This window comes from Priestia sp. FSL W8-0524 (assembly GCF_038005965.1).
Lineage (GTDB): Bacteria > Bacillota > Bacilli > Bacillales > Bacillaceae_H > Priestia > Priestia zanthoxyli.
In genome coordinates, this window is record NZ_JBBOUG010000001.1 from 4,794,050 (window position 1) to 4,909,392 (window position 115,343).

Consider the following 115,343-nt stretch of genomic DNA (forward strand, 5'->3'; position numbering starts at 1 on the left):
AGGCTGAATGTCAAAGATGCTCAATACTTGGTCTAACATTTCACGGTGCTGAGCCGTTACTGTAACAATTGCTTCGAACTCTTCTGATCGCTTTTTAAGCTCTAATACTAGAGGAGCCATTTTAATTGCTTCTGGTCTTGTCCCGAATATCGTCATTACTTTAATTGGCTGCTTCATGTTCATCACCCAAATCTACAAATTATTTTGTACCGAATAAACGATCCCCTGCATCACCTAAACCTGGAACAATATATCCATGGTCATTTAATTTTTCATCTAATGCTGCAATGTAAATATCTACGTCAGGGTGTGCTTCTTTTACAATTTCCACGCCTTCAGGAGCAGCAATTAAACACATAAATTTAATGTTTTTAGCACCTCTTTTTTTCAGAGAGTTGATTGCTTCTACAGCTGACCCTCCTGTTGCAAGCATAGGATCTACTACAATAAAGTCACGCTCTTCTACATCATTAGGTAGCTTTACATAATATTCAACAGGCTGTAATGTTTCTGGATCACGATATAAGCCAACGTGTCCAACTTTAGCAGCTGGCATTAGTTTTAAAAATCCATCTACCATGCCGATACCAGCACGAAGAATTGGAACGATACCAAGCTTTTTCCCTGCAATAACTTTTGACTTTGTTTTGCAAACCGGTGTTTCAATTTCAACATCTTCTAGCGGTAAATCACGTGTTGCTTCAAAAGCCATTAAGCTTGCCACTTCATCAACTAATTCACGAAACTCTTTCGTTCCCGTTTTTACATCGCGTATGTAAGTTAATTTGTGTTGAATAAGCGGGTGATCAAATACGTATACTTTGCCCATTGATATCTCTCCTTATATATAAAGATGTACACATTAAAATACCATTCAACGAATTGAATGGTACGTACTAGTAAAAACATATCTCTTGCTAATTAAATTTATACATTGCATTCATTTTACAGAAAAAAGTTTTTGAGTTCAAGCATTATTCAAAAAATGATTGGATTGCTACCACTTTCTCCATAAAAAAACAGGCACAAAGGCCTGTCTCTCTTAAAGTGATTTATACATTTCAAACTTGCTTGTTAAAGCTTCAACGCGTGTTTTAGCTTCAGCTAACTTTTCTTCATCTTCAATATTTTTAAGCGTTAATCCGATGATAGAAGCAATTTCATCCATCTCTTCTAAGCCAAATCCGCGAGTTGTAACCGCAGCTGTACCAATACGGATACCGCTTGTTACAAATGGGCTTTGCTCATCATAAGGAATTGTATTTTTGTTTGTTGTAATACCTACATCATCAAGCGCTTTTTCAGCTACTTTACCTGTCAAATTCATTGAGCTTACGTCGATTAACACAAGGTGATTGTCTGTTCCTTCAGATACAAGAGCAAATCCTTCTTTCTTTAATCCTTCTGCTAAACGATTAGCATTGTCGATGATATTTTGAGCATAGTGCTTAAACTCATCTTGTAATGCTTCACCAAATGCTACTGCTTTTGCAGCGATAACGTGCATCAATGGACCACCTTGAATACCAGGGAAGATCGACTTATCAATCTTTTTCGCAAATTCTTCTTTACATAAAATCATACCGCCGCGTGGTCCGCGTAGTGTTTTATGTGTTGTAGTTGTAACGAAATGAGCATGTGGCACAGGATTTTGATGAAGTCCTGCAGCTACTAGACCAGCAATATGAGCCATGTCTACCATTAAATAAGCGCCTACTTCATCAGCGATTTCACGGAAACGCTTGAAGTCGATTGCGCGTGGATATGCGCTTGCACCAGCCACAATTAATTTTGGTTTATGTGTACGAGCTTTTTCTAATACGTCATCGTAGTTAATGCGATGTGTTTCGCGATCTACACCATATTCGATGAAATTGTACTGAACACCACTAAAGTTAACAGGACTTCCGTGCGTTAAGTGACCGCCGTGCGATAAATTCATACCAAGTACTGTGTCTCCAGCCTCTAAAACAGTGAAGTATACAGCCATGTTTGCTTGTGCACCTGAGTGAGGTTGAACGTTCACGTGCTCTGCTCCGAAAATTTCTTTTGCACGATCACGAGCTAAGTCTTCTACTACATCCACGTGTTCACAACCACCGTAGTAACGTTTAGCTGGATAGCCTTCAGCATATTTATTTGTTAAAACTGAACCTTGTGCTTCCATTACCGCTGTTGTTACAAAGTTTTCTGAAGCAATTAGCTCAATCTTAGTACGTTGTCTTTGTAATTCATCCTTGATCGCATTATAAACTGCTGGATCTTGTTGCATTAGTTGTTTCTCCATCAAAATCCTCTCCTCGTTTCGTATTCGCAATGTTCGTTATTTGTTAATTCAACTACATTGTAACATGATTTATTTAGAATAAAAAAGAAAAAATGTGTATTATTTTAATATATTTAATTACGAAAGTTCGTAAAACGCTCTCATTCCACCGATTAGTTTTGGACGCGTCTTTGCTAAAGTAACATGAGCGTGTCCAACTGCGTTCAACGTACAACGAACGGGTACTGCGACATGCTTTAAATGCATACCAATGAATGTATCTCCAATATCAATCCCAGCATCAGCTTTAATAAACTCTACTAAAACAGGATCTTTAAGCTGGCCATAGGCCTGTGTAGCCATTGCTCCACCTGCTTTATGAATAGGAACAACACTAACGATTTCTAAGCGTTCTTTACGAGCTAATTCTCTTTCTACTACCAGTGCTCGATTAAGATGTTCACAGCATTGAAATGCTAAGTGGACACCCGTTTTTTTTCGAAAATCTGCTAGTGTATCAAAGATCATTTCTGCAACTTCCATTGCGCCTGCGGTTCCTATTTTTTCACCAATTACCTCGCTTGTACTGCATCCAATGACAAGTGTATGTTCTGAAGATAACTGCACTTGTGCTGAAAAATCAGATAAAACTGTTTCCAACTGCTCTTTCCATTTCGTAAGTTCAGACACGTTTTTCTTCCTTTCTTCCATTGAATACGTTCACATTATGCCGTTACTGTTGCATCACTTTGCTGCTCATACTGTTTAATTTTATTCACGCGATTTTCATGTCGCCCGCCTTCAAATTCTGTCGTTAACCAAATTTTCGCAATTTCACGTGCAAGTCCCGGCCCAATGACGCGTTCACCCATTGCTAAAATGTTGCTATCATTATGTTCTCTTGTGGCTTTTGCACTAAACGTATCATGCACTAGAGCGCAGCGAATTCCCTTTACTTTATTAGCTGCTATGCTCATACCAATGCCTGTTCCGCAAATAAGAATGCCTCGACTTACTTCTTGGCTCGCCACTTTTTGAGCAACGGGAAGTGCATAATCCGGATAATCGACAGATGCTGAGCATTCACACCCTAAATCCACATATTCAATATTTAATTCTTCCATTAAAGAGATAATTTCCTGTCGTAAATTTATACCGCCGTGGTCAGATGCAATAGCTACTTTCATCTTTGTTTCCTCCTCATACATACCTTCATCTTCTATTAATTTTTGTTCAGTTTAAGTCTGCAAAAATTTATGGGACCTTTTATAATTTGTCGACTATTTTGTTAATCATACGCTCTAACTCTTCTAAAGTCTGTTCGTACGTCTGTAATGATCCGCCAAACGGATCAGATACTTCACCTTGCTCGCCGGCAAATTCTTTTAGCGTAAATAATTTATCACTTACGTATGGAGCTTGGTTCAAAATTAGCATTTTATGCTGCTCCGTCATCGTAAAAATATAAGTAGCCCACATCAATTGTTCTTCCGTTAATGCTGCCGAAGCATGAGAACAAGCTATGCCTTTCTGTTGAAGGGCAACTTGTGCATGAACAGAAGCTTCACTTCCATTTGAAGCGAATACGCCTGCAGACTTCACGTTTATTCCATCTATTTTTTTAGCTTTCAGCAACGCTTCTGCCATAGGGCTGCGGCACGTGTTTCCTGTACATACAAATAAGATGTTTTTCAAGATACATCCTCCCTTGCTTTCACTATGTGCGACTATGTTGATATTCCACCCTATTGTATCTCTATTGCTTGCATAAATCCAGTTAGCTTTTTTGGGTGTTTTTTATCCATAATCTCTTTATTTATCTTGAAAAAAACACCTTCGCTTTCCTTTTTTTATTGCTGTAATCTAAAAGAAGCAAAAAAAGACCATAACCTGCATGGTCATGGTCCTTTACCTATTTATATATAGTTAAAAAGGTAATAGCAATTTGATGCCAAAAGCTAATAAAATGCTCCCGCCCAGTGCCTCACTATATGAACCAAGCCAGCCTTGTACTCTTCTGCCGAGCAACAGTCCTAACCAAGTTAATAGCATACTCACTACGCCAAAAACAATAATGGTCAAAAACGTTCTTGCCCCAAAAATACCTAAGCTAAGTCCAACAGAAAAACTATCTAGACTCACGCTGAGCGCAAAAAATAACAGTCCAAAGCCAACTGGTTTGATAAACGGCGTATCGTCATGCTTAAAGGAGGAATAAATCATCTGCGCCCCAAGAATCAGCAATAAAATTCCACCGCCATAGGTAGCAAACATTCCAAGTTTATCAGACAAAAGTCGTCCAATAAACATGCCCAATAGCGGCATCCAAATATGAAATATACCGATAACAACACCAATGTAGAAAATTTGGCGAAAGCGTAAACGAATTAACCCCATTCCCAAACCAACTGAGAAAGCATCCATTCCTAAGGCAAACGCCATAATGACTAACGTGATCATTTCACTAATTAACTGAGATACATTCATCTTTACCCTCCTCGGACGTGCTCCTATTTCAAAATATGCACATTCGAAAAGGTTTAGAAGATGAATTTTATTGCTTAATCACGTGATGTCCTGCAGCTTTCATTAATCGATTCATAACGGCATGACCGACTCCTTCTTCAGAAAAACTTTCACTAACGATAATATCTACATCGCACTCATTAAATGAACGAAGAGACTCATATAAGTGGCTAGCAACCGTCTCTAAATTTGAGCGAGATCCACATGTAATGACGGCATCGGCTTTATACACATCTTCATGTTCAGATGTCGTTAATACCCCTACTCGCTTACCCTGATCTTGATAGTGATCAATAATAGATTGGAAAAAATCTGAATTGCCGTCAACAATGACAAGCGGTGCATCAGGTGCGTAATGCGTATATTTCATACCTGGAGATTTTGGCGCTTCTTTATCACTTATTAACGCTCGATCTACTTTTACGGGACCAATTACACTTTCTAACTCTTTCTGAGTAATGCCGCCTGGACGTAAAATAATAGGAATCTCTTCAGTACAATCAAGGACAGTCGACTCTACTCCTACCCCTGTCGCTCCTCCGTCTACAACTCCGCTAATACGCCCTTCTAAATCATTCATCACGTGGTGAGCTAAAGTGGGGCTTGGCTTGCCGGAGAGGTTTGCACTAGGAGCCGCGATAGGCAAAGCCACTTTTTTCAATAATGCAAGAGCTACCGGATGTGATGGCATTCTCACTGCAATGCTGTTTAAACCAGCCGTAACCTTATCTGAAACTTGATCTTTTTTAGGTAATATCACGGTAAGAGGACCTGGCCAAAAAGCATCAATCACTTTCTCTGCTTTTGAAGGAATTGACTCTACAAATGTATGCAGCTGCTCTTTATCTCCAATATGAACAATAAGAGGGTTATCACTAGGACGTCCTTTTGCTGCAAAAATTTTATCCACAGCTTTATCCGATGTTGCATCTCCTCCTAATCCATACACCGTCTCTGTAGGAAAAGCAACCACTTCGTGGTTGCGCAGCAAATCTGCTGCTTCTTCTATCTGTGGATAAATATCTTTTTCGTTCATAAAATTATCCACAACCCATAACTTAGTTTCCATCTTCTTCAACTCCTTTTTCTTTCTATATCTAGGTTTTTTTTACTTTAAAAGTACAATATGTATCAAAAACAGTAAAATACATGCATTCATTATATCAGCAAACAAGCTTTATCCACAAAATGTGGATAAAGCTTAGATTTTTGTGAATAACATTGTGGATACCCCATTAAAATGATTTATCCACATTTCCTTTTAACTAGCTGCATAAAACATCACGTAGACATCCTTAGGATTTGGTAACTGTTTTAAATACGAATGTTCTTTTAACAAATCAGGTAGAGCACTATAAGATGTTTGCTGAAAATTCATCATTTGAAAAAAATGCAGAGAGGATGCCTTATTTGTTAGTAAATATAGTTGCTTCACACCATGCTTTTGAGCCAGCTGAACGATACTTTTAAATAGCAGCAGAATATCAGATTGCATCAAAGAAGGTGACACGACAAGGGAGCGAAGAATTCCGTCCATGCCTTCTTTTTCAAACCCAACTGTTGCTAGCAGCTCGCCTTCTTCACTTTCCATGATGACAAATTGATGAATATGTTCTTCTACACCCGCTGTGCTAATACCCGCTTTTTGTAAAAACTTCTGAATTCGAATATAATCATTTTTACTGGCAATTTTTAATTGTTCTCTCATTTTAATCACCTCAACTTGTTTTCTAGTAACAAATCTATGAGATGGTTAAAAAAAGTAGAACTGAATTTTATTTTTAATGATTCTATTAATTAAATACGGACGATACCCATTCTACTACAAAAAACTTAACTTCTACAGAATCTTCTTTCGATTTAGCATCAGCTTTTTTCTTAGATGAAACAGACTTTTCAGCTTCCTTACTTTCCTTTTTCTCAGCCTTAGCGCTTGTTTCTTCTTTCGCTGTGTTGCTTGTATCCTTTGCAGCTGCTTCTTTAGAAGATGCCGTTGGTTGAGAAGGTTCCTCAGCTTTCTGCTTAATAGAATCCGATGTAATAGTTGCAGATTGAATTTCTGTCTTCACTGCGGGTTCTTTACTTTCAGCCGACGTATCATCTGTTTTGTCTGCAGATTTTAATTCAGAAGCTGCTGGTTTTTCTTTTTCTGCCTTTGGTTCTTCTTCAGATGGCTCTGGCGCTTTTACCGCTTCACCGTTTGAAAAATCTAAGAAGCATAAAGGAGGAAATAGTACACACCACCAGTTTGCTCCTTCTCCTTTACCAAGAGTAATAAGCACGGCTTCATACTCACCTGCTGGATATAAAAACTGACCGTACAACTTAGTAGGAAACTCTACTTTTCCGAATTTAACGTGAACAGATTCATTTACGCCTTCTTCTTTTAGCACTTCTTTCGCAATTGTCTCAAGCGCTGGCAAATTTTCTTTAATTGTTTTTCGAGCTACAGTTACAGATGTTAAATCTTTTACCCATTCTGTAATTTGTTCGTTCACACGGTCACGAATCAGACGTTTTACGTACTGATCTTTTTCACCGTCGCTGTTTGCTAAAATACGCAGTCGAATTGCCTCGTCTGGAATGACTGCAGGCTGATCTGCCTGCACTTGGTTATGTGTATATATAAGTTGAGCATTTGCTCCAATAATTAATAAAATAAAATAAATGATAGCATATTTCTTCATTTCGGCCACCGCCCTTTCATAGGAACAGTATGGCCGAAAGCAAGATATCTTAAACTAGTAATTTAGTAAAAAAATGCATGATTTTCAAAAACCAAAGGGAAAATCATTCCCTCTGATTTTTTTAGTTATCACGAAGTTGTGCAAAAACCATTCGATCTTTTCCATTAATATCATATACACATTCTACAAAAGCTGTCGGAAACGTTTTTTGCAGCATCTCAGCTACATCTTTTGTCTGTCCGGCCCCGACCTCAAATCCAATAATACTGTTTGACTTCGTCACATATGGCAACTCTTCCATAAAACGTCGATAAAAATCCAGACCATCTTTTCCACCAAAAAGAGCTCGATTTGGCTCATGATCTTTTACCACTGTGGACAATTCATCATCTGCTGGAATATAAGGCGGATTAGACACAATTACATCAAATTTCTGATTTGATGATAGGAATGGTTGTAATAAATCTCCCTGTATAAACGTGACAGCAGCGTCCAGATTTTGAGCATTCTCCTTGGCTACATTTAAAGATTCTATAGCTATATCTGTTGCTGTAACATTGACGCTGTCAAGCTCCAACGCTAAAGTGATAGCAATCGCCCCACTTCCCGTTCCAATATCGACAAGCTCAATAGACTGGTGTTGAAATTCTTTTTTCATTCGAGAAATCATTCCATATACGAGCTCTTCTGTTTCCGGTCTTGGAATTAATACATGTTCGTTTACAATAAATGAACGTCCGTAAAATTCTTCTGTCCCGATGAGATATTGTACAGGCATCCCTGCTTTATGAGCATGGACATCTTGTTCAAACCTTTTTAGCGTTTCTTCTTCTAGTTCTTCCTGCAGAGCACCTAGCAAATGAGTTCTCGTCATCTGTAAGTGATGGCGAAGCAAGAGTTCTCCCGCGTTTTCATCTCGCTTTGCCTCTTTCAAAAAAGAAGAAGCCCACTTAAGGGCTTCAAATACTTTCATTAGTTCGAATCTTCCATTCGGCGCGCTTGGTCTTCCATTACTAATGCATCGATAATTTCATCAAGCTTGCCTTCTAAGATTTGATCTAGCTTTTGAATCGTCAGACCAATACGGTGGTCCGTTACGCGATTTTGCGGGAAATTATACGTACGGATACGCTCAGAGCGATCTCCTGATCCAACTGCTTGTTTGCGCGTTGCATCGTACTCTGCTTGTGCTTCTCGCTGGAATTTGTCGTACACGCGAGCACGCAATACTTTCATTGCTTTTTCTTTATTTTTAATTTGAGACTTTTCATCTTGACATGATACCACTGTATTTGTTGGTAAATGTGTTAAACGAACTGCCGACATCGTCGTATTAACACTTTGGCCACCAGGTCCACTTGAAGCAAATGTATCTACACGGATGTCTTTTTCATGAATGTCCACTTCAACTTCTTCCGCTTCAGGAAGACATGCTACCGTTGCTGTAGATGTATGAATACGACCGCCTGATTCTGTTTCAGGAACTCGCTGAACACGGTGTGCACCGTTTTCAAATTTCATCTTTGAGTACGCACCTTTACCGTTAATCATAAAGATAATTTCTTTATAACCGCCTACTCCAGTAGTCGTTGCTTCCATTACTTCTGTTTTCCAGCCTTGTGATTCAGCAAAACGAGAATACATGCGGTACAAATTAGCTGCAAATAACGCTGCTTCATCTCCACCAGCCGCTCCACGAACCTCCATGATTACGTTTTTATCATCGTTTGGATCTTTTGGAATTAATAAAATACGTAGCTTTTCAACTAGCTCTTCTTGCTGCGTTTCTAACTCGGCAATTTCTTCTTTGACCATGTCGCGCATATCTGCATCAAGCTTATCTTCAAGCATCGTTTTCGCTTCTGATAACTGCTCTTTTACATCTTTGTATTCCTGATAAGCGGCTACCGTTTGTTGTATATCTGATTGTTCCTTCGAATATTCTCTCAACTTAGAGGGGTTGTTTACGATCTCAGGGTCACTCAGAAGTTCGTTTAACTTCTCATAGCGCGCCTCTACCGCTTCTAAACGATCAAACACGTCATTCACCTCATTCTTTATCCATAACATTGTAATTATAGTATAGCTTTAAAATAGAGTCAAAACCTTGTTAATACACGTATATGAACAAAAAAACAGAACTGCGCGTTCTGTTTTTATCATCATAAAATTCTTGCTTTATTTTTCGACCATTTCGCTTGAGTCCACAGACACAGCCTGTCCTTTGGACTTTTGCACAACGTGGCAATGACGACATCTTGGTTCGTACGATTCAGACGCACCGACTAAAATAATAGGGTCGTCATAAGAAGCAGGCTCACCGTTAATCAAACGCTGCGTACGGCTCGCAGGAGAGCCACATGAAGCGCATACGGCCTGTAGCTTTGTTACCGATTCTGCAATAGCCATTAACTGGGGCATTTGTCCAAAAGGTTCACCTTTGAAGTCTTGGTCTAACCCTGCTACAATCACACGAAAGCCTTGATCTGCTAAAGATTGAACAATTTCTAAAATATCTGTGTCAAAAAACTGTACTTCATCTATCGCTACTACGTCTGTCTCTTCATTTACTCGCTTTAAAATATCGCGCGATGCTGAGATTGAATAAGCCATAACAGATGTACCATTATGTGAAACGACAGCTTCTTCACTATATCGATTATCAATTGCAGGCTTGAACACTTGTGCTTTTTGTTTAGCAAACTGCGTACGGCGCACACGTCGAATCAACTCTTCTGATTTCCCTGAAAACATACTGCCACAAATTACTTCTATCCAACCGCTTTGTTTCATTACGTACACCACTGCGGGACTCTCCCTTCTTCTCGTTCCGTTTCTGAGCGAACCGCTACTAACTTAATCTACGTCTTCTATGTAGATCTTATTCCTATGATAAAGTACCCACTTTTTTATCAAGCAGACACTGTTTTTCTACTTTTTTAAGCAAAAAAACAGGCAAGAAGTTAAGCTACTTGCCTGTTTGTTTCGACAATGTGATTATTTAAGACCGTATTTTTTGTTGAAGCGATCAACACGGCCACCAGCTTCAGCGAATTTTTGACGACCAGTGTAGAATGGGTGACATTCAGAACAAGTCTCAACGCGGATCTCTTCTTTTACAGAACCACTTTCAAATTCGTTTCCGCAAGTACATTTAACCATAACTGTTTTATAGTTTGGATGAATTCCTGTTTTCATTCGTTTCATCTCCTTCCGCCCTGAATCATTCTGAAACAGAGTTTATTGATAAAGATAGTGATGAAATAATAACTATTTCACTGTGTACTTTATCAACACACATGATGAAATTATAACAAGGGTTGTATGCTTTTGCAACCACATGTTTTATAACTTATCGTTTATTTGCTAGAAGCGTTTTTTTCTCTTCCGTTAACATCGAAAAGAACTCTTCATTTGTCTTTGTTTGACGTAAACGTTTTAAGAATTTTTCTGCAAAATCAGGAGCATCTGCCATTGATTTGCGAATTGCCCATAAGTGGTCTAAATGCTCTTTTGGAATTAACAGCTCTTCTTTACGTGTGCCTGAACGACGAATGTCAATCGCAGGGAAGATACGTTTTTCAGCTAGTGAACGATCTAGATGCAGTTCCATGTTACCTGTACCTTTAAATTCTTCATAAATAACATCATCCATACGAGAGCCTGTATCAATTAAGGCTGTTGCTAGAATGGTTAAGCTGCCTCCATCTTCAATGTTACGCGCAGCTCCAAAGAAGCGTTTTGGACGATGAAAAGCAGCTGGATCAATACCCCCTGATAGTGTACGACCGCTCGGTGGAATAACTAAGTTATAAGCACGAGCAAGTCTTGTAATGCTATCCATCAAAATGACAACATCTTTTTTGTGTTCGACAAGTCTCATCGCACGTTCAAGGACAAGTTCCGCTACTTTAATGTGATTTTCTGGCACTTCGTCAAATGTAGAACTGACAACATCACCGTCAACCGAACGCTCAATGTCCGTTACTTCTTCAGGACGCTCATCAATAAGAAGAACAATCAATTCCGCATCAGGATGATTGGTTGTAATGCTATTGGCAATTTCTTTTAACAGCATCGTTTTACCTGCCTTTGGCGGCGCAACAATTAGTCCCCTTTGCCCAAATCCAATTGGTGAAATCAGGTCAATAATACGCGTAGAGAAACTTCTTGGCTGAGTTTCCAGCAGCATTTGCTCATTTGGATAAATCGGGGTTAGTGCTGGAAAATGTACGCGTTCTTTTGACGTTTCTGGGTCTTCTCCGTTTACTGCTTCTACATGCAGTAACCCGTAGTAGCGCTCATTTTCTTTCGGAGGACGAACTTTCCCCGATACCTTGTCTCCATTACGCAGATCGAAGCGACGAATTTGTGAAGCTGAGATATAAATATCTTCTGAACTCGGTGAATAGTTAATTGGTCGTAAGAAACCGAATCCTTCTGACTGAATAATTTCAAGAACGCCTTCCATAAATAAAAGCCCATCTTGTTCAGCTTGAGCCTTTAAAATAGCAAAGACAAGTTCTTTTTTCGTTAATTTACTATAGTACGAAACTTTATACTCACGAGCATGTTCATATAGCTCTTTTAATTTCATATTTTCTAAACTGGATAATGTTAAGTTCATTAGGACACCACGCTTTATAATGAATAATTTTTAACCGTTCCTCCCATATTAAATTCAAATATAAAATTGAGAGATGATATGGATGGAATAAATCTGTGAAAATGGAGAATATAACCTTTGAAGTATAATAAGTAGAATCAATTGATTAACCATACACTTTTAGAAGAATAATTCCGACATAAAACCATTTATATTATCTTGATAAATTTAACGTAGCAATTTATATTCTAACCTTTTTCTATCTTTTTAATCAATCTTTTTTTACTTTAGAAGATGAATAAAAAAAAGGAAATTTAATAGCTTAAGAGAAGCAAGGAAAACCTTTTCATAATTTCACATTAAAGGAAATAAACTGGACGTTAAAATAAGAAGTGAAATTTATCTTTTAGCTTCCCCTTTTTATCTATTTACCCTATTCATAAATATATAAGCTACACAGACATAGAAGAACGTTCCTACACCTGTGTAGCTTATTTAACGGCTCATTTCTAGAATTTGCTTTCCTGACTGTTGTGCAATTTGCCTCTATGAATTTTGAAATTGTTCAATTTCTTCTTGAGTCATCTCTTCACGCCAAATCATTGCCCCTAAATCCGATAGCTTGTCTACTAAATGGCTGTAACCTCGGTCAATGTGCTCTAAACCCGTTACTTCTGTAATCCCTTTGGCCATTAAGCCTGCGGTTACAAGGGCTGCTCCTGCTCGTAAGTCCGACGCTTTCACACGTGCACCTTGTAAGTGAATGGGGCCATTAATAATAGCTGAACGTCCTTCTACCTTAACAGATGCATTCATTCGTCTCAGCTCGTCAATATGCTTAAACCTTGCACCGTAAATTGTATCTGTCACAACGCTTGTACCTGATGCTCTTGTTAGAAGCGTCGTGAATGGCTGCTGTAAATCAGTTGGAAAACCTGGATATACTAACGTTTTAATATCTACAGGCTTCAACAGCTGACGAGTCGCTACGAGAATCTGATCTGAGCTTGTTTCGATATGAATACCCATTTCCCGCATTTTAGCCGTTAATGACTCTAGGTGCTGAGGGATAACGTTGTCAACAACAACTTCTTTTCCCATACTCGCTCCCATAATCATATACGTGCCTGCTTCAATTCGGTCTGGAATGATGGAATGACGGCATCCTTTTAATTGATCTACGCCATCAATTCGAATAACGTCCGTCCCTGCACCTTTAATACGGGCACCCATACTTGTCAGTAACGTAGCTACATCGATAATTTCAGGCTCTTTAGCAGCATTCTCGATAACGGTACGCCCTTTTGCTCTCACAGCAGCTAGCATGATATTGATTGTTGCTCCTACGCTCACAACGTCTAAATAAATTCGAGCACCAATCAGTTCATCAGCTCGAATGTAAATAGCTCCTTGCTCATTTGTTACTTTCGCACCAAGAGCTTCAAAGCCTTTAATGTGCTGATCGATTGGTCTTGGACCAAGGTAACAGCCTCCTGGAAGACCAACTACCGCTTTTTTAAAGCGTCCCAACATCGCCCCCATTAAATAATAAGAAGCGCGTAATTTTTTTACTTTTCCGTTCGGTAAAGGCATTGCAACCATTCCGGATGGATCTACTGTTAATTCGTCGTTATCAATGGTTACTTTCCCACCAATTTCTTCAACTAAATCCCCTAATAACTGCACGTCTGAAATATCAGGCAGACCTTCAATTGTAACAGGTGACTCGGCTAAAATTGTTGCTGGAATAAGCGCAACGGCACTATTTTTAGCACCACTGACGCGGACGGATCCACTTAAGGTAAAGCCACCTTGTATTTTTAACTTTTCCATTTATAGCTCCCTTCTAGTGAAAGAAAGTTTCTCACCTAGTAATTGAGGAAAATTTTGGTACAAAGAATACCTAAAAGAATGGTTATTTTTCCTATTACCTACTAGTGTACACGAAAATGAAAAAATCATGTATAGTTTCGACAAGATAAAAGAAAAATATGGCATTCACCTGTCAGGATGGTAAATGCCACACAAATTTATACATGTTTAGACATTTCGTTTTTCCCAATCTGCTAAAAATTGGTCAATTCCTGCATTTGTTAACGGATGTTTGAACAATTGCATTAAAACTTTGTAAGGAATTGTCGCAATATGTGCTCCATTTTTTGCAGCTTCTGTTACGTGCATCGGATGACGAATAGATGCTGCAATAATTTCGGATGGAATGTCATGAATTGCAAAAATACCTGCAATATCTGAGATTAAATCGAGGCCATTAAAACCAATATCGTCTAACCTTCCCAAGAAAGGCGATACGTAAGTAGCACCTGCTCTTGCTGCCATTAACGCTTGGTTAGCTGAGAAAATAAGCGTAACGTTTGTCTTAATACCTAAACTAGTAAATTCTTTTACTGCTTTTAAGCCATCTGGAGTCATCGGTACCTTGATTGTAATATTCGGCGCAATCGCAGCAAGCTCTTTTCCTTCGCGAATCATGCCTTCTGCATCAAGCGCAATCACTTCTGCACTTACAGATCCTTCAACGAACTCTGTAATTTCACGAAGACGATCTTCAAACGTGATGTTCTCTTTAGCTACTAAACTAGGATTTGTTGTAACCCCCGCTAACAAACCTAATGAATGCGCTTCCTTAATCTCGTCTAAATTAGCCGTATCAATAAAAAACTTCATGAATGCCATCCCCCTGTGTTATGTATTCAGAATGATAAGAAAATTATAGTAAAAATAAAACCGCCTTACAATAAAAATAAGACGGTTTTATTTTTCAGACTCAACTAACTGCAAACAGGCCATCCGAAGATTTCAAATTATGCTTTGTTAGAAGAACCGAATTCACGCATTTTACCTTGAACCGTTTCTTTGATTGCTTCGCGAGCAGGTCCTAAGTATTTACGTGGATCATATTGTTCAGGTTGCGCAGCTAATACTTCACGAACAGCTTTAGCTGAAGCAATTTGGTTTTCAGTGTTTACGTTGATTTTAGCAGTACCTAAAGAAACTGATTTTTGGATATCTTTTGTTGGAATACCAGTTCCACCGTGTAGAACTAATGGTAAGCCTGTACGATCTCCGATTTCTTTCATTTCAGCAAAACCTAGGTTTGGTTCACCTTTGTATGGTCCGTGAACTGATCCTAATGCTGGAGCTAAGCAATCGATACCTGTACGGTTAACAAGTTCTTCACACTCGTTAGCATCTGCATAGATAACACCCTCAGCAATAACGTCGTCTTCTTGTCCACCAACAGTTCCTAGTTCTGCTTCTACAGATACTCCGTGGAAGTGAGCTAGTTCAACTACTTTAGAAGTAATTGCAATGTTTTCTTCAAATGGGTGGTGAGAAGCATCGATCATTACAGAAGTGAATCCAGCATGGATTGCTTTTGCACATGATTCAAAGCTTGAACCGTGGTCTAAGTGAATTGCAACTGGTACTTGAACGTCGTAATCTTCGATTAGAGCTTCAACCATTGCTACAACAGTTTTGAAACCGCCCATGTAGCGTGCTGCACCTTCAGATACACCAAGAATAACTGGAGAGTTTTCTTCTTTTGCTGCTTGAAGAATAGCTTGAGTAAACTCTAAGTTATTTAAGTTAAATTGACCTACTGCATAGCCTTGTTCTTTTGCTGTAATAAGCATTTCTTTCATTGATACTAAAGGCATATTGAAATCCTCCTTAAAATCAACCTTAGATTAGATGCTAACCAAAAGGCACACTCAAATAGTATGCTCTTGAATTGAGTGTTTCATGTAGAAACAACGCGCATCTTTACATAATAGATTGTCGAATTATGAATACAGTAATTAGGATACCAACTAACAATGAAAACAGCAACATTTTTAGGCTGATATTCAAAATTTGTTAGGATGAAAACCCTACCAAAACCTTAATTCGACTTTACTGGTATATATTCCCTAACAACTTTGCGGATTTCATCAATATCAAAAGGTTTTGCAAAGTGAGTTAACGCTCCTAGATCTTTTGCTTCTTGAATCATATCCAATTCACCATAAGCGGTCATAATGATGACTTTAATCGTTTCATCGTGCTGCTTTAACCTTTTTAAAATTTCGATTCCATCCATTCCTGGAATTTTCATATCTAATAAGACAAGATCCGGTGCTTGCTCTTTTGTAATATCAATCGCCTGGAAGCCGTTCGCCGCTTGAAATGTCGTATAGCCTTCTTTTTGCAGCACTTCCGTTAATAAAATACGTATACCATACTGATCATCAACAATTAAAATTTTCTCTGCCAATATAATCCCACCTTTTATATTCCTCTTCTACAGACAAAACTAACATATGTATTTCGCCTTTAAAACAAAAATCCCTGCTAATTAGAGAAATTGTTACAAAACATAGCTTTTTTTGTCATCCATCTAACTTCATTGCACTTTACTTTCATTGTAGCTCATTTCAAGATAGAATACAGATAGCTTTTTTCGTTATAATGTGTAGATAGACGGCTTTAGCCGCTTAAATCGAAGGGAGATTCTATGCTTAAAATTTTCACAACTCAACTTTCAGGTTTTTTTAAACGAATTGAAGAACAAGAAGAATTCCAATTTGAAGATGCCGCGCGTATTTTAGCACAGGCCTCTGTCGGAGAAGGATTTATCTATATTTATGGTGTAGAAGAAATGCATGCCGTTACACTAGAAGCACTAAGCAGTGCAGAACCTTTAAGTCAGGCAAAACCTTTGCCTTTACATGAATTGGATCAGCTGACTAGCGTCGATCGCGTACTGCTTGTCTCTCGATTTTCAACAGATCACAAAGCTGTGGAAATAGCTGAACGTTTAAAGAAACGCGATATTCCATTTGTCAGCATTGCTGCTGTCCCTAAAGAAATAACCGAACCTTCTTTAACAGCACTCGCAGATGCTCATATTGATACAAAATTGTTAAAGCCCCTTATTCCTGGAGAAGACGGCTCAAGATTTGGTTTTCCAGCAATGATGGTCGCTTTATACGCGTACTACGGTTTAATTTTTACATTAAAAGAAATCGTAGAAGAATATGAATAAAAAACACGCTGTCTAAAGACAGCGTGTTTTTATTTCACTTATTTGTTTTGGCCTGACTCCATTGATGCGCGAATAAATTCTTTGAACAATGGTTGCGGTCTTGTTGGACGAGACGTGAATTCTGGGTGGAATTGTGAAGCCAAGAACCATGGGTGGTCTTTAAGCTCTACAATTTCAACTAAACGGCCATCCGGGCTTGTACCAGAGAAGATAAAGCCTTTCTCTTCCATTTGCTGGCGATATTCGTTGTTAAATTCATAGCGGTGACGATGACGCTCATACACCACTTCATCTTGATATGCTTCATATGCAAGCGTATCTTCAGACAATTTACAAGGATATAATCCTAAGCGTAATGTACCACCTAAGTCTTCTACGTCTTTTTGTTCCGGTAATAAGTCGATAATTGGATAATTTGTTTCAGGTGCAATTTCTGCTGAATGTGCGCCTTCTAATCCTAATACATTGCGTGCAAACTCAACTGATGCTAGCTGCATACCTAAACAAATACCTAAGAATGGAACTTTTTGCTCACGTGCATATTGTGTTGCCACAATTTTACCTTCGATTCCACGATCCCCAAATCCACCTGGAACTAAGATACCGTCTACATCACCAAGTAAATCTTGAACATTTTCTTTTGTTACAAATTCAGAATTTACCCACTTGATATTTACATCTGCATCGAATGCATATCCAGCATGTTTCATTGCTTCTACAACAGAAATATAAGCATCTTGAAGCTCTACATACTTACCAACTAATGCAATTTTTGTTGTGTTTGAAAGTCCTTTTACTTTCTCAACAAGTGCTTTCCACTCAGTCATTTCTGCCTCTTTGCAATCTAATTTCAAGTGATCGCATGTGATTTGATCTAAGTGCTGCTCTTGTAGAGATAGTGGAATTTCATATAATGTTTCAGCGTCTGCACACTCAATAACTGCTTTTGGATCAATGTCGCAGAATAAAGCTAGCTTATCTTTCATATCTTCAGAAATTGGCATTTCTGTACGAACAACAATCACGTTTGGCTGAATACCTAAGCTACGTAATTCTTTTACACTATGCTGTGTTGGTTTTGTTTTCATTTCACCAGCCGCTTTTAAATATGGCACAAGTGTACAGTGAATATACATAACGTTGTCACGGCCAATATCGCTTTTGATTTGACGAATAGCCTCTAGGAAAGGAAGTGATTCAATATCTCCTACCGTTCCGCCGATTTCAGTAATAACAACATCTGCGTTTGTTTCTTTGCCTGCACGGAAAACGCGTTCTTTAATTTCATTTGTGATGTGCGGAATAACCTGAACTGTTCCGCCTAAATAATCACCGCGACGCTCTTTTTTCAATACTGTTGAATATACTTTACCTGTTGTTACATTGCTGTAGCGATTTAAGTTGATATCGATAAAACGCTCATAGTGACCTAAGTCTAAGTCTGTTTCCGCGCCGTCATCTGTTACGAATACCTCACCGTGTTGGTATGGACTCATTGTTCCTGGGTCTACGTTAATGTATGGATCAAACTTTTGAATCGTTACGTTCAACCCACGGTTTTTTAATAAACGGCCTAAAGAAGCTGCTGTAATCCCTTTTCCTAGAGATGATACAACACCGCCTGTTACGAAAATATACTTTGTCATCTATACTTCCCCCTCTAAATAATTTGAACTGTACAATATTAAAAGTTTTCACATAAACAATCACAATTCATTCATTGTGCATGCGAAATTATAAGAAACCTTATGAATGTGAAACGTTCAAGAACCAAAAGAAAGTTTCTATCAAGGATTTATAAGAACATATCGGGGTGTAAAACATTGATAAATAAAATAAAAAAATTGCTCCCAATACCAAAACTGGATTGGGAGCAATAGTCTATTTTAAATAAAAACTTTTTAAATGCTTGTTTAAAGAGCCCAAAAAAGATTCTACCTACTTCGCTTGAAAAAGTCAAGAAGGATTATTTTTCTTTTTCGTCCTCATAATCGTCTTCTTCATCTTCCTCATCATCGTCTAGATCATCTTCTAAATCGTCAAAATCATCTTCTGCAAGATCATCTTCATCTTCTTCTAGCTCGTCGATGTCTTCAAAATCTTCTTCTTCGTCTAGATCGTCAACATCTTCATAATCTAAATCTTCTTCTAGATCATCAAAGTCTTCAACTTCTTCAACAACAGCTTTTTTCGCTTTTTTCTTTTTAGGTTTTGCAACCGGAATAACTTCTTCTTCAGCCTGGTCAAAAGGATACCATCCACGAAGACCCCAATGGTTGTCCCCTACTGTTAAAAAGCGACCATCAATATTAATATCTGTATAAAACTGAGCTAATCTCGTTTTTAATTCTTGATCTGACATTTCCGCTGCTGCTTTAATTTCAGCAATAATTTCTTGGAATGACATTGCTTGACGATCTGTTTTTTCTTCTAGAAGCGCGTAAGCAATCTCAATCATCGACATTTCTTTTAAATCCGTTTTTGAGTACTGTGCTAAACTCAAATCTGGCACATCCTTTCTATGGCTATGTATATCGAAAATCTATTAAATCAATTCATCATATGTGTAAATGATGGAAACGAATAAATACATACCATTCATTATAAACAAATTCAATACATTTATGCTAGCCTCGTTTCTAAAATTCTCGAGAATTTCGCATAAAACAACGAAAAAATAGACATTTTATTACTATAATACATTCTACTTGATACACCAACAGTATCCTTTGACCAAAAGGAATTCACCATCAGTTATTCTGAGTCCGTTAGGGTTAAGTCTATAAAAGCCGCGATGACCAAAAATAGTCATCGCGGCTTTTAATATATCACTATATACTAACGATACATTATTACATATTTCGACGATATTGCCCACCGCATTCATATAAAGCTCGCGTAATTTCTCCTAAGCTGGCTACTTTAACAGTCTCCATTAACTCTTTGAAAATGTTCTCTCCTTCTGTTGCAGCTTTCTTTAACCTTTTCAGCGCGTCTTCTCTTTTTTCTTCATGCTGCTGTTGAAACTTCTGAAGCTGATTAATTTGATGATTTTTTTCTTCTTTTGATGCGCGGGCTAACTGCATGTCATCAACTGAGGAACTTTCCTCTTCATTTGGATTAATATACGTATTTACTCCTATAATAGGTAAAGCTCCCGTATGTTTTTGCATCTCGTATTCCATGGATTCATCTTGAATCTTACCTCGCTGATACTGCATTTCCATCGCACCTAAAACGCCGCCTCGATCATTTAAGCGTTGAAATTCAGCCAATACCGCTTCTTCTACCAAGTCTGTTAGTTCATCAATAATAAAAGAGCCCTGTAATGGATTTTCATTCTTAGTGAGTCCATGCTCTTTTGTAATGATTAGTTGAATGGCCATCGCTCTACGTACAGATTCCTCTGTCGGTGTTGTAATTGCTTCATCATACGCATTGGTATGAAGAGAGTTGCAGTTGTCATGAAGAGCCATTAAGGCTTGGAGCGTCGTACGTATATCATTAAAATTAATTTCCTGTGCATGAAGCGATCGGCCGGATGTTTGAATATGATACTTAAGCTTTTGACTGCGTTCATTTGCGCCGTATTTATCACGCATCACAATTGCCCATATTCTTCTTGCCACACGTCCAATAACCGTGTATTCAGGGTCAAGTCCATTACTAAAGAAAAACGATAAATTAGGAGCAAAATCATCAATATGCATCCCTCGGCTTAAGTAATATTCCACGTACGTAAAACCGTTGGCTAATGTAAACGCGAGCTGAGAAATTGGATTCGCCCCTGCTTCAGCAATATGATAGCCTGAAATAGACACAGAATAATAGTTGCGCACTTTCTCGTCAATAAAGTACTGCTGAATATCTCCCATCATTTTTAACGCAAATTCTGTGGAAAAAATACACGTATTTTGGCCTTGATCTTCTTTTAAAATATCCGCTTGAACGGTTCCTCTTACTTGTTTCAACGTACCCGATTTTACTTCCTCGTATTCCTGTTCCGTTAAAGGACGCTTTAATTCTTCTTCTTTCTTTTCTACCTGCTGGCTGATAGCTGTATTCATAAACATAGCTAATAATATCGGAGCCGGCCCATTAATCGTCATCGAAACGGAAGTCGAAGGATGGCAAAGATCAAATCCCTTATACAAAAGTTTCATATCATCAAGCGTACAGACATTTACGCCGCTTTCGCCAATTTTCCCGAAGATATCCGGCCTTGGATCCGGATTTTCTCCATAAAGCGTTACAGAATCAAACGCTGTACTTAAACGCTTGGCCTCATCATCTTTTGACAAATAGTGAAAGCGGCGATTGGTTCGTTCTGGTGTTCCTTCACCTGCGAATTGACGCTTAGGATCTTCACCTTTTCGTTTGAACGGAAAAACACCTGCTGTGTATGGAAATGCACCTGGCACGTTTTCTTTATAAAGAAAACGAAGAACTTCCCCGTATTCATCAACCTTTGGAAGGGCCACGCGCGGAATACGCAGTCCTGATAGCGTATCAACTTGCAAAGACGTTTTAATTTCTTTATTTCTTACCTTTGTAATAAGTTCTTCTTGCCGATACTGACTTTTTAATTTAGGCCAGTTTTCCAGCTTTTCAATCGATTCGGCCGTTAGCTGTTTTTGATATTTCTCCTTTAGCTGAGTGAGCTCTTGCTTGGCTGTTTCTGTTTCCACTTCTTCGAGAGCACCCTCTAGCTGATAAAATTTACGCGCTGTTTGCGCTTGAACGTCCGTATTGCGGTGATAAGAGCGAACGCTGTTTACAATCTCCTGTAAATATTGCTGTTGATCATTAGGAATGATGGTATATTTCTTTTCACTTACGCGCTCTGATGATTTTTCTACGTGCCAAGACGTACGGTATGTTTGATACAGATGATTTACAAGATCTTCAAATAAAATATTTGTTCCCCCGTCGTTGAACTGACTCGCGATTGTTCCGTAAATTGGCATCGTAGAGAGACTATTTTCAAACAGCTGATGATTGCGCTGATATTGACGCTGCACTTGTTTTTTTGCGTCTTCGGAACCTTTTTTTTCAAATTTATTGATGACAATAAAGTCTGCGTAATCAATCATTTCAATCTTTTCTAACTGCGACGGCGCGCCAAATTCGCTTGTCATGACATAAAGAGAGACGTTTGCAATATCTTTAACTTGAGCATCAGCTTGCCCGATGCCGCTTGTTTCGACAATGATAATGTCGAAGCCCGCTTTTTTCACGACGGCAATTCCATCTCGAATGGCCGCCGATAGCTCATGTCCAGATGAACGCGTGGCCAAACTTCTCATATACACACGAGGAGACGCTGCGATGTTCATGCGAATTCGATCCCCAAGAAGCGCTCCTCCGGTCTTTTGTTTAGTTGGATCAACGGATAAAACAGCTACATGAATATCTGGAATATGTTCAATAAACCTTCTTACTAATTCATCCGTAAGCGAACTTTTCCCCGCTCCTCCTGTTCCTGTGATTCCAATAACCGGTATTTTTTGATCTGTCTCGCTGTCGATTACACTTTCTCGTATTTCTTCAAGAGCGGCTGCATGCTCTTTTGTGTATTCATAGGCTTCATTTTCAGCACATGTAATAAGCTGGGCAATTAAACGGTCATTAGCCGGCGTTAAGGTTCGATCATTCGGCAGTGCAGGGGGATTTGTGTAATAACAATCATCGATCATGAATTGAATCATGCCTTCTAACCCCATTTTTCGTCCATCTTCCGGAGAAAAGATTTTAGAGATGCCGTAATCATGAAGCTCTTGAATCTCACTCGGAATAATTACCCCGCCGCCGCCGCCATAAATTTTAATATGAGAAGCCTGTTGTTCTTGGAGTAAATCGTACATATACTTAAAATATTCTACATGGCCGCCTTGGTAAGAAGAAATGGCGATCCCCTGAACATCCTCTTGTATGGAAGCGTTAACAATTTCTTCAACAGATCGGTTATGCCCCAGATGAATGACTTCTACCCCCTTGGCTTGAAGAATCCGTCTCATAATATTAATAGACGCATCGTGGCCGTCAAACAGGCTAGAAGCGGTTAAAAAACGAAGCGGTCTTTTGCTTGTATTCAAACTGTCTCCCCCTCACACAGTTGTTGAAATGAAAAATTTTTAAGTAAAAAATCCAACTGCATATTTGTATATTCTTCTAGTGAATAATGCTTTTGCAGCCACCATCTGCGAAATGCCCACATCTGACCTTGAACAAATAAATGATGAGCAAACAGCGAAATTTCTTTATCCGTAAGTGCAAATTGATTGTTTTCTACGCAGCCTTCGATAATAACCTTAAACATTTCAACCATATCCAGCTCTTTTTTTAATACATATGGAAGCGCATCTTTAGACAGCGATTTCGCTTCTTGGTACATAACTAATACTTCATCTTGAAGCTCATCTACAACTTTAAAATAGTGTTGAATCGCTTGTTGAAGCTCAGCGATTGTATAACGATCCACTACCATCTCTTCTAATCGCTCTCTCACTTCGTCGTAAATGTTGTCACATACAAGATATAAAACATCTTCTTTAGATTGAATATATTCGTAAAGTGTACCGATACTGAACCCAGCGGCTTTGGCAATTTCCCTTGTTGTTGTTCGGTGAAAACCTTTTTCCTTAAATAGCGTGACGGCCCCTTTAATCATTTGATTACGACGCTCTACAATCAGCTTTTCATCTTTAATGGATGTGAGAACTTCTCTCTTTTTCATTTTTTCACCTCTCCTACAACAAGTGTTTTATTTAGCAAGATACCTAGAAATGACGAGACGCTGAATTTCTTGTGTACCCTCATAAATTTGCGTGATTTTTGCATCTCTCATAAAACGTTCTACTGGATAATCTTTTGTATAACCGTACCCTCCAAATACTTGAACAGCTTCTGTCGTTACTTTCATTGCTGTATCCCCAGCATATAATTTTGACATGGCTGATTCTTTGCCGTATGGCAGCCCTTGAGACTCGAGCCAAGCAGCTTGATAGGTTAACAGTCTGGCAGCTTCTATACTCGTGGCCATGTCGGCTAACTTAAACGCAATTCCTTGCTGAGAAATAATGGGCTTTCCAAATTGCTGACGTTCCTTTGCATAAGCCACCGCCGCATCTAACGCTCCTTGAGCAATTCCTACCGCCTGCGCTGCAATACCATTTCGGCCGCCATCTAGCGTCATCATGGCAACTTTAAATCCTTCTCCTTCATTTCCTAGCAAATTTTCTTTTGGAACACGGCAATCCTCGAAAATAATTTCTGTGGTAGGTGAGGAGCGAATGCCCAGTTTCTTTTCTTTTTTACCAACTGAAAATCCCGGCATATCTTTTTCAATAATAAAAGCGCTCGTGCGTTTTTCATTAGGATCGATGCGAGCAAATACGACGTAAATATCCGCTTCGCCGCCGTTTGTAATAAAGATTTTAGAACCATTTAAAATATAATCTTCTCCGTCCTTTACAGCGAGCGTTCTCATTCCTCCTGCGTCTGATCCAGCACTCGGTTCCGTTAACCCATAAGCACCTATTTTCTCACCCGTTGCCATAGGTTTCAGGTATTTTTGTTTTTGTTCTTCTGTTCCGAATGTATAGATTGGCCAGCCGGCAAGAGAAGTATGAGCCGACAACGTAACGCCTGTTGATGCACATACTCTAGATAGTTCTTCAACGGCAATGCAATAAGCTAGATAGTCACTGCCGATTCCTCCGTATTGCTCTGGCCATGGAATACCTGTTAATCCTAGATCAGCCATTTGTGTAAAGATTCCTCTGTCAAAACGCTCTTCTTCATCTCGTTGTGCAGCTGTCGGAGCCACTTCGTTTTTGGCAAAGTCTCGCACCATTTTTCGAATCATTTCGTGCTCTTCTGAAAGTTTAAAAAACATGATTATTCCCCCTATAGTTGACTGCTAATGACAATGCGCTGAATTTCGCTTGTACCTTCGTAGATTTCGCACACTTTGGCGTCACGAAAATACCTCTCTACTGGATAATCTTTCATATAACCATAGCCTCCCAAAACTTGAATCGCATCGATTGCTACATTCATAGCCGTCTGGGAAGCAAACAATTTCGCCATTGAGGCTTCTTTTTTGCAAGGAAGTTTTTGATCATATAAAAAAGCGGCTCTGTACATTAAAAGCTTCGCTGATTCAACAGCCGTTTCCATATCAGCCAGTTTAAAGGCAATTCCCTGCTGAGATAAAATCGGCTTTCCAAATTGATATCGTTCATTTGCATAGTTTTTGGCTGCCGTTAACGCACCTTCAGCAATTCCTACCGCCTGAGCAGCAATACCAATTCTTCCAGCATTTAAATTAGCCATAGCAATTCGAAATCCTTCACCTTCTTCTCCGAGACGATTTTCTACAGGCACCTGCATATTTTCAAAGTGCAGTTGAACCGTTCGAGAACCGTGAAGACCCATTTTATGTTCATCTTTTCCTACTGAAAATCCCTCCATCGTCTTTTCAACGATAAAGGCGCTCATCCCTCTCGACCCGCGTTCGGGATTCGTTTTAGCAAATACAATATATGTATCCGCTTCTCCCCCGTTTGTAATGAAAAGCTTTGACCCATTTAAAAGATAGTGGTCTCCTTTTCGTTCTGCTTTTGTTTTTAGGCTTGCGGCATCAGACCCTGCACTAGGTTCTGTTAGGCAAAAAGCACCTAAATATTCACCTGTCGCAAGTTTTTTTACATACTTTTGTTTTTGATCTTCCGTCCCAAATACGACAATAGGATTCGTACCTACAGAAGTATGAACAGACAAAATGACGCCGAGGGCTGGACTTACTTTTGATATTTCGTGGATGGCAATCATGTATGACACAAAGTCCAGTCCACCTCCTCCGTATGTTTGAGGAACGGGAATGCCCATCAGGCCAAGATCAGCCATCTGCTTTAATAAACCTCGAGGAAATTCACCCTTCTCCATGTTTGGCACAGCCGCAGCGACTTCTTTTTCACTAAAATCAGCTACCATCTTTTTAATCATGTGTTGTTCAGACGTAAAAAAGATCATTTTGCCACTCCTTTATGTTTCGTACGTAAAAAATCCTTTTCCTGTTTTTCGACCAAGCCATCCTGCCTTTACATATTTCCTAAGCAATGGACAAGGACGATATTTGTCATCACCAAACCCTTTATGGAGCGTTTCCATAATAAACAAACATGTATCGAGGCCGATGAAATCTGCTAATGTCAAAGGTCCCATTGGATGGTTCATTCCTAGTTTCATCACTTGATCAATATCCTCTTCGTTTGCTACACCTTCATAGAGCGTAAACACAGCTTCGTTAATCATTGGCATTAAAATTCGATTTGAAACAAACCCTGGAAAATCATGAACTTCCACCGGGGTTTTATTTAATTTTTTTGTTGTTTCATAGACTGCTTGATACACTTCATCAGCAGTAGCCAGCCCTCTAATAATTTCAACGAGCTTCATCACGGGAACAGGATTCATAAAGTGCATGCCAATTACTTTTTCAGGTCGAGTGGTCACAGCTGCAATTTCAGTAATAGGAAGCGAAGACGTGTTGGTTGCTAAAATAGTATGACTCGGGGCTAACGAATCCAACTCCGCAAAAATGGCTTGCTTGACTTCCATCTTTTCCACAACCGCTTCGACGATTAAATCTGCTTTTTGTGCTGCTGTTATTTCATTTGCCAAGTGAAGGCGCTCCATAATCCCTTCATATTCCTTAGCTGAGAGAGAACCTTTTTCCACCTGTTTTTTCAGACGTTTATCAATACCTTCTATTCCTTTTTGTGTATTTTTTTGATCAACGTCATACAAAGAAACTTGATATCCGTTCGCAGCAAATACTTGCGCAATGCCTGCTCCCATCTGACCTGCTCCAATAACCATAACTGTTTCAATATTCAAGTTGATTTCCCCCTTTTACACTTCTACCATGATGGCATCACCTTGGCCGCCGCCGCTGCAAATAGAAGCAATGCCTAGTCCGCCGCCTCGTCGTCTTAATTCATGAATGAGCGTTACAACAATACGGGCGCCGCTTGCTCCAATCGGATGTCCAAGTGCCACTGCCCCGCCGTTCACATTTACTCTTTCAGCCGGAAGCCCTGCAATCTCCATACTCATTAATGCTACTGCTGAAAAAGCTTCATTGATTTCAAACAGCGCAATATCGTCTACTGTCTTCTTTGTTTTTTGCAGTAGCTTGTTAATAGCAAACCCAGGCGTTTTCGGAAATTCCCTTGGCTCCATCGCAAGAGAAGTATGGTTTATAATCGTAGCCAACGGCTCATAGCCATTTGCTTTCGCCACATCTTCATCCATTAGCATGAGCGCAGCTGCTCCGTCATTCACGCTAGGTGCATTTCCTGCTGTAATGGTTCCACTGTGGCCAAATACAGGCCGAAGAGACGAGAGTTTTTCTAACGACGTATCTTTTCTTGGTCCTTCATCTTTTTGAACCGTTATCGTTCCTTTTTTAGACGGAATATCAACTGAAATTCTTTCTGCATCCCATCTCCCTTTTTCTTCTGACTCTACCGCTAATTGATGACTGCGAAGCGCCCATTCATCCTGCTTTTCTCGGGAAATATTCATTTCAGAAGCTATTTGATTTCCATACGTACCCATTTGCACCCCTGTAAAGCTGCATGTCAAACCGTCATGAACCATCAAATCCGTCACCACGCTATCTCCCATCCGGAATCCCCATCTTGCTTTTGGAAGAAGATACGGCGCGTTACTCATCGATTCCATTCCACCTGCAATGATTGTTTTTGCTTCTCCTAATCGAATCAGCTGATCAGCAGTTGTAATACTGCGCATACCCGATGCACAAACTTTATTAATGGTTTCCGTCTCTACTTGCCACGGTAAACCTGCATAATGCATGGCTTGCCTAGAAGGTAGCTGTCCTTGGCCCCCTTGCAGCACGCACCCCATAATAACGGAATCAATTTCTGTACGTCCCTTTGATGCTGCTTGAATCGCTCTCCCCCCTAGTTCTGCCGCTTTTAGTCCGCTTACGCTGCCACCTAATTTTCCAAAAGGTGTTCGAACTGCACTCACAATAACTGTTTTCCCCACTATTGTTTCCTCCCCTTTTTCCTACTCTTTGTCCTTGCCGATTGAACGCTTGCTCAATTTCTTTTCTTTAAAAAGTAGAGATGAATACCATCTCTACTTCTCCTTTATGAAACCTGTTCTTGCACGTCACCATAAATTGACTTTTCAAGCAGTTCTGCTACGTCATACGTATGAACCTTTTCTTCTACTTCTTTTGCTTTTGTTCCGTCACTTAGCATCGTTAAGCAGTACGGACAACCTGAACTGATAATGCTTGGATTAACGGCTAAGGCTTGTTCCGTGCGCGCTACGTTAATGCGCTGGCCGGTCGTTTCTTCCGTCCACATTAACCCTCCTCCTGCTCCACAGCACATACCATTTTCACGGTTGCGATCCATTTCAATCAAACTAACACCTGGAATCGCTTTCAAAATTTCTCTTGGTGGACTGTATACTTCGTTATATCTTCCTAAATAACAGGAATCATGGAAGGTAATTTTTTCATTAACCGCATGTTTTGGTGTCAGCTTACCTTCTTTCACCAACATAGCTAATAATTCTGTGTGATGATACACTTCTCCTTCAAAACCGAAATCTGGATATTCATTTTTGAAGATATTGTAAGCATGTGGATCAATCGTAACAATTTTTTTGATTTCATTTTTTTCAAATTCAGCGATATTTTTAGAAGCTAACTCTTGGAATAAAAATTCATTGCCCAACCTGCGGGGCGTATCACCAGAATTTTTTTCTTTATTTCCTAAAATCGCAAATGAAACACCCGCTTCATTGAGAAGCTTAGCAAACGATAGAGCGATTTTTTGACTGCGGTTATCATAAGATCCCATCGAACCTACCCAGAACAAATACTCAAACGTTTCACCCGCTTTACTTACTTCTTTAACAGTCGGAATGTGAACATCTTCTCTTACATGTCGCCATTCTTCACGCTCTTTTCGGTTTAATCCCCAAGGGTTTCCTTGACGCTCAATATTCGTCATGGCACGCTGAGCATCCGCGTCCATCTTTCCTTCGGTTAATACTAAAAAACGTCGTAAATCTATGATCTTATCTACATGCTCGTTCATTACGGGACATTGATCTTCACAGTTTCGGCACGTTGTACATGCCCAAATTTCTTCTTCCGTAATGACATCTCCAATTAGGGCGGGATTATATTCCGCTGTTGCTGCGGCTTCTGCTCCGCCTTGGCTGGCCGCCATCATCGCCAGCTGATTTCCTTTTGTTTTAGAGAATGCATACGTAGGAACCCAAGGAGCCTTAGATGTCACAACCGCTCCTTTTTCTGTTAAGTGATCGCGCATCTTCAAAATTAAATCCATTGGAGACAAAATTTTCCCCGTACCAGTTGCCGGACACATATTCGTACATCGACCGCATTCTACACAGGCATATAAATCAATGAGCTGATGCTGCGTGAATTCTTCAATCTTACCAACCCCAAACGTCTCCTGCGTCTCATCTTCAAAATCAATCTTTTCAAGCTTACCTGGCTTAGAAACACGGTTAAAAAATACGTTAGCCGGTCCAGCCAGTAAATGAGCATGTTTTGATTGAGGAACATATACTAAAAACGTCAATAACACGGCTAAGTGAATCCACCATGAAACATAAAAAATGGAGATAGCGGCAGTATCATTGATTCCCTTAAACAAGATGGCAATAGATGACGCAATCGGTTCTGTCCATGCTGGTTCATGATTATGCCAGATGATTGACATGCCGTTTCCAACAAGCACTGACAGCATAAGTGCTCCAATAAAAATCAGTACTAAACCAGATTTAAATCCTCTTTTTAAACGCACAAGCTTTTCTACATAGCGACGGTGAAAAGCCCAGACAACTGCTACTAAAATCAAAAACGTCACAATTTCTTGGAAAAATGTAAAGCCGGGATATAAAGGTCCAAGCGGCAAATGTTTACCTGGAAGCAAACCTTTTATAATGAAGTCTAACGCGCCGAACTGAACTAAAATAAACCCATAAAAAAACATGACGTGCATAATTCCACTTTTTTTATCTTTTAACAGTTTCTTTTGTCCAAACACATTCACCCAAATTTTTTGCAGCCTTTCTTTTAACCGCTGATCAAATTCAACTTTTTTTCCTAATTGAATGTACTCAATGCGTGTGCGAATTAAATATACAAACAAAGAGATAGCGTAAGCGGTTACAATAATAAAAAAGAGAAAATTCACCCACAGCAACCCTGTCATCTCGTCCCCTCCTTGAATAATTTGTTACCTTTCTTTCCTCCTGACGACTAAATTTTCTGATAATATATCTGTTTTCATTGTATATAATGAATGAGCATTCAGTCAATATCTTTTCGTTCTTTTGTTCATATTCTATTTAAACAAGGTGACACTAAGAACAACATAAAATGTATTTACATCGGGAAAAGAGGTGACATGATGAGCGGCATGATTGTGATTTTACTTTTTATTATTTTTATTGCTTGGCTTGCAATTGACCTTGGTGTTGGAAAGAAAGTATTTTCCCAGGCTGAAAATACTTTTCCAAAACGCCGTGCTTCTCTCTTTTTGTTCGCAGACGGGAATGTCTTGTATAAAGATTTATTTCACGAAATAGAAAATGCCTCTTCATTTATCCATTTATCGTTTTACATTGTACAAAATGATGAAATTAGCCAAGAATTTTTAGATTTACTAGTCCAAAAAGCACAGCAAAATGTTGAAGTCAGATTATTGGTAGACCGTGTAGGAAGCTATAAAATCAAGAAAAACAAAATTGCATTCTTAAAGAAACAAGGTGTTCATTTTGCTTACAGTCGAACGCTACGGTGGCCTTATTTGTTTTATACACTCAACGCACGCAATCACCGTAAAATGGCCGTTATTGATGGGAAAGTTGGCTACATTGGCGGTTTTAATATTGGAAGAGAATATTTAGGACTCGACGCCAAGCTTGGGGTGTGGAAAGATTACCACCTGCGTATGGAAGGGGAAGGTATACAAGACCTTCAAATGCAACTATTGAGCGACTGGTATGCTGCTACCGGCTTAGACCTGCGTAAAGTGGAAAGATACTTTCCACCAACCTCTGAAGGAGACTATGTTATTCAGCTAAAGTCGACTGAAGGTTTTTCACTTGAAGAAAGCTTTTTATCGATTATCAACCAAGCCAATAGGGAATTGTACATAGGTACTCCTTATTTTATTCCAAGTGAACCTTTGATGAATGCTTTACTCCAAGCTCGTGCACGGGGAGTAAAAGTTCATATTTTAATTCCAATGCGTGCAGATCAACCGCTTGTTCATCATGCTGCGTTTGCTTATCTTCCCACATTACTTCAAGCAGGTTGTATGATTTATCAATATTATTACGGTTTTTACCATGCCAAAGTATTAATTGCAGACAATGTTATCTGCGATGTAGGAACGGCTAATTTTGATAAAAGAAGCTTGTTCTTAAATGCTGAAATCAACTGTTTAATCTATGATGCAACGTATATTGAAGAAGTAAAGAACAGCTTTAAAGCTTGTATGGGGGAATGCCCAATTTTGTCTTTAGAAGATGTCAAAAACCGAAAATGGAGTGAAAAACTAAAGCAAGGATTTGCAACCTTTATTTCTCCGTTACTTTAATGAACGAAAAGAGGAAGATTTATCATGAAAATTAGATTTGGCTATGTATCACATGCCCTGTCGCTTTGGGACTGCTCACCTGCTAAAACCCTCACGTTTACTAGATGGGGAAAAATGAAAAAAGATGAGAGGCTGGATAAGCTTCATCACGTCACAAAACAAAATTTGAATCATACTAAGCGCGCTTTGCATTTTAATATTGCCCACGAAATTATGCTGTATCGATTGTCATCTTCTCTTGTCCCTTTAGCTACTCATCCTGAAGTAGCTTGGAATTACATTGATGCGTTCCAAGAAGACTGGTCAGAGATAGGAGAATTGATTCGGAATCATCAGCTGCGCGTGAGTTTTCACCCCAATCAGTTCACATTATTTACAAGCGACAAAAAACACATTACAGAAAATGCGGTAAAAGATATGGATTATCACTATAGAATGCTTGAAGCGATGGGAGTAGCTGATCAAGCTCTTATTAATATTCATGTAGGAGGAGCTTATGGCAATAAAGAAAAAGCGATTGGTCGATTTCATGAAAACATTCAAACGCTGCCGCCTGCCATTAAAAAGCGCATGACTCTTGAAAACGATGATAAAACATACACAACTGAAGAAACATTAGCCGTATGCGAAAAAGAGAAAGTCCCTCTCCTCTTTGATTATCACCACCATAAAGCAAATGAAGGAGAAGAACCTCTTGACCTATTGCTCCCTCGTATCTTTGACACGTGGAAACATATCGGATTAAAACCAAAAGTACATATCTCTTCTCCTAAATCTGAAAAAGAATTTAGAAGTCACTCTGATTATGTCTCAACTGATTTCATCGCACCTTTTTTGCAAATAGCTAAAGATATGGGACAAGATTTTGACGTAATGATTGAAGCAAAGTTAAAAGATAAAGCGCTGCTAAAATTAGTGGAAGATTTAGCATCAATGAGAGGAGTAAAGCGTACGGGAGGCGCCACGCTTGTTTTTTAAATAAAAAAAGAGCCAAGAGGCTCTTTTTTTATTTACATTTTTTCAGGTGCTGAAACACCAATTAGTTTTAAGGAGTTTTGAAGCGTTACTTGAACAGCTTTCACTAGTTCAATACGCGCTTTACTTGTTTCTATATTATCGCTGTCTAATACTTTTTCTGCATTATAGAAGCTATGGAACGTAGAAGCAAGATCAAATACATAGTTCGTAATGCGGTGCGGAATACGTTTTGTTGCTGCTTCCGCTACGGCCTGAGGGAACTCTCCGATTTTCTTCAGCAGTTCCATTTCTTTTTCTGCACTAATTAATGAAAGGTCGGCGCCAGATGTTGATTGAATCCCCATCTCTTCACCTTGACGAAGAATACTGCAAATACGGGCATGAGCATATTGCGCGTAGTATACAGGATTTTCATTAGATTGAGAAACAGCTAAATCTAAATCAAAGTCTAAATGTGTATCCGCACTTCTCATCGCAAAGAAGTAGCGAGTTGCATCAAGACCTACCTCTTCTACTAGGTCACGCATTGTTACTGCTTTACCTGTACGTTTGCTCATCTTCATTTTTTCGCCATTTTGATACAGTTGAACCATTTGAATAATTTCTACTTCCAGCGTATCTTTTTCATAACCAAGCGCTTGAATCGCCGCTTTCATACGAGGAATATATCCATGGTGGTCGGCTCCCCAAATATTAATTAGCTTATCAAATCCGCGTTGAATTTTGTCTTGGTGATACGCAATATCTGGCGTTAAGTACGTAAATGAACCGTCATTTTTAATTAACACACGGTCTTTATCATCACCAAATGTTGTAGAGCGGAACCACGTAGCACCTTCTTCTTCATATACGTGGCCTTGTTTTTTCAACGTTTCAAGTGCAACTGAAATTTTATCATTTTTATAAAGAGACGTTTCAGAATACCATACGTCAAATTTCACACGGAACTGTTCAAGATCACGCTTTAATTTAGCTAACTCATAATCTAATCCGTATTGACGGAAGAATTCAAAACGCTCTTCTTCAGAGGCGTTTACATACTTGTCTCCGTGCTCTTTTGCTAACTCTTTTCCGATGTTTATAATATCAGCACCATGATAGCCGTCTGCAGGCATTTCTTTCTCTAAACCAAGAGCCTGCATGTAGCGTGCTTCTACTGAATAAGCCAGGTTATTAATTTGGTTACCAGCATCATTGATATAGTATTCACGTGACACATCGTAACCTGCTTTTTCAAGAACATTACATAATGAGTCTCCAACTGCAGCACCGCGGGCATGTCCTAAATGTAAATCTCCTGTCGGATTAGCTGAAACAAACTCAACCTGTACTTTTTGTCCGTTCCCTACGTTTGTCTCACCGTATGCTTCACCAGCTTTTATAATCGTTGGGATAAGCTCTGTTAAATAAGAGTTATTCATATAAAAGTTGATGAATCCAGGGCCTGCAATGTCAATTTTTTCGATAGATGCTTTTGATTTATCGAAGTTTGCTACAAGCTCTTCAGCGATAACACGCGGTGCTTTTTTGGCAATACGAGCTAGCTGCATAGCCATATTGGTAGAATAATCACCATGTGTTTTATCTTTTGGGGTTTCTAATAGAACTTCTGGAAGTTCTGCTTTTTCAGCAAGTCCTGCTTTGACCACAGCATCTTGAATTTCAGCTTTTAATTTTTGCTGCACTTGTTCGACGATGTTCATTTTTTCTCCTCCTTGAATGTAATGGTTAACGCATATTTCCCAGTAGGCTGACCCTGTACTTCTAGATCATACGTTAAAAATAACCGACCCTTTTGAGTCATTTGTTTATATTCAATGTTATGAGCGAATGTTAGTAAATCCATACGTCCATAAGGGCTTATATAAGTTCCTTCGATCTGTACCTTTTTACGAAACGATTGCTTCATTTGAACAGCACCAGTTCGGTTAATTGATACTTCGTCTTCGCTAATTTTTACCATTGTTCTAATATCTCCGATTTCCTCTTGGCGCTCTGTGTATGTAAGATAAATTTTCGATCCTTTTTCATAATACATACCTTTTGCATTTACCGATGTTGTCTCTTTTCGGTGACCATCACGGATATCCGTCACAATTTTAACTTCAATGGGTTTTTTGACTTCTGAAGCGTTACTCACAAAAGACACTTCCTTATTAAAATGAATACGTTATAACTTAAATAGTATAAACATTCTAAAGAAAGAATTCAATAATACTTCAAAGGAAATATGATAGATAAGCCGAGAATTCCTTTTTTCACTGTGTTTGACGTACTCACATATTTCAAACAAAAAAGGCGGCCGTAGGCGGCCGCCTTTTTACTTTATTTATTTCTTTTGAACCCAGCCTAAGATCATTTCGCGAATAAGCTTGCTTGCTGTATTAGCTGTTTGTTCAGACGGATCATAAATTGGAGCTACTTCGACTAAATCTCCTCCGACAATACGAAGATCTGATTTAGCAATTGCGTGAATAGAAGCTAAAAGCTCTTTTGATGTGATACCGCCTGCATCTACTGTTCCTGTACCAGGAGCGTGCGCTGGATCTAATACATCGATATCAATTGTTACATAAACAGGACGACCTGCAAGTGTTGGTAGAATCTCTTTTAACGGCTCTAGAACTTCAAATTTTGAAATATGCATACCGTTTTCTTTTGCCCATTGAAATTCTTCTTTCATTCCTGAACGAATACCAAATGAATAAACATTCTCCGGTCCGATTAGTTCAGCAACTTTACGAATTGGAGTGGAATGAGAAAGTGGTTCTCCTTCATACTCTTCACGAAGGTCTGTGTGAGCATCCATATGGATAATGGCTAAATCCGGGTATTTTTTATACATAGCTTTCATAACAGGCCAAGAAACCAAATGCTCTCCGCCCATGCCTAATGGGAACTTGTCCGCTGCTAAAAGCTGGTCGATATACTCTTCAATTATGTTCAAGCTGCGCTGAGGATTCCCAAATGGAAGTGGAATATCTCCTGCATCAAAATATTTCACTTCTTCTAGCTCCCGATCTAAATACGGGCTGTATTCTTCTAATCCAATTGATACTTCCCGAATACGAGTTGGGCCAAATCGTGAACCTGGACGATAGCTAACTGTCCAGTCCATTGGCATTCCGTAAAGAACCGCTTCACTTTCTTCAAAAACAGGGTGACTGCCAATAAATACATTACCTGAATAAGCTTCATCAAAACGCATATTTTGTTCCTCCTTCATTACTCATAGAAAAGATGCCAGCCTTAAACCTCTGGCATCTCACTTGTATGTGATAACTTATTTAATAAGATCTTGCACAAATTTAGGTAAGGCAAATGCCGCTTTGTGCAATTCTTTTGTGTAATATTTTGTATCAATATCAAAGAAACGATCTTCGCTTACTTCCAATGGATCCTGTTTCTTTGAGCCCATTGTAAATGTCCATAAACCGCTTGGGTATGTTGGAATATTTGCTACGTATAGACGTGTAATCGGGAAGATTTCTCTTACATCACGCTGAACATTTGAGATAAGTTCTGGCGTGAACCAAGGGTTGTCCGATTGAGCAACAAAGATACCATCTTCTTTAAGTGCTTTTGAGATACCTGCATAGAATCCTTTTGTAAATAAATTCACAGCTGGACCTACTGGCTCTGTTGAATCCACTAAAATGACATCGTATTCGTTCTCGCTTTTAGCGATGTGCATAAATCCGTCATCTACTTGTACATCAACACGAGGATCTTCTAGTTTACCCGCAATTGAAGGTAAGAATTTTTTTGAGTACTCAATAACTTTTCCATCGATATCAACTAACGTCGCTTTTTTTACGCTTGGGTGTTTTAAGATTTCACGAATTACGCCTCCGTCTCCTCCACCTACAACTAGTACGTTTTCTGGATTTGGATGCGTAAATAACGGTACATGTGCAACCATTTCATGATAAACGAACTCATCTTTTTCTGTTGTCATAACCATACCGTCAAGTAGGAGCATGTTACCAAACTCTTCTGTTTCAACCATGTCTAATTTTTGAAACTCCGTTTGCTCTGTATGTAAAGTGCGATTAATTTTAGCTGTAATACCAAAGTTCTTTGTTTGCTTTTCTGTGAACCATAATTCCATTTCAAAATCTTCCCTTCTATTTTGAGAATTAACCTATGCATAGATTACCCTAACATAATTTATACAAACATGAAAAAAGTATAGATGAATTCAGCAAAAAAGCAAGTAAAATTTTTAGCAATGGAGGTTTAAAACCACCTTTTCTATTTCATACTGATGATAGATACAAGCTTTAGAATCTACTTGCGCCGCTCTTTTAATAGAATTTTGTTGTGTTGAAAGCAACATGTACGGTGCATAGTGACACATATTGGTGGTGAATGGAAATGGAAACGGTATTAACCGAACATTTAAAAAAGGCAAGACGCATCTTCCGAATTCTTCTCGTCCTTGGTATATTAGCGGGGGCTTTATTGTTGTTTGCCTACATAAGTATCTTTCTCTACGCCAAAATCGCTGGCCCTCCTCCGCTAAACGTTTCTCAAACAGCTGTTTTCTACTCAGCAAACGGTAAAGTTCTTGATGAAGTTCACAATGGACAAAAGCGCTACTGGGTTTCACTTAATCAAATTTCACCTTACGTAAAAGATGCGACTTTAGCCGTTGAAGATAAGCGCTTCTATGAGCATCACGGCTTTGATATGCATCGAATCGCCGGAGCAATTGTAGCTGATATAAAAGCTATGGGAAAAGTACAGGGTGCGAGTACTATTACTCAGCAGTATGCACGAAACTTGTTTTTAGAGCACGACAAAACGTGGACTCGAAAGCTTCAAGAAGCTCTGTATACGATTCGGTTAGAAATGAATTATAGCAAAGACCAAATTCTGGAAGGCTACATGAATACGATTTACTACGGCCATGGAGCTTATGGAATTGAAGCGGCAGCTAGGCTGTACTTTGATAAGCACGCCAAAAATTTGACGTTAAGTGAAGCGAGTATGTTAGCCGGTATTCCAAAAGGCCCTAGCTACTACTCTCCTCTTATTCATCAGGAAAATGCAAAAAAACGACAAAATATCATTTTATCTCTCATGAAAGAGGATGGAATTATTACGTCGAAGCAAGCAACAAAAGCGCTGGTAACTCCCCTAGCATTTTCAAAGCCTGCTGAAAAAGATCCTAACAAAGAAGACGCTTCTTACTTTATGGATGCAGCGCTAGCAGAATTAAAGCAAGATTTAGGCATTGATGAAACCATGATTTATACAAATGGACTTCGCGTTTATACAACGCTGGATGAAAAGATGCAGCGAACGGCAGAAGAAAAAATGAAAGATGTTATCAGCAGCTCTTCAGACGTACAAAGTGCATTTGTTGCGATGAATCCTAAAAATGGACAAGTGAAAGCTCTTATTGGTGGAAGAGATTATGAAAAGAGCCCGTTTAACCGCGCTACTCAAGCAGTAAGACAGCCTGGCTCAACGATGAAGCCATTTTTATACTATGCGGCATTAAAAGATGGTTTTACTGAATCCACTCCAATGAAAAGTGAAGAAACGACGTTCAAATTAGAAGATGGTGTTTCGACATACACGCCTAGTAACTATCACAATTATTATGCAGATGCGCCTATTACAATGGCTCAAGCCATCGCACTTTCAGACAATATTTATGCGGTCAAAACGCATTTGTTCATTGGGGAAAATCGCTTGATCGAAACCGCTAAAACACTTGGTATATCATCACCTTTAAAGAAAGTTCCATCTTTAGCTCTTGGAACTTCACCTGTCAAAGTCATTGATATGGTTAATGCGTACGGCATCTTTGCTAATGGCGGAAAAGAAATTCGTCCAACATTTATTAAACGAATTGAAACCCATGACGGAGAAGTTGTTTATCAAGCTCCTTCTGAACGGAAACAAGTCATTGATAGACGCTATGCTTTTCTTACTACCCATTTAATGACAGGCATGTTTAATCAAAAGCTAAATGGCTATACAACCGTCACAGGAAAGCCTATTTCTAAATATGTATCTCGTCCTTACGCGGGAAAATCCGGCACAACCTCTACGGATAGCTGGATGATTGGCTACTCTCCTCAGCTCGTTTCAGGCGTTTGGGTTGGATATGATCAAGGAAGGACAATGGATGATGTAGCTGAAAAAGGATACGCAAAAAAAATGTGGGCGCTATTTATGGAAGATGCTTTAAAAGGGAAGAAAAAAGAAAAGTTTAAAGCACCAAAAGGATTAATGAGCGTCAACATTAATCCTCAAAATGGAAAGTTAGCATCCAAATCATGTCCTGTTCAATATAAAGCTTATTATTTAACTGGAACACAGCCTAAAACATATTGTACTGATCACATCGATCATGCAGCAAAAACGAAGAAAAAAGAGCGTGAAACAGAAGGTAAAAAATTTCACTGGTTCCCAAAATGGTTTGATTAAAAAAAGCTTAAGGCCTTGGCCTTAAGCTTTTTTTAGCATTACGATGTTTGAAGCGCTTCTTTTAAGTCATCATTAGATAACGTCCAGATTTCTTCATTATGAGACTTCAAAAACTCACGAAGCAAAGCCTTAGACTTGTTATCCATTTCTTCTACCATAATGCGTCGTTTTAAGGATTTATCCATTTTGTTTACATGTTCAGGAAGTGACTTATAGCCGCGGCGAATTTCACGATCAACGGTCATTTCACATGCTGTCATACCTGCGTAGTAAGGTCCTTCTTGCTTGCGATCAATCGTTACCCATACAAGCCAATATAACTTGCCGTTTGGCACCTCGTCTTTATTCGGTAAGAACTTAATTCCTTTTTCTACTACACTTCTGGCATGCATCGCACCAATATCGACAAATACTTCTTCATCGCTTGGGCAAACAAAAACCGGTGAAATGTTTTCTAAACTTAACGCTCCAACCCCGTAGCCGCCGTGGCCGTCGGTTGAATCGTCTTTTATGATATTAAATCCTATACTTTTCTTTTTTGGCTGAGTCATAGTAAGCCTCCTCTATTTAGTAAATCAGTGGTGCTAATATCTGCTGAAAGATATTCATCACAAACGTTGCTGCTCCGTTTAGAAGCGGCCAGATTACAATTCGATCCAGAGGTGTAATCACAAGAATCAAAAATACAAAAATACCCCAAGACTCATACTGCGTCATTTTGGCTCGCGTAGACGGCGGAACGAGATCTTCAATCACGCGGTAGCCGTCTAAAGGCGGAAAAGGCAACAAGTTAAATACACCTAGTGTTAGGTTTATTTGAATAAATAATGTAAAAAAACGATAAAGCGCATCGTTGTCCACTGCGGCATTGTTCATCAAATAGTAAATAAGCAAGCCGATAAATGCCAACAACAAGTTGCTAAACGGTCCCGCTATCGATACTAGAATACCAGCTAAACGAGGCTTTTTAAAGAAATAGCGATTAACAGGAACCGGCTTCGCCCACCCAAAACCTGCGATAATTAACAAAAGCGTTCCAAATGGATCTAAATGTGCCAGCGGAGAAAGCGTTAGCCTTCCTTGCTTTTTAGCCGTGTGGTCTCCAAATAAATAAGCTACATACGCATGTGCAAACTCATGCAGTGTGAATGCAACAATAAGGGTCATCACCACGTAAGGAAGGTCTTGCAATGAAAAAGCTAAAAAATGTTCCACTCTTTATCTCCTTTATTTTAAAATAATTTCTACACATCATATCTACTAAATAAACCGTTTGCTTACGAAGAAGGATACAAGACTTCTTGAATATGGCCTCAAAGGTCTCAAAAACCAGACATGGGCTCCCTATGGCCCCACCTGGTTTTTAGCATCGATGTTATGATAAAAAGTATACTACAGATTATGACCTGCATCACTACCTCATACTGTCATTTTATTCAGAAAACGGGTACACTAATCATATACTGACCAAAAAGGAGTGTACACATTATGCCAGTTGTAACTGTTAAGATGCTTGAGGGCCGTACAGATGATCAAAAAAGAGCTCTTGTTGAAAAAGTGACGGATGCTGTTGTAGAAACAACAGGTGCATCACCTGAAAAAGTATCCATTATCATCGAAGAAATGTCTAAAAACCATTACGCTGTAGCGGGCAAGCGCATGAGCGATCAATAACGCCTACATAAAAAAATGCCATAGGAGTTGACCTATGGCATCTTTTTAATGTACAGACAGAGTTGCCTGAAGTTTTTCAATATATTCGTATGCTTCTGCAATGTCTTCTTCTGTATAGTTTTGCTTACGCTTTAACGTAAACACTTTTTCTTTTACTTCTTCTTTAGATAAGTTATCAAAATATAAAATCGTAGAGACGAGCTCCAAAAATTTAGAGCTTTGCTCGTTCATATCCTTCATACATTCCTGCAAGTGAGGAAGCTCTAAATCATAGTGACTTAAAAATCCTTCTCCCGCTTCTGTTAATACGTAACGATACTGCATATACCCGCCTTTTTTCTCTTTAATTTCACTTAAAAAGCCCAAGTTACACAGCTCCTCAATTCGAAGCGTTAATTCCTCAGAATAAGGTCCAAAAAAGTGAAAATTATACTTTTCATAAAAAGGAAACTTCAGTTTTTTTCCGATAAATATCATCTTTTGTAACTTTTTTCTGCCAACAACTTCTCCCGCCGCGGAAAATACTTTCACAATCTTTGCGTGATCGTTTAACACAGCCCCTTCAACTCCTATACTATTTAACTCTGATCTCCTTTTAGTAAGTTTATAATCTGATCTTTAACTTTTCGCTTAGACGACAATTGATCAATGAGATCTTGTGGAAAATATAATTTATGATCGGTTCTCTTTTTCCCTGAAATTGCTTCAACAATCTCCGACTGACGTGATAATTCACGCACTTCATTATTTGGCATCAACAGATGAATCGGCAAACGTTCTTCCTCTTCACCCGGTCGATAAAAATCGTATGGTAGGTCGCTTGAAGAATCGACGACTAAATAATAATCTGGGTTAATGCCCGCTTTTTTAAAAAGTGTTGTAAGCTCCATCCACATTTTCATTTGTGAATTTGGATTAAACTCAATGTACTTAAAAAGCTGACGATTCATAAATCTTCGGCATAGATCAGATAAAATTTCATCCTCTTCTTCTTCCCATGCTTGAAAATAAAATAAAATAACAGATTCATCTAATTTCAAATACTCTTTTAGCGATATTTCTTCTTCAAAAATCGAATAAAAATGAGTGGGCTCCTGCTTGAACTCATAGTAATGATGATGGAGCTCTTTCGCACGATGTAAAATTTTTGTCAAAATAACTTCAGCACTTCTCGTAACAGGATGAAAATACACTTGCCAGTACATTTGGTAGCGGCTCATAATATAATCTTCAACCGCATGCATACCGCTGTGTTTAATCACGGCTTGGTCTTCCCGAGGACGCATAACACGAAGAATTCGTTCCATATCAAAGTGACCGTAGCTTACTCCTGTGTAATACGCATCACGCTGCAAATAATCCATGCGATCTGCATCAATTTGACTGGAAATTAAACTAACGACAAGCTTATTTTCATATGTTTTCGCGATTACTTCGGCCACTTTTTTAGGAAAATCCTTTCCCACTTTCGTCAACACTTGATTTACCTCCGTGTCACCTACGATAATGGCTTGTGTAAATTCTTCATGATCTAAGTGGAAAACCTTCTCAAATGAATGTGAAAACGGACCGTGACCTAAATCGTGCAGTAAAGCAGCACAAAGACAAAGAAGACGCTCATCTTCATTCCATTCAGGGCGTCCTTGAAAACCGTCGTCAATAATACGGCGCACAATTTCATAAACACCTAAGGAATGACTAAAACGGCTGTGTTCAGCCCCATGAAACGTTAAGTATGTCGTTCCTAGCTGTCTAATACGACGCAGCCTTTGAAATTCGGCTGTCCCAATTAGCTCCCAAATAACACGATCTCTTACATGGATATAGCGGTGAACAGGATCTTTAAATACTTTTTCTTCACTGAGTTTTTCATTAGGATATGTCATTTACATACCTCTCTATCTTCACTTTGTTGTTGCTATAATTTTTCGACACTCACTTCCTATTTTCCTATTCAGAATAAAAAATCACCTTGTCAAGCAACCAAGGTGATTTACCTAACAAACAAGGCGATTCTGTTTGTAAGAAGCTCGTTCGACAAATAAGTAGCAGAAAAGCAGCTATTTATTGTTTCACTATCTATTTTTTTACTTTTTTTTCAATCTTCTCGATTAATTCGTCCTCTGTTGGCGCTGCTACAGGACGGTTATTTACAAATGCAAATGACTTTTTACGTCCGGGTCCACAGTAAGACTGGCAACCGATTTGTACTTCAGCTTGTTCATCTATTTTTTTAAGTCGAGGTAACAACGTTTTGACGTTTGTTGCCTGACAATCATCACAAATTCTAAATTCATTTGCCATGTTGACACAATCCTTTCAAAATTGGTTCATCATTTTGTCTAAGGGGTATTTTACCCCTATTTGAAGTCCGATGCAAGTTAAAGAAGGAAGCAAAATCTATCATACTCCTAGAAGAAATGGTATAAAGTATGGATTTTTTGTACATGATGATACTACAAAACATGATTACTATGAGTCATGGAAAATAGAGGAGTGAACAAAGTGAAAGATAGACAAGATGCTTGGACAGAAGAAAACGACTTATTATTAGCTGAAACAGTATTGCGCCATGTCCGCGAAGGAAGTACGCAGTTGAATGCGTTTGAAGAAGTTGGAGATGAATTAAATCGAACTTCAGCAGCATGTGGATTCAGATGGAATGCTGTTGTACGCCATCAGTATGAAAAAGCACTGCAGCTAGCTAAAAAACAGCGAAAACAGCGTATGCGTGCACTTGGACAAGAGCAAGGCAAAAAGAAATTATTATATACGCCACCAGCATCTGTAGAGCATGTGGAACAAATGATGTCTGCGCCTACAGCAACATATAGCTTACCTGAAACACACGTAGAAAGAAGCAGCAGTGAGGAGCTTTCAATGGCTGATGTTATTCGCTTCTTGCAAACAATGCCAAATCAAGCGAGCAATTTACAAGCATTGCAAAGCGAAAACAAACGCTTGATGCAAGAAAATGCAGAGTTAGCTAAGAAAAACACAGAGTTGGAAAAACAAATTAAACATCTCGAAGCTAATGCTACTACTATTCAAGAAGACTATGAAACATTAATGCAAATCATGAACCGTGCGCGAAAGTTAGCTCTATTTGATGAAGAAGAGCGTTCTTCTACTACGTTTAAAATGGATCGTAACGGAAATCTTGAGAAAATGGCTGAATAAGCTACACGAACGAAGAAAGAGGGATGTCAAACTTGACTCTGCTTTCTTCTTTTTCTATTTTACAGACAATGACCTGACGCCTTTATGCTATAATATGTTCGTTTACTGTTTATAAAGGGGTTTGAGATATGCAGCAGAATAGTTTGAAACTTTTAGCACAGCCCGCTTGGCGTATTATTGATCAATCCAGTCTAGGTCCTCATTTTGATGCCCGGCATTCTTTTGCCATCGATGACACGCTTTGTACAACCGTTGGAAGAGGTGAATCTCCAGCTGTCATGCGCTCATGGGTGCATCACGATACGATTGTATTAGGCATTCAAGATACAAAGCTCCCTCACCTGGCTGAAGGTGCAGCTTATTTACATGAACAAGGGTATAAAACAATCGTCCGCAATTCAGGCGGCCTCGCTGTCGTACTTGATCAAGATGTTCTAAACATTTCTTTAATTTTTCCAGATGCAGAAAAAGGAATTGATATTGATCGTGGCTATGAAGCCATGTTTGATTTGATTAAGGCCATGTTTGCATCTTACGGTACCGCAATTGAAGCGAAGGAAATCGTAGGATCCTATTGTCCCGGCAGCTTTGATTTGAGCATTCGCAATCAAAAATTTGCAGGCATTTCACAGCGACGCGTTCGCGGCGGTGTGGCCGTACAAATTTACTTATGCGTTAACGGAAGCGGCTCTAAACGCGCTTCTCTCATTCAAGAGTTTTACAAAAAAGGGCTCCAAAACACAGAAACTAAATTTTCATACCCAGATATCGAGCCTCATACAATGGCTTCTCTATCTGAACTATTACAGATTGATTTAACCGTTTCTGATGTCATGCTGCTTTTATTGCAAACACTGAATAGCATGAGCTCTTCTCTTGTAAATATGCCTTTAAATGCTACCGAACAAATGCTGTTTGAGACGCAGCTGCAGCGCATGTATGACCGCAATGAAAAAGCGTTGGGTTCATTAGCCGAATAAAAAAACTCCGCCCTAGGACGGAGTTTTTTTATTAAAGTGCTTGAGCAGCTGTGATTAAAGCAAGCTTGTACACATCTTCTTCGTTACAACCGCGAGATAGATCGTTTACCGGTTTGTTTAGACCTTGTAAGATTGGACCTACTGCTTCGAAGTTTCCTAAGCGCTGTGCAATTTTGTAACCAATGTTACCTGCTTCAAGGCTTGGGAATACAAATACGTTTGCATCTCCTTTGATCACTGAACCTGGTGCTTTCTTTTCAGCTACAGAAGGAACAAATGCTGCGTCGAATTGGAATTCGCCGTCTAATGTTACGCTTGGTGCTAATTCTTTTGCAATTTCTACTGCGTTTGCTACCTTTTCTGTTTCCGGAGATTTTGCTGATCCTTTTGTTGAGAAGCTTAGCATAGCAACACGAGGATCGATATCGAACATTTCAGCTGTACGAGCACTTTCGATAGCAATTTCAGCTAAATCTTGGCTGTCAGGTGAAATATTAATTGCACAGTCAGCAAATACGTATTTTTGATCGCCGCGAACCATGATAAATACGCCAGATGTTTTCTTAACACCTTGTCTTGTTTTGATAATTTGTAGAGCAGGTCGCACCGTGTCTGCTGTAGAATGAGCAGCTCCGCTTACAAGACCGTCAGCTTTGTTCATATGAACAAGCATTGTGCCAAAATAATTTTCATCTAATAAAATTTTGCGAGCATCTTCTTCTGTTGCTTTGCCTTTACGACGCTCAACAAATGCTGCCACCATTTCATCAAATTCAGAGTAGCTTTGAGGATCTAAAACCTCAACACCGTCTAATTTTACGTTTAATTCTGCTGCTTTTGATGCTACCGCGTCTTTATTTCCAACAACGATAGGCTTTAAGATATTGTCGGCAGCTAAACGAGAAACAGCACCTAATACGCGCTCATCTAATCCCTCTGGGAATACGATTGATACATCGCTAGCTGATACTTTTTGTTTTAAACCTGTAAATAAATCACTCAAAGTAAATCCTCCTCGATATGTAAAAAACTTTTCTCATAATAGGATACTCCACTTTTTTTAAAAATCAAAGGCATGTCCTTCAAGAATCCATGATTACGAAAAAGTCTTTTAATTCTTAATTTTCCGCTAACACTCAAAATAAAACCTGTTTTTACTTTGCAACAATTGTTTAAAGTTTAGTCACAAAATCACAGGTTTTTCATTCCAGTTCTTCGGACAAACTATGATATAGTAGAATTGGAATTTATCATAATCGGACAATAGGAGTGAAACGAAATGGCAGAAGCAGCACAAACATTAGACGGTTGGTATGCACTTCATGATTTCCGTTCAATCGATTGGGGCGCTTGGAAGCAGTTATCAAGCGACGATCGCCAAGCGGCCATCCATGAATTTTTAGGTTTGATTGAGAAATGGAAAGGAACTGAAGCTGAAAAGCAAGGCAGTCATGCTTTATATACCATTGTCGGCCAAAAAGCAGATTTTATGCTAATGCTTGTTCGTCCTACTATGGAAGAACTAAATGAAATTGAAACAGAATTTAACAAAACAAAGCTTGCTGAGTTTACCATTCCTACTTATTCATATGTATCAGTAGTTGAATTAAGCAACTACTTACCTGCTGGGGAGGATCCTTATGAAAATCCTCAAATCCAAGCTAGACTATATCCAACTTTACCAAAAGCTAGTCACGTTTGCTTTTATCCAATGGATAAACGTCGTCAAGGAAATGACAATTGGTACATGCTTCCTATGGAAGAACGACGCAGCTTAATGCGCAGCCACGGAATGATTGGACGTCAATACGCTGGAAAAGTAAAGCAAATCATTACGGGTTCTGTTGGGTTTGATGATTATGAGTGGGGCGTTACTCTTTTTGCAGATGACGTTCTTCAATTTAAAAAATTAGTATACGAAATGCGTTTTGACGAAGTAAGTGCTCGCTACGGGGAATTTGGCAGCTTCTTTGTCGGAAATTTATTAAAAGAAGAAGCTATTGCACGCTTTTTACACGTTTAAACTAAGCTGCAAAAGCGTTCATCTCTTTTATAAAATTTAGTATATAAAAAACCTGTTTCCACTTGGAAACAGGTTTTTTTATTTTCTACCCATGGCATATTCGCATCTACAGGACCATATATATACAACAGTGTCACAAGTAAGCGAGGTGGGATAATGGCAGTCGTTGCACACAACGAAGAAGATGTTAAGCTCCTAGCCAGACTCATTCGAGCTGAAGCTGAAAGTGAAGGAAAACAAGGGATGTTACTGGTAGGAAATGTAGGCGTGAACCGCGCTAAAGCTCCCTGTTTGGATTTTAGAAATATAAGAACCATTCGTCAGATGGTATTTCAAAACCCAGGCGGATTTGAAGCAACTCAAAAAGGCTACTTTTATCAGCGTGCCCGCCAGTCTGAAATTACACTTGCACGACGTGTATTAAGAGGGGAACGTTTTAACCCCGCGGAAAACTCACTGTGGTTTTTCAAGCCCAGCGGCGACTGTCCTGCTCAATGGTATAACCAAAATAACACAGGACGATTTAAATCTCACTGTTTCTTTGCACCAACTCAAGCTGATTGTCCAGGAGTTTACTAATTTCTTTTTGTTTGAAGGAGGTTCCTATGAAAAAACCAAAGTCTAATCAACCGCAACAGCAATATATGCAAAATCCGTATATGAGTCCAAACTACCCTTATTATATGCCTCAGCCGCAGCAGCCCCAGCCAGGCGGCCAGCCGCAGGTTCAAGGGCAAAGCCAAGGAGGGCCACCCCCTACCTCTTCTGGAGGCAGTGGTGCCCCGCAAGACCCAAATCAACTGCCTATTGAAGAATCATATATTGAAAATATTTTACGTTTAAATCGAGGAAAAATAGCGACTGTATATATGACGTTTGAAAATAATACGCAGTGGAACGCGAAGGTCTTTAGAGGTATTATTGAAGCGGCCGGACGCGATCATATCATTTTAAGCGATCCACAGACTGGAACGCGCTATGTACTGCTTATGGTTTATCTTGATTACATTACCTTCGATGAAGAAATTAAATACAATTATCCATTTGGCGGTGGAGGCCAACAGTTGAGCAATTATTCTCCGCGTTAAAAAAACCCCTTTTCAGGGGTTTTTTTATAGCCATTTTACAGCTGCAACAACAATTAAAATCCAGGCTACAATAAAAGCAACTCCACCTAGGGGAGTAATCGCGCCAAGAACTTTAATACCGGACGTACTTAATACATAGAGACTGCCTGAAAACAGCACAATCCCTGCAAACATAATCCAGCCCGAAGCTGTTAACAAAGAAGACTGAGGAAATTTGCTTAATAAAAACGCAATAACGAACAGCCCTATTGCATGGAACATTTGGTACTGCACTCCTGTTTTCCATACCTCTAAATACTTCTCTGAGATTTTCCCTTCTAACCCGTGTGCTCCAAAGGCACCAAGAGCAACCGCTAACATCGCATTGATTGCACCGATTATTAAAAATAGTTTCATGTTTTTCTCCTCACTTTAGAAATCAAACAAACTATCGCCGTTTGCATCATCTGATTTCAATTTCGTTCCTTCAAAATTAGGTTTGGATGACTGAATAATCTGTTGCTGCATAATCTCAGGCGATTGCATAATTTCCGGTGAAGACATGACAACAGGTTTTGAAACCGAGACAGGTTTCGATGCTGAAACCTCTTCATTTTGATCTAATGCAAGCTCACACAGTGCTTTGATAGCAACCAATTGATCTCGAACGTTCCCACTATTCGAATGGTGCTTCGCTTTTTGTACTTCTGCACTAATTTTATCAAGGAGCTGCGCCATTTTTATATCCATGTAGACACCTCATCTTACATTCAATATGACTTTATACAGCTATTTTATCAAAAGATGAAATAGGAGGCTATGTCTGAAGCTAATCTTCATGAAATGCTCACTTTTACACATCATCAATTTGCCAATCGATGGATTGACGTTCGTGTTGGAGCAAAAACTCATTTGCTCGTTGAAAATGATTATTGCCAAAAAAGCCTCGATTAGCTGAAAATGGGCTAGGATGCGGGCTTTCCAAAATTAAATGGTGTGAATGATGAATGAGCTCTTTTTTAGCTTGTGCATGTTTGCCCCACAGCAAAAACACGACTGGCTCCTCTTTTTGTGCCACTAATTCAATAATGCGATCCGTCAGCTGTTCCCATCCTTTTCCTTTGTGAGAATTCGCTTCCCCTCTTCTAACCGTCAAAACAGTGTTGAGCAAAAGAACACCTTGTTCTGCCCATTTGACTAAATAACCGTTATTCGGAATGTGATAGTCCATTTCATTTTTCAGCTCTTTGTAAATATTCACTAAAGAAGGCGGTGTTTTGACTCCTGGTTGAACAGAGAAGCTCAGTCCATGCGCTTGATTTGGTCCATGATAAGGATCTTGTCCCAATATGACAACTTTTACATTTTTATAATCCGTATAGTGCAAAGCGTTAAAAATATCATATTTATCAGGGTAAATGGTGTGGTGATTATATTCACCCACTAAAAATTCTCGAAGCTGTATGTAATAGTCTTTTTGAAATTCTTCTTCTAATAAAGGAGCCCAGTCATTTTTTAAAATACTCATTGCTTATCACCTCATAATAATCTTTTTTGTTATTTTATCGTAAACTCTGCCGCCTGCTCAAACGTTGCCTGCTTTAAATACGCTGAGAGCCTGGGCATATTTTAATATTGTCATGTTCAATGAAACTTTGTATACACTTATAAAGAGTGTATTTTTATATTAAAGGAGGGATTCCATATGATCATCAGCAATCCCCACCAAATAGACGTAACCTACAGCCTGGGTGTTACACCCGTTGAACCAATGATACCAAGAAAATACACCGTTTTCCCAGGTCAACACACTTCTGTTCCTTCCATTCAAATCGGCATTGAATTTGCCTACGATCATATGCAAAAAGAGCGGAACGAATATTTAGCATCCTTCGTCTTCGATAAAGGTTTTTATTCCCTTACTGTGTATTATTACATCGGTGCGCATACATCAACAGATGAAACCATTACACGCTACCTTCACTTTTTAGAACAGCTCCCTGTTATTCTATCGTCTATCTATCACGCTGATGCTTCCTTTTTCGAAAAACATCCACTTTTAATGCACTGTCCTATTTTTATCATTGCCGATAGCCCTGAGCTGCCATTTTCAACAAAAAAATCTATCGGTTCCCTGTATCAATATAAATAAATGAGAAAAGCTACTGTTAAAATAACGGTAGCTTTTTCTCCGTATTCGAAACAAAATACTTTTAAACTTGTTAAAAACATGGAATAATAACTACAAATTGTTTTAATCTATTTGCGTTAACCCTTTAAAATCGTTACAATTTATTAGTAGTTCTATACATAAAGGAAAAGGTAAACAAGCAATCATTCGTTTGTTTATAAAGGCCGAGTTTAACGGGCAATGAATCCCCAGATTTCATTTAAGTGTTGTCTGTTAAAGCGGAAAAAAATTGAACGTAACTACGACAAAGTGAGGTCCTAGAAGTAATGACAAATGTACAACCAAAATCCATTATCGTAATTTTTGGCGCTACAGGTGATTTAGCAAAACGTAAGTTATTCCCCTCTATTTTCCGCTTATATAAAGCGAACAAACTATCGGAAGATTTCGCTGTTGTTGGTGTCGCAAGAAGACCTTGGACTAATGACGAATTACGCGAAAATGTAAAAAAATCAGTGAGCAGTTTCAAAAACAGTGACGCTGACATTGAAAAGTTTGCTTCACATTTTTATTACCAACCGTTTGACGTAACAGATGTCGCTTCTTATCAAGAATTAAAAAGCCTAACAGAAAGCCTTGATGAGCAATACAACGTGCCTGGAAATCGTATTTTCTATCTAGCAATGGCACCTGAATTTTTCGGAACGATTGCTTCGAATTTAAAAAATGAAGGTTTAACACAAACAGAAGGCTGGAGCCGCCTAGTCATTGAAAAGCCGTTTGGCCATGATTATCCTTCTGCTAAAGAATTAAATGAACAAATTCGCCATGCATTTAAGGAAGATCAAATTTATCGTATCGACCACTATCTCGGTAAAGAAATGGTGCAAAATATCGAAGTTATCCGTTTTGCAAATGCTCTATTTGAACCGATGTGGAACAACCAATACATTTCAAACATCCAAATTACGTCTAGTGAGACGCTTGGTGTAGAAGACCGTGGCCGTTACTATGAATCTTCAGGTGCCCTTCGAGATATGGTACAAAACCATATGCTTCAAATGGTGGCCCTACTTGCAATGGAACCGCCGATTAAATTAACACCGGAAGAAATTCGCAGTGAAAAAGTAAAAGTATTGCGTGCTCTTCGCTCTTTATCAGTGGATGAAGTAGATGATTATTTTGTACGAGGTCAATACGGCAAAGGTGTACTTGAAGGAGAAGAAGTTATCGGCTATCGCGAAGGAAACTCGGTTGATCCTGAGTCTAATACCGCTACATTTGTATCTGGTAAGCTTATGATTGATAACTTCAGATGGGCTGGCGTACCGATTTATATCCGTACAGGTAAACGCATGAAAGAAAAAGCAACGACAATTGTTGTACAGTTCAAAGACTTACCAATGAACCTGTACTTCAATAAAGATAAAGAAATTCATCCAAACTTGCTTGTCATTCATATCCAACCGGAAGAAGGCATTACGCTTCACTTGAACGCGCGTAAAACGCCAGGTGCCACATCATCCACACCGATTAACTTGAACTATTGCAATAACTGTGGAGATAAAATGAATACACCGGAAGCTTATGAACGCCTTATTTATGATTGCATGCTTGGAGATGCAACGAACTTTACTCACTGGGATGAAGTAGCCCTTTCTTGGAAATTTGTTGATACTATCTCAGAAGCATGGGAAAGCACAAAAGCACAAAACTTCCCGAACTACGAATCAGGTTCAATGGGACCAAAAGAATCAGACGCATTGCTTGCTGAAGACGGTTTCCACTGGTGGCCAGTCGGAGAAGACAACTTCTCACCTAAAGAGTAAATAAAAAAAGCAGCTGTAGTATACAGCTGCTTTTCTTGTTTTTTATTTTAACCACTCAGTATGGAATACGCCCTCTTTATCAACACGTTGATATGTGTGAGCTCCGAAGTAGTCACGTTGCGCTTGTAAAAGGTTCGCTGGTAGCGTTTCTGTACGGTAGCTGTCATAGTAAGCTAATGCACTTGAGAAACTTGGTACAGGAATACCTTGTTTAACCGCAATTGAAATAACTTCACGAAGAGCCGACTGATAGCCTTCTACGATATCCTTGAAGTATGGGTCTAACAATAAGTTTGTTAGATCTGCATCGCGATCGTAAGCTTCTTTAATTTTTTGTAAGAATTGTGCACGGATGATACAACCACCGCGGAAGATCATTGCAATATCACCGTACTGTAAATTCCAGTCATATTCTTCAGAAGCTGCTTTCATTTGAGCAAACCCTTGCGCATATGAACAAATTTTACTCATGTACAATGCTTTACGAATTGCTTCTACTAATTCGGTTTTATCGCCTTCAAATGCAGCTGCATTTGGACCGCTCAATACTTTGCTTGCTTTTACACGTTCTTCTTTCATAGCTGAAATAAAGCGTGCAAATACAGATTCTGTAATGATTGGTAGTGGTACACCTAAATCAAGCGCACTTTGGCTTGTCCATTTACCTGTACCTTTTTGACCTGCAGTATCTAAAATAACGTCTACAAGTGCTTTACCTGTTTCTTCATCTTTTTTCGTAAAGATATCAGCTGTGATTTCAATTAAGTAGCTATCTAGCTCGCCTTTATTCCATTCAGCAAATACTTCATGTAATTCATCTGTTTCTAAGCCTAATACGTTTTTCATGATGAAGTATGCTTCACAAATTAACTGCATATCGCCATACTCGATGCCGTTATGAACCATTTTTACGTAGTGACCTGCACCATTTGGTCCAATGTATGTGCAGCAATCATCGCCTTCAACTTTCGCTGAAATAGCTGTTAAGATTGGTTTTACAAGTTCATATGCTTCTTTTTGTCCGCCAGGCATGATTGAAGGTCCTTTTAATGCGCCTTCTTCTCCGCCGGATACGCCTGTACCGATGAAATGGATACCTAATTCTTCTAGCTCTTTGTTACGACGAATTGTATCCTGGAAGAATGTATTTCCGCCATCGATTAAAATGTCGCCTTTTTCTAAGTATGGTTTTAACGAATCAATTGTTGCATCTGTAGCAGCACCAGCTTTAACCATTAATAAAATTTTACGCGGTTTTTCAAGAGAATTAATAAACTCTTCCACACTGTATGTACCTGCAAAATTTTTACCTTCTGCTTCTGTTTTTAGGAACTCTTCTGTCTTTTCAGGAGAGCGGTTATAAACTGAAACAGAATAGCCTCTGCTCTCAATGTTTAGCGCCAAGTTTTTCCCCATAACCGCTAAACCGATAACACCGATTTGTTGTTTTGCCATGTTAAATTCTTCCCTTCATGTGTAATATGAATTGGTCAACCTAATCGTAACTGAACATATCATAAAGAAAGTTACAGATTCAAGTTTGATATAACCATAATCATACGTTTTATTATACACATTTGAAAAGAATCATGCTCACCGAACATTGATTATTTTGAAGAAAATTTCGATAAAATAAGTGAAATGAACGCAGTTACTAATCATCCGTACATTCTTAACTACCTTTAGACGCATTTTAACATTTTCTTAAACAATTACTTTTGTTAAAATATTAAGCAGTTAATCATTTCAATGAATTGATGATCAACACGGTTGTTACCGTTTTACTATATTTACTGCAGCTAAAAAAGCTGCACTAGTACTTATTTTGTTTTATGAAGAGGGATTTTATATATGACAAAACCAATCAAAGATCCGTTCAAAGAAAATTTTGATACGCTTGAAGAATTTGCTGATCGCATTAGCGAGGTATTGAACTGCCCTATTACGATTGAAGATGCTAATCATCGCTTACTAGCTTACAGCACCCATGATGAAAGAACGGACCAAGCGCGTATTGCTACGATTATTGGAAGAAGAGTTCCGGAAAAAGTCATTAACAACTTATGGAAAGAAGGCATTATTCCGAAACTGCTTGAGACAAATGAACCTGTGCGTGTGAAAAATATAAATGAAATCGGGCTTGGAGATCGTATAGCCATTTCTATCTGGAAAAATGAAGAAGTTCTAGGATTCATTTGGGCTGTGGAAATTGAGAAAGCCTTAGGCGATGAAGAAGTGGAGCTATTAAAAAAAGCTGCGAATGTATTAAAAAACAAATTGCTGCAGCTTCAAATTCGAAAATACAAACGAGAGGAGCGCTCACAGGAATTTTTCTGGAAATTATTAACTGGCCACATTAAGTCTCGCCAAGAAATTTCAGAAGCGTTTTATGAAGCTCAAATTACGGCTCCATCAGCGTTTTCCATTGCTATCTTCCGCTTCCAAGAAGATATTACGCCTGAAGCTGAACGCCAAATTTCGTATATGTTGAAAACAATGCACCGCTTAAAAATCGTTCTTTATACGATTGATTGCAATGATTTAATCTTACTGCTTTCTTTGGATGCGGTTGAAAATCCTCTTGATGAACAGCGAGATTTTGTAGACTATTTTAGAGGAAACATGCATGAACGCTTTGATGTTACTCAAATTAAAGCCAGCTGCAGCAGTATTTATTCATCGCACGATCATATCGAAAAAAGCTATAAAGAAGCTTTGAACGTATTAGATATGAAAAGTAAGTTTCCAGAAGAAACAAAAGAGATTATTAACTATCAAGAATTAGGTATTTATCAATTTCTAGATGTTATTTTAGACAAGCGCGTTCAAGATCAATTTGAAAACCATTCTTTAAAGAAGCTAACTGATTATGACCTTCGTCATAACAGTAACTTGGTGGAGACTCTTGAAGTATTTTTAAATAATGATAACAATATTAATGAAGCAGCCAAAGAATTAAATGTGCATATGAATACACTTAGCTATCGATTAAAGCGAATTTCAGAGATTGGTGATATCAACTTAAAGGATGTTAATCAAAAAATGACTCTTTATATTGATATTAAGTTAATGAAATATAAAAAATAACAGATAATGTTATATTTTTTAACAGAAAGCTATTTATTTATTTTCCGATAAATAAATAGCTCTTTTTTTATGTTTTCTTCCCTTAACAATGTTAGATAACCTGACATAAAAATTAAAAATTCTGATAAGTAAGCGGTTACATTTGTGTGTTTAAACAAAAACCGCTTCTTCAATTCTTCTTTCTAGACAAAGAAATTTCACAAAACTTTCTTTATACTAAAGATACACAAACGACCAAGGGGGAAATTAATCATGATTATTGGCGTACCAAAAGAAATCAAAAACAACGAAAACCGAGTAGCGATTACACCAGCAGGCGTAGCATCATTTGTTGGTACAGGTCATCGTGTATTAATTGAAAATGAAGCGGGTATTGGAAGTAACTTCACAAACGAAGATTATGTAAAAGCCGGAGCTGAAATTGTTGAGACAGCAGCTGACGTGTGGGCACAAGCTGAAATGGTCATGAAAGTAAAAGAACCATTAGCAAGTGAATACGGCTATTTTAGACCAGGTCTTATCTTATTCACTTACCTTCACTTAGCAGCTGAACCAGCACTGGCAAAAGCATTAAAAGATAGCGGTGTAACGGCTATTGCTTATGAAACAGTGGCAGTCAATCGTACATTGCCTCTATTAACACCTATGAGCGAAGTAGCAGGACGTATGGCTGCTCAAATTGGTGCACAATTCCTTCAAAAATCAAACGGCGGAAAAGGAATTTTATTAGCGGGTGTTCCTGGAGTTAGCCGCGGAAAAGTAACGATTATTGGAGGCGGCGGTGTTGGTACAAATGCTGCAAAAATCGCAATCGGCCTCGGTGCTGATGTAACAATTATTGATTTAAGTCCTGAACGCCTACGTCAATTAGACGATATCTTTGGCAACCAAATCAATACGCTAGTGTCAAATCCCTATAACATTGCGGATGCAGTAGCAGAGTCAGATTTAGTGATTGGTGCAGTATTAATCCCAGGTGCAAAAGCTCCAAAACTCGTAACAGAAGAAATGGTGAAAACCATGAAGCCAGGTTCTGTTATTGTTGACGTAGCAATCGACCAAGGTGGTATCGTTGAAACAATTGACCACATTACAACACACGATCAGCCTACTTATGAAAAGCACGGTGTTGTACACTATGCAGTTGCGAACATGCCAGGAGCAGTTCCACGCACATCAACGATTGCTTTAACAAATGTAACGGTACCTTACGCACTTCAAATTGCTTCTAAAGGTGTTCACAAAGCAATCGCTCAAAACGAAGCGTTAAAATTAGGAGTGAACGTTGCAAACGGAGCTATTACGTACGAAGCAGTTGCACATGATTTAGGTTATGATTATGTATCAGTAGACGTAGCTCTTGAAAAAGAATTAGCTTCTATTTAATAGATAGTAAAAAACGTCCTTAACCCTCTGTTAAGGGCGTTTTTATTTTGAATAAACAGCAATTAGCTGTAAAAAACACGACTATTTAAAGCTTTGTGTATCTGTTCACCGGTAATCTCCGGTACCATTGGCCAGAATTCAGGAGTAGGAAACATAAGGTTGCTAGGCGTTCTATTATGATTACCATCTAATTCATGAAATGGTTCAGGATCATCTGTCTCGTTAAACCGATTCGTAATAAACATAAAGTGACCTAATTCATGTGCAAGAAGATACTCATCTGTACTTGCATTTGTCATAATCACAAGTGGAAAAGAGTTATAAGTTACAGCAAGAGTCGATGAATAGTCAAAATTAACAGGCCCAAATCTATTTCCATTCATATAAAATACGTATACATCAGCGTCTTGACAAACTTTTCGGCCAGTTTCAAGCATTGCTTGTACCATTGTAAGATGACTAGCTCCTCTAATTGGAAAATTTTCCGCATTACTTACAATGCCACTGATGTTTTCCAAAAAAACAAATGAACGTGTAATAGTAAATGTAACCCCCTGGATTAATTGGTTTTTCTCATATTGTTTCCATATCCTATTAGCAGCCGCTATGTCTCTTTTTACACGGTTGGGAACTGTAGACGGATTATCTTTAGAGTTTCGATCAACTTTAGCTCCTGGTAATACGATTATACAAACATTTAAAGTACCTGTCTTAACAGTTTTGAAGTTATCGCTCATTAAATTCGATTTCATATAACAGTCTTTGTGATTTCTCTTTTGAAGTTGTGATTGATTAGAAGAATCCGGGGCATCTTTATAACTGTCATGATTATAATGTTTTTTTATGTGAATCACCCTTTCTTAAGTTTCTATTCATTTTATTCATTAAGAAAAAGAGTGCTTGTACAATAAGGTAAAAAGCCTTTTAATAAGAGGTTTTTTAGCATGCGATTACTTGTGAAGGTGGTTACTCTTAAGTTTATGTAAAGTAAATGTTCAAACCACCTTATATCTCATTCGCTAACGTTCATTTAACTCATGCTTCACAGTCAGTCATGATAATTCTAAATTACACGTAGGATTCATACAGTTTTTAGAAATTGAATATCTACATTAAAAGCGATAAAATAGAAGAAAAAGTGAATGGAAGAAATTTATCTAAAACACATTGGGCAACTAAAAGCCGCCCGGTAGAAATTTTACTCTATTTTCTCTATGAACTTAAAATACGGGAGGATTTTTTATGACAATGAATAAAGCATTAACCATTGCTGGTTCTGATAGCAGCGGCGGAGCTGGCATTCAAGCGGATTTAAAAACATTCCAAGAACTTGGTGTTTACGGAATGACAGCTTTAACAACAATTGTAACAATGGATCCCGATAACAGCTGGTCTCATAACGTATTTCCACAACAACCTTCCACTGTTGAACAGCAGCTGAAAACAATTGTAAAAGGCGTAGGCGTACAAGCTCTAAAAACGGGTATGCTTGGCTCAGTGGAAATTATTGAACTAGCGGCAAAAACAATTGAAGAATACGATTTAAAAAATGTTGTAGTAGATCCTGTGATGGTATGTAAAGGAGAAGACGAAGCGCTTCATCCGGAAACAACTGTCAGCTTGCGTGATGTACTAGTTCCAAAAGCAACAGTCGTAACGCCTAACTTATTTGAAGCTAGTCAATTAAGCGGACTTGGCCCTATCAAAACGGTTGATCAAATGAAAGAAGCAGCCGTGAAAATTTCTGAACTTGGTGCCAAATATGTATTGATTAAAGGTGGAAGTAAATTAGCACACGAAAAAGCAATCGATTTGCTTTATGATGGAAAGACATTTGAGATCTTAGAGTCTGAACGTATTGAAACGACATTTACACATGGTGCTGGATGCACATACTCAGCTGCGATTGCTGCTGAATTGGCAAAAGGCAGTGACGTCAAACAAGCTATTTATACAGCAAAAGAGTTTATTACAGAAGCAATTCGCCATTCATTTGCTTTAAATCAATATGTCGGACCAACAAATCACGGTGCATACCGTCGTAACAAAGAAAAAGTAACAAACTAAAAGCATGCCTAAAGGCATGCTTTTCTATTTTGCTTATTGTTTGACTGTTTCAAGCGCATTTAAGATAGCTTGAGCTACGCCGTGCTCGTCATTTGTTCCTGTTACGATATGGGCAAACTCTTTAATTTCTTGAGGGGCATTTCCCATCGCTACGGCACGTCCAACTCGCTGAAACATCGATACGTCGTTATAATTGTCTCCAATAGCCATCGTTTCTTCTAAAGAAATATGGCGTTCTTGAACAAATGATGTAACCGCAATTCCTTTTTGAGCATTTTCATCATTTATTTCAATATTTTCTTTACCAGATGCACTGACTGCAATAGAATCTAACTTCACAAGTTCTACTTTTGCCTGCTCTAACTTTTCTTCATCAAAAGAGAAAGCAAGCAGCTTATAAATGTCTTTGTTTGGATCTTGAAACAGCGCTTCATACTCTTCAATAAGCTTTACTCTGCCGCTATTGAAACGCTCTTTTGCCGCTTCTAACGATTTTTCATAATTATCTTTTAAGCTAGCACTTAAATAAATATCCATTAATACGGACAAAGCTTTTTCATAGTCATTTGAATACGTACCTTCACTTGTATAGACTTCAAAGTACAGCTGAAACTTCTTAAAAATATCTTCTACTTCACGAATAGCTTCCATCGTCATGCCTACTGAATATTGTTTTTCCCCTTGTGGATTGCGAAGCTCTGCTCCGTTTGCACAAATTAAATATGTATGAAGTCCTGCTTCTTCTAAAACATAACGCGCTTCTTCATAAGAACGTCCCGTAGCAACAACAACTTCCACCCCTGCCTTTTGAGCTGTCTTAATCGCTTGGGCATTTTCTTTACTTATAACTTGTTCACTATTTACTAGCGTTCCATCCATATCGATCGCAATACATTTAATCATGATGTACCCCTTCCTATGTATCTTTGCTCTCTTATTTTATTCTAGCATATGTTTTTTAGCGCTTTGCTACTTGCATGTAAAAGATTTACTAATTTTTTGTATACGCGCTGTTATAATCTGTTCCTTTTCTTGCTTTTTCGAAAACCTCTTTGATCGTCTTTACATGCAAATCAGCTGTTGAATATACGCGAAAATTCACATCCTCTTCCCTCAGATGCTTACCAACGCCGATTGAAACCATATCTGTTTGATTAATAGCTTTTATACCTGCCTCTCCATCTTCTATTGCCACACATGCATCGGGTTTTACTTTTAATTGATCGGCAGCTGTCAAAAATATTTCTGGATCTGGTTTTCCCTTCTTGATTTTCCTCACATCCACAATACAATCAAAAAAAGAGCGTATTCCTAGCGCATCTATTACAGTATTTGCATTCGAACTAGAAGAAGCAATTCCCATTTTAATGCCTTGTTTTTTACAATCTTCTAACAACATTTTAATGCCTGGAAGTAAATGATCTTCTGTCATTTCTCTTATTAAAGCCTGATAATGCTTATTCTTTTCATAAGCAAGCTCTTCTTTTTGTTCCACTGTCAGGTGTACATTGCCTTGCGCAGCAATGAGCTCTACAGTTCTCATCCGGCTGATTCCCTGCAGCCGTTGATTTAGTTCTTCAGAAAACGAAACGTTAAGTTGATCTGCTACTTTTTTATTTGCTCTATAATATAAATGTATTGTATCTGCAATAACACCGTCTAAATCAAAAATAATCGCTTGTAGCTCTTCTTTTTTCATATTATCCTCCTCTGTACCTATCTTTATGCCATTACTTAAATGCTTTTATTACATCCCACCATGTTAAAATACCGTTGATATTGTTCACTTTATCATAAAAATTTTTTCATCATTTATAATTTATGAATAAATTTTTCAAAAAAAGAGAAATTACAGTATTGCATTATGAAAGCCCTTTTATTACAATAGGTTTATGCAAACGGTTGCACTTTCTTAAAAATATAGTTTATCAAAAAATAAAATGAAAACCCATACATAGGGGAAGGGGAAAAACTATGAAGAAGTTCTTTTCATTTGATTTTTGGCAGAAGTTTGGTAAGGCTTTATTAGTAGTAGTAGCGGTTATGCCCGCAGCTGGTATTATGATTTCACTTGGAAAACTAGTTGCAATGACTGGGGGAGACATCACTGCTGTACAAACAATTGCACGAGTGATGGAAGATATAGGATGGGGTATCATTACAAATCTTCACATCTTGTTCGCTGTTGCCATCGGGGGATCTTGGGCAAAGGAACGTGCTGGCGGTGCATTTGCTGCACTCATTGCATTCATTCTTATTAATCGAATTACAGGAGCCATTTTTGGAGTTAAAGCAGAAATGCTCTCAGATTCAAAAGCAACGGTTCAATCACTGTTTGGACAAGAATTAGTTGTAAAAGACTACTTCACATCTATTTTAGGATCTCCCGCTCTTAACATGGGAGTATTCGTAGGAATTATCGCTGGTTTCTTAGGCGCAAATTTATTCAACAAATATTACAATTATGATAAATTGCCTGAAGCCCTTTCGTTTTTTAACGGCAAGCGCTTCGTACCGTTTGTAGTCATCGGTGGTTCAGTTGTAACGGCACTGCTTTTATCCATTGTGTGGCCGTTCATCCAAGGTTCGCTAAACAGCTTCGGACAGTGGATTGCAACATCTAGAGATACAGCTCCTATTCTGGCACCATTTATTTTCGGAGCATTAGAGCGTCTCCTTCTTCCGTTTGGTCTTCATCATATGCTGACAGTTCCTATGAACTATACGGAGCTAGGCGGTACGTACAAAATTTTAACGGGTTCTGGAGCAGGTTCCACTGTTGCCGGTCAAGATCCTTTGTGGCTTGCTTGGATTGCAGACTTAAATAACTTCCGTGCTGCAGGAGATATGGACAGCTACAAGCAGCTCTTACATGACGTTACACCTGCACGATTTAAAGTAGGACAGATGATTTTATCTTGTGCGTCATTAATTGGAATTGCTTTAGCAATGTATCGCAACGTAGATCCTGACAAACGTTCGAAATATCGTTCAATGTTCTTTTCAGCTGGACTAGCTGTTTTCTTAACAGGCGTAACAGAGCCGATTGAATTTATGTTCATGTTCGCGGCGCCTCTTCTATACGTCGTATACGCCATTATGACAGGACTGGCTTTTGCCATTGTTGATATTGTTCATGTTCGCGTACACTCATTTGGCGTAATTGAACTATTAACACGTACACCAATGATTATCAAAGCCGGACTATGGGCTGACTTAATGAACTTTGTCATCGCCTGCCTTGTATTTTTTGGCTTAAATTTTGGAGTGGCAAACTTCTTAATTAAACGTTTTAACTTCCCAACACCGGGACGTAACGGAAACTATATCGATGAAGAAACAACTGCAACAAGCAGCAAGCAGGTGAAAAATGATTCGCTTGCCCCAGTCATTATTGGACTGCTTGGCGGAGAAAACAATATTGAAGACGTGGATGCTTGTATGACTCGCTTACGTGTAACGGTAAAAGATATACATGCCGTTGCAGGAGAAAGTGAATGGAAACAAAACGGAGCCCTTGGTTTAATCTTGAAAGATAAAGGGGTACAAGCTATTTATGGACCTAAAGCGGATGTTTTGAAATCCGACATTCAAGATTTGTTAGGAGCTTAACATAATGAAGCTATTAACGTTAAATTGCCACTCTTGGCAAGAGGAAAATCAGCTAGACAAGTTATCTTGTCTAGCTGAAGTAATTAAAAAAGAAAAATATGATGTCATTGCTTTACAGGAAGTAAGCCAAAAAATAGACGCGCCTTATGTATATGACTACATTCGCAGCGATAATTACGCTTGGCTTTTAGCAAAAGAACTGGGTAAGCAAGGTGAAGACTATCAATTGGTATGGGATTTATCTCATATAGGCTATGAAGTGTATGAAGAAGGAATTGCCATTTTAACGAAACACCCGATTATTGAAGAGCATTCATTTTTTGTTTCACAAACGTCAAATATTGACTATTGGAAAACGAGAAGAATTGTTGGAGCAACAATCGAATATGAAAAAGAACTCCTTACTTTTTATTCTTGTCATCTTGGCTGGTGGGATGACGAGGAAGAGCCATTCAAGCAGCAAGTTGATACGCTGCTAGCTCATGTACACAAAGATAACCCATTTTTCTTACTTGGAGACTTTAATAATGACGCTCATAGACGACATGAAGGTTACGACTACCTGTTGAGCCAAGGCCTCTATGATACATATACTCTATCGAACAAAAAAGATAGCGGTATTACAGTTCAAGGGAACATTGCTGGATGGGATGATAATGAACGGGCGCTGCGCCTTGATCTCATTCTATCGAGTCATGCGCAGGATATTCAATCATCGACTGTAGTTTTTAACGGCATACATTATCCCGTTGTTTCTGACCATTTTGGGGTAAGCGTTGAAGTGAAATAAGTGACATAAAGCGAACGAATAGCGTTCGCTTTTTTCTTGTGATTATGATTATGTAAAAATCATCTTCTTTACTGCTTTATCTATCGTTTTATAAGTGTCCGATAAACTTTCGCATTTTAAAAAGTAGGTGTGCTATAATATTGTGATGTTGACGATATGCAACCCATTTTTGCATGTTTATCAATGAAATCGCTCAACTTAATAGTAAGATGATACATGTAAGCTCTATTTAAATGAACACCCGTTGTCATTATCATAAACTAATAAAGAAAAATAGGTGTGAAACAATCATGAAAATTTTGTTGATTTCAAATATGTATCCTTCTGAACAATTCCCGAGCTATGGTGTATTTGTTCAAAACACTGAAAAAATTTTAGTTCAACATGGTATTCAAGTTGATAAAATTGTCATGCAAAAAAAGACAAGCAAATTAAGCAAGCTTTTTAGCTATGCTTCTCATTATGCTAATGTCATTGTGACGGGCTTAACAAAAAATTACGACTATCTTTACGTACATTATGCATCTCATAATGCTCTTCCGCTGCTGATTCTCAAAAAGCTAAAGAAGAATGTGAAGATTGTGACAAACGTGCATGGTTCAGATGTTGTACCTGAAGTAGCTTCACAGGAAAAATATCAGCCTAGAGTAAATGACTTATTGCACCATTCCACTAAAATTATTACTCCTTCTCCCTACTATAAAGGGCTCGTTGAAGAGAAATATAAGGTTCATAATCCAATCTATATTTTTCCAAGCGGAGGAGTGAATAAAGATCTGTTTCATCCTTATGCAGATAAAAGCAAAGCTTATCAAGAACTAAACTTGGACCCTACTATCCGTTATATTGGATGTGTAAGCCGCATTGATGTGGGTAAAGGATGGGAATACTACCTTCAAGCCATTGCAAAAGCTGAACAACAAACGCCCACTTCTTACAAATACTTATACGTTGGAAGCGGAAAAGACGAAGCTGCATTTAAGGAAATGATCAAGACTCTGGGCCTAGAGGGAAAAGTCATCCATTTTCCTCTGCTTCCTCAGTCGTCTCTTGCTTACGTATATAATGCGATTGAAGCATTCGTGTTTCCGACCGTAAGAAAAGGAGAAAGTTTGGGCTTAGTCGGCCTCGAAGCTATGGCTTGCGGAGCACCCGTGATTGGGAGTCAGATTGGTGGTCTAAAAGATTACATTATAGACGGAAAGAATGGTCTATTCTTTGAGCCTAAAAATGTAGATGAACTAGCTTCACAGCTACAGGCTTTTATTAATCTTCCTGAAGATGTGAAACAGCAAATGTCTCAACAGGCGTTACAAACAGCAAACCGCTACACAGTAGATGTAATTGCTGAACAACTCCCAACAATTTTTTTTGATGAGGTGGAAAAATGAAAGTCGCAGTTTTAATTCCTTGTTATAACGAGGAAGTAACAATTGGAAAAGTAATTGACGATTTCAAACGCGAACTGCCTAGTGCAGATATTTATGTATACGACAACAATTCAAAAGATCGTACAAGTGAAATTGCACTTGAACACGGCGCAATCGTCAAAAAAGAATTTAAGCAAGGAAAAGGAAACGTTGTACGTTCAATGTTTCAAGAAATTGATGCAGATTGTTATGTCATGGTAGATGGGGATGATACGTATCCTGCAGAATTTGTTCATCAATTAATTGACCCTATTAGAAATCGAGAAGCTAACATGGTCATTGGAGATCGTTTATCAAACGGAACGTATCTCGAAGAAAACAAACGTGCTTTCCATAATTTTGGTAACAACTTAGTACGTTCTTTAATTAACGGCCTGTACAAAAGTAACATTAAAGATATCATGACAGGTTATCGTGCGTACGATAAATTATTTGTAAAATCAATTCCTGTGATGAGCCCAGGATTTGAGATTGAAACAGAAATGAGTCTTCACGCGTTAGATAAACGATTCCGCCTAAAAGAAATCGCGATCGATTATCGCGATCGACCTGAAGGCAGCGAATCGAAACTTAATACGTTCTCTGATGGATTTAAAGTGTTACGAATGATTTTTACGTTATTTAAAGAGTACAAGCCGCTTCAGTTCTTCTCCATTTGGACAGTGTTGTTTATTGTCGCAGGATTAGCTGTTGGTGCTCCGGTACTTTATGAATTTTTTGATACAGGCTTTATTACCAAAGTACCTTCATCTATCTTAGCAACTGGATTGATGGTGTTAGGTGTTTTATCTTTCGTCTGTGGATTAATTCTAGATACAATCGCTTCATTAAATCGCAAGCAATATGAATTAGAACTAAATAAAAAAATTGAACAGATTGAACAAGTAGGAGAATAACAATGATGAAGAATAAAAAAAGTATTTTACTGCTTACAGTAACAGCTTTAATTATTCTTATCGGTTTAAGTATTGGTAATCCAGACGGTGTTCACTATCTTTCCCTTTTTGCTGCACTTGTATTTACCATCATAAGCTCTATTTTTATTTATAAAAATAGAGCTTATGCTTCATTTAAACCGCTAGAATGGCTATTGCTGATTGTTTTTTCGTTTATCGTACAGTTTTCACTTTTAGATAACTTACATATGACGAGCTCAACTATTTTTTCACTCGTTTTGTATGCCATCAGCCGTACTTTATTGGCAATGCTGCTGACGGCCGCTGTACTCAGCGCTATCAAACAGATAAACGATTTTCACTATACATTTGCACACCCAAAGCGTTATCTAGGAATTGTTACGATTCTTATTTTAACTGTTAGTCTATATTACTGGTTCGCCTTTTTCCCAGCGGCCATGACTCCTGATTCATTAGCACAGTGGAGACAGGCACATAACGGAGAATTTAACGATTGGCACCCTATTATGATTACGTGGCTCATTATGCTGCTGACAAAAATATGGGATAACCCAGGAATTGTAGCGTTCACGCAAATTGTTGTTGTAGTGAGCATATACGCCTATACATTTGACTTTTTCATTAAACGCAAAGCACATCCTGTTATGATTGGACTTTTAACAGCCATTATTGTCATTATTCCAAGCTTTTTAATCTTTTCAATTATTATTTGGAAAGACATTTTATACAGTGCTTTTCTGCTGTTTTTTACGGTTAACATTGCAAAAATTTATCTGTCAAAAGGCGCTTGGGTTAAAAGTAAAGCGAGCTTTTTCTTACTTTTACTTTCCGCATTTGGAGTAGCTTTCTTTAGACATAATGGTTTTCCTGTATTTGTTTTGACTTTCCTTTTAATGATTGTCTTATTCAGAAAAAATTGGAAACCTCTTGTCACGATTTTCTTAGTCGTCTTTATTTTACAAAAGATTGTTACAGGCCCTGTGTTCACGTGGCTTGATGTAAAACCTTCAGATCCAAATGAAGCTTTGTCTATTCCAACTCAACAAATTGCAAATATCATTTCAAATGATGGGGAGATGTCAAAAGAAGAGCGCGAATATTTTAATAAAGTGCTTCCTATTGAATTGTGGAAAGAAAAGTATAATCCATACAAAAGTGATCCAATTAAATTCACGTGGAAATACTATGACCGCGAATTTATTTTTAATGATTTAGGTCTTTACTTTAAGAACTATGCTAGCATTGTCATCAAAAATCCTTATCTAGCAACGGAAGGCTTTCTCAAACAAACGGCTTTAGTATGGCAAATCAACCCTTTTAAAGATGGCTACACGGATACGTACGTAACCAACATTTATTACGGCAATGATTTAGGTCTTAAAAATAAAGTAATCGAGCCGTTTATTACACATACTGCTAATGCTTACTTAGCTATTTTTAAGCACCCTGTTTTTACATTCTTATGGAAACCAGCTTTTTATCACTGTGTCATTTTATTATTTTCATTAATGCTAGTGATTCGAAGAGGAATTACGTCACTCATTATCGTCATTCCGTGGGCTCTTAACACGCTTTCTGTTCTTGCAGCATTGCCGGCTCAAGATTTCCGATATTTATTAGCAAGCGTATTTGTGTCTTTCTTCTTTATTGGTCTTCCTTTTATCCGATTTGATCAGAAAGAAAAGGATGTGACCTCCTGATGGAGAGCAATTACAACAAAAAGCTAGGAATCACACTCATTATTGTGGCTTCCCTGTTTACAGCTGTTGGACAACTTTTTTGGAAGTTGTCCGAAGCTTCATTTAACTTAAATTTAATTATTGGTTTTTTTCTTTATGGATTAGGAGCGGTGTTTATGATTGCCGCTTTTAAATTTGAAAGAGTTTCCTTGCTTCATCCATTTTTAAGCCTAGGATATGTCATCAGCATTGCTCTTGGTTTCTTTCTATTAAATGAAACCATTAGCCCTATGAAGCTGGTCGGTACTCTTATTATTATCGTAGGTGTAATTTTAGTAGGTGGCCAAGATGAATAGTATCCCACTTTTAATTATTATGACCCTTTTAGGTTCAGTTGGAGCTGTCTTTTTCAAGTATATTTCTACGTATTTAAACGAAAAAAAGATAAAACTAGCGCTTATTTGCTTTGTAGGCGGCGGCCTTTTTTACGGGGCGGCAGCTCTGCTTAATGTGTATGTTTTAACGCTGTTACCTTATTCTATTGTATTTCCGCTTACGTCTATTACGTATATTTGGACATTAACATTCGGTTACTTTTTAATTAAAGAAAAAGTTACAACAAAACAAGTTATCGGCTGTATTCTTCTAATTGTCGGATGCTTCTTTATTGCTAATAGTTGGTGAGATAACTTGAAAAGGTAGGAGTTTCGCATGAAAAACTTAAAATTCGCGAGCATTTTACTGCTCATATCAACATTATTTTTGAAATTTTCTAGTATGATTCGTGATTTAGTTATTGCTAATTATTTCGGTACAAGTTATATCGTCGATTCATACAACGCAGCAATGATTATTCCAAACGCTTTTATCTTATTTATGTTAACGGGGATGAAGGATGCGTTTATTCCTAGTTATTTACGTTATGAAAAAGAAAATAAAGGAAAGGTTCATTTAACTAATATTGTTAAATCAACCTTTCTTATTTGTTTCATTATTTCGGTTCTCGGATCAATTGCGGCTTTCTTTTACTTTCCCGCTTCGTATTCTAATTTTTCTAAAGCAGCAATCGAACTAGGAATTTATACGGGCGTTATGTACTTCTTATCTCTTTCATTAGTTGGAGTGAATGCCGTATACGAAGGTGTATTTGATGCACGAAGTCAATATTCTTTCTCTGTGTTTTCTCAAACGGTTGTTGTATTATTTACAATTTTAAGTACAATCCTATTACATTCAATTATGGGCGGCTATGCAATTGCTCTTGGCTATTTTATAGGAACTATTGCTTCTTTCTTAATTAAAGTTGTCTATTTTAAACCGCAGCATCTGCTGTTATGGAAGCAAAAAATTGACCGTGATGAAGTGGTGGCTTTTTATAAAGTATTCATCCCTGTTGGTGTGACCATTATGGTCGGTCAAATTAATTTAACTGTAAACTTCTTCTTTGCTGGCTCCTTTGGTGAAGGTGTTATTTCATACTTAAATTACGCCTTCAGACTTGTAAGTATTCCCCAGGCAATATTCGGGGTTACGGTCGCAACCATTATTTACCCGCTGATTGCAAGAGCCATTTCTGAAAAAGATGAAGAGCGCTTTAAATCAGGAATTGAAAAAGGGATTACGTTTATGCTGATGCTGCTGATTCCGACGATTGTTATCATGATCTTTTATATGAAAGACATTGTAATGATTGCTTACCAGCGCGGTGCATTTGACGCACATTCGACGTTAAAAACAACAGATGTATCTTATTATTACCTAGGTTCGGTGTTTTTCTATTCCCTGCAAGCTGTTCTTGCAAAAGGATTTTATTCTCTTCAAAAAGGTTATCTTATTATGAGAGCAGGCTTATTATCCATTGTGTTAAATATCATCTTTAACATGATTTTCACTAAATTTATGGGATACCAAGGATTAGCACTTTCCATGTCAGTAGTTGCCTTTTTCTATACGGCTATCGTATTCGTTATGCTGGCAAAACAAATCAATCACTTCCATTACGGATATCTAGTGAAAGAAACAGGAAAAATTCTTTTAGCTTCCGTACCTGTTGCGATCGTCATGTTCTTCTTAAAGGACATCGCATTTTTGAATTCATTACATGTTATCTTACGATTTGGTATTGTCTGTATTGCAGGTGGTTTAGTATACTTAATGTCGACGCTATTATGCAGAGTAGAAGGTGTTATGCTTTTAGTTAAAAGAAAACGTTAATTCACGTAAAACAGGAGAGTACTATATGAAGAACACATACTGGTTATTTTTTCTGTTCGTTGGTTTTATTTCAATTCAGCCGATTATTGATATGCTAACGACGTACATGGTTTTGAACATGGATAGTGGTCTCTCAATTGGGGTTGTTATTCGCTTTCTATATATGATTTTTGCAGGTGTCCTACTTTTAGTGTTTGCCAAACAATCAAAATGGGCTAGATATTCGATTATCTACCTTATTGTTTTTGCACTCTTTCTTGGACTCAACATCTACTTAAATCATCAATGGAAAGATCCTTATTATATTGGGCAAGAAATTAAATTTTTCAATAAAGTTGTTTATATGAACGTTACGCTGCTTGGAATGATTGTGATGTTTTCACATTATCGATCATCTGTGGATGTAAAAAGAATACTGAGCAAAAACTTATTAACTGCTTCACTCATCATCAGTATTGTTTTTATCGGTACAATGCTAACGGGTACAGCACTAGAGAGTTATCAGTATAATAAAATTGGGTTTAAAGGCTGGTTTTATGCAGCGAATGAGCTAGGCGCAACCATTGCTATTTTGCTTCCTCTCACACTGCTTTTAGCTTTAGATAAAGTACGTTCGTTTTCAAAAGCTTATTACTGGATTCCTTTTATCTTGTTAGCCGTTTCGTCCATCATGCTTGGAACGAAAGTAGGCTTAGGTGCCGTTATTCTTTCTTTAGTTGTAGCAACAGTTGTCTTATTTGCTAAATTATTTACGAATAAACGCAGCTTAATTAAAGCCAACTTAGTAATCTCAATTCTGCTTTTAATTGTAACCGGAGCAACTACTCCGATTTCTCCAGCTTATAAAAACACATATACGCACATCGATATGTTAGAGGCTAAAAAAGAGAAAACAAAGCAAGAAAAGCCGGAAAAGAAAGAAAAAGAAAAGCCGGCTAAAAAGAAAAAACAAAAGGAATCAAATTTAGATGATAAAGATATTCAAAATCTGATTCTAAGCAGCCGTGAGCAATTCTTAGCTCATCATAAGGAAGAGTATGCAAAAGCACCTATTGCACGAAGAATGATAGGTATGGGCTTTTCTGGTGACTATACAAAACAGCTTCCGCCAAAGATGATTGAAATGGATTTTTATGATTTGTTTTTCTCTTTAGGTATCATCGGATTTTTACTATGGGTTCTTCCACTTCTAGTAGTTGGTTTAACCGTATTGGTTCGATTATTTAAAGAGCCATCACAGCTTCTTGATGAAAGCTTTATGATGTATAGTACAGCAATTGTATTAGCTCTTGGAATTGCTTTTGTAGCTGGGCATGTCTTTACAGCACCAGCCGTTACCATCTATTTTGCAGCAGCTGCTGCTTATCTGTTCGTCATTCATTTTAAACAAAGACAAGCATAAAAAAAACAGGTCATTAAAGGCCTGTTTTTTTATCTTTTTAATGGCTGAAGGCTTAACACCGTGTCACCCGCATTAACGTTTATTTCTTGATCATGAGCAAAAAAACTCAATGCCTTTCCTTGCTTGCTCACTGCTAGTAAAAGAGAATCATCGCTTTTCTCCTCAACATATGTTTCATACGTATATTCATCCGTAATTTTTGTATTGTAAATCGTATAGCCGTGCTCCATTTTATGATGCAGAAACTCCCACGTAATTCCTTTCTTAAAGAGCATACGTCCTCTTACTGTGTGCATAATTTCATCGACATCTTCTCTTGAATCTTCTTGGTCACGAATGCTCAATTGAAAAACATTGTTCCGCCCCATATCTTGAAGAAAAGCAGTACAAACAAGCGCATTATATGCATCTAACTCAGTTGCAGCAATCACATATTCATAAGGAGTTAAGTCTAGATGATATTCCGTTTGCTCAGCTAGTACTTCTCCGTGATAAACATTTACCTCCGCTCTGCGCGCAACTCTTAACCGCTCCCACGAAGAATCAGCAACTAATACTGGATAGCCCAGCTGTTTTAACTTCGTTGCAAAGGCAACCGTAAAATCATTGCTTCCCACAAGCAAAATACCAGGTTCTTCGCCAATCGATAAATCCAGCTTTTTAGCTAGCCATGAAAGGGAAAAACCGTGTGCACAAACCGTAGCAAACACTAAAGCAAATGTCAGCGTTGTTAAGATCGAAGCATCTTTAAATCCTTCATCAATTAGTACTTTCGCAAAGTAGCTTGAGACCGTTAACGCCACAATTCCGCGCGGGGCAATCCAGCCAATCAGTATTTTTTCTTTTATAGATAAATCTGTGCCTACCGTTGATAAAAAGATGGAGACAGGTCTGACAATAAACAGCATAAGTAAAACAAACAAAATAATATTCCAATGAAAAATTTCAGTAATGGTCTTCATCGTCAGTCCAGCCGTTAACATGATAAAAATAGTAGAAGTTAATAGAACCGAAATATTCTCTTTAAAGTGTCGCATATCACTAATAGACGAAATATGCATATTAGCAAGGGTAATCCCCATCGCTGTTACTGCTAGAAGACCTGTTTCATGCTTAATTTCATCAGCTACTGTAAAGCAGGCAATAACGACAATAAATACGACCGGAGATTTTAAATACTCTGGAATATGCCCCTTTTGAAACATCCATCCTATTCCGCGGCCAAGAATCCATCCTATTAAAACGGCAATAATAGAGGCTACGAAGAAAAAGAGAATTGTTTTTCCACTCACTTCTCTCAGCACTAAAAATTGAACAATTTCAAACGAAAAAACGGCCAACAGTGCACCAAATGGATCGACAATAATACCTTCCCATTTTAAAATCGCTGCTGGTTTTGGTTTTAATTTAGCTTGTCGTAAAAGAGGTAAAATTACGGTTGGACCCGTCACAATAAAAAGCCCTCCGATAACAATTGCCACCGCCCAGGATAAATCCGCTATATAATGAGCAGCTAAAGAGCCTAACATCCAAGCTAGCATGGCTCCCAGTGTCACAATGCGAAACACGGGCTTTTCGATTCCTCTTACCTCTCTCATGTCTAAGTTCAAGCTGCCTTCAAATAAAATAACAGCTACAGCAATCGATACAAAAGGATCAAAAAGCTGAGCAAACTGTGCTTTAGGATCAATTAAACCTAAAATAGGGCCTGTTAGCAGTCCGATAATCGACATCACGACAATTGCTGGTAGCTTAAATCTCCAAGCCAGCCACTGAGATAGAACTCCTAGTCCCACTACAAGTGTGATATGTACAAGCATAGGTTCCATTGTATCTTCCTTCTCTCGTTCTCATAATGTGTATATATTTTCCCTAAAATAAACCGATGTTATACAGGAAGAAACAAACACTACCTTGTTTTACCACTTTTTCAAAAATGCTAAACGCCTCTCCCCTCTTTGAATCCAAGCTATTTTCCTTCGTTCGACACATATCTTACTCATGTTTGTCGAATTTCACTTTAGTATAAAATAGTAAAAAGCCTTTAGCTGCTGCTAAAGGCTTTTTACCGGATGATCCAATTCATATAGCTTTTGATAGTGACTGTTCGTAGCAAGTAATTCCTCATGCGTTCCGCGAATGGCTATCTTTCCATCTTGTAGGAATAAGATTTCATCCATCTTTTCCATCCCAACTAAATTATGTGTAACCCAAATTAAAGTTTTGTCGTGAAGAGTTTCAAAGATAGTGGATAACAAACGCTTTTCAGTCACGGTATCCAACCCTGCAGTTGGCTCATCCAGCATAACAATTGGCGTACGCTGAAGTAGAACACGTGCTAACGCAATCCGCTGACGTTCTCCTCCTGAAAAGCGCTGACCTGTTTCGAGCATAGACGTTTGATATCCTTGATGCAAACCTTCCACAAGGGAGTGCATATTGACTTGCTTCATTGCCTCAATTACCTCTTCTTTTGTAGCCTCTTCATTAGCTAGTAATAAATTGTTTGCTACGCTTGTATTAAATAAATAAGGATTTTGATTTAATACAGAGATGAGTTTTGGTACATCTTCACGAACTTCAGCAACAGACTGACCGTTTAGTTGAACTGTACCTTCTGTAGGCAATAAGGAGCCTTGCAGCAGCTTTAACAGAGTCGACTTTCCAGCTCCGCTCTTGCCAAGAATCGCAATTTTTTTCCCTTGCTCGACTTGAAATGAAAGATCATGAATGACTGACTCTTCCTCATTGCTATAGCGAAAGCTTACATGCTCGACTTTTAAGCTAACCGAGTCCCATGAACCTTTGTAAGGTAGGGAAAGAGTATGTTTTTTCTTTCCATTCACAGATTCCCAGTTATTTTCCATTTCCTGCACTCTATTTAATGACTCTTCAAATTGAGGAATTTTTTCTACTGCATTAGATACCGGCAGCAGTGCTTCAGATAAAGGAAATACTACTAAAATAAAAGCAGCAATAAAAACACCTGCAAGCTCTTTGTCTGCAAAAAGAGAAGCCCCAAACCAAATCATTGTGACAATTAAACCTGCTACAATAACTTGGCCAATCAATTCTCGGTAATACGTCCATAGTTTAAGCTTACAATCCATGCGGTCTAGCTCATCTTCTGTTTTGTTATACGAATGAAAAAATGACTGCTGCTGACCGCTTAACACCCAATCAGCAACTCCTAAAAACCCGTCTGTGACCTTAGCATATAACTGTGCTTTGCTTGATTTATATCGCTGATTGGCCGCTTTCATATGCCAAAGGGAAAAAAGCGGCATCACCACTACTAACAAAAATAAATAGATGGCAATCAAACATGCAAACTTTAGGCTAAAGAATCCTAAAGCTACAATCGAAATAACGTATAAAATAACAGCTGAGATTGTTGGAAGAATGGTACGCAAGAACAAGTCTTGTAAACTTTCAATATCTTCAGCGAGAACCGCTAAAACATCTCCCGTTCGATAGCGGGATGTAGCAACTAACGGTTCAATCAAATGATAAAGACGTGTACGCATTTTAGCTAAAATGCGAAGAATAAAATCGTGACTAACAAGACGCTCCGCATAACGAAAGGCGGCTCGACTTAAACCAAATGTACGCACAAGCACAATGGGAACGTACACCAGTAAGATTGTTTCTGGACGTAAGGAAGAAGCTGAAATCAAGTAACCTGATGTGAACATTAGCGCACAAGCAGAACCAATCGTTAACAAGCTTAGTAATAAGATAGAAAAGATACGATATTTATACGTTTTAAAGTAGGGCCATATCCAACTTTTATATTTCATCATATCTCCTCCTCTTCATGTAAAAATTGATAGTAAGCTCCTTTTTTTCGAATCAGTTCTTGATGATTGCCGACTTCTGTAACCTTGCCGTTCTCTATTACAACAATGAGGTCCATATCTTTCATCCAATGCAGACGGTGCGTAGCTAAAATAAATAACTTGTCTTGAAACATCGTTAAGATATCTTGCTTTAATTCATATTCCGTTTCAATATCTACTTGCGCCGTTGGTTCATCAAGCATAATAATAGGGCGATCGTTCAGAAACGCCCTAGCTAGGGCAATCCTTTGAGCTTGGCCACCGCTAAGCTGCCGTCCTCCATCTCCTATCACTTCATTTTCCTTCTTAGGCATCTGTTGAATCGTAGATAAAAGTCCTGCTTTCGTTAAAGCATCTTCATAATCATAAGAACCGCCTCTATCCTGATAAAATTCAATATTTTCTTTTACTGTTCCATTAAAAATAAATGGGTGCTGAGGGATATACGTAATCTGCTTTTGCCAAGCATCTGAGCGTAAATCAACCGGCACGCCGTTTACTTCAGCAGACCCTTCTGTAAATTGTACAAAGCCGCTCAGTATATCAATAAGCGTCGATTTTCCAGCTCCGCTTTTTCCTATAATCCCAATTTTTTTACTTCCTTTAACATGAAGTGACACATCTTCAAGAGAAGGCGGCTGCTCTTCGTCATATTTTACGGTGATATGACGCAATTGAATTTCACTGTTTTCCGTCCAATCAGGAACATCTTCTTCTTTAGCCGACGGTTTTTCAGCCTGCTTTACAATCTTAATTAATGCATCTCCGGATTCTTTTCCGTCTAATGTTGCATGGTAATCGTTTCCGACTTCCCGTATCGGCAGGAAGTATTCAGGCGCCAGCAATAAAATCATAAGTGCAGGCTCTAACGTCATCGAACCGTTCACTAGCCGCAAACCGAGCATAACAGCCACGATGGCTACAGATAACATCGTAAAGAAATCTAAAGCAAACGTAGATAAAAAAGCAATTCGGAGCGTTCCCATTGTCGCTTTTCGATAGCGGTCACTGACTCTTCCAATCGTTTCAGCATGCTCCTTACTTTTCCCGAGAAATGTTAACGTTTCTAATCCTCGAAGCGAATCTACAAAGTGATTGGACAGCACATGATACGTCTCCCATTGGCTATCTATTTTTTTCTGGGCAGCCAGTCCAAGTAAAATCATAAATAAAATTAAAATTGGCATAGTTACAAGCAAAATAATGCCTGAAAGCCGATCTTGATACCAAACGAAAGCGAGCACTAGCCAAGGTGTAACGCTGATGGCGGCCAGTTTAGGCAAAAACAGCTCAAGATAAGCGCGAAGCTTCTGTAGGCCTGTGGTGATGAGCGTCACCAAGTTTCCTGTCCCTTCATTTTTGGTAAAGCGCGGTCCGAGTGCAAAAATGCTTTTCATGACCGTCAAACGAAGTTCCTGAGTCGTTTTGACTCCAAATTGATATGCTGTTTTTTTCACTATAAAACTTACGATCTGACGAATCATAAAGGCAGACAAAAACAATCCGATTGCTTTTGTCTGCGAAGTTAAACTTTCACCATGAAAAAGAGCAGTAATTACTTCGGCAAGCCACTTAGCTTGAAAAATAATGGCTACACTTTGAATAGTAATAAGCCCTATTAACACGGCAAGAACCATTTTTATTCCGTTGTAAACCATTAAATTTCTACCCATTAGTACTCCATATGCTCCTTATGATCTACACGTTTTCTAAAAACGTAGTAGCTCCAAATTTGATAACCTAACACAAAAGGCAGTAACGCAATAGCAGCGTAAGACATAATTTTCAAGGAATAATTCCCTGATGCTGCATTATGAATCGTTAAACTATAGCTTTCATTGACTGAACTAACCAAAACGGTTGGAAATAATCCTGCAAATATAGAGGAAATTGATAAAATTAAAATTAAGCCAGACATAGCAAAGGCCCATCCGTCTTTTTTCCGTGTAAGGAAAAATCCTGCTAGTAAATACACGAAAATACCGATAAAAAATGTGTATAGCATCAAGCGGCTATGATTGCTGAATAAATTTGTTTCAAAAAACGTCATGCCTGAAAAAATAAGAAGCAGCAAGGCATTAACAGGCAAAAGCTTCATGGCAACTTTTCGTGAACGATCTCTAATGTCATCCATCGTACGGATCGTCGCAAAAATAAGTCCGTGCCATAAGCAAAGCATCGTTAGCGTCACGCCGCCCGTTATGGTATATAGATTCACAATATCCGAAAAGCCGGCATTCATTTGCATGTTGCGCTCAACAGGCAATCCTTTCATTAGTGCTGAAAATAAGATGCCGAAAATGAGCGGTGGAAAAAGACTTCCAAAGAAGATAACCCAATCCCACGCATTTTTCCACGCTTGTTTTTCAACTTTTCCTCGAAATTCAAATGCTACACCGCGTCCGATAAGCGAAAGCAACAGAAGAACAAAAAGAACATATGACCCGCTTAATAGCGTTGCATACCAGTTTGGAAAAGCGGCAAACATAGCACCGATTGCTGAAATTAACCAAACTTCATTTGCATCCCAAAAAGGACCGATTGTATTAATAAAAGCTCGTCGCTCTAAGTCGTTTCTTCCTAAAAAGCGAGACACCATTCCAATCCCAAAATCAAAGCCTTCTAAAAAGATAAAACCAACAAACAGAATGGATACTAGCAAATACCAGAATTCATTAAGAGAAAACATTGTATCCCTCCTTTGTAAACGGATCAGTTGATGTTACTTTTGTATGTGCTTCGTGATCGTGATCTGGACCTTTTTTAATTTCTTTAACGAACAAGAACACCATAATCACAGCTAAAATTAAGTAAAAGAACGAAAACGAGATAATAGAAAATAGCAATTCACCTGCTGTTACACCAGGAGACACGGCATCTTCGGTTTTCATATAGCCAAATACAACCCAAGGCTGACGGCCAATCTCTGTCATAATCCAACCTGCTGAGCTTCCAAGGAACGGAAAGGCGATGGCAATCGTCATAATACGTAAAAATAGTTTGCTTTCTTGAAGTTTTTTACGAGAAAGCAAGTACGTACCCCAAATGCCTAATGCACATAATACGCCACCTAGACCAGCCATAATGCGGAAACTCCAAAACGTTGTTCGAACGGGTGGAATATAATTTCCTTCTCCATATTTCGCCGTATACTGCTGCTGCAGCTCATTCATTCCAGGAACGGAGCCTGAAAACTTACCGTATGATAAGAAGCTTAATAAGTAAGGTATTTTGATTTCACTCGTATTTTTCTTTTCATCAGGGTGAATATTTGCTGTTACTGTCCAAGCACCTGGACTTCCGCTGTTTTCCCATAATCCTTCACTTGCGGCCATTTTCATCGGCTGTGTTTTAACTAAATATCCGGCCTGTTCATGCCCAGATAGTGCAATTCCTACACCTGAAACTAGCCCTACAAGGATAGCAACTTGAAATGATTTTTTAGCAAAAGCCACATGTTTTTTCTTCAAGAGCATAACAGCGCTGACACCCGTGATAAAAAAGGCGCCTGTTGCAAACGAACCTAAAATTGTATGAGGGAATTCGACCCACAGCTGACCGTTCGTTAACAATTTAAAGAAGTCATTCATTTCTAAACGGCCATTATTTAGCTCCATTCCGACCGGATGCTGCATAAAAGAATTAGCCGTTAAAATAAAGAACGCTGAAAAGATAGTACCTAGACTAACAAGCCAAATACATAGACAGTGCAGCCATTTAGGCAAACGATCCCACCCGAAAATCCACAGTCCAAGGAAAGTGGACTCCATAAAAAACGCGAGCAGTGCTTCAATAGCGAGCGGCGCACCGAATACATCTCCTACAAATCTTGAGTACTCTGACCAGTTCATGCCAAACTGAAATTCTTGTAAAATACCTGTTACGACTCCGACAGCAAAGTTAATCAGGAATAAGTGCCCCCAAAACTTTGCCATCTTTTTATACTGTTCATCTTTTTTTACTACGTACATCGTTTCCATGATCGCTACTAAAAAGACAAGGCCGATAGACAGCGGTACAAAGATAAAATGAAACAGCGTCGTTGATGCAAATTGAATACGTGATAGTATGACTGTATCCATCTTCTTTCTCCTTTCATATATAAGAACATTCATCATTTCCATAGATACTTTGCTCATTTCTGAGCATCTTTTACTTATATTGTGAAACATTGAGCATAACAATTCGAGAAATATGCTCAATGTTTCACAAACATATGTAATGTCTCTCTTTCTATTTACATAGTATAGTCTATTTTTTTAGCTGTGCACGTACATTTTTTGAACGTTTTTAGACTAAAACGTGACTTTCTTGTGACAAAAAAGGGAAGGATCTCTTTATTTTTTCATAAAAAAAGCACGCTCTGATTTGAGCTTGCTTCTCTACGGTCGATATTTTGCTTTCGCATTTAATTTAGATTGACGAATGATTTGGTTAATGACTTCAGAAAATACAATACCAATGGCAATTGAACCTGAAATCATAAAGGCTTTTGCTGCAAGACTAATCGCTTCATTATAATTATTTTCTACAAAGTTACGCATGGCATCGTATGCTGTTCCCCCTGGAACGAGCGGAATAATACCTGCTACGGTGAAAATAATGATCGGTGTACGATAAATTTTTGCGTAAATTTGACTAATAATAGCAATAAAAAAGGCCGATGCTACAGTGCTTGGAATTTCATCTACACCATAGAACGTTAGCAAATAGTAAATGAGCCAGCCAATCATTCCGACAAAGCCACTTTTTAATAATGATTCACGTGGAACATTAAAAATAATCCCAAACGCTGCTGAAGCAATAAAACTTGTAATTATCTGCTCTACGATATGCATATGATGCCTCCCTTCTATAGAAGCGTAAATACAATGGCAATACCTGCACCAATAGCAAATGCCGTCAGAAACGCTTCTGCTCCTTTTGATAATCCAGACAGTAAATGTCCCGCCATTAAATCTCGCACTGCATTGGTAATCGATAACCCAGGAACGAGAGGCATAACGGATCCAATAATAATTTTATCAATTTGCGTTCCTAGTCCTGAAGCGACTAAAAGAGCTGATAAAAGTCCAATAACTAACGAAGCGGTAAACTCAGCAAAAAAGCGAATCGGAATAAGACGGTGGAAATACACCACGGTTAAAAATCCGAGACCTCCTGAAAACATCGCTGGAATAAAGTCCGTCCATAAACCTTGAAACATGATTAAAAAGCATCCGCTAGAAATGGATGCAGCTGCAAGTTGAACCCATAGTGGAAAAGCTACGTTCGTTGCTTCAATTTCTTGTAGCATTTCATACGCTTCCTCCAAGGAGATGTTTCCTTGACTGATGGTTCTTGAGACGCTATTTACCATAGTTACTTTTTTTAAATCGGTCGTTCGTTCGGAAATACGAATTAACTTCGTTTTCGTCGGTTCTTTCGTTTCAAGTGAAAACATAATCCCTGTTGGCGTCACATAGCTGTGGGATTTTTTTATACCGTAAGACGCTGCAATCCGCATCATTGTGTCTTCTACTCGATACGTTTCTGCTCCGCTTTCTAACATAATTTTACCTGCTAGTAAGCTAACGTCCATAATTTCATATTTATCTAATTTTTGTTGTGTCATCAAATCGCTCCAAACATATTAAAGCTTGGTTTTTTCCCCTACAGCATACAGTGTATAAGAAAGAGGGAAGTGGACGCAATGGTTAATGCAAAAAAGTGTGGACTTTTTGTCTCACACTTTCAGGAATAGTATATACATTCCTTATCAATTCATACGTTTTGTGGTCTCACGCTCTACTAATACAGGTGCCATTTTATACTGTACCTGATCTATTTCTTGCTGATCCTGAATTTGCTGAAGTAAGAGGTTTACTGCTTTTTCAGCCATTTTTTCCATCGGTTGACGGATGGTTGTTAGCGGAGGTTGCGCTTCACTAGCTTCTGTAATATCATCAAACCCTATAACAGACAAATCCGCTGGAACGTGAAGTCCGTTTTGCCACGCACAGTGTATCACTTTCAGAGCAATGTAATCCGTAGCACAAATAAGCGCAGTTGGGGGCTCTGGATGATGAGCTAGCTCATTTATAAACTGATATAGTTCATCTGAGTTATTCATATCTTCTTTCACAAACTTTGCGTTTGCTGACGGTACATACTGATAAAAAAGAGACAGACGGTGCTCGACTCCGCTTACAGCTTTTCCAACGAACCCGATATTCTTATGGCCAAGGTCCGTTAAGTGAGCAACAGCTAATTGCATTCCCACCGCATCATCTACATGTACAATTGGCCAAAGTGCAGAAGAGCCGTCTCCTGTAAGAGAAACGTAAGGCGTTTGATATTGTTTTAATACGTCTACAAACGGATGCGGAGCGGCTACATAATCTAATAAAATGACTCCATCAAACCAATGATTCATCATCACATTTAATTGACGCTCAGCCGTTGTTTCTTGGTAATCCGTATGTCCAATAAGAACGTCCATCCCTCGACTTTGAACTTGCTGCTGTACCTTTTTTAACAGCTCGATTAAAAATGGGTCTTTTAAATCTCTAATTAATATCCCGATAATCCCTGTTTTTTGGGCCCGCAGAGCTGCCGCAAATGGATTTGTCTGATACCCTAAATGAGCTGCTGCTTTTAGTACTTTTTGTTTTGTTTTTTCACTGATTTTAATTTTACCGTCTTTATTATTGAAGATTCTTGATACCGTAGCTAATGAAACACCCGCTTCTTTTGCTACTTCTGTAATCGTGACTTTTTTTCTCCCCATTCGTACCGACTCCTATTTCCTTTTAGTCTATCGACCAAGTAAACATTTTTCTTTATTATACTACTAGAAGTCGGAACCACCCAAAACTACCTTCCCTACTTTTCACTAAACAGCCACTTTAACACATCTCGAATTTTTTGATCCCAATATGCCCAGTCGTGACTTCCTTTTCCTTCTTCATATGTAAAACAAATAGGCTCTTGCTTACATCGCTCGGAAAAACGTTTATTTTCCTGATATAAAAAATCTTCCGTTCCACAGCATTGATAAATACGCGGAGTCACTTCTCCATAGCGCCGACGATTTTCAAGCAGCCAGAAAAGATCATCCTCAGGTCTAATAACAGGCGGCATGCCAAAAATCAAAGGATAATCTAGGAACTGAACTTCCCCTCGCTCTCCAAGCCCTTCAATGTCCATCACTCCTGATAAACTGGCAGCTGCAGAAAATTGATGTGGTTTGCGAAACGCCCATTTTAAAGCGCCGTACCCTCCCATAGAAAGACCAGCCACAAAATTATCTTCTCTTTTTTCCGATAACGGAAAGAATGACCTAGCCAATTGAGGAAGTTCTTCTGTTACAAACGTCCAATACTTCTTTCCATAAGCCATATCTCTATAAAAGCTACGATCTACATTTGGCATTACAACTGCAAGTCCTAATTCTGATGCGTAGCGTTCAATCGAAGTTCTTCTCATCCATATCGTATGATCATCAGAAAGACCGTGTAATAAATAGAGCGTAGGGTGTTTCTCACTTCTTGTATTGGCTTGTAAACCAATCTGAGATTTTGTTTGCTGCGGTATCAAAACGTTCATTGAAGTACTTATTTGCAATACTTCTGAAAAAAAATCACATTGAATAAACGCCATATTTCTCTTCCCCCTTACTTTTTCTTCCCTATTGATTGATAACAAAACGTACATAATTCATATAAAAGCTAAAAAATAGTTTGATTATTTACAATTTTTAGTTTAACATAAAAACATCTTTTATGAAAACGTTTTACGTATAACGTTTTTTTAAATTAAAATAGTGAACGCGATTCAAAGGAGGCATTTATATGGGGATAGTAAAAGTCACTTCTGACGAGTATAAAGAGCAAAAAGGAAATCTATTTTTTGTTATTTTCATTTCATGTGCAGCTGCTTTTGGAGGGTTACTTTACGGCTATGACACAGCCGTCATTTCAGGGGCTATTGGATTGATGGAAGTGCATTTTAATCTCAGTCCAACGATGGTAGGTTTTGTTGTATCTAGTTTGCTGCTCGGGGGTGCCGTTGGGGTACTTTCTTCAGGAAAACTGAGTGATCGATTCGGTAGAAAAGGTATCTTGCTTTTAGCAGCTTCTTTATTTATCGTATCCGCAATTATGCAAGCGCTATCTTCATCCATCTCTTTTGTGATTATTTCTCGAATTATTGGAGGGCTAGGCATTGGTATGGCCTCCGTTCTTTCTATTACCTATATTTCTGAAATAGCCCCTCCGCACATGCGCGGCCGCTTAGGCTCTCTTTATCAATTTGCTGTTGCCGTTGGGATTGTTTCTGTCTATTTTGTAAATGACTACATTTTATCTATTGGGGAAGACGCATGGCAGAATTCCACAGGATGGCGCTACATTATCGGTGCTTCTGGGATTCCAGCTCTTTTATTTCTTCTTATCCTTTCTCCTGTTCCTGAAAGTCCGAGGTGGCTAGTAAAAGCAAACCGCACTGTAGAAGCTATGGACATTTTAATTAAAATCAATGGTACACACATTGCACGCCAAGAGCTGTATCATATTGAGCAATCGTTAAAAGAAAATCAACCGGCTTCTCTTTCGCTTTTTAAAGAGGCAGGCCTTCGAAAAGCGTTGCTTATTGGTATTCTACTTGCAGCCTTTCAACAGCTTGTCGGAATCAATGCCATTATTTATTACGCCCCGCAAGTTTTTGAAGCAGCTGGAGCTATAGGAGATTTATCGCTCCTTGTTACGTCTATGATTGGTGTAGCTGCCTTTTTAGGCGTTCTTTGTTCCATGTGGCTTATCGACCGGATTGGCCGCAAAGCTTTATTACTTATTGGCACAGCCGGTATGGCCGTTACGCAGCTTCTCGTTTCTTTTGGATTTCATTCACAGGGTACTGAAGGCTTGACTACTAGTTTACTTATTGTTTTTTATTTATTTCTTTTTAATATTTCTATGGGACCTGTTGTATGGGTTGTGATTTCTGAAATTTTTCCTAATCATGCGAGAGGCTATGCAATGTCTATTTCTACCTTTTTCTTGTGGATAGCTAATTGGTTTGTGTCTCAGTTTTTTCCTATTCTTTGGAACAAAGGTGGAGGATCTTCTACCTTTTTATCTTTTATGATTATGTGTATCGCTTCATTTTTGTTTATATGGAAGTGGGTGCCAGAAACAAAAGGAAAGTCACTTGAAGAAATTGAACATATATGGAAGTAAGGGAAGAGGTTGGGGTATAACTAAATGAATCCAATCTAAAGAAAAACAAATGGGATACATGAGCTAAACGGCTTATGACACCGTAGTTGATTTCCGTGCAAGACTTCGCTTTCCGCGGGAGTCTTCATCTCGCCCTCCAATCAACTACTAGAAGAATTTAAACAGATGAAAACTATGTTCACCCTAACAAAAAAACGAACCACTAATCAAAAATTTTGATCAATGGTTCGTTTTTACTTTGTCTAAAATACTTTCGTCCCAGCCTCTTCTTTTTATCGAATTTGTCCATCTCCGTAAATAATATATTTTAATGTTGTTAATTCCTTTAATCCCATTGGTCCACGCGCATGAAGCTTTTGTGTACTAATTCCGATTTCTGCCCCGAAACCAAACTCTTCTCCGTCCGTAAACCTCGTCGAAGCATTCACATAAACAGCAGCTGAATTAACGCGCTGTAAAAAACGCTGAGCATGAGCATAATTTGTTGTTACAATCGCTTCAGAATGATGTGAACTATGAACATTAATATGGGAAATCGCTTCATCGATATCATCTACGATTTTAACTGCCATGATGAAATCCAAATATTCTTTCTTCCAATCCTCATCCCCTGCTGGAACAAGATCTGGAACGATTGTGAGCGCACGTTCATCACCGCGTACTTCTACATCTTTCTCTCGTAGCGCTTGAACAATAATCGGCAAAAATTCATGAGCCGCCCGCTCATGAATAATCAGCTTTTCGGCTGAGTTGCACACCGCTGGACGAGATGTTTTTGCATTAATGACAATACTGGCTGCCATGTCACGGTCATATTCTTCATCAACATAAATGTGGCAGTTCCCGGTTCCTGTCTCAATAACAGGAACCGTTGCATTTTTTACCACCGCTTCAATTAAACCAGCACCGCCTCGAGGAATTAATACATCGATATATTCATTTAGCTTCATTAACTCCAGTGCTGTTTCTCTCGACGTATCTTCAATAAGCTGTACGCTATGCTCAGGAAATCCTGCACTTGCCGCAGCTTGGGATAATACAGAAACAATCGCTTGATTCGAATGAAATGCCTCACTGCCTCCGCGCAAAATAACCGCATTTCCTGCTTTTAAGCATAAGCCTGCTGCATCACATGTAACGTTTGGACGCGCTTCATAAATAATTCCTATGACACCAATAGGTACACGCTGCTGCCCAATTTGTAAGCCATTTGGTCGTTTAGCCATAGACAGCACTTCTCCTACCGGATCTGCAAGCGCAGCTACTTGGCGCAGGCCGTCTGCCATTCCATGAATCCGCCCTTCATTTAAAGATAGGCGATCCAACATCGCTTTTGACGTGCCTTTTTGAACGGCTTTTTCTACGTCTAATTCATTTGCTTTTAAAATTGTCTCTTGTTGATCCAATAGAGCAGCCGCCATTTTATAAAGTGCCTGCTGTTTTTGTTCGCTCGTTACATTTCCTAAGAAATAAGAGGCTTCTTTTGCCTGCTTTCCTTTAAGCTGCAATTCACTCATTTCATTACTCCTTCAGCTTGTTTTAAGAATAACGTTCCAATTTCTTGGCCTTCAATAATATCTCGCAAAATACTTGGTTCTTTCCCATTTGCTAGGATTAAGCTCACGCCTGCACTTGTAGCTGTTTTAGCAGCGGTCAGCTTTGTGACCATTCCGCCTGTTCCAACGTCAGTTCCACTATCTCCAGCAAAATTCTCAAGCTCCGGCGTGATGCCATCTATTACTTTCATTAATTTAGAGTTAGGGTTTTTTGTGGGATCTGAATCAAAGAAACCGTCAATATCAGATAAAATAACAAGTAAATCTGCGTGAATCAAAACTGAAACAATGGCGGATAAATTATCGTTATCTCCAAAACGCACGATGTTTTCAATCTCATCGATGGCAACTGTATCGTTTTCATTCACAATAGGAATCACTTTGTCTTCAATTAATTTTTCAAACGTGTTCACAACGTTATTGCGCACATGTTCATCTTCGATTACATCTTTTGTTAACAGTACTTGACCAACAATGTGACTATACTCACCAAAGAATTTACTATAGATATGCATAAGCTCACACTGCCCGACAGAGGCTGCTGCTTGTTTTTCTCGAATAGAAGTTGGCTTTTCTTTTAACTTTAGTTTTTTTACTCCCACTTGAACGGCACCTGATGTAACAAGCACAACTTCTTTTCCTGCATTCATTAAATCAGATAACACACGCGCTAGTTTTTCAATGCGTGCTAAGTTAATATCTCCGTTATCATAGGTCAACGTAGATGTCCCTACTTTGACTACGATACGCTTGCTATTTTGTAACTCTTGACGATGGTTCACTCATTTCATCTCCCTAACTAAAAACACCTAAATGCGTACTAATTTTTTTAAAAATTATAGCAGAGATTATGTGAAAAGTCTTATAGTTTTTCAAAGGGAATTTGAACTTTCTAATTTTTTAAATAATTAAGGGAAAAACTGGTGATAAAAGCGCTTTCTTCTTTTATAATGAAAGTTGTAAGGGGAACACACAATTACATAACGTTGTGTAGTAGTACAAACATCAGACAACTAAGGGATAGGGGGATTTGTAATGAATGCGGTTACGATTGTTATTGGATCTATCTGTATTTTAATGATTGCGTATCGGCTTTATGGAACATTCATGGCTGTTAAGGTCTTGAAACTAAACGATGCGCAAAAAACGCCGGCACATGAGCTTGAAGATGGAAAAGATTACGTGCCAACCAATCGATGGGTAACATTTGGTCATCACTTTGCAGCTATTGCAGCTGCGGGTCCGCTTGTTGGACCTATTTTAGCAGCTCAGTTTGGCTATTTGCCCGGACTGCTCTGGCTTTTAATCGGAGCTGTAATCGGAGGAGCCGTTCACGATGCAGTTGTGTTATTTGCATCTATGCGCCAAAAAGGCCAGTCGCTTTCAGAAGTGGCTAAAAAAGAGCTAGGACCCGTCGCTGGTTTTTGTACAGGTTTAGCTATGCTTTTTATCATTACCATTACAATGGCCGGTTTATCTATGGTCGTGTTACACGCCCTTGAGAAAAATCCTTGGGGTACATTCGCTGTTGGAATTACCATTCCGATCGCAATGGGGGTAGGTATTTACCACAAAAAAACAGGTAATTTAAAAGCGGCTTCTACCGTCGGCTTCATTTTAATTTTAATCGCCGTATTTAGCGGTCCTTATATTCAAGGAACAGCTTTAGGAGATTTTTTAACGCTAGATATTAAAACACTTTCAATTATTCTTCCCGTTTATGCATTTTTTGCAGCGGCCTTGCCCGTTTGGCTGCTTTTAGCACCTCGAGATTACTTAAGCAGCTTTATGAAAATTGGTGTCTTTATCGCGCTGATTGTAGGCGTGTTTTTCGTAAATCCAGCAATTCCATTTCCTGCAGTTACTGAATTTATTCACGGAGGCGGCCCTATTTTAGCAGGACCTGTGTGGCCGTTTATTTCCATTACGATCGCCTGCGGTGCTATTTCTGGCTTCCATGCATTTGTTGGTTCAGGAACAACCCCTAAGATGCTCGATCGTTGGAGTGACATTAAAGTTGTAGGCTTCGGCGCGATGTTAGTCGAATGCTTAGTAGGAATTATGGCATTAATTGCTGCAACTGCTTTACATCCTGGAGACTATTTTGCAATCAACTCTACACCTGAAGTATTCAAAACGCTTGGCATGAACGTAACGGCTCTTCCTCAGCTTAGCCAAGAAATTGGCCTAAACTTAGAAGGCCGTACAGGCGGCGCTGTTACACTGGCTGTAGGAATGACGTATATTTTCACGGAAATTCCTTGGTTCAGCCACCTGTCTTCTTACTTTTTTCAATTCGTTATTATGTTTGAAGCAGTGTTTATTTTGACTGCTATCGACGCGGGTACACGCGTTTCCCGCTATTTAATTCAAGACTTTTTCGGTGAATTTTATAAGCCATTGAAGCGAGTAGACTGGCTTCCTGGGTCCATTTTTGCAAGTGCCCTAGCCTGTTTTATGTGGGGATACTTATTGTTCTCAGGAGATATTGGCTCAGTTTGGGCGCTGTTCGGCGTATCGAATCAGTTAATGGCATCCATTGGTTTAATTATTGGTGCAACCGTTATTCTTAGAATTGCAGATAAGCGCTCCTATATGCTTACTTGTCTTATTCCACTAGCCTACCTTTACGTAACGGTTAACTACGCGGGTTATTGGATGGTTAAGAATGTGTATTTAAATGAAGCTGCGGCAGGTTACAGCATATTAAATGCGACTCTTTCAATCATCATGCTTATACTCGGTCTCATTATTATGATTGCCGCGATTCAAAAATGGACGCAGCTTTGGCGCACGCCTCAGGCTGAACTAGCGGCGAAAGCAAACTTATCACAAAATATATAAAACGAACACGCTTGCTTATATAAGCAAGCGTGTTTTTGATATGGTAATAGCCGGTCAAAATAATTGCACACCAGGCATTTTTATTATTAAACTAAATATACTATACAGAAAATTTTTAAAATAGTTCGTACACTTCACATGCTTATAACCCCCACTGACTACATCTCAAAATTAACACTTTAAATTATAATAATTATAATTTAGTATTGATTTTTTACTTAAAAATGTTATTATTATTTCTAACATAATAAAATTCAAATAAGAGGTGGTTCTAAGATGACAACAAACAAGAATAACTTAACGACTAGTTGGGGATCTCCGGTTGGAGATAATCAAAATTCGATGACCGCTGGTTCACGCGGACCTACTTTAATTCAAGATGTTCACCTTTTAGAGAAATTAGCCCATTTTAACCGAGAGCGTGTTCCTGAACGCGTCGTACACGCAAAAGGCGCCGGTGCCCACGGTTATTTTGAAGTGACAAACAATGTTTCAGCCTATACAAAAGCAGCTTTCCTTTCTGAAGTAGGAAAACGAACACCTCTATTTGTTCGCTTTTCAACAGTAGCTGGTGAAAACGGCTCAGCAGATACCGTTCGCGACCCTCGCGGATTTGCTGTTAAATTTTATACAGAAGAAGGCAACTACGACTTAGTCGGAAATAATACACCTGTATTTTTCATCCGAGATGCGATTAAATTTCCCGATTTTATTCATACACAAAAACGCGATCCACGCACGCATTTGAAAAACCCGACGGCCGTGTGGGATTTCTGGTCTTTATCTCCTGAATCTTTGCATCAAGTTTCTATTTTAATGTCTGATCGCGGTATCCCGGCAACGTTACGCCATATGCATGGATTTGGCAGCCATACATTTAAATGGGTTAATGCCGAAGGAGATGGCGTTTGGGTAAAATATCACTTTAAAACAGAGCAAGGCGTGAAAAATCTGTCTCCAGACGTAGCCGCAAAGCTAGCTGGTGAAAATCCAGATTATCATACTGAAGATCTATTTAATGCCATTGAAAAAGGCGATTTCCCTTCATGGAAGCTGTACGTTCAAATTATGCCATTAGAAGACGCTGATACGTATCGCTTTGATCCGTTTGACGTAACAAAGGTTTGGTCACAAAAAGACTATCCGTTAATTGAAGTAGGTCGCATGGTCTTGGACCGAAATCCAGAAAATTATTTTGCCGAAGTGGAGCAAGCTACATTCTCACCTGGAACGCTTGTACCGGGAATTGACGTATCACCTGATAAAATGCTGCAAGGTCGACTATTCGCATACAGCGATGCACATCGCTACCGCGTGGGTGCTAACCATCAAGCGCTACCTATTAACCGTCCGCGCAATGAAGTAAATAACTATCAGCGTGATGGTCAAATGCGCTTTGACGATAACGGCGGCCGTTCTGTTTACTATGAGCCAAACAGCTTTGGCGGTCCGACAGAATCTCATGAAAACAAACAAGCGGCATACCCTGTTTCAGGCGTTGCCGATAGTGTTGCATATGATCATAACGACCATTACACGCAAGCAGGTGACTTATACCGCCTTCTAAGCGAAGACGAGCGTACACGACTAGTTGCAAACATCGTTGAAGCTATGAAGCCTGTAGAAAAAGAAGAGATTAAACTGCGTCAAATTCAGCACTTCTACAAAGCGGATCCAGAGTATGGAACACGCGTTGCAGACGGTTTAGGATTGTCTGTTCCGCAGCAAGTAAAATAAAGATATCAGTTTTCCTAATGAGAAAATAAAGGTGTTTTTCTCATTTTAGATTTTCGTTTATTCTCAATTATTTTAACATTTTATCACTAAATAAGTATCCATATTTTATGGATACTTATTTAAATTCTTGTAAAAAGAGGAAGGGATGAAGAAATGATTGGACAAGAAATAAGATGTAATCAGTGTCATAGAGAAATAAAAGTACTAAAGCACAGTACACTTTGCGGTTGCGGAATAAAATTACGAACGCTAAAAAAAGAGAAGCAACCAGCATAATGAGGTTGCTTCTCTTTTTTACTAGATATGCTGTTTATATTCACTCACATTAAAGAGTAATCGTTACTTTAAATAAATCTCCGTCAATTTCAATATTCAATTCTCCTCCGTGCAAATCAATAATTGACTTAGCAATAGCTAAACCAAGTCCAGAGCCATCGGTTTGTCTTGAGGCGTCCCCTCTTTTAAATCGTTCAAACAGCTCATTGTTTACAACTAAAACTACATATTCGTCCATTGCTTTCTCAGTCTCCTTTCAAAAGTATGTCATGGGTCATTTCGTCTATGGGTTTTATTGTAAACTGCATTTTTTAAGAAAAAAGAAGAGAAAATTTTAAGATTTTCTTAAGCGACATATATTGAAAAAGGTTTAAGGAATAGGGATAACAGGAACGTTAAAAGAAAAAATATAATCAATTCCTCATTTGATTCTAAAGAACTATCCGTGAGCGATTATATCTTTTTATTTAAAAGGAGGATGATTTAACTTGGAACGGAATCATACAATTATGCAATTTTTCGAATGGCATGTGCCAGCTGATGGCGAGCATTGGAAACGCCTCAAAGAGCTCGCTCCTCAACTAAAAGAACAAGGAATTGATTCCGTGTGGATTCCCCCGGTTACAAAAGGTGTTTCATCAGAGGATAATGGCTACGGCGTTTACGACTTATATGATCTTGGCGAGTTTGATCAAAAAGGAACCGTTCGTACAAAGTATGGAACCAAGCAAGAGCTGCATGAAGCAATTGATGCCTGTCATAATCACGGAATTAATGTCTATGTTGATATTGTGATGAATCATAAAGCTGCAGCGGATGAAAAAGAAACCTTCCACGTCATTGAAGTAGACCCCATGAACCGAACAGAAGAGATTTCTGAACCCTTTGAAATTGAAGGGTGGACAAAGTTTACATTTGAAGGGCGCGGCGATCAATATTCTTCTTTCAAATGGAACTTTAATCATTTTAATGGCACTGATTACGATGATAAAAACGGAAAAGAAGGTGTGTTTCGTATTGCCGGGGAAAACAAAAGCTGGAACGAAAATGTTGATCAAGAGTTTGGCAACTACGATTATTTAATGTTTGCGAATATTGATTACGACCACCCTGAAGTTCGAGAAGAAATGATCAAATGGGGAAAATGGTTAGCAGACACCCTGCAGTGCGACGGTTACCGATTAGACGCCATTAAACATATTAACCATGATTTTATTAAAGAGTTTGCTCACGAATTGTCCTCTTCTCAAGAAAAGCCATTTTATTTTGTGGGAGAGTTTTGGAATCCAGAATTAACAGCCTGTCAGGAATTTTTAGACGTTATTGATTATCAAATTGATTTGTTTGACGTATCGCTGCATTACAAACTGCATGAAGCCTCTCAGCAAGGAAGAGATTTTGATTTAACCACAATTTTTGATGATACATTGGTTAAGACTCATCCGTTGAATGTTGTCACATTTGTAGATAACCATGACTCTCAGCCAAATGAATCTTTAGAATCTTGGGTAGAAGATTGGTTCAAACAAAGTGCTTACGCTCTAATTTTACTTCGTGAAGACGGCTATCCTTGTGTATTTTACGGAGACTATTTTGGGATAGGTGGAGAGCATCCAATTGAGGGAAAAGAAAAAGATATTTCTGCTCTCTTGCACGTACGCTATGACAAAGCATACGGACAGCAAGACGATTATTTTGATCACCCGAATACCATTGGATGGGTAAGGCATGGTGTAGAGGAATTTGATAAGTCTGGATGCGCTGTGGTGATGTCAAACGGCGAAGACGGCGAAAAGAGAATGTTCGTCGGCGAACACCGAAGCGGACAAACGTGGATCGACTTCACAAAGAACCGAGAAGACCAAGTTGTGATTGAAGAAGACGGCTACGGACACTTCCCTGTAAATGGCGGCTCTGTATCCGTTTGGGCTGAAGCATAAAAAAACAGTGGCCTGCGCCACTGTTTTTTTTACCATAGACCTAGCAGTTTCCACCACAAGCCGCCAATTCCAATCCAAATGATAATATGAATAATTGAAATTAAAAAGCCGAGCGACCACCATTTTTGCTGCGTTACATATCCACTACCGAAGAACACCGGTGCCGGTCCACTGCCGTAGTGAGTTAAACAGCCAAATAAATTGCTAAAGAACGCTAAAATTAATGCTGACAGTAACGGAGGCGCACCAGCGGCCACGATGACAGATAGAAATGCTGCGTACATAGCGCTGACGTGAGCCGTGTTACTCGCAAAAAAGTAGTGAGAATAAAAATACGCAATAGCTAGTACAATCAACGCCGTCATCCAAGACATATGACTAACAGTGCCTTTCATCAGATCACTGAACCAAGGAATCATGCCTAGATCATTTAAGAAAGTTGCCATCATAACCAAAACAGCAAACCAGACTAATGTATCCCATGCTCCCTGTTCTTTTTTGATGTCCGACCAGCTTAACACTTGCGTTAAAAGCAGCGCACATAGACCAATAAAAGCAGTTGTTGTTGCATTAATATTTAAATTAGCGCCAAAAATCCACAGCACAAGAAGAAGTAAAAATACCCCAATCATGTACCATTCTTCTTTCTTTAGCGGGCCCATTTCATTTAGTTTTTTTGCTGCAATTTCAGATGCTTCCGGCGTTTCTTTTAATTCTGGCGGATACAGCTTATAAATAACGAGCGGAATCACAATTAAACTAATAATTCCAGGTACGATTGCAGCCGCTGCCCATCCAACCCATGAAATAGTCTTTCCTGTAATTTGTTCCGTCATTTTAACAGCAAGAGGATTGGCCGCCATTGCCGTTACGAACATAGCCGATGTAATCATATCTCCTTGAAACGATACCTTTGTTAAGAAAGCACCAACTCTGCGCTCCGTACCGTCTCCAGTTCTCGATCCGTATGTTTCAGATAAAGAACGAATGATTGGAAGAATAATTCCTCCAGCTCGTGCTGTATTAGACGGCATTGCAGGTGATAAAAGTAAATCACTTACGATAAGAGAATACGATAGTCCCAACGTCTTTTTACCGAACAAACGAACAAAGATATAGGCAACCCTTGTTCCTAGACCAGTCTTAATAAAACCTCTAGAAATAAAGAATGCAATAACGATCAACCAAATCGTCGTATTTTGAAAACCGCTGAGCGATTGTTCAAGTGTTAATGTATTAGTTAATACAATAATGGTTAAAGATAAAATAGCTACACTGCCTAATGGCAATGGTTTAATGATAAGACCTACGATAGTAGCCACAAAAATAGCGAATAAGTGCCAAGCCTTCACATCAAGTCCGGACGGAGGTGTAATAAACCATAAAACAAGTCCGATTGCCAGACAAATTAATAAAGGAATAAACTTCACTTCGCCGGCAGGCTTTTTAGTTGTTTCAGCCATAATCTTTCTCCTTTCATGTTTTTAAATAATAATAGTAGTATGCTCTTTCCCCTTCGTACCCAATACTTGTCCCCCTTAAAATAAAATAATTGTAAAAATACGTTTCATAAGGATGATATTGTAAATTTGTGAAGTGTTGAGCATAATTCCTTTATTATTTTATCATACATATTGACAATTTTTATCTTTCACCTTCATTTTATTCCCTTCAAAATAGCTTGTAAGCGTTATTTCATCAAAATAAATAAGCTGCATGAGTTCATCATGCAGCCTTGCATTTAACGATTTACTTTTTGAATAAACACGACTTTGAGATAATCACCTGACTTAAATTCTTTTATTGTTTTAAAATCAGCTGGAAGAGAGAACTGCTCCATCATTTTGTAACGTTCCCCTTTTTCGTTAAAAGCTTTTTCAATAAACGAATGAAATTTTTTCATATCAAAATTACTTGCATTCGTCGAAGCTACAATGACACCATTTGGCTTTGTAAGAGCAATGGCTTCTTTTAATAAATCTTTGTAGTCTTTTGCCGCGCTGAACGTATGCTTTTTCGATTTAGCAAAGCTCGGCGGATCTAGCACCACAAGATCGAACGTCATATTCTTCTTAACCGCATATTTAAAATACTTAAAAACATCTTCCACAATAATGTCCTGTGCTTCGTGATCAATTCCATTTACACTAAATTGCTCAATTGTTTTTGCCAAGCTGCGATTGGCCAAGTCGACACTTGTTGTTTTCGCAGCTCCTCCAAGAGCGGCCGCCACTGAAAATGCGCCTGTATACGAAAACATGTTTAGAACGGTCTTTCCTTTTGCATATTTATCTCGAATCGTTTTACGGACGTCTCGCTGATCTAAAAAGACCCCAACCATCGCTCCGTCATTTAAATAAACGGCAAAACGAATACCATTTTCTCTTACAATTAAAGGGAACTCACCTTTATCCCCTACTACAAAATCATCTTCTTCAATATACTGCCCTTTTACATTGAAACGTTTTTTCTGGTACAGCCCTTTAAAGTTAGGCGCAGATTTTAAAGCTTCAATAACGTATTCTTTAAATTGATAAATTCCTTCACTATACCAGCTCGTGACGTAATATCCGTCATAATAATCAATGATTAAGCCGCCAATTCCGTCACCTTCACTATTAAATACACGAAAAGCAGTTGTATCTTCAGACGCATAAAAATCGTGACGAGAGGCAATAGCTCGCTGAATTTTTCGTACAAAAAACGCCGCGTCAATTTGTTCACTTTTCTTCTTCGTCAGAATCCATCCGTAGCCTTTGTTTTGTTTTCCATAATAGCCTTTGGCTAAGAATTGATTTTTTGGAGTGACTAAGTTAATAATAACGCCTTCTTCTTGCAGTTTATGACCATCAACAAGCGCATCTTTTTCAATGAGTGGATAACCTTTATTCACTTTTTTAATAAAAGCTTCTTTGGCTATAACTTGTACTTCTTTTCTCATGTGTACACCCTATCTATTTAATTTAGTTCATTCTAGTTTTATCCATTTTACGAGAATAATCTACATTTATCTTAACATAGATAACCGGTAATGTTTCCAGTTACAAAATAGAAAAGCAGAGGATGCCTTGAAGCACCCTCTGCTTGATATGAATGAAAAATGAAATGTATGTTTTATGTTTTAAGATAAAAAATTATGAGCACTCTTGTCCAGTATATGCATCGAACTTAAGCGTCTGCTGCTTGCTTCCGCTCACTAAAGTCACCACGTATACAGTTATTGAGTTTTCTGTTATAAGCTCAATATGCTCTACTTTTCCTTCTTGATGTTTTAAAGCAAGAACTTTTACAGCGGTCTCCGTTAACGGCTGAAGCTTATCATGTTTTACATGTGTGATTTCACCCGAAACCGCATCGATTGTAACGGTGTATTCCGTATTATCTTTGATTATTTTTACTGTGAAAATCGCTGCGTTTTGATCATATTCTACCGTTTTCACCTTACCTGCATATGTAGCCAATGCAAGATCTTTTGCATCTTGTCTCGTTAATAGCTTCACTTCTTGCTGAGAAGTATTAACTACTTTTCCTGTGAAAGCATCTAACGTTACCGTATATTGAGTGCTATCTTTAAGAATCACTGCGACATACTGACTAGCGGATTCTTTAAACTCTAGACTATATACGTAACCACTATATTGTTTAACAATTGCTTCTTTTATTTTTTGCTCTGATATTAGCTGCAGCTCTTTTTTATTCTCATGAATGACTTTCCCCGTTAGACCATCCACGGTTAGCATATATTCTACTTTGCCATCTACTACAGTTAACGTATATTCATTCGTTTCTTTGTTAAATGTAATAGATTGAATCGCTCCTGTATACTGCTTAGAAATGGATTCTTTCACTTGATTTTGTGTCCATAACTTCACTTCTTGCTTCTTCACTACTTTTCCAGTGCTTGCGCTTACTTCTACGATTCTTTGCTCAAGGTTATTCGTTACAATTGTAATCACATACACACTTGATTCTTGCTTAAATTCCGTAGATGTGACTGTCCCGTCGCAATCTTGCAGAGCAATACCATTTGCCTGAGCTTGCGAGATACTGACATGTTCAGTTGTCTCTGCTTTCGCTGTCTTCATCTCTGCAGCGTGACTCGTTGTAATAGAGCTAAATGCAACTGCAGCTCCTAAAGCAGATGTAGACAATACTTTTGCCCATTTAATCATCCTTACATTTCCTCCTCCTTCACCATTAGACTTTCCGTCTATGGCGTTCTATCTAGTACGCCGTTCATTATGCAAAAGATTTCTGAGAATAAGACGAATAGAAGCTTAAAGTTAGCTGAAGATATAAGAATAGCTACTATTTTTCAGCTTGCTTTCAGCTATTATTCAGGGCTGTTTCAGATAAAAAAGCATAATAGAAAGTAGAGGAGCAAAGGAGTTTTCACCATGATGGATCAACTAAAAGGAATTAAAGTCTTGCTTATAGATGACGAACCAACTATTTTACAGTTTTTATCTTTAGGGTTAACGAATGAAGGATTTGATATCAAAGCTGCCCAAGACGGAATGGAAGGCATTAATATAGCCAAAGAATTCAAGCCTCATATCGCTATTGTAGATGTTATGCTTCCGGGAATGGATGGATTTGAAGTATGCCGCTTGTTAAAGAAAATGGGGAATATAGCTGTCATCATGCTAACAGCAAAAGATCAAGTGGACGATCGAGTAAAGGGGCTGACTATTGGAGCAGATGATTATATGGTCAAACCCTTCAGTTTTGAAGAACTTCTTGCGCGCATTCAAGCTAGAATCCGCAATCAATTTCCCAACTTATTAGACGAAGTATCCATCGGTCCATTTAAAATTGATGACCGCCGCAAAGAAATTAAATACCTTAATCACATACTTGATTTATCCCCTACTGAATATGCACTCTTAAAATTCTTAGTTATTAATCACGGTCTCGTACTAAGTAAATCCACCATTTTAGATCGAGTGTGGGGATATGATTTTGGAGGAGAAGAAAACATTGTTGAAGTATACATTCGATCACTGAGAGAAAAATTACAGGACCATAGCCGAACCGTTATTCGAACGCTTCGCGGTGTAGGGTACCGGATTGATATTTCATGAAGCACAAACGTTTCTTTCATTTGAACTCTCTTCGCCTTCAGCTTTTATCTAGAAGTTTACTCGTTATTTTGAGTTTACTGATGCTGATAGGCGTTTTTCAATACGTATTTATGAAGCAATTTATTTACACAAATAAAATTAGAAGCATCGAAGACCAAATTCACTTAATTCCCGATGATGTCTGGAAGCACGATATTGAAACAAGCCAGAATGTAAAACAATCATCAAGACCAATGGTTTATTTCCCGGGCGTTAATATTACCTTTATCAATCAAAAAAGCACCTTTTTACGGCTGGCTAAGGATCCACATCATTCTTACTTCCCTAAGCTTTCTGCATCTGCATACAAACAAGTAATGAAAAACAGCAACCAGCCGGACAACACGACGAGCCTCATAAAAAAAATGGATGGTCATCAAGAGCAAGTCATTGTTTTAAAACCCATTATCTTTGATGGAGAAATACAGGGAGTTATTCAAATTAATACTCCCACAGAATCATTAAGAGACCTCTTAATCAGACAAATGGTCATCTTTTTAATGCTTTCACTTACCGCAATGACCATTGCTTTTTTTGTTTTTTCTTCTGTTTTAAAACAGACGTTAGTCCCTTTGTTTACTACTACTAAAAAAGTGGAGCATATTAATGCCGGAAGCTTACATGACCGCTTACCTGTTAATCAAGGACAAATCGAAATGGATCGCCTTTCTCTTTCTATTAATGAAATGCTTGAACGTCTTGAAAAAGCATTTAAAGCAGAAACAGAAGCCAAAGAACAAATGCGGCGTTTTGTTGCGGATGCTTCGCATGAACTGCGAACGCCGCTTACATCTATTCACGGCTTTTTAGAAGTTTTATTAAGAGGGGCTAGCAGTAATCCAGATCAATTAAACGACGCATTAAAAAGCATGTATGGAGAGTCCAAAAGACTGCACAAACTTATTCAGGATCTTCTGCTTCTTGCTCAGCTTGATCAACTTCCACCGTTTCAAAAAGAATACTGTTTTGTAGATGAGTTGATTTTAGACATGAAACCTCAACTCATACTATTGGCGGGGAACAGAAAGGTTTTATTCGACTTTCCAAGCCGTTTACCATCAGACATTAACAAAGATCAATTTAAACAAGTTGTTTTAAACTTATTTTCCAACGCCGTACAGCATACAAATCCAACTACAGGAGTTATTCAAGTGATAGGAAAAATAAATGAGAAAGAACTTTCGTTAATAATACAAGATAACGGTCATGGTATTCCTCAAGAACACCTTCCTCATTTATTTGAGCGATTTTACAAAGCTGATGCTTCACGCTCTCGGGCATATGGAGGAGCGGGCTTAGGCTTGGCCATTAGCGCATCTATTATAGAGCTGCACGGGGGGAAAATACATGTAGAAAGCAAATTGAATGCAGGAACTGCTTTTGAAATCGTATTGCCCTTGACATAAAAAAGACGATTGCCTTGAAGCAATCGTCTTTTTTATCAAATCAGCATACTTTTCCTGTTTGAGGGCTGATTTTTACAGTATGTTTTATATTGTCTGTTCCTTTGATCACAAACGTGTACGCTTGTTCACTGAATGAAACAGATTGAACCGTTCCTTTGTGCTGTTGAAGAGCAGCTTGTTTAGCTTGTTCTTGCGTAAACTTTACCGCTTCGACTTTGATTACTTTTCCCGTTTCAGCGTTTATTTTCACATGGTGATCTTTGTTATCTTTCCCGTGAATTAAAAATGTGTATACATCATTTGCATATGAACTCGATTGAATCGTTCCACTGCAATTTTTTAATGCAATTGATTGAACCTGTGCTTTTGTAAATGCAGCGCTTTGAATTTGAATCACTTTTCCACTTTGTGCATTGACTTTTACGTGGTGATCACGGCTATCGTTTCCATGAATTAAGAACGTATACACTCCATCGTTGAAGCCTACCGACTTAACCGTTCCTCCACAGTTTTTCACCGCTACTGCTTGTGCCTCACTTTGAGAAAAAGATAGTTTTTCAACCTTTACCACTTTTCCGCTGTGTGCATTTACTTTCACATGATGGTCTTGATTATCTTTTCCGTGAATTAAAAACGTGTAGGCGTTATTTTCAAAAGAAACCGATTGAACCGTTCCTCCGCAGTTCTTTAAGGCAATTGTTTTTGCTTGAGCTTGTGTATATGTGGCCGCTTCAGTATGAGCCGACGCTTTTGTTGAAGTAATGTGCTGACCGTCTGAAGCAAATGCACTTGTCATTGAACCAAGAGCAATAGCTGTTCCAATTGTGGCACCTCCCACGGCTTTTGCTACTACTGCTTTTCCTGCTAATACTTTTCCAATCATGATTATACCTCCGCGTAATTTCCAATGTATTTACAGCACAAGCTAAAGGTTTTAACAGCGGTCATTTATCAAAATAGCGCCATTGGAGTAACGTTTTTTTCTGCTAAAATACCTTTCACTTTTGCTGTACGAGCCAAAGCGCTTCTTGTCCTCTTTAGCTATGTGTTTATTGTAAGAGCGGAACATGAATTCACTATGAAGCCCAGCTGAATGCTATCTGAACAAATTCTGAAAGATAGCTGAATAACTTCTAGTTAAACTTGTCATCTAAATGTTCAACGTTCTTAACAACAGCTCAACAAATCCAATGCTTCTCTTCATATTTCCTCAACAATCAAATGATTTAATAAATGTATGAATACGATTTGGAGGTTATCAACCATGAAAAAACGAGTATCTCTTGGACTATCTCTCACTCTCTTAGCTTCTAGCGCCGCTTCTGCTTTTGCAGCAGAGCATCATCCAGTTCAATATCCAAAACAAATCAAAAGCGTCGAGTTTCAGCCAATGAAAGCACCTACTACGATTGAAAATATGATTAAAACGTATACAGAGGCCTCTGTAAAAGTAACGTATAAAGATGGAAGTGTGGAAGAAACGCCGCTTAACTATAACCAACTCTTTCTTTCAAAAGATAAAATTGTCGATAATAAAGGAGAATTAATCGCCGCAGGTACACCAATCGATGCAAACGGGGATCCAATTATTGACCGAAGCGTTCCTGATCAGCCATCACCGTACGTATCAGACGCGCCGGATTCAAACAGCTTTATTACCATTAACGGTAAGTCTTATATTATTTCACATTATGAATACGAATCTGTTAATAATGCTGGAAAAGAGATTTCCGGTCTTCCTGCTTCCATGACGCTTACACAAGTTGATCGAGATGATAAAACAGGAAAACTAACCGTCAACCATGCCAAAAAAATTGATTTTTCTAATGTAAATGGTTTGTGGACGCCGTGTAATGGCTCTACAACGGATTGGGGTACTCACCTCGGTTCAGAAGAATACGAGCCTGATGCACGCGCTTTTGAAGACCCTGCATCTAGCTCTTATAAAGACGTTACGAACTTCGCTAAGCTTTATTTCGGTGACACGTCAAAAGCAAACCCTTACTACTACGGCTGGATTCCAGAAATTTCAGTGGATGAAAGCGGCGATGCGTCTGTCGTAAAACATTACAGCACAGGCCGTTTTTCACATGAAATGATGCAGGTACTTCCAGATAATAAAACCGCTCTTTTTGGAGACGATGGGTCTAATACCATGATGTTTATGTATGTAGCAGATAAGGAAAAAGACTTCTCAGCAGGAACTCTTTATGCCGCAAAGTTTAAACAAACGAGCACAAAAAATGGAGGGAAAGGCGACCTTCAGTGGATTAAGCTTGGCCATGCAACAGACAATGAAGTGAAAACAATAATCGACAAAGGCACAAAATTTAGTGATATTTTTGAAACAGCCGACCAGCCTACAAAAGGATTTAAAGCAGTCAAAACCGCCGCAAGTAAAAAAGTTGAATATTTAAAAGTAAAGCCTGGCATGGAAAAAGCAGCTGCCTTTTTAGAATCACGCAGATACGGTGCGATTCTAGGTGCCACGTCTGAATTCAACAAGATGGAAGGACTAACGGTTAATAAAAAAGACAAAAAAGCGTATATGGCTATTTCTTACCAAAATAGTGCCATGCTAAAAGAGCCTGGTGCTGTACAAGATGATATTCAGCTTCCAAAATTAGAGTCTGGTGTGACCTACCAGCTGAACTTAGGCTCGCATCAAAAAGACCAAGCAAAAGGCAAGATTAACAGCCGCTACGTTCCTGCAAGTATGGAAGGGCTATTGATTGGACAAGACCTAGAAAAAGCAGATGCATACGGCAATACAGCGGATCCAAATAAAATTGCCAACCCTGATAACCTTACGTATTCAAATGACTTAAATACACTGTTTATCGGAGAAGACAGCTCACTGCACACAAACAACTTTGTATGGGCCTATAATGTAAAAACCAAAAAACTATCACGCATCCTTTCGGTTCCAGTGGGAGCAGAAGCAACAGGACTTCGTGCAGTAGAAAACATTAAAAACTCTCGCTACGTACTAAGCAACTATCAGCACCCGGGCGAGGACATCAGCGACAAAAATATTACCGCTGTTGATAAAGAAGAGTTAGCTAATGCAATGAAAGAAAGCATTGGCATTCAAGAAACAGGTGGTGTCGGATACATTTCTGGACTGCCTTCTAAGGACGGCGCTCCTTACAAAAAGCATTAATACGTAATGAAACCACGTCTGTTGTGAGTGACAGACGTGGTTTTAGTATGTTTATTTTATATACTATAGAATAACTCCACTATGATCTATGAACAAATCACCTAGGATATAACCCGCTACTCTCCTATGTTATGATAAAGTAAAAAGCTACTTAAGGAGGATGACTAATGAAGAAAAAAGTAAAAGTCGTTGCCGCAGTAATCGAAAATGAAAAAGAAGAAGTACTTTGTGCCTTGCGCTCCAATAATATGTCACTAGCGAACTTATGGGAATTTCCTGGTGGTAAAGTAGAAGAAGGCGAAGATATTTACTCTGCTTTAGTTAGAGAAATTGAAGAAGAGCTACATTGTAAAGTAAAAACGATTGATTTACATAATGAACACGTACACGAATACGAAACATTTATTATTGAACTTATTGCAATTAAAGCAGAAATCATAGAAGGCACCCCTCAACCAACCGAGCATGCAAAGCTACTTTGGCTAAACAAAGAAAATCTCCTTTCACTTGTTTGGGCTCCTGCAGATATTCCGGCAGTTGAATTATTGGTGAAAGAAAAATGAGGATGGGACATAACGAAATGAATTCCATCTAACGACGAACAAATGGGATACACGAGGTGAATCGCTTGTGACACCGCAGTTGATTGGAGTGCAAGGCTTCGCCTTGCACTCCAATCAACTTCTAGAAGGAACGAAACAGATAAGATCTACGTTCACCGTAACAAAAAAACGAACTACTAATCAAACAGTTTGATTAATGGTTCGTTTTTCACTTCAACTACACTACTTTTGTCCCGCCTTCATACTTTTTCAGTAAACTCCGTATACAAAAGCTTTGGCACTTCGTGTTCAAGCTCTAAAATAACTGTGATTGGCTTTTCACCATGATACTCGACCGTGTTTCCTTTTCCAATATAGATGAACGGCTCGGTCTTACCGTCAATTTCACGGTATTTTCGTATAAATAAGTGTAGATGAATGCCTCTGTCTTTATTAAAAATAATATTCTTTCCTCGCTCAGACGTCTGTGCCGTACTGTTTGGTGTTTGCCAGTGGAACGTACGCTTATCAATGAACTTGTCCTGATAGTTAATACTTTCTTTAATATCTTCTTCCTTATGAAGATCAATAAATAAAAAGAACTCTTTTTCATTTACTAACAAGCCAGAACCACGGAATGAGCTATGCGTTTTACGATAGTTTGATAACAATGCGGGGTCCATCATGGTATATTGTTCATACAGTTTTAAATGTGGAATTCCATAATCTTCTTTTCCAAACTCTTTTTCATAGCGGAAAATTCCATAATCAATCGCGTCCTTAATGAACTGCTTAAACTGTGTATTATCCAGCACATTGGTAAAGCGCTCTGTTTTTACCGCTTCTTCTCCAGTAAACTCAATTAGCTTGAGCTTTGAACGAAGTTGACCGCTGTCGTAGTAGTCTTGATTTAACACTTCGAATGCGTGTTGTACTGAATCTTCTTCAACGTTATCTACATATTTTAAAACTTCTTGCTTCGCCTGGGACAATGAAATGTGATTGTGATTTAATAAATATTTTAAAATAACAAACTCGTAAACTCTCTTGATTGGCAGCTTGCTAGATAGCTCTTTTAGCGCACTTTCAAAGTCTTTATGCAATAAAAGTGATTTGAGCTGGTCGTCTTTTTCAGTCTTCGCTACAAACTGGAGATACGATTTTTCTTTATTAATAAACTTGATTGGATCTGGTGCTCCGTCAAATGTTAAATAATCCAACAAATAATAAGGAATTCTTCCTTGGTTTAGCTTTTTAAATTCATTGTATTCTTCTTTCAAATATTTCATGGAATTAAAGTTTTCATGATCAATTTGAGCTAAAATGCGATCGCGAGAAATCTCATCCATTTGAATATGCGTTGCCCCTGGAATACTTGGAAACCCTGTTGCGATGGCAACTTTTAAGCTTTCTTTATCGTAATAGCGGCTGCCGTTTAACGCGAGCGCAACTAAAAAGAGTTTGCTATGGTTTCCTATAAAGTCGAGCACTGTTAAAAATGACTTACTCTCATGCTTACGCAAGCCGCGCCCTAGCTGCTGTATAAATACAATAGGAGAGTTCGTTGGGCGAAGCATTAACACCGAATTCACTGATGGAATGTCGACACCTTCATTAAAAATATCAACAGAAAAAATAACTTCTAGTTCATCATCCTCGTTTTCTAAACGCTCAATATATGCTTGACGATAAGGAATCGAGTGACTCCCATGTAAAACCTCACTTTTATAGCCTCGCTTATTGAACTCTTCTGCCATATACTCTGCATGCTCAACGCTTGCGCAGAATCCGAGCGCTTTACGCTTTGGACCATCATGACCATAAAACTCCATTTTTTCAATAATAAAATCAACGCGCTCATTTACTTTTAAACGCTTGGTAACCTCTGTAATATCATCAATATCTATATCGCTTAAATCTACACCTTCAATATCTGTGATACCAAAGTAATGAAACGGCACCACCAATTGATCTTCCAACGCTTCATGAAGTCTCACTTCAATTCCAACATTATTATCAAACAGATCAAATACGTTCATGCTGTCACTTCGCTCCGGTGTAGCTGTCATTCCTAGCATAAAGACTGGGGTGAAATACTCCATTATCCTTTGATAAGATGGGCTCGTTGCGTGATGGGCTTCATCATAAATAATATAATCAAATTGGTCTCGATCGAATTCACTGTAATATTTCGTTAGTGTTTGAATCGTCGCAAATATGTAATCTGCCTCTTTATCCTTTGAATTCCCTGTCAAAAGACCAAAAGTCATCGATTCATTAACAAACAGTATTTCAAATGTTTCTTTTGCTTTTTTTAAAATCTCTTCTCTGTGTACAATAAAAAGCAGCCTTTTGGGTTTAACTTTCTGAACGTCAAAAGCTGACATATACGTTTTCCCTGTACCCGTAGCCGCAATTACAAGCGCTTTTGTTTCGCCAAAGCTACGCAAGCGTCTCAAGTTTTCCATCGCTCGCTGCTGCATTTTATTCGGGACAATATAGTTACTTCGTTCGAATACCTGCTGAGGCTTGTACGACGCTTCTTTTAAAGTACCTAAAAATTTCTCGTACTCCGTCAAAAACTCGCTCGTCGCATCATCACTGATCTCCCACAAATACTCATATTCCTTTAGTACATCTTGAACAAAAGGAGACTCACCCTTTGACACAACTTCCACATTCCACTCAATATTGCTTTTTAAAGCGCTTTGCGTTATATTCGCGGAACCTATAATCACTTTATAATCGTTTTCATACTCAAAAATATAAACCTTCGTATGAAACCCCTTCTCTTCGACTTCACTAAACACTTTAAGGTCAATATGATCAAAGTTCTTAATTTTCTCTAATGCCTTCACTTCTGTAAAATTCAGATAAGTTGATGTAATAATACGCCCTTCCACGCCTCGACTAGCCGCTTCCTTCAAAGGATCTAAAAGAAGCTGAAGTCCGCTAAAATTAATAAAAGCCACACTAAAATAAAAGCTTTTACACTGTTTTAAAGACGTTACAAGCTCATGCAAGAGACTGGTGTTTTTTGAATTGACTAGTAACCGATTATTCATTGACTCCACCTTTTTCCATTAAACTGTTAGTTTTAGTTTAGAGGTTCGGAAAGAAGGGATCAATAGGGTTGGTTAATTAAAAAAATGTCAAAGTTAGACTTAGAGATCTTTTTAATACTTTTTATTTATGGTATGGTTTTCCGTCAAAACAAAATGTCTTGTTCCCTTGCACTTTTCGTTCCATACCATTAAAGTATATATTGGTTGAAGTTTATACTAGCATTCAACCCGATAAAAGAAATTACACTTTTTAATTTTGGGAAGATGTTTTCCCTAAAAGAAAGGGTTTAGATATAAGATGAAAGATAATTTTTGGCATGAGTTGCCGCGTCCGTTTTTTATTTTGGCACCGATGGAAGCTGTGACGGATGTCGTTTTTCGCCATGTTGTGACTGAAGCAGCGCGACCTGACGTATTTTTTACAGAGTTTACGAATACGGAAAGCTACTGCCATCCGAAAGGAAAAGATAGCGTAAAAGGACGTTTGACGTTTACAGATGATGAACAGCCAATCGTTGCGCATATTTGGGGAGATAAGCCTGAATACTTCCGTCAAATGAGTATTGGCATGGCAGAAATGGGCTTTCGCGGCATTGATATTAATATGGGCTGCCCTGTACAGAACGTTGCAGGAAACGGAAAAGGTTCTGGTCTGATTCGCCGTCCAGATACTGCGGCTGAGATTATCCAGGCAGCCAAAGCTGGAGGGCTTCCAGTAAGCGTAAAGACTCGTCTTGGCTATACGCAAGTTGATGAGTGGTACGAATGGCTGAAGCACATTCTAGAACAGGATATCGTGAACCTTTCTATTCACCTTCGTACGAAAAAAGAAATGAGCGATGTTGACGCGCACTGGGAGTTAATTCCGGAGATTAAGAAGCTTCGTGACGAAATTGCGCCTCATACGCTTCTAACAATTAACGGTGATATTCCTGACCGCCAGAAAGGTCTTGAGCTTGCGGAGAAGTACGGCGTTGATGGAATCATGATTGGACGCGGAATTTTCCATAATCCGTTTGCGTTTGAAAAAGAAAAGAAAGAGCACACAAGCGAAGAGCTATTAGAACTTCTTCGCCTGCAGCTAGACCTTCATGACAAATATTCTGAAGAGCTAGAGCCGCGCCCTTTCAAACCGCTTCGACGCTTTTTCAAAATTTACGTTCGTGGATTCCGCGGTGCAAGTGAATTAAGAAATCTACTCATGAGCACGGAAACGACTGATGAAGTGCGTGCATTGCTTGATGAGTTTAAAGACAGAGCTGGAGTGAAAGAAGACGAAGGTTTTTCTGTTTCTTAAATAAAATCTTGTTTGCTTAAACTCGATTGTTCTAACATTTTATCGGAGAGAAGAACCTCTGGTTCCTTTTTATAGACGTTTGCTATTTATCCACATATGATAAAAGCTGAGGCAGAAGGTTTTACATTTCCTTCTGCCTCAGCTTTTAATGAAAAAATATCCACACGTTCTATTTATGATAAGGTTCATTTCGAATAATACGAAAAGCTCGGTAAATCTGTTCTACTAATACTAGGCGCATAAGCTGATGAGGAAAGGTCATTTTTGAAAAAGAAAGAGCTGCGTTTGAACGTTTCATTACTTCGCTGCTTAAGCCAAGCGATCCGCCAATGACAAACGCTACTTTACTTTTTCCGTAAGTAGCTAATGAATCGATTTCTTTTGCCAGTTCCTCGGAAGATTTTTGTTTTCCGTTGATAGCTAATGCGATCACGTGAGTATCATCTGAGATTTTCGCTAAGATGCGTTCTCCTTCTTTTTGTTTCACCTGTTCCATTTCAGATTCACTTAAGTTTTCGGGCGCTTTTTCATCTGCAAGCTCAATAATTTCTACTTTTGCATAGCTTGATAAACGCTTTAAATATTCTTCAATGCCTTGTTTTAAGTATTTTTCTTTTAACTTTCCAATGGTTATAATAGAGATATTCACAGGCTATTCTCCTCTCCTTTATCCCTTATCCACAGATATTATCCACATATCCACATGCTATATCCACATTTTGTATAAGAATATTAGTTCCCTACTACATATACAGCTTCATTGTCACAATATTCGCAGCTTTTTTTGTCAGTTGAATTTTCTATTTTTTCAAAAACCGGTGCTAGCTCAATCTCATCTACCATTACATCCAGGGCTAGTTCCGTGTGTTCTAAACAGCAATATATCTTCATGTATTTATCTTCCTTTCTCTATTCTTTTCATTAAAAAACCACAGGAGTTTATCCCCTGTGGATAACTTTTCTTTTACTTCATTTGACGCGTTAATTTTACTTCTGTGGATTTCTTTTTGCCATCACGATAGAACGTTACATTCATTTTATCGCCAATTTCTTTTTCAATGTAGAGGTGTTTGCGAAGTGTCGCAATATCCCTTACTTTGCTGTGATCTAGCTCAACAATCACATCATATTCCTTCAACCCAGCTTTAGCGGCTGGCGAACCTGGCTCGACTTTTAGAACAGCGACTCCGTTTACTACATCATGCGGTAACTTAAGGGTTTCTTTTAAATGATACCCTGATACCTCACTTAATGATAGTGTACTAACTCCAAGATACGGACGTCTAACTTCACCATATCGTTCTAAGTCATTAATAATGGGCCTAGCCATGTTAATGGGTATTGCAAGACCAATGCCTTCTACTGCTTCTTGGGCAATTTTCATGGAATTAATGCCTATTAATTCACCATCAATATTAACAAGAGCCCCCCCGCTATTGCCAGGGTTAATTGCGGCATCTGTTTGAATGACTTCTGATTGCCAATCAGGATTTCCATCGCCATTCAAATCTTGAGGAATGACACGGTTAACTCCTGAGACAACTCCTTGTGTAACGGATCCAGAAAATTGAAGGCCTAGCGGGTTTCCGATAGCAATCACTGGTTCACCAGCTTTAAGCTTATCAGAATTTCCGAAGGTAGCCACTTTTGTCACGTGACCTGCATCAATTTCAAGAACTGCTAAGTCCATTAAATCATCGCTGCCAAGAATTTTAGCTGATACCCTTGTACCGTTACTGAAGCTCACTTCAATTTCGTTAGCGCCTTTAATGACATGATAGTTTGTCACAATATAAGCTTTATTGCCTTGCTTTTTGTAAATAACACCTGAGCCTGTCCCGGCATCAGTTCGTTCATCATTCCAAAAGCTTTCAGAGTTCTGAATGTTTACAACTCCTACAACTGCTGCATTGGCTTCGGAAACAGCTTTTGTGACGGCCGTAGTGACGTCAAGAGATACTGACTTTTGTATCGTAGACCCTGTTTGTTCATCTCCGTTTTCATCATTCATCCATCCGTATGGCAAAATCCCGTTCCTCACCAAGGCTGGCATAAGAAGCAGTACAATAAGTGCACCTATAATAGCTCCAATCAGAGCAGAAGCGAAATATCCTCTGCGGCGTTTAGGCGGCCGACTATTCGGCTCTTGGCCTTCATCATAATGTTCCACACTATCACCGGACCCTTCATTTATCATCGTGAATGTCTGCATTCACGTACTAAATGAAGTTATTTTTCGCTTCCTTTCTAGAGACTATACATAAACAATATCAGTTGGTCTTTTTGGATCAGTATCACATAGAAGAATATTGTCCTCTACATTGATGTCTTTTTGTTGTAACACTTGTGCAACCGACATGCGGGCAATTTCCTTCATGTTATTGTCTTGACTCAAATGCGCCAAATAAATGCGTTTGGTTTGATCTCCAATCACATCTGCCATTGCAAGCGCCGCGTCTTCATTCGATACATGTCCCACGTCGCTTAGAATTCGTCTTTTAATGCTCCAAGGGTAGCGCCCCATTCTCAGCATTTCAACATCATGATTGCTTTCAAATACGTACATATCGCTATTTTTAATCGTACCTTTCATGCGGTCACTTACATAGCCGGTATCCGTAATAAGGGTTAATTTTTTAGACCCTTGATGAAAGACATAAAACATAGGCTCTGCGGCATCATGCGAAACGCCAAAAGACTCCACTTCCAATTGACCAAACGATTTCGTTTGGCCAATTTCAAAGTGAAACTTCTGTTCCGTATCAATATTGCCGATCAAGCCATCCATTGCGTTCCACGTTTTTTCATTTGCGAAAATAGGGAGCTTATATTTACGTGCCAGAACACCTAGTCCTTTAATATGGTCACTGTGTTCGTGAGTCACTAAAATTCCTGATAAATCCGGGATATTGCGATTTACTTGTTGAAAGAGAGCTTCCATTTGCTTTCCGCTCAGCCCTGCATCAACTAGTAAGGAATGTTCTCCATCACTTACTAAAATCGCATTTCCTGTGCTCCCACTCGCTAGCACGCTGAAATGCAGGCTCATTTATCTCACTCCAAATACTTATTTATTTCCTTTTTTAATGATCTGTCCTTCAAAGGCATTTACAAAATAACTTGTATCTCCATTTACAACAATGTGCCAAGTTGGTGCTAAAACTTGAGAATTTAATAACGGCAGATCAAACGTATAGTATCCAAACTCTACGTTTGTTACAGAATCTTTCTTTTTCAATTCATCCTTCAAAAACAAATTTTCCAATGCTTTTAAAGGAGACAAAACATCCTGCTCATCATCCAACGTTTTCACGGAACCTAGCATCGTTTGTTCATATGAAACAATTTCACCTTTGTCATTTAAATGAGCAATGATCATGCCATTTTCATTGTCATAGATTTTGTGTTTTTTATATTGTTGAAAGAATGTAACTGTTTTTTTCTCTTTATTAACGTTCCATAGCTCATAATCTTCACCGGAGAGCACATATCGTTTCAAAAATTGACTTAGCTTTGCTTTTGTATTTTTTTCAGGCACTGAAAAAGGTTTGTCCAATACGCTTCGAATTGTTTTTTCCTCAAGCAGCGCTGCTTTTTGCTCTTTCAGCTTTTTTAAGTCTTCTTCTTTAAACAGCTTACTTTTAGCATTTAACGAAGAAGCTTCTTTCACATCTACAGGTAAATGTTTATATTCAATGCCTTCACTCGTTAATTGTTCTTCCACGCTCGACTCCACAAATAGAGAGTACTGATCTTCTTGATGAGTTTTAAAAATCTGATAGCCTAAGTAAATATTAAGAATCAAGAAAGTGAAAATAAAGATGGTTTTTGTTCTATTCCAATCCATCGTTATCGCCTCCTTCGGTCGGCGGTGCAATTCGATACCATTTGCTATTATAATAATAGAACCAAGAAGGAACGAGTTTGACAGAATTAGAATTAAACTCAACCGTCTTTTCGCCGGTTTTCGGCTGCTGTGACACTTCTTCTAGCTGATAGCCTATTGAAATATCTTTTAACAGATTCGGGTCAAAGTTTTGATGTTTTTCAATTAATTGAATCACCTTTTGAGATGACTGCAGCTTTTCTACACTCGAGTCCTGTACTCTTACAAAACGATAAAGAGGACGACGGTAATTTAAAATCTCCGCATTTCCCCATCTTTGATATATTTCAGTCATTCCCTGATTGCTGTACACTGGATAGTTATCTTTATAATAACGATAGCTAATTTCTTTTGTAATGCGATTCCAGCTGTTGAACCTGTAATTAGATTCTGTCCAGCCGCCGTGGTCATTAACGAAGCTAAAGCTGCGATTTATTAAATTATAATCTTCCATTACCTCGGTCGTGGAATTTACAAGATTCACATATTCCATCACATCTGTCTTCGTATTGACATTGATCACTTTTGTACCTTCAGTGTAGACATCTCGGTTTGTAGACGTTTCTTTCCGTGCATAGTCTGGGTTGTTAAAAAGCGCTTCTTTATATTTTTCAATATCTAAATGCCTCATGCTCGTATAGTAGACTTCACTATTCATCGTAATATTATTTTCCGGAAGGAAGATATACCGATTTTTGTTTTCTTTATATACAAGGCTCGGGGCATACGTACGCTTCATTTTATCTTCTAATTCTTTGATATCATCTTTGGCCAAATTCTTGACTGTAACCGAATAAATCTTTTTTTGCTCATAATTCACAAGATACACGCTCACGAAAAAGGAAGGTGTACGCTTAATTTTAATGAGTACACGGTCAAATGTTTGATTAGGCAAAGACGTTTGAGAAAATGAAAAAAGCTGTTGAAATGTTTTCAAAGGTAGTGCGTCTGGATACAGCACTTCAATAGAATTACTTCCATGGACATAATTTAAAAATCCATCAGGAGAAATAGCATCCGAAACGTCCGTCACATTCGAAAATTTCCACTTTTTCATTTCATTTACCCATTTGTTTACATCATCTTCATCGTGAGACATGTAGTGATTATCGTTTCGATGATAGAGAACTTCTGTTGGAAGAATATGATCTTCTATTTTACTTTTTGAACTAACTTCAACTTCTTGCAAATGTTGATTTTTTGAAATGACCTTATAAGAAGGCTGATACGTCCATATATGATACGTCATAATTAAACTGGAAGCGACGAGAACAACTAAGATGGCCGTTTTGATATGTTCATATCTCATTCCCATTCGTCATCATTCTCACTTTCAATCGGAAGAGTAAAGTAAATCGTTGTTCCTTTTCCTTCCTGACTATCTGCCCAAATGCGTCCATCATGTGCTTCAATAATTTCCTTAGCAATAGCAAGCCCTAATCCTGTTCCGCCTAATTTACGCGTTCGTGCTTTATCTACACGATAGAAGCGTTCGAAAATTTTAGCTAAATTTGATTTTGGAATTCCCATACCTTGGTCTTTAATGCTCACAACAATTTCATGCGTATGCTGAGCAATTGAAAATGTAATGGTTCCGCCTTCAGGTGAATATTTTATTGCATTGGAAATAATGTTATCTAATACTTGTGTAATTTTATCTTGATCAATAGCGACATAGATTGCTTCATTTGGCAAGTCGCGCACGAACGAAATACCTTGTTCAATTGTCATTTCAAAGCGATCAATGATGTAATGATAAAACTTCACAAAATTGATTGGGTCACGACTAAATCGGTAGTCTTGGCTATCTAGCTTAGATAATTGAAGCAAGTCGTTAACGAGACGAATCATTCGCTCTGTCTCCGTTTGCGTTACATTTAAAAATGTTGGAGCTAAGTCCTTATCTTGCCAAGCACCGTCTGCAAGCGCATCTAAATAACTGCGCATCGTTGTTAACGGCGTACGCAATTCATGTGAAACATTCGCTACAAATTCTCGGCGATCTTGATCAATTTTCTCCTGCTCTGTAATGTCATGCAAGACAATGATAATCCCGTTGATAAAACCGGTCTCTTTTTGAATAGCGGAAATGGTAGCTCGTAAAATAAAGGGATCCGATTTTGTACTAAAGTCCAAAATTAATGACTCTTGATTGGCAAGCAAGCTTTCAAACGTATGCGTTTCTTCAAGATCTAATAGGGAAACAACTGGATCAGACAAAACCGTTTCACGTGAAACATTTAGCATAGCTGCGGCTGGATCATTAATTAAAATTACTCTTCCCTTTCGATCCGTCGCAATAACGCCGTCCGTCATATGAGCTAATACCGAACTAAGCTTACGGCGCTCCCCTTCTGTCGTTGCCTGTGCTTCTTGAAGCTTTCTTGTTAAGTTGTTGAATGTGAGAGCTAGCTGACCAATTTCATCATACCCGTACACCTTAGCTTTTCTCGTAAAATTCCCTTTGGCCATCTCAAGTGCTTGTTTTCTCATTTCAGACATTGGACGAGTAATGGTCTGAGCTAAAAACACGCCTAAAATAGCTGTGATAAAAAGAGCAATCACCGTACCTGCCTTAAAGATCTGATTGATATTACTCATTTGATCGTAAACAGGCTCCATGGAAGCTGTTAAGTAAATAGCGCCTAAGATTTCTTCGCTAGACTGAACTTTTCCATTTTTATTAGTTGAACTTGATTGACTGGCACCTACTTTATCCTGTAAACGGATAGGCTGTATCATAACTCTGATTCGCTGCCCGCTTTGATCAACAAATACATTATCAGAGTTCGTTCCTGCTAACAACGCATTTGTAATCGCTAAATCATTAGTCTTTTTACCTATGATCTGTTGAGGATTTGAGTTCGATGTAGCAATGATTCTTCTATTTTGGTCAATGACTCTTACTTCAGAAATGTCATTCATATCATTTGAAGCTAAATTGGGTCTTGAAGCAAAATCTCTTAAAATAGTCTTTAAGTCTTCCTCAAGAGTCGGTGAATCATCATCACGATTTTTCACCATTTCTTGTCCAATGTTATACGTCAGCAAGTCTGTCCGCTCTTGAAGAGACGTTCGAAAGTTGTTAACTAATTCTTTTTCTAATTGTCGTGCAAAATAGACCCCAATAATTTGCATCGCAATTAAAATGAGCAGCACATAAATCAATACAAACTTTAAATGAATAGATTGCAGGAGCCTTACTTTCTTCATCTAAAATTACTCCTGCTCTGGGCTGCGTAAATAATAGCCTACTCCACGTCTTGTTACAATCCACATTGGATGGCTTGGATTATCTTCAATTTTTTCACGTAATCTTCGAACTGTTACATCTACCGTACGCACATCACCAAAATAGTCATAACCCCATACAGTTTGAAGCAAGTGTTCACGCGTCATGACTTGTCCAATGTGCTTCGCTAAATAATGCAGCAGCTCAAATTCACGATGAGTCAGTTCAATCGTTTCTCCGCGCTTAGACACAATATAAGCATCTGGATGAATAACAAGTGCTCCAATCGTAATTTCATTCGTTTCACTTTCTTCTGTTGGAACAGCTACCTGCTGATGTCTACGTAAATTAGCTTTTACACGTGCTAATAATTCACGCGTACTGAACGGCTTAGTTACATAATCATCTGCACCTAATTCTAGACCTAAAACCTTGTCAATTTCAGAGTCTTTTGCTGTTAACATGATAATGGGCATATCATATTTTTTACGCACTTCTCGGCAAACTTCCATTCCATCTTTCTGAGGAAGCATAATATCTAATAAAATCATTTCAGGCTGTACTTCTTCCACTTTTTCAAGTGCTTCTACGCCATCATAAGCACAAAATACTTCGTAACCTTCTTTTTGCAAATTAAACTTTAAAATATCTGCAATCGGCTTTTCGTCATCTACGACTAAAATACGTTTATCCATGATCATCGTTCTCCTTTATTAGTTGAAGCAAAATATAAAAGATAGTATTCATACTGTTTGAATACCGTAGTTTTATTATACTTGATAACCCTTGAAACGTCACAAGTTCATCCTCTACTATACATGAAGATATATGATTTTCAACCATCTCCAAATACAAAAGTAATATATTACCATAAAAGAGATGCAAAGCAAATAACGTTTTCTTTTAAATGTAAATAAAAGAAAAAAGCATGACTTTAAATAAAGTCATGCTTTTTGATGGCTCGGGACGGAATCGAACCGCCGACACAAGGATTTTCAGTCCTTTGCTCTACCAACTGAGCTACCGAGCCAAAATGGCGGTCCCGACGGGAATCGAACCCGCGATCTCCTGCGTGACAGGCAGGCATGTTAACCGCTACACCACGGGACCTCAGTCTATATGCTATGTATTAAAAATATTAAAAATGACCCGTACGGGATTCGAACCCGTGTTACCGCCGTGAAAGGGCGGTGTCTTAACCGCTTGACCAACGGGCCACGTTGTAACAAAAGTGAGCCATGAAGGACTCGAACCTTCGACCCTCTGATTAAAAGTCAGATGCTCTACCAACTGAGCTAATGGCTCATGTTATATCTCTTAGCGACGCTTATTATAATAACATGATATTTCATATGAATGCAATAGTTTTTTTAAAACTTTCTTTTTATTATTGAGCTTTTTTTAAAAGTCTTGTTAACAAAGCACCAATTATAAATAAAAAAGGTTAGCTCACGAAGAGCTAACTCTTTTTATTTAGCTATATACACCACGTAATACATTTGTTTGT

The 115,343-nt window shown here is 38.5% G+C and carries 103 protein-coding genes, 4 tRNA genes and 1 pseudogene (2 of these 108 running past the window's edge); 33 read left to right on the forward strand and 75 right to left on the reverse strand.

The genetic code is table 11. The features are described from left to right. The 19 genes from wecB to NST66_RS25180 form a co-directional block, all read right to left on the reverse strand. Window positions 1-177: the 5' portion of a non-hydrolyzing UDP-N-acetylglucosamine 2-epimerase gene (gene wecB / locus NST66_RS25090; protein WP_340843729.1), read on the reverse strand. 975 nt of this gene lie to the left of the window's left edge; 177 of the gene's 1,152 nt are visible here — the first part of the coding sequence; its start codon is at window positions 175-177; its stop codon lies off the left edge, out of view. A gap of 22 nt (window positions 178-199) precedes the next feature. Further along, window positions 200-829 (reverse strand): uracil phosphoribosyltransferase, encoded by a 630-nt coding sequence (gene upp, locus NST66_RS25095; RefSeq protein WP_013059810.1) that lies wholly within the window; start codon window positions 827-829, stop codon window positions 200-202. Between the two features lie 213 nt (window positions 830-1,042). Continuing rightward, window positions 1,043-2,287 (reverse strand): serine hydroxymethyltransferase, encoded by a 1,245-nt coding sequence (glyA, locus tag NST66_RS25100; protein WP_013059811.1) that lies wholly within the window; start codon window positions 2,285-2,287, stop codon window positions 1,043-1,045. A 117-nt stretch (window positions 2,288-2,404) separates the two neighbouring features. Beyond that, a complete protein-coding gene (locus NST66_RS25105) occupies window positions 2,405-2,956 on the reverse strand; it encodes a TIGR01440 family protein (RefSeq protein WP_028411982.1) in 552 nt (183 codons plus the stop codon). 35 nt (window positions 2,957-2,991) lie between these two features. After that, the gene (gene rpiB, locus NST66_RS25110; protein ID WP_028411981.1) at window positions 2,992-3,453 is read right to left on the reverse strand and encodes a ribose 5-phosphate isomerase B; all 462 of its coding nucleotides are present in this window, start codon (window positions 3,451-3,453) and stop codon (window positions 2,992-2,994) included. A gap of 79 nt (window positions 3,454-3,532) precedes the next feature. Continuing rightward, window positions 3,533-3,961 carry a low molecular weight protein arginine phosphatase gene (locus NST66_RS25115; RefSeq protein WP_028411980.1) on the reverse strand — a complete coding sequence of 143 codons (429 nt, stop codon included), beginning with the start codon at window positions 3,959-3,961 and terminating at the stop codon, window positions 3,533-3,535. 231 nt (window positions 3,962-4,192) lie between these two features. After that, a complete protein-coding gene (locus NST66_RS25120) occupies window positions 4,193-4,753 on the reverse strand; it encodes a manganese efflux pump MntP (RefSeq protein WP_028411979.1) in 561 nt (186 codons plus the stop codon). Window positions 4,754-4,820: 67 nt separating this feature from the next. Next, window positions 4,821-5,861 carry an L-threonylcarbamoyladenylate synthase gene (locus NST66_RS25125; RefSeq protein ID WP_154990631.1) on the reverse strand — a complete coding sequence of 347 codons (1,041 nt, stop codon included), beginning with the start codon at window positions 5,859-5,861 and terminating at the stop codon, window positions 4,821-4,823. A gap of 192 nt (window positions 5,862-6,053) precedes the next feature. Continuing rightward, window positions 6,054-6,500 (reverse strand): GNAT family N-acetyltransferase, encoded by a 447-nt coding sequence (locus NST66_RS25130; protein ID WP_034263676.1) that lies wholly within the window; start codon window positions 6,498-6,500, stop codon window positions 6,054-6,056. An 85-nt stretch (window positions 6,501-6,585) separates the two neighbouring features. Next, window positions 6,586-7,479: a stage II sporulation protein R gene (spoIIR, locus tag NST66_RS25135; RefSeq protein ID WP_033580396.1), complete on the reverse strand. Its 894-nt coding sequence runs from the start codon at window positions 7,477-7,479 to the stop codon at window positions 6,586-6,588. A gap of 121 nt (window positions 7,480-7,600) precedes the next feature. Further along, window positions 7,601-8,452 (reverse strand): peptide chain release factor N(5)-glutamine methyltransferase, encoded by an 852-nt coding sequence (gene prmC, locus NST66_RS25140; RefSeq protein WP_028411975.1) that lies wholly within the window; start codon window positions 8,450-8,452, stop codon window positions 7,601-7,603. Continuing rightward, complete coding sequence (gene prfA, locus NST66_RS25145; protein WP_013059820.1) at window positions 8,452-9,519, reverse strand: peptide chain release factor 1; 1,068 nt, start codon at window positions 9,517-9,519, stop codon at window positions 8,452-8,454. The genes prmC and prfA overlap by 1 nt, the downstream gene beginning before the upstream one ends. 138 nt (window positions 9,520-9,657) lie before the next feature. Continuing rightward, a complete protein-coding gene (locus NST66_RS25150) occupies window positions 9,658-10,272 on the reverse strand; it encodes a thymidine kinase (RefSeq protein WP_153252841.1) in 615 nt (204 codons plus the stop codon). A gap of 204 nt (window positions 10,273-10,476) precedes the next feature. Continuing rightward, a complete protein-coding gene (gene rpmE, locus NST66_RS25155) occupies window positions 10,477-10,677 on the reverse strand; it encodes a 50S ribosomal protein L31 (protein ID WP_013085477.1) in 201 nt (66 codons plus the stop codon). A gap of 154 nt (window positions 10,678-10,831) precedes the next feature. Then, on the reverse strand, window positions 10,832-12,106 hold the full coding sequence (gene rho, locus NST66_RS25160) for a transcription termination factor Rho (RefSeq protein WP_014457752.1): 1,275 nt from the start codon (window positions 12,104-12,106) through the stop codon (window positions 10,832-10,834). Window positions 12,107-12,631: 525 nt separating this feature from the next. Further along, window positions 12,632-13,918 (reverse strand): UDP-N-acetylglucosamine 1-carboxyvinyltransferase, encoded by a 1,287-nt coding sequence (locus NST66_RS25165; protein WP_028411974.1) that lies wholly within the window; start codon window positions 13,916-13,918, stop codon window positions 12,632-12,634. 207 nt (window positions 13,919-14,125) lie between these two features. Next, entirely contained in the window at window positions 14,126-14,770 is a 645-nt protein-coding gene (gene fsa / locus NST66_RS25170; RefSeq protein ID WP_099000243.1) for a fructose-6-phosphate aldolase, read from the reverse strand. A 137-nt stretch (window positions 14,771-14,907) separates the two neighbouring features. Further along, entirely contained in the window at window positions 14,908-15,765 is an 858-nt protein-coding gene (locus NST66_RS25175) for a class II fructose-bisphosphate aldolase (protein ID WP_013059826.1), read from the reverse strand. Between the two features lie 224 nt (window positions 15,766-15,989). Next, on the reverse strand, window positions 15,990-16,364 hold the full coding sequence (locus tag NST66_RS25180; protein ID WP_087944205.1) for a response regulator: 375 nt from the start codon (window positions 16,362-16,364) through the stop codon (window positions 15,990-15,992). Between the two features lie 237 nt (window positions 16,365-16,601). Here NST66_RS25180 and NST66_RS25185 point away from each other — a divergent pair, with 237 nt between their 5' ends. Next, window positions 16,602-17,132, forward strand: a complete 531-nt coding sequence (locus NST66_RS25185) for a DUF2529 family protein (RefSeq protein ID WP_033580394.1) — start codon at window positions 16,602-16,604, stop codon at window positions 17,130-17,132. Between the two features lie 38 nt (window positions 17,133-17,170). Here the strand turns inward: NST66_RS25185 and NST66_RS25190 are convergent, their stop codons facing one another. The 9 genes from NST66_RS25190 to NST66_RS25230 all read right to left on the reverse strand — a co-directional run bounded on the left by NST66_RS25190 (window position 17,171) and on the right by NST66_RS25230 (window position 30,430). Further along, on the reverse strand, window positions 17,171-18,778 hold the full coding sequence (locus NST66_RS25190; protein WP_033580393.1) for a CTP synthase: 1,608 nt from the start codon (window positions 18,776-18,778) through the stop codon (window positions 17,171-17,173). A 320-nt stretch (window positions 18,779-19,098) separates the two neighbouring features. Further along, window positions 19,099-19,635, reverse strand: coding sequence for a DNA-directed RNA polymerase subunit delta (gene rpoE / locus NST66_RS25195; RefSeq protein WP_033580392.1), 537 nt, complete (start codon window positions 19,633-19,635; stop codon window positions 19,099-19,101). Window positions 19,636-19,984: 349 nt separating this feature from the next. Further along, complete coding sequence (gene icmF, locus NST66_RS25200) at window positions 19,985-23,227, reverse strand: fused isobutyryl-CoA mutase/GTPase IcmF (RefSeq protein WP_098112253.1); 3,243 nt, start codon at window positions 23,225-23,227, stop codon at window positions 19,985-19,987. Beyond that, on the reverse strand, window positions 23,224-23,868 hold the full coding sequence (locus NST66_RS25205) for a TetR/AcrR family transcriptional regulator (RefSeq protein ID WP_014457745.1): 645 nt from the start codon (window positions 23,866-23,868) through the stop codon (window positions 23,224-23,226). The genes icmF and NST66_RS25205 overlap by 4 nt, the downstream gene beginning before the upstream one ends. 27 nt (window positions 23,869-23,895) lie before the next feature. Then, window positions 23,896-25,029: an acyl-CoA dehydrogenase gene (locus NST66_RS25210; RefSeq protein WP_013059833.1), complete on the reverse strand. Its 1,134-nt coding sequence runs from the start codon at window positions 25,027-25,029 to the stop codon at window positions 23,896-23,898. Window positions 25,030-25,040: 11 nt separating this feature from the next. Continuing rightward, a complete protein-coding gene (locus NST66_RS25215) occupies window positions 25,041-26,168 on the reverse strand; it encodes an acyl-CoA dehydrogenase (protein ID WP_028411970.1) in 1,128 nt (375 codons plus the stop codon). Window positions 26,169-26,180: 12 nt separating this feature from the next. Beyond that, on the reverse strand, window positions 26,181-27,035 hold the full coding sequence (locus NST66_RS25220) for a 3-hydroxybutyryl-CoA dehydrogenase (RefSeq protein WP_028411969.1): 855 nt from the start codon (window positions 27,033-27,035) through the stop codon (window positions 26,181-26,183). Between the two features lie 15 nt (window positions 27,036-27,050). Then, window positions 27,051-28,214 (reverse strand): acetyl-CoA C-acetyltransferase, encoded by a 1,164-nt coding sequence (locus NST66_RS25225; protein ID WP_028411968.1) that lies wholly within the window; start codon window positions 28,212-28,214, stop codon window positions 27,051-27,053. 104 nt (window positions 28,215-28,318) lie between these two features. Continuing rightward, window positions 28,319-30,430, reverse strand: a complete 2,112-nt coding sequence (locus NST66_RS25230; RefSeq protein WP_034263992.1) for a (Fe-S)-binding protein — start codon at window positions 30,428-30,430, stop codon at window positions 28,319-28,321. Between the two features lie 198 nt (window positions 30,431-30,628). On the opposite strand from NST66_RS25230, the gene cls reads away from it, so the two are divergent. Then, window positions 30,629-31,822, forward strand: a complete 1,194-nt coding sequence (gene cls / locus NST66_RS25235; RefSeq protein ID WP_051137078.1) for a cardiolipin synthase — start codon at window positions 30,629-30,631, stop codon at window positions 31,820-31,822. A 24-nt stretch (window positions 31,823-31,846) separates the two neighbouring features. After that, the gene (uvsE, locus tag NST66_RS25240; protein ID WP_034263994.1) at window positions 31,847-32,800 is read left to right on the forward strand and encodes a UV DNA damage repair endonuclease UvsE; all 954 of its coding nucleotides are present in this window, start codon (window positions 31,847-31,849) and stop codon (window positions 32,798-32,800) included. Window positions 32,801-32,832: 32 nt separating this feature from the next. Here uvsE and argS read toward each other — a convergent pair whose 3' ends face one another. The 4 genes from argS to speE all read right to left on the reverse strand — a co-directional run bounded on the left by argS (window position 32,833) and on the right by speE (window position 36,911). Continuing rightward, complete coding sequence (gene argS / locus NST66_RS25245) at window positions 32,833-34,503, reverse strand: arginine--tRNA ligase (protein ID WP_033580387.1); 1,671 nt, start codon at window positions 34,501-34,503, stop codon at window positions 32,833-32,835. Then, window positions 34,500-34,940, reverse strand: coding sequence for a DUF1934 domain-containing protein (locus NST66_RS25250; protein ID WP_014457736.1), 441 nt, complete (start codon window positions 34,938-34,940; stop codon window positions 34,500-34,502). The genes argS and NST66_RS25250 overlap by 4 nt, the downstream gene beginning before the upstream one ends. Window positions 34,941-35,129: 189 nt before the next feature. Continuing rightward, on the reverse strand, window positions 35,130-36,008 hold the full coding sequence (speB, locus tag NST66_RS25255) for an agmatinase (protein ID WP_028411962.1): 879 nt from the start codon (window positions 36,006-36,008) through the stop codon (window positions 35,130-35,132). Window positions 36,009-36,083: 75 nt separating this feature from the next. Beyond that, entirely contained in the window at window positions 36,084-36,911 is an 828-nt protein-coding gene (speE, locus tag NST66_RS25260; protein WP_340843730.1) for a spermidine synthase, read from the reverse strand. Between the two features lie 266 nt (window positions 36,912-37,177). Here speE and NST66_RS25265 point away from each other — a divergent pair, with 266 nt between their 5' ends. After that, window positions 37,178-39,244 (forward strand): transglycosylase domain-containing protein, encoded by a 2,067-nt coding sequence (locus tag NST66_RS25265; RefSeq protein WP_328157200.1) that lies wholly within the window; start codon window positions 37,178-37,180, stop codon window positions 39,242-39,244. A gap of 38 nt (window positions 39,245-39,282) precedes the next feature. On the opposite strand, the gene NST66_RS25270 is transcribed toward NST66_RS25265, so the two are convergent. Together NST66_RS25270 and NST66_RS25275 are read right to left on the reverse strand one after the other, a co-directional pair. Beyond that, window positions 39,283-39,795 (reverse strand): YwhD family protein, encoded by a 513-nt coding sequence (locus NST66_RS25270; RefSeq protein WP_013085495.1) that lies wholly within the window; start codon window positions 39,793-39,795, stop codon window positions 39,283-39,285. A 16-nt stretch (window positions 39,796-39,811) separates the two neighbouring features. Continuing rightward, on the reverse strand, window positions 39,812-40,459 hold the full coding sequence (locus NST66_RS25275; RefSeq protein WP_028411960.1) for a site-2 protease family protein: 648 nt from the start codon (window positions 40,457-40,459) through the stop codon (window positions 39,812-39,814). Window positions 40,460-40,732: 273 nt separating this feature from the next. On the opposite strand from NST66_RS25275, the gene NST66_RS25280 reads away from it, so the two are divergent. Beyond that, complete coding sequence (locus NST66_RS25280; protein ID WP_013085497.1) at window positions 40,733-40,918, forward strand: 2-hydroxymuconate tautomerase; 186 nt, start codon at window positions 40,733-40,735, stop codon at window positions 40,916-40,918. 45 nt (window positions 40,919-40,963) lie between these two features. Here the strand turns inward: NST66_RS25280 and NST66_RS25285 are convergent, their stop codons facing one another. From NST66_RS25285 to NST66_RS25295, 3 genes are all read right to left on the reverse strand, one after another. After that, complete coding sequence (locus tag NST66_RS25285; RefSeq protein ID WP_033580386.1) at window positions 40,964-41,473, reverse strand: YwgA family protein; 510 nt, start codon at window positions 41,471-41,473, stop codon at window positions 40,964-40,966. A 23-nt stretch (window positions 41,474-41,496) separates the two neighbouring features. Then, complete coding sequence (locus tag NST66_RS25290; protein ID WP_013059849.1) at window positions 41,497-42,804, reverse strand: HD domain-containing protein; 1,308 nt, start codon at window positions 42,802-42,804, stop codon at window positions 41,497-41,499. A 193-nt stretch (window positions 42,805-42,997) separates the two neighbouring features. Further along, window positions 42,998-43,222 (reverse strand): DUF1450 domain-containing protein, encoded by a 225-nt coding sequence (locus NST66_RS25295; protein ID WP_013059850.1) that lies wholly within the window; start codon window positions 43,220-43,222, stop codon window positions 42,998-43,000. Window positions 43,223-43,423: 201 nt separating this feature from the next. Between NST66_RS25295 and NST66_RS25300 the strand changes: the two genes are divergently transcribed. Then, on the forward strand, window positions 43,424-44,098 hold the full coding sequence (locus tag NST66_RS25300) for an RsfA family transcriptional regulator (RefSeq protein ID WP_033580385.1): 675 nt from the start codon (window positions 43,424-43,426) through the stop codon (window positions 44,096-44,098). Window positions 44,099-44,226: 128 nt separating this feature from the next. Beyond that, the gene (locus NST66_RS25305; protein WP_028411958.1) at window positions 44,227-45,078 is read left to right on the forward strand and encodes a lipoate--protein ligase family protein; all 852 of its coding nucleotides are present in this window, start codon (window positions 44,227-44,229) and stop codon (window positions 45,076-45,078) included. A 31-nt stretch (window positions 45,079-45,109) separates the two neighbouring features. On the opposite strand, the gene pta is transcribed toward NST66_RS25305, so the two are convergent. Next, the gene (pta, locus tag NST66_RS25310; RefSeq protein WP_013059853.1) at window positions 45,110-46,081 is read right to left on the reverse strand and encodes a phosphate acetyltransferase; all 972 of its coding nucleotides are present in this window, start codon (window positions 46,079-46,081) and stop codon (window positions 45,110-45,112) included. Window positions 46,082-46,357: 276 nt separating this feature from the next. Here pta and hemQ point away from each other — a divergent pair, with 276 nt between their 5' ends. The 3 genes from hemQ to gerQ all read left to right on the forward strand — a co-directional run bounded on the left by hemQ (window position 46,358) and on the right by gerQ (window position 48,189). Next, the gene (gene hemQ / locus NST66_RS25315) at window positions 46,358-47,101 is read left to right on the forward strand and encodes a hydrogen peroxide-dependent heme synthase (protein WP_013059854.1); all 744 of its coding nucleotides are present in this window, start codon (window positions 46,358-46,360) and stop codon (window positions 47,099-47,101) included. Between the two features lie 156 nt (window positions 47,102-47,257). Next, window positions 47,258-47,680, forward strand: a complete 423-nt coding sequence (locus NST66_RS25320) for a cell wall hydrolase (RefSeq protein WP_016765947.1) — start codon at window positions 47,258-47,260, stop codon at window positions 47,678-47,680. Window positions 47,681-47,706: 26 nt separating this feature from the next. Next, complete coding sequence (gene gerQ, locus NST66_RS25325; RefSeq protein ID WP_028411957.1) at window positions 47,707-48,189, forward strand: spore coat protein GerQ; 483 nt, start codon at window positions 47,707-47,709, stop codon at window positions 48,187-48,189. A 24-nt stretch (window positions 48,190-48,213) separates the two neighbouring features. On the opposite strand, the gene NST66_RS25330 is transcribed toward gerQ, so the two are convergent. The 3 genes from NST66_RS25330 to NST66_RS25340 all read right to left on the reverse strand — a co-directional run bounded on the left by NST66_RS25330 (window position 48,214) and on the right by NST66_RS25340 (window position 49,696). Next, window positions 48,214-48,585, reverse strand: a complete 372-nt coding sequence (locus tag NST66_RS25330) for a DUF423 domain-containing protein (protein WP_034264472.1) — start codon at window positions 48,583-48,585, stop codon at window positions 48,214-48,216. A gap of 15 nt (window positions 48,586-48,600) precedes the next feature. Further along, window positions 48,601-48,918 (reverse strand): YwdI family protein, encoded by a 318-nt coding sequence (locus NST66_RS25335; protein WP_028411956.1) that lies wholly within the window; start codon window positions 48,916-48,918, stop codon window positions 48,601-48,603. A gap of 103 nt (window positions 48,919-49,021) precedes the next feature. Beyond that, on the reverse strand, window positions 49,022-49,696 hold the full coding sequence (locus NST66_RS25340) for a uracil-DNA glycosylase (RefSeq protein ID WP_034264469.1): 675 nt from the start codon (window positions 49,694-49,696) through the stop codon (window positions 49,022-49,024). A 177-nt stretch (window positions 49,697-49,873) separates the two neighbouring features. Here NST66_RS25340 and NST66_RS25345 point away from each other — a divergent pair, with 177 nt between their 5' ends. Beyond that, window positions 49,874-50,320 (forward strand): staygreen family protein, encoded by a 447-nt coding sequence (locus NST66_RS25345; protein ID WP_013085507.1) that lies wholly within the window; start codon window positions 49,874-49,876, stop codon window positions 50,318-50,320. A gap of 305 nt (window positions 50,321-50,625) precedes the next feature. Then, the gene (zwf, locus tag NST66_RS25350; protein WP_013085508.1) at window positions 50,626-52,128 is read left to right on the forward strand and encodes a glucose-6-phosphate dehydrogenase; all 1,503 of its coding nucleotides are present in this window, start codon (window positions 50,626-50,628) and stop codon (window positions 52,126-52,128) included. 42 nt (window positions 52,129-52,170) lie between these two features. Here zwf and gndA read toward each other — a convergent pair whose 3' ends face one another. Then, complete coding sequence (gene gndA / locus NST66_RS25355) at window positions 52,171-53,583, reverse strand: NADP-dependent phosphogluconate dehydrogenase (protein WP_013059861.1); 1,413 nt, start codon at window positions 53,581-53,583, stop codon at window positions 52,171-52,173. A gap of 396 nt (window positions 53,584-53,979) precedes the next feature. Here gndA and NST66_RS25360 point away from each other — a divergent pair, with 396 nt between their 5' ends. Beyond that, window positions 53,980-55,215, forward strand: coding sequence for a PucR family transcriptional regulator (locus NST66_RS25360; RefSeq protein ID WP_028411954.1), 1,236 nt, complete (start codon window positions 53,980-53,982; stop codon window positions 55,213-55,215). Between the two features lie 252 nt (window positions 55,216-55,467). Then, window positions 55,468-56,601 carry an alanine dehydrogenase gene (ald, locus tag NST66_RS25365; protein WP_013059863.1) on the forward strand — a complete coding sequence of 378 codons (1,134 nt, stop codon included), beginning with the start codon at window positions 55,468-55,470 and terminating at the stop codon, window positions 56,599-56,601. Window positions 56,602-56,663: 62 nt separating this feature from the next. On the opposite strand, the gene NST66_RS25370 is transcribed toward ald, so the two are convergent. Next, entirely contained in the window at window positions 56,664-57,353 is a 690-nt protein-coding gene (locus NST66_RS25370; protein ID WP_243495283.1) for a hypothetical protein, read from the reverse strand. A gap of 490 nt (window positions 57,354-57,843) precedes the next feature. Here NST66_RS25370 and pdxK point away from each other — a divergent pair, with 490 nt between their 5' ends. Then, complete coding sequence (gene pdxK, locus NST66_RS25375; RefSeq protein ID WP_033580382.1) at window positions 57,844-58,668, forward strand: pyridoxine/pyridoxal/pyridoxamine kinase; 825 nt, start codon at window positions 57,844-57,846, stop codon at window positions 58,666-58,668. A gap of 33 nt (window positions 58,669-58,701) precedes the next feature. Here pdxK and NST66_RS25380 read toward each other — a convergent pair whose 3' ends face one another. Further along, on the reverse strand, window positions 58,702-59,571 hold the full coding sequence (locus NST66_RS25380) for a Cof-type HAD-IIB family hydrolase (protein ID WP_340843731.1): 870 nt from the start codon (window positions 59,569-59,571) through the stop codon (window positions 58,702-58,704). A gap of 88 nt (window positions 59,572-59,659) precedes the next feature. Further along, window positions 59,660-60,367, reverse strand: coding sequence for a beta-phosphoglucomutase (gene pgmB, locus NST66_RS25385; RefSeq protein WP_048021690.1), 708 nt, complete (start codon window positions 60,365-60,367; stop codon window positions 59,660-59,662). Window positions 60,368-60,642: 275 nt separating this feature from the next. Between pgmB and NST66_RS25390 the strand changes: the two genes are divergently transcribed. From NST66_RS25390 to NST66_RS25430, 9 genes are all read left to right on the forward strand, one after another. After that, entirely contained in the window at window positions 60,643-62,280 is a 1,638-nt protein-coding gene (locus NST66_RS25390) for a PTS transporter subunit IIBC (protein WP_025752447.1), read from the forward strand. Between the two features lie 4 nt (window positions 62,281-62,284). Next, window positions 62,285-63,070: an endonuclease/exonuclease/phosphatase family protein gene (locus NST66_RS25395; RefSeq protein WP_028411950.1), complete on the forward strand. Its 786-nt coding sequence runs from the start codon at window positions 62,285-62,287 to the stop codon at window positions 63,068-63,070. A gap of 290 nt (window positions 63,071-63,360) precedes the next feature. Continuing rightward, window positions 63,361-64,461, forward strand: coding sequence for a glycosyltransferase family 4 protein (locus tag NST66_RS25400; RefSeq protein WP_028411949.1), 1,101 nt, complete (start codon window positions 63,361-63,363; stop codon window positions 64,459-64,461). Further along, window positions 64,458-65,396, forward strand: coding sequence for a glycosyltransferase family 2 protein (locus NST66_RS25405; protein WP_028411948.1), 939 nt, complete (start codon window positions 64,458-64,460; stop codon window positions 65,394-65,396). The genes NST66_RS25400 and NST66_RS25405 overlap by 4 nt, the downstream gene beginning before the upstream one ends. Window positions 65,397-65,398: 2 nt before the next feature. Then, window positions 65,399-67,117, forward strand: coding sequence for a DUF6020 family protein (locus NST66_RS25410; protein ID WP_033580378.1), 1,719 nt, complete (start codon window positions 65,399-65,401; stop codon window positions 67,115-67,117). Then, window positions 67,117-67,452: an EamA family transporter gene (locus NST66_RS25415; RefSeq protein ID WP_013059873.1), complete on the forward strand. Its 336-nt coding sequence runs from the start codon at window positions 67,117-67,119 to the stop codon at window positions 67,450-67,452. The genes NST66_RS25410 and NST66_RS25415 overlap by 1 nt, the downstream gene beginning before the upstream one ends. Beyond that, the gene (locus NST66_RS25420; RefSeq protein ID WP_340843732.1) at window positions 67,445-67,780 is read left to right on the forward strand and encodes an EamA family transporter; all 336 of its coding nucleotides are present in this window, start codon (window positions 67,445-67,447) and stop codon (window positions 67,778-67,780) included. Before NST66_RS25415 ends, NST66_RS25420 begins: the two co-directional genes overlap by 8 nt. A 27-nt stretch (window positions 67,781-67,807) precedes the next feature. Continuing rightward, window positions 67,808-69,310, forward strand: coding sequence for a murein biosynthesis integral membrane protein MurJ (gene murJ / locus NST66_RS25425; protein ID WP_013059875.1), 1,503 nt, complete (start codon window positions 67,808-67,810; stop codon window positions 69,308-69,310). Between the two features lie 25 nt (window positions 69,311-69,335). Continuing rightward, complete coding sequence (locus tag NST66_RS25430; RefSeq protein WP_340843733.1) at window positions 69,336-70,712, forward strand: O-antigen ligase family protein; 1,377 nt, start codon at window positions 69,336-69,338, stop codon at window positions 70,710-70,712. A gap of 29 nt (window positions 70,713-70,741) precedes the next feature. Here the strand turns inward: NST66_RS25430 and NST66_RS25435 are convergent, their stop codons facing one another. From NST66_RS25435 to NST66_RS25475, 9 genes are all read right to left on the reverse strand, one after another. After that, window positions 70,742-72,541, reverse strand: a complete 1,800-nt coding sequence (locus NST66_RS25435) for a cation:proton antiporter (protein ID WP_028411944.1) — start codon at window positions 72,539-72,541, stop codon at window positions 70,742-70,744. A 225-nt stretch (window positions 72,542-72,766) separates the two neighbouring features. Further along, window positions 72,767-74,512 (reverse strand): thiol reductant ABC exporter subunit CydC, encoded by a 1,746-nt coding sequence (gene cydC / locus NST66_RS25440; protein ID WP_340843734.1) that lies wholly within the window; start codon window positions 74,510-74,512, stop codon window positions 72,767-72,769. Beyond that, entirely contained in the window at window positions 74,512-76,224 is a 1,713-nt protein-coding gene (cydD, locus tag NST66_RS25445; RefSeq protein ID WP_340843735.1) for a thiol reductant ABC exporter subunit CydD, read from the reverse strand. The genes cydC and cydD overlap by 1 nt, the downstream gene beginning before the upstream one ends. Then, window positions 76,224-77,240: a cytochrome d ubiquinol oxidase subunit II gene (gene cydB / locus NST66_RS25450; protein ID WP_028411941.1), complete on the reverse strand. Its 1,017-nt coding sequence runs from the start codon at window positions 77,238-77,240 to the stop codon at window positions 76,224-76,226. Before cydB ends, cydD begins: the two co-directional genes overlap by 1 nt. Next, window positions 77,227-78,633 carry a cytochrome ubiquinol oxidase subunit I gene (locus NST66_RS25455; RefSeq protein ID WP_028411940.1) on the reverse strand — a complete coding sequence of 469 codons (1,407 nt, stop codon included), beginning with the start codon at window positions 78,631-78,633 and terminating at the stop codon, window positions 77,227-77,229. Before NST66_RS25455 ends, cydB begins: the two co-directional genes overlap by 14 nt. 300 nt (window positions 78,634-78,933) lie before the next feature. Further along, entirely contained in the window at window positions 78,934-79,389 is a 456-nt protein-coding gene (locus tag NST66_RS25460) for a threonine/serine exporter family protein (protein WP_013059882.1), read from the reverse strand. A gap of 14 nt (window positions 79,390-79,403) precedes the next feature. Beyond that, window positions 79,404-80,165 carry a threonine/serine exporter family protein gene (locus NST66_RS25465; RefSeq protein WP_013085528.1) on the reverse strand — a complete coding sequence of 254 codons (762 nt, stop codon included), beginning with the start codon at window positions 80,163-80,165 and terminating at the stop codon, window positions 79,404-79,406. Window positions 80,166-80,309: 144 nt separating this feature from the next. Continuing rightward, window positions 80,310-81,320, reverse strand: a complete 1,011-nt coding sequence (locus tag NST66_RS25470; RefSeq protein ID WP_182028521.1) for a LacI family DNA-binding transcriptional regulator — start codon at window positions 81,318-81,320, stop codon at window positions 80,310-80,312. A gap of 95 nt (window positions 81,321-81,415) precedes the next feature. After that, window positions 81,416-82,192, reverse strand: coding sequence for an alpha/beta hydrolase (locus NST66_RS25475; protein ID WP_340843736.1), 777 nt, complete (start codon window positions 82,190-82,192; stop codon window positions 81,416-81,418). 191 nt (window positions 82,193-82,383) lie between these two features. Between NST66_RS25475 and NST66_RS25480 the strand changes: the two genes are divergently transcribed. Beyond that, complete coding sequence (locus NST66_RS25480) at window positions 82,384-83,769, forward strand: sugar porter family MFS transporter (protein ID WP_340843737.1); 1,386 nt, start codon at window positions 82,384-82,386, stop codon at window positions 83,767-83,769. A 272-nt stretch (window positions 83,770-84,041) separates the two neighbouring features. Here the strand turns inward: NST66_RS25480 and NST66_RS25485 are convergent, their stop codons facing one another. Together NST66_RS25485 and proB are read right to left on the reverse strand one after the other, a co-directional pair. Further along, window positions 84,042-85,286 (reverse strand): glutamate-5-semialdehyde dehydrogenase, encoded by a 1,245-nt coding sequence (locus NST66_RS25485; RefSeq protein WP_034263707.1) that lies wholly within the window; start codon window positions 85,284-85,286, stop codon window positions 84,042-84,044. Next, window positions 85,283-86,107 (reverse strand): glutamate 5-kinase, encoded by an 825-nt coding sequence (gene proB, locus NST66_RS25490; RefSeq protein WP_013085533.1) that lies wholly within the window; start codon window positions 86,105-86,107, stop codon window positions 85,283-85,285. Before proB ends, NST66_RS25485 begins: the two co-directional genes overlap by 4 nt. Window positions 86,108-86,360: 253 nt before the next feature. Here proB and cstA point away from each other — a divergent pair, with 253 nt between their 5' ends. Together cstA and katA are read left to right on the forward strand one after the other, a co-directional pair. Continuing rightward, window positions 86,361-88,169 (forward strand): carbon starvation protein CstA, encoded by a 1,809-nt coding sequence (cstA, locus tag NST66_RS25495; protein ID WP_014457699.1) that lies wholly within the window; start codon window positions 86,361-86,363, stop codon window positions 88,167-88,169. Between the two features lie 276 nt (window positions 88,170-88,445). Continuing rightward, window positions 88,446-89,906 carry a catalase KatA gene (gene katA, locus NST66_RS25500; protein ID WP_154974078.1) on the forward strand — a complete coding sequence of 487 codons (1,461 nt, stop codon included), beginning with the start codon at window positions 88,446-88,448 and terminating at the stop codon, window positions 89,904-89,906. Window positions 89,907-90,231: 325 nt separating this feature from the next. On the opposite strand, the pseudogene NST66_RS25505 reads toward katA, so the two are convergent. Beyond that, window positions 90,232-90,432, reverse strand: a pseudogene (locus NST66_RS25505) (ATP-binding protein); the annotation flags it as partial. A 238-nt stretch (window positions 90,433-90,670) separates the two neighbouring features. On the opposite strand from NST66_RS25505, the gene NST66_RS25510 reads away from it, so the two are divergent. Beyond that, window positions 90,671-92,122: an alpha-amylase gene (locus tag NST66_RS25510; protein WP_047749557.1), complete on the forward strand. Its 1,452-nt coding sequence runs from the start codon at window positions 90,671-90,673 to the stop codon at window positions 92,120-92,122. 29 nt (window positions 92,123-92,151) lie between these two features. On the opposite strand, the gene NST66_RS25515 is transcribed toward NST66_RS25510, so the two are convergent. The 3 genes from NST66_RS25515 to NST66_RS25525 all read right to left on the reverse strand — a co-directional run bounded on the left by NST66_RS25515 (window position 92,152) and on the right by NST66_RS25525 (window position 96,294). Next, complete coding sequence (locus NST66_RS25515) at window positions 92,152-93,585, reverse strand: anion permease (protein WP_028411930.1); 1,434 nt, start codon at window positions 93,583-93,585, stop codon at window positions 92,152-92,154. 278 nt (window positions 93,586-93,863) lie between these two features. Beyond that, on the reverse strand, window positions 93,864-95,063 hold the full coding sequence (locus NST66_RS25520) for a class I SAM-dependent rRNA methyltransferase (protein ID WP_049166318.1): 1,200 nt from the start codon (window positions 95,061-95,063) through the stop codon (window positions 93,864-93,866). Between the two features lie 193 nt (window positions 95,064-95,256). Next, entirely contained in the window at window positions 95,257-96,294 is a 1,038-nt protein-coding gene (locus NST66_RS25525; RefSeq protein WP_340843738.1) for a PepSY domain-containing protein, read from the reverse strand. 228 nt (window positions 96,295-96,522) lie between these two features. On the opposite strand from NST66_RS25525, the gene NST66_RS25530 reads away from it, so the two are divergent. Beyond that, entirely contained in the window at window positions 96,523-97,206 is a 684-nt protein-coding gene (locus NST66_RS25530) for a response regulator transcription factor (RefSeq protein ID WP_028409748.1), read from the forward strand. Further along, window positions 97,203-98,651 (forward strand): sensor histidine kinase, encoded by a 1,449-nt coding sequence (locus tag NST66_RS25535; protein WP_340843739.1) that lies wholly within the window; start codon window positions 97,203-97,205, stop codon window positions 98,649-98,651. Before NST66_RS25530 ends, NST66_RS25535 begins: the two co-directional genes overlap by 4 nt. A 40-nt stretch (window positions 98,652-98,691) precedes the next feature. Here the strand turns inward: NST66_RS25535 and NST66_RS25540 are convergent, their stop codons facing one another. Continuing rightward, a complete protein-coding gene (locus tag NST66_RS25540) occupies window positions 98,692-99,534 on the reverse strand; it encodes a PepSY domain-containing protein (protein WP_176344941.1) in 843 nt (280 codons plus the stop codon). Window positions 99,535-99,915: 381 nt separating this feature from the next. Between NST66_RS25540 and NST66_RS25545 the strand changes: the two genes are divergently transcribed. Together NST66_RS25545 and NST66_RS25550 are read left to right on the forward strand one after the other, a co-directional pair. Continuing rightward, entirely contained in the window at window positions 99,916-101,814 is a 1,899-nt protein-coding gene (locus NST66_RS25545) for a PhoX family protein (RefSeq protein WP_325076053.1), read from the forward strand. Between the two features lie 167 nt (window positions 101,815-101,981). Next, complete coding sequence (locus NST66_RS25550; RefSeq protein ID WP_033580362.1) at window positions 101,982-102,377, forward strand: (deoxy)nucleoside triphosphate pyrophosphohydrolase; 396 nt, start codon at window positions 101,982-101,984, stop codon at window positions 102,375-102,377. Window positions 102,378-102,616: 239 nt separating this feature from the next. Here NST66_RS25550 and NST66_RS25555 read toward each other — a convergent pair whose 3' ends face one another. Continuing rightward, window positions 102,617-105,421 carry a DEAD/DEAH box helicase gene (locus NST66_RS25555; RefSeq protein WP_034263960.1) on the reverse strand — a complete coding sequence of 935 codons (2,805 nt, stop codon included), beginning with the start codon at window positions 105,419-105,421 and terminating at the stop codon, window positions 102,617-102,619. 298 nt (window positions 105,422-105,719) lie between these two features. Between NST66_RS25555 and NST66_RS25560 the strand changes: the two genes are divergently transcribed. After that, on the forward strand, window positions 105,720-106,718 hold the full coding sequence (locus NST66_RS25560) for a tRNA dihydrouridine synthase (protein ID WP_028411924.1): 999 nt from the start codon (window positions 105,720-105,722) through the stop codon (window positions 106,716-106,718). Between the two features lie 169 nt (window positions 106,719-106,887). On the opposite strand, the gene rlmH is transcribed toward NST66_RS25560, so the two are convergent. The 13 genes from rlmH to NST66_RS25625 form a co-directional block, all read right to left on the reverse strand. Beyond that, window positions 106,888-107,367 carry a 23S rRNA (pseudouridine(1915)-N(3))-methyltransferase RlmH gene (rlmH, locus tag NST66_RS25565; protein WP_028411923.1) on the reverse strand — a complete coding sequence of 160 codons (480 nt, stop codon included), beginning with the start codon at window positions 107,365-107,367 and terminating at the stop codon, window positions 106,888-106,890. A gap of 83 nt (window positions 107,368-107,450) precedes the next feature. Next, entirely contained in the window at window positions 107,451-107,609 is a 159-nt protein-coding gene (locus tag NST66_RS25570) for a CxxH/CxxC protein (RefSeq protein ID WP_013059901.1), read from the reverse strand. Window positions 107,610-107,682: 73 nt separating this feature from the next. Next, window positions 107,683-108,915, reverse strand: a complete 1,233-nt coding sequence (locus NST66_RS25575) for a S1C family serine protease (protein ID WP_034263968.1) — start codon at window positions 108,913-108,915, stop codon at window positions 107,683-107,685. A gap of 57 nt (window positions 108,916-108,972) precedes the next feature. Next, window positions 108,973-109,767 carry an MBL fold metallo-hydrolase gene (locus NST66_RS25580; RefSeq protein ID WP_014457688.1) on the reverse strand — a complete coding sequence of 265 codons (795 nt, stop codon included), beginning with the start codon at window positions 109,765-109,767 and terminating at the stop codon, window positions 108,973-108,975. A gap of 18 nt (window positions 109,768-109,785) precedes the next feature. Then, on the reverse strand, window positions 109,786-110,565 hold the full coding sequence (locus NST66_RS25585) for a two-component system regulatory protein YycI (protein WP_034263964.1): 780 nt from the start codon (window positions 110,563-110,565) through the stop codon (window positions 109,786-109,788). Further along, the gene (locus NST66_RS25590; RefSeq protein ID WP_028411920.1) at window positions 110,552-111,919 is read right to left on the reverse strand and encodes a YycH family regulatory protein; all 1,368 of its coding nucleotides are present in this window, start codon (window positions 111,917-111,919) and stop codon (window positions 110,552-110,554) included. The genes NST66_RS25585 and NST66_RS25590 overlap by 14 nt, the downstream gene beginning before the upstream one ends. After that, on the reverse strand, window positions 111,910-113,817 hold the full coding sequence (walK, locus tag NST66_RS25595) for a cell wall metabolism sensor histidine kinase WalK (RefSeq protein WP_033580358.1): 1,908 nt from the start codon (window positions 113,815-113,817) through the stop codon (window positions 111,910-111,912). Before walK ends, NST66_RS25590 begins: the two co-directional genes overlap by 10 nt. 6 nt (window positions 113,818-113,823) lie before the next feature. Further along, window positions 113,824-114,531 carry a response regulator YycF gene (gene yycF, locus NST66_RS25600; RefSeq protein ID WP_013085552.1) on the reverse strand — a complete coding sequence of 236 codons (708 nt, stop codon included), beginning with the start codon at window positions 114,529-114,531 and terminating at the stop codon, window positions 113,824-113,826. Between the two features lie 262 nt (window positions 114,532-114,793). After that, window positions 114,794-114,866: transfer RNA gene (locus tag NST66_RS25605), tRNA-Phe, on the reverse strand. Between the two features lie 4 nt (window positions 114,867-114,870). Next, a tRNA-Asp gene (locus tag NST66_RS25610) sits at window positions 114,871-114,946 on the reverse strand. Window positions 114,947-114,981: 35 nt separating this feature from the next. Continuing rightward, window positions 114,982-115,053: transfer RNA gene (locus tag NST66_RS25615), tRNA-Glu, on the reverse strand. A gap of 15 nt (window positions 115,054-115,068) precedes the next feature. After that, window positions 115,069-115,141 (reverse strand) — tRNA-Lys (locus NST66_RS25620). A 168-nt stretch (window positions 115,142-115,309) separates the two neighbouring features. Next, window positions 115,310-115,343 carry the 3' end of an adenylosuccinate synthase gene (locus NST66_RS25625; RefSeq protein ID WP_013085553.1) on the reverse strand. 1,253 nt of this gene lie beyond the right edge of the window, so 34 of the gene's 1,287 nt are visible here — the last part of the coding sequence; the start codon falls outside the window, past its right edge; the stop codon is at window positions 115,310-115,312.

Excerpts from the sequence above, each read along its gene's own strand:
- NST66_RS25335 (WP_028411956.1), bottom strand. The coding sequence starts at position 48,918 with ATGGATATAAAAATGGCGCAGCTCCTTGATAAAATTAGTGCAGAAGTA.
- cls (WP_051137078.1), top strand. The coding sequence starts at position 30,629 with ATGAGCGGCATGATTGTGATTTTACTTTTTATTATTTTTATTGCTTGG.
- cstA (WP_014457699.1), top strand. The coding sequence starts at position 86,361 with ATGAATGCGGTTACGATTGTTATTGGATCTATCTGTATTTTAATGATT.
- NST66_RS25475 (WP_340843736.1), bottom strand. The coding sequence starts at position 82,192 with ATGGCGTTTATTCAATGTGATTTTTTTTCAGAAGTATTGCAAATAAGT.
- NST66_RS25570 (WP_013059901.1), bottom strand. The coding sequence starts at position 107,609 with ATGAAGATATATTGCTGTTTAGAACACACGGAACTAGCCCTGGATGTA.
- pdxK (WP_033580382.1), top strand. The coding sequence starts at position 57,844 with ATGACAATGAATAAAGCATTAACCATTGCTGGTTCTGATAGCAGCGGC.
- walK (WP_033580358.1), bottom strand. The coding sequence starts at position 113,817 with ATGAAGAAAGTAAGGCTCCTGCAATCTATTCATTTAAAGTTTGTATTG.
- rho (WP_014457752.1), bottom strand. The coding sequence starts at position 12,106 with ATGAACTTAACATTATCCAGTTTAGAAAATATGAAATTAAAAGAGCTA.
- fsa (WP_099000243.1), bottom strand. The coding sequence starts at position 14,770 with ATGAAGTTTTTTATTGATACGGCTAATTTAGACGAGATTAAGGAAGCG.
- NST66_RS25560 (WP_028411924.1), top strand. The coding sequence starts at position 105,720 with ATGAAAGATAATTTTTGGCATGAGTTGCCGCGTCCGTTTTTTATTTTG.
- cydD (WP_340843735.1), bottom strand. The coding sequence starts at position 76,224 with ATGGGTAGAAATTTAATGGTTTACAACGGAATAAAAATGGTTCTTGCC.
- cydB (WP_028411941.1), bottom strand. The coding sequence starts at position 77,240 with ATGTTTTCTCTTAATGAATTCTGGTATTTGCTAGTATCCATTCTGTTT.
- rpiB (WP_028411981.1), bottom strand. The coding sequence starts at position 3,453 with ATGAAAGTAGCTATTGCATCTGACCACGGCGGTATAAATTTACGACAG.
- NST66_RS25460 (WP_013059882.1), bottom strand. The coding sequence starts at position 79,389 with ATGCATATCGTAGAGCAGATAATTACAAGTTTTATTGCTTCAGCAGCG.
- NST66_RS25555 (WP_034263960.1), bottom strand. The coding sequence starts at position 105,421 with ATGAATAATCGGTTACTAGTCAATTCAAAAAACACCAGTCTCTTGCAT.
- NST66_RS25575 (WP_034263968.1), bottom strand. The coding sequence starts at position 108,915 with ATGATAAATGAAGGGTCCGGTGATAGTGTGGAACATTATGATGAAGGC.
- NST66_RS25535 (WP_340843739.1), top strand. The coding sequence starts at position 97,203 with ATGAAGCACAAACGTTTCTTTCATTTGAACTCTCTTCGCCTTCAGCTT.
- NST66_RS25455 (WP_028411940.1), bottom strand. The coding sequence starts at position 78,633 with ATGGATACAGTCATACTATCACGTATTCAATTTGCATCAACGACGCTG.
- NST66_RS25420 (WP_340843732.1), top strand. The coding sequence starts at position 67,445 with ATGAATAGTATCCCACTTTTAATTATTATGACCCTTTTAGGTTCAGTT.
- NST66_RS25580 (WP_014457688.1), bottom strand. The coding sequence starts at position 109,767 with ATGAGCCTGCATTTCAGCGTGCTAGCGAGTGGGAGCACAGGAAATGCG.
- murJ (WP_013059875.1), top strand. The coding sequence starts at position 67,808 with ATGAAAAACTTAAAATTCGCGAGCATTTTACTGCTCATATCAACATTA.
- NST66_RS25215 (WP_028411970.1), bottom strand. The coding sequence starts at position 26,168 with ATGATCTTTTTTACGTCTGAACAACACATGATTAAAAAGATGGTAGCT.
- upp (WP_013059810.1), bottom strand. The coding sequence starts at position 829 with ATGGGCAAAGTATACGTATTTGATCACCCGCTTATTCAACACAAATTA.
- NST66_RS25470 (WP_182028521.1), bottom strand. The coding sequence starts at position 81,320 with ATGGGGAGAAAAAAAGTCACGATTACAGAAGTAGCAAAAGAAGCGGGT.
- katA (WP_154974078.1), top strand. The coding sequence starts at position 88,446 with ATGACAACAAACAAGAATAACTTAACGACTAGTTGGGGATCTCCGGTT.
- NST66_RS25125 (WP_154990631.1), bottom strand. The coding sequence starts at position 5,861 with ATGGAAACTAAGTTATGGGTTGTGGATAATTTTATGAACGAAAAAGAT.
- NST66_RS25485 (WP_034263707.1), bottom strand. The coding sequence starts at position 85,286 with ATGAGTGAATTGCAGCTTAAAGGAAAGCAGGCAAAAGAAGCCTCTTAT.
- NST66_RS25190 (WP_033580393.1), bottom strand. The coding sequence starts at position 18,778 with ATGACAAAGTATATTTTCGTAACAGGCGGTGTTGTATCATCTCTAGGA.
- NST66_RS25415 (WP_013059873.1), top strand. The coding sequence starts at position 67,117 with ATGGAGAGCAATTACAACAAAAAGCTAGGAATCACACTCATTATTGTG.
- speB (WP_028411962.1), bottom strand. The coding sequence starts at position 36,008 with ATGCGTTTTGATGAAGCTTATTCAGGTAATGTATTTATTGGCAGTCAC.
- NST66_RS25120 (WP_028411979.1), bottom strand. The coding sequence starts at position 4,753 with ATGAATGTATCTCAGTTAATTAGTGAAATGATCACGTTAGTCATTATG.
- NST66_RS25390 (WP_025752447.1), top strand. The coding sequence starts at position 60,643 with ATGAAGAAGTTCTTTTCATTTGATTTTTGGCAGAAGTTTGGTAAGGCT.
- NST66_RS25205 (WP_014457745.1), bottom strand. The coding sequence starts at position 23,868 with ATGAAAAAGAGAGAAGTTCTCACATCCATTAAAGATGAAAAGCTGATT.
- uvsE (WP_034263994.1), top strand. The coding sequence starts at position 31,847 with ATGAAAATTAGATTTGGCTATGTATCACATGCCCTGTCGCTTTGGGAC.
- argS (WP_033580387.1), bottom strand. The coding sequence starts at position 34,503 with ATGAACATCGTCGAACAAGTGCAGCAAAAATTAAAAGCTGAAATTCAA.
- NST66_RS25405 (WP_028411948.1), top strand. The coding sequence starts at position 64,458 with ATGAAAGTCGCAGTTTTAATTCCTTGTTATAACGAGGAAGTAACAATT.
- NST66_RS25395 (WP_028411950.1), top strand. The coding sequence starts at position 62,285 with ATGAAGCTATTAACGTTAAATTGCCACTCTTGGCAAGAGGAAAATCAG.
- gndA (WP_013059861.1), bottom strand. The coding sequence starts at position 53,583 with ATGGCAAAACAACAAATCGGTGTTATCGGTTTAGCGGTTATGGGGAAA.
- glyA (WP_013059811.1), bottom strand. The coding sequence starts at position 2,287 with ATGGAGAAACAACTAATGCAACAAGATCCAGCAGTTTATAATGCGATC.
- NST66_RS25545 (WP_325076053.1), top strand. The coding sequence starts at position 99,916 with ATGAAAAAACGAGTATCTCTTGGACTATCTCTCACTCTCTTAGCTTCT.
- NST66_RS25525 (WP_340843738.1), bottom strand. The coding sequence starts at position 96,294 with ATGATTAAATGGGCAAAAGTATTGTCTACATCTGCTTTAGGAGCTGCA.
- hemQ (WP_013059854.1), top strand. The coding sequence starts at position 46,358 with ATGGCAGAAGCAGCACAAACATTAGACGGTTGGTATGCACTTCATGAT.
- NST66_RS25230 (WP_034263992.1), bottom strand. The coding sequence starts at position 30,430 with ATGACAGGGTTGCTGTGGGTGAATTTTCTCTTTTTTATTATTGTAACC.
- NST66_RS25185 (WP_033580394.1), top strand. The coding sequence starts at position 16,602 with ATGCTTAAAATTTTCACAACTCAACTTTCAGGTTTTTTTAAACGAATT.
- spoIIR (WP_033580396.1), bottom strand. The coding sequence starts at position 7,479 with ATGAAGAAATATGCTATCATTTATTTTATTTTATTAATTATTGGAGCA.
- NST66_RS25540 (WP_176344941.1), bottom strand. The coding sequence starts at position 99,534 with ATGATTGGAAAAGTATTAGCAGGAAAAGCAGTAGTAGCAAAAGCCGTG.
- NST66_RS25280 (WP_013085497.1), top strand. The coding sequence starts at position 40,733 with ATGCCAGTTGTAACTGTTAAGATGCTTGAGGGCCGTACAGATGATCAA.
- NST66_RS25270 (WP_013085495.1), bottom strand. The coding sequence starts at position 39,795 with ATGACTCAGCCAAAAAAGAAAAGTATAGGATTTAATATCATAAAAGAC.
- NST66_RS25130 (WP_034263676.1), bottom strand. The coding sequence starts at position 6,500 with ATGAGAGAACAATTAAAAATTGCCAGTAAAAATGATTATATTCGAATT.
- ald (WP_013059863.1), top strand. The coding sequence starts at position 55,468 with ATGATTATTGGCGTACCAAAAGAAATCAAAAACAACGAAAACCGAGTA.
- prmC (WP_028411975.1), bottom strand. The coding sequence starts at position 8,452 with ATGAAAGTATTTGAAGCCCTTAAGTGGGCTTCTTCTTTTTTGAAAGAG.
- NST66_RS25165 (WP_028411974.1), bottom strand. The coding sequence starts at position 13,918 with ATGGAAAAGTTAAAAATACAAGGTGGCTTTACCTTAAGTGGATCCGTC.
- zwf (WP_013085508.1), top strand. The coding sequence starts at position 50,626 with ATGACAAATGTACAACCAAAATCCATTATCGTAATTTTTGGCGCTACA.
- NST66_RS25150 (WP_153252841.1), bottom strand. The coding sequence starts at position 10,272 with ATGAAACAAAGCGGTTGGATAGAAGTAATTTGTGGCAGTATGTTTTCA.
- NST66_RS25465 (WP_013085528.1), bottom strand. The coding sequence starts at position 80,165 with ATGACACAACAAAAATTAGATAAATATGAAATTATGGACGTTAGCTTA.
- pgmB (WP_048021690.1), bottom strand. The coding sequence starts at position 60,367 with ATGAAAAAAGAAGAGCTACAAGCGATTATTTTTGATTTAGACGGTGTT.
- NST66_RS25360 (WP_028411954.1), top strand. The coding sequence starts at position 53,980 with ATGACAAAACCAATCAAAGATCCGTTCAAAGAAAATTTTGATACGCTT.
- NST66_RS25550 (WP_033580362.1), top strand. The coding sequence starts at position 101,982 with ATGAAGAAAAAAGTAAAAGTCGTTGCCGCAGTAATCGAAAATGAAAAA.
- speE (WP_340843730.1), bottom strand. The coding sequence starts at position 36,911 with ATGGAATTATGGTTCACAGAAAAGCAAACAAAGAACTTTGGTATTACA.
- NST66_RS25530 (WP_028409748.1), top strand. The coding sequence starts at position 96,523 with ATGGATCAACTAAAAGGAATTAAAGTCTTGCTTATAGATGACGAACCA.
- NST66_RS25430 (WP_340843733.1), top strand. The coding sequence starts at position 69,336 with ATGAAGAACACATACTGGTTATTTTTTCTGTTCGTTGGTTTTATTTCA.
- NST66_RS25480 (WP_340843737.1), top strand. The coding sequence starts at position 82,384 with ATGGGGATAGTAAAAGTCACTTCTGACGAGTATAAAGAGCAAAAAGGA.
- NST66_RS25320 (WP_016765947.1), top strand. The coding sequence starts at position 47,258 with ATGGCAGTCGTTGCACACAACGAAGAAGATGTTAAGCTCCTAGCCAGA.
- NST66_RS25345 (WP_013085507.1), top strand. The coding sequence starts at position 49,874 with ATGATCATCAGCAATCCCCACCAAATAGACGTAACCTACAGCCTGGGT.
- NST66_RS25520 (WP_049166318.1), bottom strand. The coding sequence starts at position 95,063 with ATGAGAAAAGAAGTACAAGTTATAGCCAAAGAAGCTTTTATTAAAAAA.
- NST66_RS25305 (WP_028411958.1), top strand. The coding sequence starts at position 44,227 with ATGCAGCAGAATAGTTTGAAACTTTTAGCACAGCCCGCTTGGCGTATT.
- cydC (WP_340843734.1), bottom strand. The coding sequence starts at position 74,512 with ATGAAATATAAAAGTTGGATATGGCCCTACTTTAAAACGTATAAATAT.
- NST66_RS25585 (WP_034263964.1), bottom strand. The coding sequence starts at position 110,565 with ATGGATTGGAATAGAACAAAAACCATCTTTATTTTCACTTTCTTGATT.
- NST66_RS25435 (WP_028411944.1), bottom strand. The coding sequence starts at position 72,541 with ATGGAACCTATGCTTGTACATATCACACTTGTAGTGGGACTAGGAGTT.
- NST66_RS25590 (WP_028411920.1), bottom strand. The coding sequence starts at position 111,919 with ATGGGAATGAGATATGAACATATCAAAACGGCCATCTTAGTTGTTCTC.
- NST66_RS25410 (WP_033580378.1), top strand. The coding sequence starts at position 65,399 with ATGATGAAGAATAAAAAAAGTATTTTACTGCTTACAGTAACAGCTTTA.
- NST66_RS25295 (WP_013059850.1), bottom strand. The coding sequence starts at position 43,222 with ATGGCAAATGAATTTAGAATTTGTGATGATTGTCAGGCAACAAACGTC.
- NST66_RS25210 (WP_013059833.1), bottom strand. The coding sequence starts at position 25,029 with ATGTTTTTTAAACTTTCAGAAGAGCACGAAATGATTCGAAAAATGGTG.
- rpmE (WP_013085477.1), bottom strand. The coding sequence starts at position 10,677 with ATGAAAACAGGAATTCATCCAAACTATAAAACAGTTATGGTTAAATGT.
- NST66_RS25340 (WP_034264469.1), bottom strand. The coding sequence starts at position 49,696 with ATGAGTATTTTAAAAAATGACTGGGCTCCTTTATTAGAAGAAGAATTT.
- NST66_RS25515 (WP_028411930.1), bottom strand. The coding sequence starts at position 93,585 with ATGGCTGAAACAACTAAAAAGCCTGCCGGCGAAGTGAAGTTTATTCCT.
- NST66_RS25380 (WP_340843731.1), bottom strand. The coding sequence starts at position 59,571 with ATGATTAAATGTATTGCGATCGATATGGATGGAACGCTAGTAAATAGT.
- NST66_RS25290 (WP_013059849.1), bottom strand. The coding sequence starts at position 42,804 with ATGACATATCCTAATGAAAAACTCAGTGAAGAAAAAGTATTTAAAGAT.
- gerQ (WP_028411957.1), top strand. The coding sequence starts at position 47,707 with ATGAAAAAACCAAAGTCTAATCAACCGCAACAGCAATATATGCAAAAT.
- NST66_RS25400 (WP_028411949.1), top strand. The coding sequence starts at position 63,361 with ATGAAAATTTTGTTGATTTCAAATATGTATCCTTCTGAACAATTCCCG.
- NST66_RS25370 (WP_243495283.1), bottom strand. The coding sequence starts at position 57,353 with ATGAAATCGAATTTAATGAGCGATAACTTCAAAACTGTTAAGACAGGT.
- yycF (WP_013085552.1), bottom strand. The coding sequence starts at position 114,531 with ATGGATAAACGTATTTTAGTCGTAGATGACGAAAAGCCGATTGCAGAT.
- NST66_RS25265 (WP_328157200.1), top strand. The coding sequence starts at position 37,178 with ATGGAAACGGTATTAACCGAACATTTAAAAAAGGCAAGACGCATCTTC.
- NST66_RS25175 (WP_013059826.1), bottom strand. The coding sequence starts at position 15,765 with ATGCCTTTAGTATCAATGAAAGAAATGCTTATTACAGCAAAAGAACAA.
- NST66_RS25330 (WP_034264472.1), bottom strand. The coding sequence starts at position 48,585 with ATGAAACTATTTTTAATAATCGGTGCAATCAATGCGATGTTAGCGGTT.